Genomic DNA, 115,343 nt, shown 5'->3' with positions numbered 1-115,343 from the left:
CGCCGAACTGGCCGGCCTGGGTCACCTTCACCTTGGTGAAGAAGGCGAAGGGTACGTTCAGCGGCGGCGGGGTCTCCGGGCTGAAGGTGACCGGGATGAGGCCGAAGAGGTTGCCCTTCAGCTCCTCCGTGTACATCGTCACCTCGCCGTCGCGGATCGTGGACGTGGAGCCCTCGTCCGACGTGACGTGACCGGTCGTGCCGGCCGGGCCGGCCGTCAGCTGGTGGAGGTCCTTGATGTCGATGGAGTTCGCGGTGAACTTCAGCACCTTCTTGATGCTGCCGTCCGCCCGCTTCACCTCGACGATGCCCTTGTAGTCGAGCCCGTTGAGCGTGAGCATCGACGATTCGAGGACCCACGGCTCGTTCGGGAGCAGCGGCAGTCCCTGCTCCAGTTCGGCCGCCGCCAGCGCCTCGGGGTCGGCCGTCGGACACGGGAAGCGCTCCTTGGCGCCGTCCGGGATGTCCTCGTCCTTCACCGGGTCGAGGCCCTTGACGTCCTCGTCGAGCTCCTCGACCTGCTTGCCCGCCTTGTCCGCCGCGTCGCGGATGGCGTCGGTGGTCTTGTCGACCGTGTCCTTCGCCTTGTCGGCAGGCTCGGTCGCCGGCTTGGTCTCCGGCGTGGTCGCCGGGCTCTCCGCCGGCTCGGGCGACTCGGTGGTGGGAGTCGGGGACGGGCTGGCCGTCTCCTTGTCCGGTCCGTCGAAGATGTCCTTGAGCGCGTCGCCGACACCGAGCGGGTCGAGCGGGTTCTTCGTCTCGGTGGGCCCGGGCGTCGCGGTCGGCGTCGCCGCGGGCTTGTCCTGCGCCGTGGTGGCGGGCCCGGTCGAGGTCTCCGAGGGCTTCGGCGTGGCCGGTGCGGTCGCGTCGGGTTCGGCGGCGTCCGGCTTCTCGGCCGTGTCGGTGGCGTCAGCGCTCGGCGTGGCGCTCGGGGACGGTGTCGTGGTCGCCTTCGGCTCCTGCGACTCACTCGGCTCGTCGGAGCGGGTGACACAGGGCCCGGGGGCGAAGGGGATGTCCGAAGCGTCGTCGGCCATCGCGAGCTTGGGGGTGAGCCCCATGCCGACGAAGACCGCCGTGGGCATCGCGGCGAGCGCGAAGGCCTTGCCCGCAGGTATGTGCAGCTTCGTCAGCAGCGACTTCCTCGGGGCCGCGTGGCGCGGCCCTCTTCGCTCGCGGAGGTCCTCGCCGGTGACCGTGTTCATCGGCTGTCCGTCGTCACCCCGCACGGTGCCCCCCGCCGTCGGCCTCGACCGCCGTGTCGTACGCGGTCGGCTGCTGCTGGGGCACGGGCGCCCCGTGGAACACGTCCTCGGAGAGCGCGGCCTGCGGCTGCTCCTGCGGCGCGCCCTTGTGGTACGGGTCCTCGGCCGCCTTCGGCTCGCCCGGCGCCCAGGAGATGGACAGCGCGCCACCCATCATGGAGAACAGGAAGCCGATCAGGAAGCCGCCGATGTTGGCGACGGGTATGGAGATCAGCGCCAGCAGGATCGCCGCGACACCGGCGAACACCCGCACGATGTGGTGGAACCACATCGTCAGGCCCAGCGTGATCAGCAGGATCCCGATGATCAGCGATCCGGCGCCGGCGGTGGTGGACATCGCGATCGTCATGTTGCCGAGGTGCATGTTCGCGTACGGGAAGTAGGCGATGGGTACACCACCAACAATGGTGAACAGGCCCGCCCAGAACGGCCGGTTACCCCGCCAGGTGCGGAATCCCCGCCGGAAGACGGTGAGGTAGTGCTCGTTCTGCCCTGTGGACTCGGGGCTCATGGAAAACAGCTCCCTGGAACCGGTACTGCCGTGAGAAGAGAAGGGGTGGGCGGCCGGAGGCCCTCAGGGAGCGTTCCGGCCACCCGGGCGAGTGCTTAGAAGCACTCCTTGACGCCCTTGTGCAGCTTCAGGCTCAGGTTGCTGAGCCGGAAGGTTCCGGCCGTGGTCGCCCAGGCCGTCTGCTCCACCTTGGTCAGGACAGCCTTGTCCGCACGCTGCGCGAAGCCGTTCGGGTTGGCCTGGGTCTCAGGCTGGATGCCTATGTCCCCGGCCTCGTTCGGGTCGTTGAGGGAACCCGCCGCGACACCGATGTCGATCTTCTCGAAGTACGCGTCGGCATCGAGCTGAGCGATGTCCAGGTACAGGTTGGTCGCCTTGACCGGCTTCTTCGGGTCCGTACCGGCGCTCAGCTCCAGGCTGACGCTGCCGAGACCGAAGGGCAGGTTGGGCGTGACCACCGACTGGCACATGTTGGTGATCGTGGCCTTGCTGAAGCCCGACACCGCCACCGGGTGGGCAGCCTTCTTGCCCTCGAGGTCCGTGCCGACAGCGACGCTGCCGTACTGGACGAAGTCCTCACCGACGAGCTTGTCCGTGCTGACCTTGAAGCTCTGGCCGGACACGGCGAAGGACGCGGCCAGCGCACCCTGTGCGAGACCGACACCCACTGCTGCGGTCGCGACGACGCTCGGCACCATGACGAGAGCGAAACGCTTCCATCTCGTCCCACCGCGGACTTGGGAACTCATAAATTTCCTCCTTCTCGGACGTACATCTCCGGTCGGGCTCGTGCCCGCCCTGGGATGGGAGAAGTGCTACGTCCTCGGGAAGGAGAGCGCCCGGACCGGAGGCGCGTACCGCATCCGAATCACCGGCGATCACCCCCGAGCGACAACCACTGGTCACGCTTCTGCGCAACCGGTTCGGACAGGCCCTGCCGTATGGCAGGAACCCCCCTGTCCGGAATCGGCGTCCACTGCCGCCGATCCACTCGGTGGGGACCCGAAAGGGCCGCCGGCCCCGACTGGCGGCGGGGTGGCGGTATCGGACCGAGCCTGGCCGATCGTGGTGCATTCACGCCCGCGACACAAGGGGTGTCGTTACTCGCTAGTAACGGCCCGATAACCAAGCCGCGACGGGGCGGCATCGACCGGCCACCCTGGGTGGTGTCACACCGATGAGGAAATAGGAAGAATGGGGTCCTTAAGTGGACAGATCCCATGGCACGATTTACTGCGAGTAACGGTCCGTATCTTTGTCAAGATTTGGTAAAGCGGAGGGGTCTCTTATCGCCCCGGACGCGAAAACGGCCGTGGTGCCCGAAGGCTCCACGGCCGTGTTGTCACATCAGAACAAGACGCGCGCCAGGGCCGCGCGCGCGGCGGCGACCCGGGGGTCGTCGGGGCCGATGACCTCGAACAGCTCCAGGAGCCGGAGCCGTGGGGCATCCCGGTCGTCGCCGAAGTTGCGGCGGACGGTTTCCACGAGGCGCCCGAAGGCGTCCTCGACGTGGCCGCCCACGAGGTCCAGGTCGGCGGCGGCGATCTGCGCCTGCGCGTCGTCCGGGTTCTCGGCGGCGTCCTTGCGCACCTGCTGCGGGTCCATCTTCTGGACCCGGCCCAGCAGTTCGGCCTGGGCGAGGCCGAGCTTGGCCTCGACGTTGACCGGGTCGTCGGCGAGCACGTTCTTGTACGCCTGGACGGCGCCGGCGAAGTCGTTGGCGTCCAGCGCCTGTGCCGCCGCCTCCAGCAGTGCGTCGTACGGGCCCGCGGGCACCTCGGCCGGCACCTGTCCCGCCGGGTTCTCGCCCCGCGCCGCGGGGTCGACGACGATCCCGGTGAGGCCGAAGCGCTCCTCGCCGACCTGGATCAGCTGGTCGAGCGTCTCGCGGATCTGGGCCTCGGGGGCCGCGCCCTGGAAGAGCGGAAGAGCCTGCCCGGCGACGACGGCGAAGACCGCCGGAATGCCCTGGATGCCGAACTGCTGCATCAGCATCTGGTTGGCGTCGACGTCGACCTTGGCGAGCACGAAGCGGCCGTTGTACTCGACGGCAAGGCGCTCCAGGAGCGGGCCGAGCTGCTTGCACGGCTCGCACCACTCGGCCCAGAAGTCGATGACGACGGGAACCTCGGAGGAGCGGGTCAGCACATCGCGCTCGAAGCCCGCTTCGTCGACGTCGATCACAAGGGAGCTGGGGGCCGCGGCGGTGGCGCCGCCCTGCCGGGATGCGTCGGCACGGGCCTGCTGGGCCTTGGCCTTGGCCTCACCGGCCGCTTTTACTGCGGCGAGGTCGACGACGCCGCTCATGGACATGTTCCTAGGCTGCATACGTACATCCTCCCCCCTGGACAGGCCGTTCCGGAAAGCGATACGAGAACCGGCTCCGTCCGCCGCCTCCGCCGGTGTGCGTGGCATGCGGACAGACACGGTTCCAGGGCCCCGCGAGGCCCCTGTTCTCGGTGCCGGGTCCCCACCCGGCTCCTGTGGCTGTCGATCGGTCGTCGCGTGAGGCCGGTATGACCATCGTCCTTACGCTACGACCCGTAGCGTAACTGCCCGGACCGCCTCGGGGAAAGCAGGCCCCGGTGATCTCTCTCACGCCCCCCGGGCGCCGCCGACCGTACTTACCGGCGGGTATGGTCGCGGGATGCTGAGCCACGGCCACCCCAAAGCCGCCCGAACCGGGCGCCCGCGCAGTGCCGCGGCGGACGAGGCGATCCTGGAGGCGACCCGTGCGTCCCTCGTCGATCTCGGCTGGTCCAAGCTGACGATGGGTGACGTGGCCCTGCGCGCGGGGGTCGCCAAGACGACGCTCTACCGGCGCTGGGCGGGCAAGAACGAGCTGGTGGTCGACGCCGTCGCGGTCCTCTTCGACGAGCTGGAACTCCCCGACCTGGGCAGCCTGTCGGCGGACGTGCAGGGAGTGGTGCTCCAGTTCGCGGCGCTGCTGGAGCGGCCGGAGACCAAGACCGCGCTGATGGCGGTGGTCGCGGAGTCCACGCGCGACGAGGCGCTGCGGACCCGTATCCGGGATTCGATCGTGGAGCGCCAGAAGCGCCTGGTGCTGCTGGGACGGGAACGGGCCCAGGCGCGCGGCGAACTGCCCCCCGAGCCGGACGCGGCCACGGCGGCGCGGACGGCGGATCTGATCTTCGACGTGATCGCCGGGGCGGTGGTGCACCGGGCACTGGTGAGCGCCGAGCCCGTCGATGCCGACTGGGCCCAGCGCTTCACCGTGCTGCTGCTCGCGGGGCTGGGGGCCGCCGCGTCGGGTCAGAAGCCGGGCGGCTCCGTGTAGGTGCCCCACTCGTCGCGCAGGACGCCGCAGATCTCGCCGAGGGTCGCCTCGGCCCGTACGGCCTCCAGCATCGGCGCGATCATGTTCGAGCCGTCGCGCGCGGCGGCCAGCATCGCGTCCAGGGAGCTGCGGACCCTGGCGTCGTCACGGCCGGCCTTGCGGCTGGCGAGCTCACGCACCTGCTCGCGCTCGACCTCGTGGCTGACCCGGAGGATCTCCAGGTCGCCGGTGACCGAGCCGTGGTGGACGTTGACGCCGACGACCCGCTTGTCGCCCTTCTCCAGCGAACGCTGGTACACGAAGGCGGACTCGGCGATCTCGCCGGTGAACCAGCCGTCCTCGATGCCGCGCAGGATGCCCGAGGTCATCGGCCCGATCGGGTGCTTGCCGTCCGGGTGGGCCCGGGTGCCGCGCTCCCTGATCTGGTCGAAGATCTTCTCGGCCTCGGCCTCGATACGGTCGGTGAGCTGCTCGACGTACCAGGAGCCGCCGAGCGGGTCGGCCACGTTGGCGACGCCGGTCTCCTCCATCAGCACCTGCTGGGTGCGCAGGGCGATCTCGGCGGCCTGCTCGGAGGGGAGCGCGAGCGTCTCGTCGAGGGCGTTGGTGTGCAGCGAGTTGGTGCCGCCGAGGACGGCGGACAGGGCCTCCACCGCGGTCCTGACGACGTTGTTGTACGGCTGCTGCGCGGTGAGCGAGACCCCGGCCGTCTGGGTGTGGAAGCGGAGCCACTGCGCCTTGTCGGTCTTCGCCCCGTAGACCTCCTTCATCCAGCGGGCCCAGATCCGGCGGGCCGCGCGGAACTTGGCGATCTCCTCGAAGAAGTCGAGGTGCGCGTCGAAGAAGAAGGAGAGGCCGGGGGCGAAGGTGTCAACCTCCAGGCCGCGGGACAGGCCGAGTTCCACGTATCCGAAGCCGTCGGCGAGCGTGTACGCCAACTCCTGCGCGGCCGTGGCTCCGGCCTCGCGGATGTGGTAACCGGAGACCGAGAGCGGCTTGTACGCGGGGATGTCGCGGGCGCAGTGCTCCATCAGGTCGCCGATGAGGCGCAGGTGGGGCTCGGGCTGGAAGAGCCACTCCTTCTGTGCGATGTACTCCTTGAAGATGTCGGTCTGGAGCGTGCCGTTGAGCACGGCCGGGTCGACTCCCTGGCGCTCGGCGGCGACCAGGTACATGCAGAAGACCGGGACGGCGGGGCCGCTGATCGTCATCGACGTCGTGACGTCGCCGAGCGGGATGTCCTTGAACAGGACCTCCATGTCGGCGGCGGAGTCGATGGCCACACCGCAGTGCCCGACCTCGCCGAGCGAGCGGGGCTCGTCGGAGTCGCGGCCCATCAGGGTCGGCATGTCGAAGGCGACACTGAGCCCGCCGCCGCCCGCGGCGAGGATCATCTTGTAGCGCTCGTTGGTCTGCTCGGCGTTGCCGAAGCCAGCGAACTGGCGGATGGTCCAGGTCCGGCCGCGGTAGCCGGTCGGGTGGAGCCCTCGGGTGAAGGGGTACTCACCGGGCCAGCCGATCCGCTCGAACCCCTCGTACGTGTCGCCGGGGCGTGGCCCGTACGCGGGCTCCACGGGATCCCCGGAGAGCGTGGTGAAGTCCGCGTCGCGCTTGCGGGCCTTGTCGTAACGGGCCTGCCAGCGGCGGCGGCCTTCCTCAATCGCGTCAGCGTCCATACCCTCGAATTTACTAGGACGTCCTAGTAAATGTCGATGGCAAACCGCCCGGCGCTTCGCACGGGGCGGTTCGGGTGGTGCCGTGAGGTCCGGATCAGGCCTTGACGTACTCGGCGCCGGTCCGGGCGATCAGCGGCTGAACCTCGCGGACGACCTTGCGCTCCACGAAGAACGCGGCCGTCGGGATGGTGCCGGAGACCAGCACCCAGAGCAGCTTGCCCATCGGCCACTTCGCCTTGGACCCGAGGTCGAAGGCGAAGACCAGATAGATGATGTAGAGGACACCGTGGACCTGCGAAACCACGAGCGTGATGCCCTCGCCGGTCTCGAATCCGTATTTGAAGATCATGCAGACGCAGAGGATCAGCAACATGACGGCGGTGACGTAGGCCATCACCCGATAGCGGGTCAGCACGCTGGATTTCATGCCAACGAGCGTAGCCCGACGACCGGGGCGATCTTGCAGCGCCCCGGGCCGTCCTCGTACGCGGCTCTACTTCTCGTCGAAGTCGTTGGCCGCGACCCGCAGCGGGCGCAGCATCGCGAAGATCTCGGCGCACTCCTCCGCGTCGTACACCCCGAGTCCGAAGTCCATGGCCATCAGGTCCCGGGTGGCCGACTCGACGACCTCTCGGCCCTTGTCCGTGATGGAGGCGAGGGTTCCGCGGCCGTCGTTGGGGTTGGGGCGCTTGTCCACCAGACCGGACCTGACCAGCCGGTCCACGGTGTTCGTCACCGATGTGGGGTGCACCATGAGGCGCTCACCGATCTTGGACATCGTCAGCTCACCGGCCTGGGAGAAGGTGAGCAGCACCAGCGCCTCGTACCGCGCGAAGGTCAGCCCGTACGGCTTGACGACCGCGTCGACCTCGGCCAGCAGGATCTGCTGCGCCCGCATGATCGAGGTGATCGCGCCCATCGAGGGCACGGGCCCCCAGCGTCGCTGCCAGAGTTCATCGGCGCGGGCGATCGGATCGAAGGGAAGGCTGAGCGGCTTCGGCACGGCACGACCTTACCCACTGGTCACATGCCGGTCAGCCCCGTCTCGCACTTCGGTATCGGACTTCTGTTCGGGAGCCGTTCGAGGGGCGGTTCTGCGCACCTCGACGATCAGCAGGAGTGTGCAAGCGGTACCGAGCACTCCGGATCCGGCGACGACCTGATGGACCGGGAAGAACTCCGCCGCGAGCCCGGCCAGCGCCATCCCGATGCCCTGGACCGTCATCAGACCGGCCGTGAGCAGGGTCATGGCCCGCCCCCGGAGCTCCTGCGGTACGGCGTCGACGAACCACTGGTCGAGGCCGATGACGTACGCCGCTCCCATGCCGGCCAGCACGAGCGAGAGGACGGTCAGGGCCATGCCGGGGCGCACCGCGTACAGCACCAGGGGTACGAGCCCGAAGGCCGCGACCGGCAGCACGATCCGTGAGCGGCTACGGGGGCTCAGCACGGAACCCGCGTACAGCTCGGCCCCGATGTGACCGACCGCCATGGCGCACATCATCAGCCCGAGTGCGGCCGGACCGACGCCGATCGCGTCCGCGTACGGGGCGGCCAGCGCCTCGGGGGCGACCACGAACAGGGCGGGCACCCAGAAGAGCAGCATCAGGGCACGGATTCTGCGGTCGGCCAGGACCGTCCGCGCGCCGGAGAGCGAGTCCTTCAACAGGGCGCCACCGCCCTCGCCGCCCGTACGGGCAGGCCGGTCGCGGGTCCCGAAGCGCAGGAGAAGGGCCGAACAGAGGAAGGTGGCCACGGTGATGGTGATCGCTCCGCGCGGCGTCAGCGCGGCGAGCAGGACCCCGCCCACACCGAAGCCGATCAGCAGCGCGCTCTGCGAGACGATCCGGAGCAGCGAGCGGCCCAGTACGTAGAGGTCTCCCTCACCGAGGATGTCGGTGAGGGCTGCCATCCGGGTCCCGGTGAAGACCGGTGACACGGCGGCGACCAGGCAGCGCAGGACGAGAAGCCCCGCCACGGGTGTGCCCGGCAGGACCATGACGGCGACGCAGCCCGCGCAGATCAGGTCGCAGGTGACGAGGACCCGGCGGGCCGGGTAGCGGTCGGCGACCCCGGCGAAGAGCGTGCCGCCGACGAGATACGGGAGGAAGCCGAGCGCGAAGGTGAGGGCGCTGAGCAGGGGCGAGCCGGTGAGGTCGTAGACGAGGAAGGTCAGCGCCAGCTCGCTGACCACCACACCGAGCAGGGACAGCAGGTGCGCGGCGAACACGGCGCGGAACTCCCGGACCGCGAACACCGCCGCATAGCCCCGGGAGCCGGCGGTCTCCGCTTCGGCCGGCGGCCGCGGGGGCTCCCGGAGCGCTTCCGCGAGGCCCGGGTCGGGGTGGGCGGCGCGCTCCGGGAGCGGGGCCGGGGGCGGCACATCGGAGGCGGGCTGGTCGCGGGGGCTGCCCGCCGGGGTGTTGGTGTCGCTCGGCATGGACGCAGCTTGCGGGGCCGGGCCCGCGCCTCCGTAGACTTTCGGCTGAGGCCGAATGTCCGGGGGTAGCGCGTGCCGTTCCATCTGCATTTCGAAGAGAGCGATCTGCTCCGCTGCCGGTTCGCGCTCTCCCCGCTCTGGGAGACCCAGGGGGCCGTGCGGACCCTCGCCCGTCCCGAGCTGCACGGCTACCACCTGCCCTGGCTGCGCCGCATCCGGGAGGGCGCCGCCACGCTGGACCTGGCGCCGCTCTGGCTGCTGATGCCGAACCACGGGCACAACCCGGACTTCTTCTCGCCGCCGCCCCCAGGACCGGTCACCACCTTCGACGAGGAGATCGCCCACGTGCGGGCGGTCGACCCCGCCGTGGCCCGCGAGGACATGCGGCTGGCCCTCGCGGACCGGCCGGGCGGTCTGGAGTCCGCCGCGGGCCGACGGCTGCTGGCCGACCCCGCGCGGGCCGTCCAGGAACTGGCGGACCTGCTGGAACAGGCCTGGCACGTCCTGGTCGAGCCGCACTGGCCCCGGCTGCGCGCCCTGCTGGAGGCGGACATCGCCTACCACTCGCGCCGCCTCGCCGACGCCGGCTTCGAGCGGCTGCTCGGGGACGTGAGTCCGCAGCTGCGCTGGACGGACTCCACGCTCACGGTGGTCGGGACCAGCGGAAACCACACCCGCGCCCTGGGCGGGCAGGGGCTCGTCCTGATGCCGAGCGTCTTCGTCTGGCCCGAGGTGGTCGGGGGGTACGAGGAGCCCTGGCAGCCCGCGGTCATCTACCCCGCCCGGGGCATCGGCGGCCTGTGGACCGAGGCGGGCGAACGCACCCCCGACACCCTCGCCCGGCTGCTCGGCCGGGCCCGCGCGGACGTCCTGTGCGCACTCGGCGAACCGGCCGGGACGAGTGCGCTGGCGCACCGGCTCTCCCTCGCGCCCTCCTCCGTGTCGGAACATCTGTCGGTGCTGCGCGCGGCGGGGCTGCTGACCTCCCGGCGGTACGGGCACCAGGTGCTGTACGAGCGCACGCCGCTCGGGATCGCGCTGGCGGTGTCGGACCACCACGGAGGCTGACCGCCGTGTCGCGACCGCTCCCGTTCGTGTACGACGGACTCGGCGCCGTCCGTGGATCAAGCGGCCCGGCGGCTCGGGCGCCCCTCAGCCGACCTTGACCCACTTCGCCTCGGACGGCGTTCCGTCCATGCCGGTGACGAAGAGCATGTACCAGCCGGGCGGCACCAGCGTGCTGTCGTCCGGCAGTTCCACCGTCACCGCGCCCTCGCCCCTCGTCAGAGCGAGCTCGACCGAACGCTGCTCGACGTCGGTGTTGTGCGTGACGGCACTCGGCCGCATCAGCCGGGCGGTCGCGATCTTCGCGGGGTCGCGGACCTCGAAGGTGGCGCTGCCGCCCCGCACGACGCCCTGGGGACCGGCGCCGATCACCGGCCGCTCGCCCTTCCCGTACAGCGAGGGCGGGGTGTAGACCTCCATGCGCTGCTCGAACTTGCCCAGCTTGGTGTTGTCCTTGTCGCCGTAGAGCGAGTCGGAGCCGAACGTCGCCACCCGCCCGTCGGGCAGCAGCAGCGCCTCCGAGTGGTAGTTGCGGCCGACCGTCGGTGCGGCCGCCTCCTTGAAGGCGTTGGTCTTCGGGTCGTAGAACTGCGCCTTGAGGATGTTGCTCGCGCCGCGCCCCCGGTAGTCCGACGATCCGCCGCTGGTGAAGACCGTGTCGTCGGGCATGATCACGCTGTTCAGATAGCGGGTGCCCCGCGGGAGGTCCGGCCCCGCCTCGAAGACCGGGCTGTCCGCCTTCAGGTCGATGATCGCGGTGCGCGCGGTCGACTTCCTGGACTCGCCCACCCCGCCGCCGCCGAGGATCATCACCTTCTGGTCCTGGGCCGGCGGCAGCATCAGGGAGGCGGCGGTCTCGGTCGCGTCGGTGCCGGTCAGTCCGCCGACCTCGGTGAAGGTGTTCGTCCTCAGGTCCCACACGCCCGGGGCCCGGCCCTTGTCCGCGGGCCCGTAACCGGCGTTCGCGCCCGGGTAGAAGAGCTTGCCGCCCTTGGTCAGGAAGAGCGCGGGGTAGGTCGGGAAGTAGTGGAAGGGGCCCTTGGACCACTTCTTCGTCCTCGGGTCGTAGATCTCGTTGTCACCGGGCAGGATCGCGCCCACGTCGTCGAGGCCGGACACGGCGAGCACCCTGCCGTCCGCCAGGCCGACGAGCGTCGGGTACCAGCGGGCCTCCTTCATCGGGTCGACGGGTATGTACTTCTCGGCCCTCGGGTCGAATTCGTACGCCGCCCTGATCCCCTGGAAGTCCTGCTTGTCCATGGTGATCTTCTCGGCGAGACCGTACGCGTTGTCGGCGGCCTTGCCCGTGAGGCCCTCGATCTCGTACTGGGCGGCCTCGGTGGTCACCGCCTGCGGTCCCTCCTTCAGCGACTCCACGAAGACCCGCGCCTCCGAGGCGGTCACCTTGGTCTTCCACGGCTTCATCTGGCCGCTCTCGAAGTAGTCGACCTCGAACGCGCGCGTGGCCTTCGGCACCGTCACATCGAACTGCGAGACGTACTCCGTGCCGGACGGCGAGCGGAAGACGGTGCCCCTTCTCAAGGGTGAGGGGCTTGTCGGGGTCCTCGTTCTTCACCCGCATTCCGCCGCCGGCCCGCTCCACCTTGTCGTCGAGGACCTCGTAGCGCGCGGTGCCGCCCGCGATCAGCAGCCGGCCGTCCGGGAGCGCCGCGTGGCCGCCGCAGAAGAAGTCCTCGGGAGTGTCGATCTTCTTGAAGGCGTTCGCCTCGGGGTCCCACAGGATCGTGTCGAACGTGCCCTCGTCGAAGTTGTCCTCGTCGTTGCCGGAGCCCGCGATGATCAGCACCTTGCCGGTGTGCAGCAGAGCGGCGTGGATGGCGTTCGTGCGGTATTCGTCAGGGATGTCCACCCGGTCCCAGGAGCCGTACCGGGCCTTGTACGCGGGCTGGTCGATCTTGTACGCGTGGTACCGGTGCTCGGCGAAGGACAGTGCGGCCGGAGCGTTGAGCCCGGCCAGCACCACGATGGCGCCGCCGCCCAGGAGCGTCTTCTTCATCCGTTTCGTGGGCGTGTACGCCATGGCTCAGTTCCCTCCTCCGGTGGTGGTGGGTGCCGCGGTGGCCGACGGCTGGGGAGACGTCGCCGCCGTGGTCGTGGTGGTGAAGGCGGAATCGGGCGCGTCCACCGGTACGGACACGGCGCTGCGGGCCCGGCCGCGGCGGTCCTGCCAGGTCGTCCACGCCCACACCACGACCGGTGACAGGGCGATGACGAGGGCCAGCACGGCCCAGGTCCGCATCGCCGCGTGGGTGTGGCCCAGCTGGACGGAGGCGATGAGCGAGCTCGTCAGCACGGCCGCCCAGAACAGGTGGACGCGGAACGTGAGGAGCCGGTCGGGGCTGGCCTCGCCGCCCTTGGGAGTGACGACGAACCGCCCGTCGGTGCGCAGCACGGCGGAGCCGAGCGACTTCAGATAGATCGGCGCGGAGAGCGCGGACATCGCCATGCCCGCGAGGCCGCCGGACCCCTCGGGTTCGTGCGGAGAGACGTTGTGGCGCCGGTTCCAGAGGTAGAGCCCGATCTGGAGCGCGGCCGCGTCGCTGTAGAGCATCAGCCAGACGGAGGCGGCGACCTGGGTGCCGGAGGCCCCGAGCCAGAGGAAGAGCACACAGCTCAGCACGCCGAGGAGCCAGTTCACCGCGGTCATCGGGTAGTAGACGAGCATCAGCGTGTAGCTGAGGAGCCGGCCGGGCGGGACCCTGAACAGCGCCTTCCCGTACTGCCGGAACAGCGTCTCGTACGTCCCCCGCGACCAGCGGAGCTGCTGGGTGAAGAAGTCGGTCCAGGAGGCCGGTCCCTCGCCGACGGCCAGCACGTCCGGGGTGTAGACCGAGCGCCAGAACCTTCCGGTCAGGGGGTTGCGGTGGCGGTGGATCTCGAAGCCGGTCGCCATGTCCTCGGTGATCGAGTCGTACAGGCCGCCGACCTGACGCAGCGCCGCGATGCGTACGACGTTGTTGGTGCCGACGAACATCGGGGCGCCGTAGCGGTTGCCCGCGCGCTGGATCAGCGCGTGGAAGAGGAACTGCTGCGACTCGGCGGCCTTGGTGACGGCGGACTCGTAGTTCCCGTAGACCTGCGGTCCGACGACGAAGGCGACGTCCGGGTCCCGGAAGTAACCGGTCATCCGCTCGAGGAAGTCGGGCAGGGGGACGTGGTCGGTGTCGACGGAGGCGAAGAAGTCGTAGCCGTTTCCGTGCATGGCGAGCCAGGCGTTGTAGTTGCCGTGCTTCGTCCGCGCCCGGTGGACGCCCTTCTCACGGTTCCACTCCGGCACGCCTTTCCGGGTGAAGTGGTGCACGCCCAGTTCCGCGCAGAGCATCCTGGCCGCCGGGTCGTCGCCCTCGTCGAGCAGCCAGATGTCCAGGGGCCCGTCGTGGTGCATCCGCACGGCGCCCTGGAGTGTGGCCCGCACCATCGAGAGGGGTTCCTTGCCCGGTACGTAGGTGGTGAGGAACGCGACCCGGGTGCCGGGTTCGGGCGTGACCGGGACCGGGTCCCGGGCGACGAGCGTGGCGTGCGCCACCGAGACGACGTTGACCAGCATGAACAGCTCGATCAGACCGATCGACGCGAGCATCACCGCATCGGCGTGGATCAGCCAGCGTTCACCGCCCTCGCGCTCGGTCCAGTGCGTGGGCCAGACGAGGTACAGGAGCAGCAGACCGGTGAGCACGGGGGCCAGCGTCATCAGGAGGACGGCCCTTATTCGGTGCTTCTCCGTCGACAGCAGGCTCCGGTACCGCACCCGGTATCCATCCCCGTCCGGTTCCGTGAGCGGACCCGCGAGCCGGCTGTGGGTGTCGTAGTCGTAGCCCTCCGACCGCACCGTGCCTCCAAATGTCGAACGGTTTGGTAGCCCCAAGAGAAAGGGACTCCCCGCGACGTGTCGACCCGGCTGGTCCGAGTGAGCGGTTTTCGAACCGGAACGCGTCAGGCCCCCGGCCGTGTGACGGCGGGGGCCTGACGGGTGAACGCGGAGCTGTGCGGAGCGGGCGGGGTGTCAGTCGGCGAGGTGCCGTTCCACGGTCTCGACCTTGGACGTCAGGCCGTCGGTCACGCCCGGACGGATATCGGCCTTCAGTACCAGGGAAACGCGTCCGGCGCGCGCCTCGACGGCGCCGACGGCCCGCTTGACGACGTCCATGACCTCGTCCCACTCACCTTCGATGGAGGTGAACATGGCGTCGGTGCGGTTGGGCAGCCCGGACTCACGGACCACACGCACCGCGTCGGCGACGTACTCGCCGACGTCCTCGCCGACCCCGAGCGGGGAGACCGAGAAGGCGACGATCACGCGACCACACCTTCGCGGCGGGCCCGGCCGGCGATGACGCCGTCGGACTCGTAGCGCTTGATGAGCTTGTCGCCGTACAGCCCGCCAAAGGGCAGCAGCGCGAGCAGGAAGAACAGCGCGACGCGCTTCAGCGGCCACTTGGCCTTGACCCACACGTCCAGCAGCAGCACGGCGTAGATGACGAAGAGCACGCCGTGCAGGATGCCGAGCGGCTTCATCAGGAAGTCGATGTCGGAGACGCGGCTGAGGACCGACCCGAAGATGATCAGGGCCGGAAAGGAGAGCGCCTCGGGAATCGAGATGAGGCGCAGCCGGTGCAGGGCGGTAGCGGTCTTGATGTCCACGGGGGCACCTTCGGTGGGAGGACGGTGACAGCTTGTGAACGCAGGCACAAGCGCCCCCCATTGTGGCATCGGCCGCTTCGGGCACCGGCGGCGGGGGACGCCTTCGGGCCTGTCGGCGATGGAGGACACACCGGAGGGCCCTGTCCGCCCCGCGTCACTGCGGCTACCGTCTAACCGTGGCAATGTTCCGGCTCCAAGGCGGCAAGACGCTCGCCGTCGACCTCACGGGCGACGGCGTCAAGGCGAAGAACGGCTCGATGGTCGCGTACGACGGCCGGATGGCGTTCAAGAAGATGTCCGGCGGCGGTGAGGGCATCCGCGGCATGGTGACCCGCCGCCTGACCGGCGAGCAGATGACCATGATGGAGGTGACGGGCCAGGGCACCTGTTACTTCGCGGACCGGGCGAGCGAGATAAACCTGGTCACCCTGCGGGGCGACAAGCTCTACGTCGAGGCGAGCAATCTGCTGGCGACCGACAGCGGGCTGCGCACCGGCACCACCTTCACGGGCCTGCGCGGCGGCGCGAGCGGCAACGGTCTGTTCACCACGACCGTCGAGGGCACCGGCCAGGCGGCGATCATGTCGGACGGCACGGCGGTGGTGCTGCGGGTCACCACCCAGTACCCGCTGAGCGTCGACCCGGGCGCCTACATCGCCCATCAGGGCAACCTCCAGCAGCACTTCCAGTCCGGGGTGAACTTCCGCACGCTGATGGGCGAGGGCTCCGGCGAGTCCTTCCAGATCCGCTTCGAGGGCGAGGGCCTGGTCTACGTACAGCCCAGCGAGCGCAACACCCTCGGAGGCGATGTCTGATGCCGTTCCGTGAGATCAACTCGAAGATGGTCGAGGCCACGGTGGTGCCCGGCCAGAAGATGTACAGCCAGCGGGGCGCGATGCTCGCCTACCGCGGCGACGTCTCGTTCACCCCGAACATGCAGGGCGGCCAGGGCGGGCTGGCCTCGATGATCGGCCGGCGGGTGGCCAACGAGGCGACCCCGCTGATGACGGTCGAGGGCAGCGGCACGGTGATGTTCGGCCACGGCGGCCACCACATCCAGGTGATCGCCCTGGCCGGTGACACCCTCTACGTGGAGGCGGACCGGCTGCTCGCGTTCGACGGGACGCTCCAGCAGAGCACGATGTTCATGGGCTCGCAGGGCGGGGTCATGGGCATGGTGCGCGGCCAGGTGACCGGGCAGGGCCTGTTCACCACGAGTCTCAAGGGCCACGGCTCCGTCGCGGTGATGGCGCACGGCGGAGTGATCGAGCTGCCGATCACGCCTGGCCGCGACGTGCATGTGGACCCGCAGGCGTACGTCGCGCACCACGGCGACGTACGCAACAAGCTCTCCACCGCGCTCGGCTGGCGCGACATGGTGGGGCGCGGCTCGGGGGAGGCGTTCCAGCTGGAGCTCAGCGGCAGTGGTGCGGTGTACGTCCAGGCGTCGGAGGAGAAACTGTGAGCACGCCCGTGATCCACGACCCGATGACCCTGCCGTCGGACGACAACGTCAACGCGTACACCTTCTGCGTGGAGCTCAAGGGGAGCCAGTGGTTCCTGCAGAAGGGCAAGATGATCGCCTACTACGGGCGCATCGAGTTCAACGGCATCGGACACGGCCGCTTCGAGCGCCTGATCCGTACGAGCTTCCACTCGCCGCTGCACGCGAGCGACTGGGTGGTGGCCGAGGGCAGCGGCAAGATGCTGCTCGCGGACCGGGCCTTCGACGTGAACTCGTTCGACCTGGAGAACGGGAACCTGACGATCCGCTCCGGCAACCTGCTGGCCTACCAGCCGACGCTGGCGCTGAAGCAGTCGATCGTGCCGGGCTTCGTGACGCTGATCGGTACGGGCAAGTTCGTGGCCGCGTCCAACGGCCCCGTGGTCTTCATGGAGCCGCCCCTGCGGGTGGACCCGCAGGCGCTGGTGGGCTGGGCGGACTGCCCCTCCCCCTGCCACCACTACGACCACGGCTACATGTCGGGCGTGATGGGCGGGCTGCGGTCACTGACGGGGATCGGCGGGGCGTCGGGCGAGGAGCACCAGTTCGAGTTCGTGGGGGCGGGGACGGTGCTGCTCCAGTCGACCGAGGTGCTCATGGCCGAGCAGCCGTCGGGCGCTGTGCCGCATCAGGACGGGGTGCCCGGTGGCGGGCAGCACTCCCCCGGCGCGGGTGCGGGTCAACCTGGCTCCGCGCCCCGTCTGCCCGGCCAGCTGGGGGACCTCCAGCGTCGCTTCGGCTTGTGAACGGTAGGCTGCGGAGTGTGACGTCGAACGTCTGCGCCCAGCCTTCGGTCCTTGCCTTGCGGGCCACGGGGACCCCTGTGTCCGCGCGGGTGCCGGGCGTCACACCCTCTCACTTCGTCCGGCTTTCAACTTCTTAGGTAGAATCCATACATGGAGACCGAGACGGCCACTCGCTGGCTGAGCGATGCCGAGCAGTGCGCATGGCGCACCCACCTGGACGTCAGCAGGCTGCTGATGCACCAGCTGGAGAAGGACCTCCAGCCGTTCGGCCTGACCAACAACGACTACGAGATCCTGGTCAATCTGTCGGAATCGGACGACCAGCGCATGCGGATGAGTGACCTCGCCGCGTCGACGCTGCAGTCCAAGAGCCGGCTCTCGCACCAGATCACCCGTATGGAGAGCGCGGGCCTGGTCCGCCGCGAGAACTGCGAGTCCGACCGGCGCGGCCTGTACGCGGTGCTCACGGAGCTGGGCGCGGAGACCATGCAGAAGGTCGCACCGCACCATGTCGCGTCGGTGCGCAAGCACTTCATGGACCTGCTGTCCCCGGAGGCGCTGGCCGAGCTGCACACCGCGCTGGCCCCGATCGCGGACCACCTGCGCGGGCGGCGCGGCAAGCCGTAGGGCGCGCCCCCGGCGGTCTCGGGCGGCGTGACCTTCAGGCGGACCGTGGCAGCCGGAGGCGGAACAGCGCGCCGCCCTCCGGCGCCCGGCCCACCGTCAGCGTGCCGCCGTGCCGGGCCGCCACGTCCCTCGCGATGGCGAGGCCCAGGCCCGCCCCGCCGTCGTCCCGGCTGCGGGCGTCGTCCAGCCGTACGAACCGTTCGAAGATCCGCTCCCGCTCGGCCTCCGGCACGCCCGCCCCGTCGTCGGTGACGTCGACGAGCACCGCGTCCCGCTCCGCGGTCACCGTGACGGCGACCGAACTCTCCGTATGCCGCTCGGCGTTGTTCAGCAGGTTGCCGATCACCCGGGCCAACTGCCCGCGCGAACCGCTCACTTCGCACGAGCCGGATTCCGGCACGGACACCGTGACCGCTATCCGGTCACCCGCGCGCTGCGACACCTCCTCGCGCACCAGGGCGCCCAGATCGACCGCCGCGCGCCCCGGCCGCTCCCCCGCGTCCAGGCGGGCCAGCAGCAGCAGATCCGCGGCCAGGTCCTGAAGCCGTACGGTGTCGGCGACCGCGCCCGGCACGTCCAGCAGTTCCGGATGCGCGGCGCCCACCTCCAACTGCGTGCGCAGCGAGGCGATCGGGCTGCGCAGCTCGTGCGAGGCGTCCGCGACGAAGCGCCGCTGCCGGTCCACCGACGCTTCCAGCACGGTCAGCGTCTCGTTGGTGGTACGGGCCAGCCTGGCGATCTCGTCGCGCGAGCCGGGCTCCGGCACCCGGCGGCCCAGATCCTCGGACGCGGTGATCGCGGCCAGCTCCCGCCGGATGCCCTCGACGGGACGCAGCGCGCGACGGGTCACCAGCCACGTCACCGCGGCGACGACCAGCAGCAGGACGGGCAGTCCCGTCAGCATGGAGCCCCGCACGGTGCTCACGGCCTCCTGCTCGGCCGCGAGCGGGGCGCCCGCGTGGACCGTCAGGGTCAGTCCGGTGGACGTCGTCAGCTCGACGGCCGCGAACCGGTAGTCGGCCGTCTCGCCGTCGACCGTGGCCGTGCCGTTGGTGAAGTCCGGTTCGTCGGACGAGACCTCGCGGCGGGCCGGGTCGTTGCTGTCGTCGTCCCCGCCGTCATCGTCATCGTCGCCCCCGGACGCCGACGCCGTCGGGGCCGGGGCGACCCGCTCGGTCGTGGTCCCGGAGATCGCCTCCAGGTCCTTGGAGACGGCCACCAGCCGCCCCTCCTCATCGGTCACCTGGACCGGGTGGGCGTCCTCGTCCCCCACGTCGAGCTCGTCGTAGGGCCTGTCGAGGGCGAGCTGCCCGGCCACCTCGCGGGCGGCCACCTCGGCCTCCAGGCCCGCGCGGTCGGTCAGGTTGGCGCGCAGGACGAGGAGCACGGCGAGCCCGGCGCCGACCAGCGCGACGGCGACGACCAGCGTGGCGCCCAGCGCGGCCCTGGCCCGTACGGACCTCACAGGGCCTCCAGCCGGTAGCCGGCGCCGCGTACCGTACGGATGGCCGCCGCGCCGAGCTTGCGGCGCAGGGCGCTGATGTACACCTCGACGATGTTCGGGTCACCGTCGTAGGCGAAGTCCCACACGTGCTCCAGGATGTCCGCCTTGCTCACCACCGCCCCGGCCCGCAGCGCGAGCTGCTCCAGCACGGCGAACTCCTTGGCCGTCAGGGCGATCTCGTCCTCGTCCCGGTGCACCCGCCGGGCGGCGGTGTCCACGCGCAGGGAGCCGACGGCCAGGACGGGCGAGGGGGAGCCGCTGCCGCGCCGCCGGAGCAGTGCCCTGATCCGGGCGACCAGCACGACGTAGCTGAAGGGTTTGGTCAGATAGTCGTCGGCGCCCGTGTCGAGCCCCTCCGCCTCGTCGTACTCCCCGTCCTTGGCCGTCAGCATCAGGATCGGCACCTCGTGGCCCGCGGCGCGCAGGGCGGCGCAGACCCGGTAGCCGTTCATACCGGGCAGCATGATGTCGAGGACGACGAGGTCGTACGTCCCCTCCCCCGCCCGGTGCAGCCCTTCGAGGCCGTCGTGCACGACATCCACGGCGAAGCCTTCGGCGGTGAGTCCCCCGGCCAGGGACATCGCAAGCCGCTTCTCGTCCTCCACGATCAACAGGCGCATACGCACAGAGTCGCAAACCGAAGCTGAAGACGCCTTCAGGTGGCTTCAGGCTGCGTTCAGCATCGCCCCGGCAGTGTGGCTCACGTCGAACCGGACAGCACTCGGGGAGGAACCCTCATGAAGCGCAACATCGCCATCGCGGCAGTCACCGCGGCCGTGCTCGTCGGCGGCGGAGCCGTCACCACCGCCGCCTTCGCGGACGACGACGACCGCGGCGGTACGAGCACGGGCACGAGGTCCGCCGGCAGTGTGAGCGGCGAGGAGGGCACGGGGAGCAAGGGGACCACCGGCACGGTGATCACCGTCGACGAGGCCACCGCCGCCGCGCTCAGGGCCGTGCCCGGGACGGTCACCGAGGCCGAGCTGGACGACGAGGACGACGAGGACCGGCTCGTCTGGGAGCTCGATGTGTACGGCTCCGACAAGGCCTGGCACGACGTGACCGTGGACGCGCTCAAGGCGAAGGTGCTCGCCGACCGCGAGGACGACAACGGCGACCGTGACCGCCACGCTCCCCGGGCCGCCGCGGTCTCCCTGGACGCCGCGGTCGACGCCGCGCTCGCGGAGCGGCCGGGCACGGTGACGTCCATCGATCTGGACGACGACGATGACGACGATCGCCGCGGCGGCGCGCTCCGCTGGGACGTCGACATCAAGGGCAAGGACGGCAGGGGGTACGAGCTGGCCGTCGACGCCGGGAACGGCGAGGTCACGGTGGACCGGGACGACGACCACGACGACTGATCCGCCCCACGGTTCCGGACCGGCCCGCACGCCGCCCCGGAACCGTTCCGCGGATCACTCCTGGCCGGTGAGCCCCACGACCAGCTCGTCGGCCGCCGCGTACGGGTCGAGCCGGCCCGCCACGATGCGTTCGGCGAGCGCGTCCAGGCGGCGGTCGCCGTGCAGATCGGCGATCCGCTCCCGCAGAGCGGTGACCGCGATCGTCTCGACCTCGTGGGCCGCACGCGCGGTGCGCCGCGCGGTCAGCACCCCGTGCTCCTCCATCCACGCCCGGTGCTTCTCCAGCGCCTCGACGACCTCGTCGATGCCCTCGCCCCGGGCGGCGACCGTCTTCACGATCGGCGGGCGCCAGTCGCCGGGCCCCCGGGTCTCCCCGAGGCCCAGCATGTGGTTGAGCTCGCGGGCGGTGGCGTCGGCGCCGTCCCGGTCGGCCTTGTTGACGACGTACACATCGCCGATCTCCAGGATTCCGGCCTTCGCCGCCTGGATGCCGTCGCCCATGCCGGGCGCCAGCAGGACGACGGAGGTGTCGGCCTGGGAGGCGATCTCCACCTCCGACTGGCCGACGCCCACCGTCTCCACCAGGATCACGTCGCAGCCCGCCGCGTCCAGCACCCTGATCGCCTGCGGGGCCGACCAGGCGAGACCGCCGAGATGGCCTCGGGTGGCCATCGAACGGATGTAGACGCCCGGGTCGGACGCGTGGTCCGACATCCGGATCCGGTCGCCGAGGAGCGCACCCCCGGAGAACGGCGAGGACGGGTCGACGGCAAGGACGCCGACCCGCTTCCCCGCCCGCCGGTACGCGGAGACGAGCGCCGACGTCGAGGTCGACTTACCGACACCCGGTGAGCCGGTGAGCCCGACGACGTACGCGTTCCCGGCCAGCGGTGCCAGCGCCGCCATCACCTCGCGCAGTTGCGGCGAAGCCCCCTCCACCAGGGAGATCAGCCGGGCCACGGCCCGCGGCCTGCCCTCCCGCGCCTGCTCGACCAGGGTGGGGACGTCCACCATCACCGCTCCGTTCACTCGTAGGGCTGTCTCTGCTCGGGTACCTCTACTTGGGGACGCGGATGATCAGCGCGTCGCCCTGACCACCGCCGCCGCACAGCGCGGCGGCACCGGTGCCGCCGCCGCGGCGCTTCAGCTCCAGGGCGAGGTGCAGGACGACGCGGGCGCCGGACATCCCGATGGGGTGGCCGAGCGCGATGGCGCCGCCGTTGACGTTCACCTTGTCGGACGTGACGCCGAGGTCCTTCATCGACTGGACGGCGACGGCCGCGAACGCCTCGTTGATCTCGATCAGGTCGAGGTCCTCGACCTCTAGGCCGTCCTTCTTCAGGGCGTGCCGGATGGCGTTGGACGGCTGCGACTGGAGTGAGTTGTCCGGGCCCGCCACATTGCCGTGGGCACCGATCTCGGCGATCCAGTCCAGGCCCAGCTCCTCGGCCTTGGCCTTGCTCATCACGACGACGGCGGCGGCGCCGTCGGAGATCTGCGAGGAGGTGCCGGCGGTGATGGTGCCGTCCTTGGCGAAGGCCGGGCGCAGCTTGCCGAGCGACTCGACGGTCGTCTCGGGGCGGATGCCCTCGTCCTTGGAGAAGAGGACCGGGTCACCCTTGCGCTGCGGGATCTCGACCGGGGTGATCTCGGCCTCGAAGATGCCGTTCTTCTGGGCGGCGGCGGCACGCTGGTGGGACAGGGCGCCGATCTCGTCCTGCTCCGCGCGCTTCAGGCCGAGACGGGCGTTGTGCGTCTCCGTCGACTGGCCCATCGGGATGTTCTCGTACGCGTCGGTCAGACCGTCGTACGCCATCGAGTCGAGCATCTCGATCGCACCGTACTTGTGGCCCTCGCGGGACTTCGGCAGCAGATGCGGCGCGTTCGTCATGGACTCCTGGCCACCGGCCACCACGACGTCGAATTCACCGGCGCGGATCAGCTGGTCGGCGAGCGCGATCGCGTCGAGCCCCGACAGACAGACCTTGTTGATCGTGAGCGCGGGCACGTTCATCGGGATGCCGGCCTTGACCGCGGCCTGGCGCGCCGGGATCTGCCCCGCCCCGGCCTGAAGGACCTGGCCCATGATCACGTACTCGACCTGGTCGCCGCCGATGCCCGCCCGGTCCAGCGCGGCCTTGATGGCGACGCCGCCGAGGTCGGCTCCCGAGAAGGACTTGAGGGAGCCGAGGAGGCGGCCCATGGGCGTCCGGGCGCCCGCGACGATCACTGAGGTGGTGGTACCGGTCGTTCCTGACATGGGCACGGCCCCTAGGGGTGAGAAGTGAACGAGGGTTTACATGAATGTACTGAGCGGTACCCCGCCCGTCATCCGGCAGCGGGTGTGATCGCGCGCACGTTGCGTAACCATCGGCGGGGCGTTGCACTGGTTCCATGCTGACGCGAATCGACCACATCGGGATCGCCTGTTTCGACCTCGACAAAACTGTCGAGTTCTACCGCTCGACCTACGGGTTCGAAGTGTTCCACTCCGAGATCAACGAGGAGCAGGGCGTACGGGAGGCCATGCTCAAGATCAACGATACGTCCGACGGGGGTGCCTCGTACCTCCAGCTGCTGGAGCCGACCCGGGAGGACTCGGCCGTGGGCAAGTGGCTGGCGAAGAACGGCGAGGGCGTCCATCACATCGCCTTCGGTACGGCGGACGTGGACGGGGACGCCGCGGACATCCGCGAGAAGGGCGTACGGGTGCTGTACGACGAGCCCAGGACCGGGTCGATGGGGTCCCGGATCACGTTCCTGCACCCGAAGGACTGCCACGGTGTCCTCACGGAACTGGTCACGTCGCGGACGGAGCACTGACCCCCGGATACCCGGCCCGGTAGAGTGGGCGGTTCCGGGCCGGGGCCGGGCCGGGGCCGCGCCGCGTCCCTGCCGTTGATCTGTCACCATTCCCCGGGGGACCGCTCGCCAGGCGAGCGGTGCTCGTTTGGAGAATTGCGACCAGGGTTGGGGTCTCCCCTGCTCGAACTGAGTTGAGAGCTCGGGGAAGGATGGGACCGCGCAGTGCGGGGCTACGAACGCCAGGAGAGCCACCGAGCTGACGACGACCATCTCTCGCGGTTCGAAGCCGAGATGGACCGGCTGAAGACCGACCGGGAGAAGGCCGTCCAGCACGCCGAGGACCTCGGTTACCAGGTCGAGGTCTTGCGTGCCAAGCTGCACGAGGCCCGGCGCAATCTCGCGAGCCGTCCCGCCTACGACAGCGCGGACCTCGGCTACCAGGCCGAACAGCTGCTCCGTAATGCGCAGATCCAGGCCGACCAGCTGCGCACCGACGCCGAGCGCGAGCTGCGTGACGCCCGGGCGCAGACGCAGCGGATCCTCCAGGAGCACGCGGAGCACCAGGCGCGTCTGCAGGCCGAGTTGCACGCCGAGGCCGTCCAGCGCCGCCAGCGGCTCGACCAGGAGCTGGCCGAGCGCCGCCAGACCGTCGAGTCCCACGTCAACGAGAACGTCGCCTGGGCCGAGCAGTTGCGCGCCCGCACCGAGTCGCAGGCCCGCCGGCTCCTGGAGGAGTCCCGCGCCGAGGCCGAGCAGTCGCTCGCGGCGGCCCGTGCCGAAGCCAACCGGCTCGCGGACGAGACCCGTCAACGGCTGGGCTCCGAGGCCGAGTCGGCCCGCGCCGAAGCCGAAGCGATCCTGCTGCGGGCCCGGAGGGACGCCGAACGCCTGATCAACGCCGCGTCGGACCAGGCGCAGGAGGCCACCTCCCACGCCGAGCAACTGCGCACCTCGGCCACGGCGGAGACCCAGCAGACCCGGCAGCAGACCGCCGAACTGAACCGGGCCGCCGAGCAGCGCATGCAGGAGGCCGAGACGCAGCTGCGCGAGGCCCGCCTGGAGGCCGACAAGGTCGTCGCCGAGGCGAAGGACGCCGCGGCCAAGCGGCTGGCCGGCGCCGAGTCGCAGAACGAACAGCGCACGCGTACGGCCAAGTCGGAGATCGCCCGGCTGGTCGGCGAGGCCACGAAGGACGCCGAAGCGCTCAAGGCGGAGGCCGAGCAGGCGCTCGCCGACGCCCGCGCCGAGGCGGAGCGGCTCACGTCCGAGGCGTCCGAGAAGGCGCGCACCGCCGCTGCCGAGGACACCGCCGCCCAGCTCGCCAAGGCGGCCAGGACGGCCGAGGAGGTGCTGACCAAGGCGTCCGACGACGCGAAGTCCACCACCAGGGCGGCGAGCGAGGAAGCCGACCGGATCCGCCGTGAGGCGGAGGCCGAGGCCGACCGGCTGCGCGGCGAGGCCGCCGAGCAGGCGGACCAGCTCAAGGGCGCGGCCAAGGACGACACCAAGGAGTACCGGGCCAAGACGGTCGAGCTCCAGGAGGAGGCACGCAGGCTGCGCGGCGAGGCCGAGCAGCTGCGTTCCGAAGCGGTCGCCGAGGGCGAGCGCATCCGCGGGGAGGCCCGCCGCGAGGCAGTCCAGCAGATCGAGGAGGGTGCGCGCACCGCCGAGGAGCTGCTGACCAAGGCCAAGGCGGACGCCGACGAGCTGCGTACCTCCGCCGGCGCCGAGAGCGACCGGGTCCGTTCCGAGGCCGCCGAGCGTGCCACCGCCCTGCGCAAGCAGGCGGAGGAGACCCTGGAGCGCGCCCTCGCCGAGGCCGAGCGGCTGCGGACCGAGGCCGAGGAGCAGGCCGAGTCCACCACCGCCGCCGCCGAGCGGGCGGCCACGGAGCTCCGCGAGGACACCGAGCGGGCGGTCGCCGCCCGGCGCACCGAGGCCGCCGACGAGCTCGCCCGACTGCACACCGAGGCCGAGAAGCGGGTCGCCGCGGCCGAGGAAGCGCTCGCCGAGGCCCGCACCGAAGCCGAACGGGTACGCCTCGAAGCGAACGAGGAGGCCGAGCGGCTGCGCGCGGAGGCCGCCGAGCGGCTGCGCACCCTCCGGGAGCAGGCCGAGACGGAGGCCGAGCGGCTGCGTACCGAAGCCGCCGCCGACGCCGCGCAGTCCCGCGCGGAGGGCGAGTCCGTCGCCGTACGGCTGCGCAGTGAGGCGGCCGCCGAGGCCGAGCGCCTCAAGACCGAGGCGCAGGAGAGCGCCGACCGGGTGCGGGCCGAGGCAGCAGCCGCCGCCGAGCGGGTCGGTACGGAGGCCGCCGAGGCCCTCGCCGCCGCCCAGGAGGAGGCGAACAGGCGCCGCCGCGAGGCCGAGGAGACGCTCGGTGCCGCACGCGCCGAGGCGGACCAGGAGCGCGAGCGGGCCCGCGAACAGAGCGAGGAGCTCCTCGCCTCCGCCCGCAAGCGGGTCGAGGAGGCGCAGACCGAGGCCCAGCGCCTGGTCGGGGAGGCGGACCGCCGCGCGACCGAGATGGTCTCCGCCGCCGAGCAGACCGCACAGCAGGTACGGGACTCCGTCGCCGGTCTCCAGGAGCAGGCCGAGCAGGAGATCGCCGGCCTGCGCTCCACCGCCGAGCACGTCGCCGAGCGGACCAGGACCGAGGCGCAGGAGGAGGCCGACCGGGTCCGCGCCGACGCCTACGCCGAGCGGGAGCGTGCCACCGAGGACGCCAACCGCATCCGGAGCGTCGCGAACGAGGAGACGGAGGCCGCGAAGGCGCTGGCCGAGCGCACGGTCTCCGAGGCGATCACCGAGGCCGAGCGGATGCGCGCGGACACCTCGGAGTACAGCCAGCGGGTCCGTACCGAAGCGTCCGACGCTCTCGCGTCGGCCGAGCAGGACGCCTCCCGCTCCCGCGCCGAAGCCCGCGACGACGCCAACCGCATCCGCGGCGAGGCTGCCGCGCAGGCCGACCGGCTCATCGGCGAGGCGACCAGCGAGAGCGAGCGGATCCGTACCGAGACCACGGCACAGTCGGAGCTCCTGGTCCGCGAGGCCACCGAGGAGGCCGAACGGCTGCGCGCGGAGGCGACCGCGCAGAGCGACCAGCTCATCGGCGACGCCACCAACGAGGCCGAGCGGCTGCGCGCCGAGGCGGCGGAGACCGTGGGTTCGGCGCAGGAGCACGCGGCACGGACCCGCGCCGAGTCCGAACGGGTGCGCGCCGAAGCGGAGTCGGCGGCCGAGCAGATGCGTTCGGAGGCCCGCCAGGAGGCCGACCGCATGCTCGACGAGGCACGCGAGGCCGCGTCCAAGCGCCGTGCCGACGCCGCCGAGCAGGCCGACCAGCTCATCAACAAGGCCCAGGAGGAGGCGCTGCGCGCCGCCACCGAGGCCGAGGAGCAGGCGGACACGATGGTCGGCGCGGCCCGCAAGGAGGCCCTGCGGATCACCTCGGAGGCGACGATCGAGGGCAACTCCCTGGTGGAGCGGGCCCGTACGGACGCCGACGAGCTGCTGGTGGGCGCCCGCCGCGACGCCACGGCCACCCGGGAACGGGCCGAGGAGCTCCGGATTCGTCTGGAGAGCGAGATCGAGGAACTGCACGAGCGGGCGCGCCGCGAGACCTCCGAGCAGATGAAGACCGCCGGCGAGCGTGTCGACAAGCTGATGAAGGCGGCGACGGAGCAGCGCGACGAGGCGGCGGCGAAGGCCAAGGAGCTGCTGGCGGACGCGAATTCGGAGGCCGGCAAGGTCCGGATCGCCGCGGTGAAGCGCGCCGAGTCGCTCCTCAAGGAGGCCGAGCTCAAGAAGGCCACCCTGGTTCGCGAGGCGGAGAAACTGCGCGCCGAGGCGGAGGCGGAGGCGAAGCAGATGGTGGACGAGGGCCGGCGCGAGCTCGATGTGCTCGTGCGCAGGCGAGAGGACATCAATGCGGAGATCTCCCGTGTCCAGGACGTGCTCGAAGCGTTGGAGTCTTTCGAGGCGCCGACGGTGGGCGGGAAGACGGCCAACGGAAGTACACCCGGTGGCGTCAAGGCCGGAGCCGCGGCGGCCAACCGTTCGGGTGGCAAGTCGTCCGAGGGCTAGCCGGTCAACCGCGTCACATGCTTCGACATGGACATTCAACCCTTCGAGTGGCAAGCGCTCCGGAGGTCAGCCACTCAAAAGGGGTGTCATTCTCCAGATCAAAGCGGCATCTGCACGTTGACACGCCGCTCAGGCCCCTAGGATTCCCCCTATCACCTCACCGGTCTCATTCGACAGGAAACCCATGAGCGACCCTTCCTCCCCCTTCGGCTTCGAGCTCGTGCGACGTGGTTACGACCGCGGTCAGGTGGACGACCGCATTACCAAGCTGGTCGCCGACCGTGATAGTGCTCTGGCTCGAATCACCTCTCTGGAAAAGCGCATCGAGGAGCTCCACCTCGAAACGCAGAACGCCCAGGCCCAGGTCAACGACGCCGAGCCGTCGTACGCCGGTCTGGGTGCCCGCGTCGAGAAGATCCTCCGCCTCGCCGAGGAGGAGGCGAAGGACCTCCGCGAGGAGGCCCGTCGCGCCGCCGAGCAGCACCGTGAGCTGGCCGAGTCGGCCGCCCAGCAGGTGCGCAACGACGCCGAGTCGTTCTCCGCCGAGCGCAAGGCGAAGGCCGAGGACGAGGGCGTCCGCATCGTCGAGAAGGCCAAGGGTGAGGCGAACACGCTGCGCACCGAGGCGCAGAAGGACGCTCAGCAGAAGCGCGAGGAGGCCGACGCCCTCTTCGAGGAGACCCGCGCCAAGGCCGCCCAGGCCGCCGCGGACTTCGAGACGAACCTGGCGAAGCGCCGCGAGCAGTCGGAGCGCGACCTCGCGTCCCGTCAGGCGAAGGCGGAGAAGCGTCTCGCCGAGATCGAGCACCGCGCCGAGCAGCTCCGCCTGGAGGCCGAGAAGCTCCGTACGGACGCCGAGCGCAGGGCGCGTCAGACGGTGGAGACGGCGCAGCGCCAGGCCGAGGACATCGTGGCCGACGCGAACGCCAAGGCCGACCGTATCCGCAGCGAATCGGAGCGCGAGCTCGCGGCGCTCACCAACCGCCGCGACTCGATCAACGCCCAGCTGACCAACGTCCGCGAGATGCTGGCGACGCTGACGGGTGCCGCGGTGGCCGCCGCCGGCTCCCCGGTGGACGACGAGCCCGCCACCCGTGGGGTTCCGGCTCAGCAGACCCGCTGACCCCGGAGTACCGCAGCTGTACCACCCGGCAAGCTCCCGCGCGCCCGGTTCCGCCCTTGTGGTGGCGCCGGGCGCGCGGCCGTTCTAGCGTGAACGCATGATCGAGCTTGAGGGCCTCACCAAGCGATTCGGCGACAAGGTCGCCGTCGACCACCTGACGTGCCAGGTCAGACCGGGAATGGTGACGGGTTTTCTCGGCCCCAACGGCGCGGGGAAGTCGACCACGATGCGGATGATGCTCGATCTCGACAACCCCACCAGCGGTACGGTCCGCATCGACGGCAAGCACTACCGGGACCTGGACGAACCCCTCAAGCACATCGGCGCGCTGCTCGACGCCAAGTCGATGCACGGGGGCCGCAGCGCGTACAACAATCTGCTCTGTCTCGCCCAGAGCAATCGCATCCCGGCCGGCCGGGTCGGAGAAGTCCTCGACATGGTCGGACTCGGCGCGGTGGCCAGGAAGAAGTCGAAGGGTTTCTCGCTCGGGATGGGCCAGCGGCTGGGAATCGCTTCGGCACTTCTCGGTGATCCCGAGATCCTGATGTTCGACGAACCCGTCAATGGTCTGGACCCCGAGGGAATTCACTGGATCAGAAATCTGATGAAGGCCCTCGCGGCAGAGGGCCGGACGATCTTCGTCTCGTCCCATCTGATGAGCGAAATGGCACTGACCGCCGACCACTTGATCGTGATCGGGCAGGGCAGACTGCTCGCGGACACCTCGATGGCGGATTTCATCCACGACAACTCCCGCAGTTATGTACGGCTGCGTTCCCCGCAACGGGAACGGCTGCGCGATGTGCTGCACGCGGAGAGTCTCGTCGCCGTCGAGTCGGGCAACGGCGCCCTGGAGATCGACGGCGCCACCACGGAGGCGATCGGCGAGCTCGCCGCCCGGCACCAGATCGTGCTGCACGAACTCAGTTCCCAGCGGGCCTCGCTGGAAGAGGCCTTCATGCAGATGACCGCGGGGTCCGTGGAGTACCACGCGCACTCGGAACGCGACGGCGCGCCGCCGACTCCCGCGGGTCCGCAGTGGGGCGGCGAGCGGGACCGGTCCGCGGGCGGCGTTTCCGATCACGGCAAGGGAGCATGACCACGATGGCATCGGTACCCGCGGTCCTGACCTCCGAGTGGACCAAGATCCGTACGGTCTCCTCGACCACCTGGACGCTCATCTCCGCGTTCGCCGTCACCGTCGCGATGAGCGCGGCGCTCTGCGCACTGATGAACTCCCAGTTCGACGAACTCTCCGACGCCGAGCGGGCCACCTTCGACCCGACCTTCATCAGCTTCTCCGGGATGATTCTCGGTCAGCTCGCGATGGTGGTCTTCGGTGTCCTGGTGGTCGGTACGGAGTACAGCTCCGGCATGATCCGTACGTCACTGGCGGCCGTGCCCCAGCGCGCCACGTTCCTCTTCAGCAAGATCGTGGTGGCGGGCGTCCTGGCCCTGGTGGTCGGTCTCGCGACCAGCTTCGTCTCGTTCTTCCTCGGCCAGGCACTGCTCGGCGACCACCGTACGGACCTCGGTGCGGACAACGTGCTGCGCGCGGTCTTCGGCGGCGGCGTCTACATGGGTCTGATCGCGATCTTCTCGATGGGCGTGGCCACGATGCTGCGCAGTTCGATGCTGTCGCTCGGCATCCTGATGCCGTTCTTCTTCCTCGTCTCGCAGATCCTGTCCGCCGTGCCGGGCGCCAAGAACGTGGCCCAGTACTTCCCCGACCAGGCCGGATCGAAGATCATGCAGGTGGTTCCCGACGCCATGAACAGCGACCCGGCGCCGTACGGGCCGTGGGGTGGACTCGGCATCCTGCTGGCGTGGGTGGTGGCCGCGCTGGCCGGCGGATACGTCGTACTGAAGAAGCGCGACGCGTAACAACTTGGCTGGAACCGTCAAGGCGTGGTTATCCTCCTAACTCTTACGGGGGCGTGCGGCCGGGTGGCCTGTGCCCCGACGACAGATAAGTCGATGGGGCTGGAGAATGATCGAGGCAGTCGGCCTGACCAAGCGCTACGGCGCGAAGACGGCCGTGCACAACCTTTCCTTCCAGGTACGGCCGGGGGCCGTCACCGGGTTCCTCGGTCCCAACGGGTCCGGCAAGTCCACCACCATGCGCATGATGCTCGGTCTGGACACCCCGACCGCGGGCCATGTGACGATCGGTGGCCACGCCTTCCGCAGCCTGCCGAACGCACCGCGCCAGGTGGGCGCTCTGCTCGACGCCAAGGCGGTGCACGGCGGCCGCAGCGCCAGGAACCATCTCCTCTCGCTGGCGCAGCTGTCCGGTATCCCCGCCGCCCGGGTCGACGAGGTGCTCGGTGTCGTCGGCCTCCAGGACGTGGCCCGCAAGCGGTCCAAGGGCTTCTCGCTCGGTATGGGACAGCGGCTGGGGATCGCCGCGGCCATGCTCGGCGACCCGCAGGTGCTGCTCTTCGACGAGCCGGTCAACGGTCTCGACCCCGAGGGCATCCTCTGGGTGCGCAACCTCATGAAGATGCTGGCCTCGGAGGGACGCACGGTCTTCGTCTCCAGCCACCTGATGAGCGAGATGGCGCTGACCGCCGACCACCTCATCGTGATCGGGCGCGGCCAGCTGCTCGCCGATATGAGCGTCACGGACTTCATCTCCGCCAACTCGGCCGACTTCGCCCGCGTCCGGGTCCCTTCGGACGTCCCGGAGCAGCGCGAGAAGCTGACCGCCTCGCTCACCGAGGCGGGCGGTCAGGTCATGTCGGAGCCGGACGGGGCGCTGCGCGTCACCGGTCTCCCGCTGCCCCGGATCAGCGACCTGGCGCACGGCGCGGACGTCCGGCTGTGGGAGCTCTCGCCGCACCAGGCGTCGCTGGAGGAGGCGTACATGCGGATGACGCAGGGCGCCGTTGACTACCGCTCGACCGTGGACGCCAAGGCGGCGCTCCAGCAGCAGGCTCCGGCCGGCTACGGACAGCAGCCCGGCTACGCGCAGCCGCAGCCCGAGATGCCGCAGCAGGGCTGGTACGCCCCGCCGCCCCCGGGACAGAACCCGTACGCGTCCGCCCCGGCCGCGCAGCCGCCCGTCGCGGCCCCGGCGCCCCCTCCGGCCGCGTCTCCCGTTGCGGCCGCCACCCCCGCCGCCGCTCCCGCCCCCGCAGAACCGACCAAGCGCGAGACCAGCGAGGACTCCCGATGACGACGCCGGCGCCCCAGGCCCCGTACCAGCCCCCGCAGCAGGCGCAGAACTGGCAGGGCGCTCCCCAGGGCCTCTACAGCTCGCCGATCCCGGTGCGCCGCGCCAGCCTCAGCGACGCGATCGCCTCCGAGTGGACGAAGATCCGCTCCGTGCGCTCCACGATGTGGACGCTCGGCGTGATGGTCGTGCTGCTGCTCGGCATCGGGCTGCTGTCCGCGATCGCCGTCAGCACGTCGGACGCCGATCTCGGGGACACCCCGGTCCTCAGCCTCGGCTTCTTCGGAGTGCTGCTCGGTTCGATCTGCGTGATCACGCTGGGCGTGCTGACGATCGCGTCGGAGTACGGCACCGGAATGATCCGTACGACGCTGACGGCCTGCCCCAGCCGCGCCCGGGTGCTGACCGCGAAGGCGATCGTCTTCTTCCTGCTGTCCTTCGTGATCACCACGGTGACGACCGCGGTCGTCGGCGTCCTCCAGACGTCCATGCTGGACGGCGTGGAGCCCACGGGCGACGACTGGCTGCGCTCCACGGTGGGGGTCGGCCTCTACGTCGCGACGCTGGGACTGCTCTCGCTCGCGCTCGGTGCGCTGATCCGGCACTCGGCCGGCGCGATCACCATCATGATCGCCGTGGTGCTGCTGCCGCTGGTCCTGGCGATGTTCATGTTCTCGGAGTCGCTGGCCGACCTGCAGAAGGCGCTCTTCGAGTACTCGATCCCCAACCAGCTCGGCGCGTTCTACGACGCGTCGGTCACCGCCTCGGGGCCGACCGGCTGGGAGCCCCTGTGGATCATCCTGGGCGTGACCGCGGCCGCCATGGCGGGTGCCTATCTCACGCTGGACCGCCGCGACGTCTGACGTACGGCGTGCGGCGTGCGGCGCCTGACGTCCGTCTTCCTGACGTCCGGCCCGCCGCTCAGTGCCGCGGGGCGTTCCTGGACCGCTGTACCCGTGTGGTGCGGCGGTCCTTCGCGTTCCAGCACGCCTTGTGCCAGTGTCTGCGGTCGTCGATGCCGCCGAACTCGGGCCAGGCGACCAGATGCGGGACACCGGACGGGATCTCCTGGTCGCAGCCGGGGCAGCGGTACCGTTTCCCCGCCGCGCTCGCACCGCTCACCGGGCGCACCGACCACTCCTCGCCCTGCCAGCTCTCGGTGGCTCCGCCTCCGCCGTACCGCTGCCCCTCAGCGAATGGTCTGCTGGTGGGGCTCTCGCCGCCTCGGGGGCGGTTGCGGCGCGGAGACACGTGACACCTCATGGGGGCAGAACGGGCGGTTGCCCGTCCAGCGTAGGCCCATCGGGCCGGGCGACCGGCCCGTACGGCGGGAGTCCCCAGCGACGCCGGAGGCGAGTTACCGGAAAATCGCAACAACTTCCCCATGGACCGTGCCTTTGGCACGTGTCAGACGTTGTTGCCTGTAGGGGAGAACCGCGTCGGCCGCAAGGAGGTAACAGGCGATGCGCGTCGGAACGTTCGTACTGGCAGCTCAGTTTCCGGGCCAGGGACAGGGTGAGGCACTGCACCGGGCGGTCCGGTCCGCGGAGGTCGCGGAGGAGTCCGGACTCGACTCGGTCTGGCTGGCCGAGCACCATTTCGTGCCGTACGGGGTATGCCCGTCCGCCGTCACACTGGCCGCGCTGCTGCTCGGCCGCACCCGCAGAATCCGGGTCGGTACGGCGGTGAGCGTGCTGCCGACCCAGCACCCCGTGGCCCTGGGCGAGCAGGCCGCGCTGCTGCACATCACCAGCGGAGGGCGGTTCTCCCTGGGGGTGGGCCGGGGCGGTCCCTGGGTGGACCTGGAGGTGTTCGGCGGCGGTCTCGCCGCGTACGAGAGGGACTTCCCCGAGTCGCTGGAGCTGCTGCTCGACTGGCTGCGCAAGCCGCGGGTGGCGGGCACCGGGGACCGGTTCGGTTTCAGGGAGGTCGCGGTCGTGCCACGCTCCGACGAGCTGCTGGCCGACGGCCCGGCCTGCCCCGGGGGCCCGGAGGTGATCGTGGCGTGCACCTCGCCGAAGAGTGTCCGGCTCGCCGCGGCGAAGGCGCTGCCGATGCTCCTGGGCATGCACTGCGGGGACGAGGAGAAGGCGGAGATGGTCGCCCTGTGGCGGACGGCCGCCCGGGAGGCCGGACACCCGCCCGATGTCGTGGAGAGCGTCGGACATGTGTCCGCAGGGGTGGCCCAGATCGCGGACAGGCCCGCCGACGCCACGGAGACGCTCGTGAAGGCGATGCCGGGGTGGCTCAAACAGGGACTGGACGCCCATGTGACGGTCGACGGCAGGCACCGGGTCATGCGCGACCCCGTCGCCTATACGGAACTGCTGTGCGGCATGCATCCGGTGGGCCCGCCCCGCCTCGCGGCCGACCGGCTCGCGGCGACCGCGGAGCGGACCGGGATCACCCGCTTCGCGCTCCTCGTGGAAGGCTCGGGCGACCTCGCCGCAACCGAGGAGAACGTGCAGCGCCTGGGCACCGAGGTGCTGCCGCTGCTGACGTGATGCGCTCATTCCGGTGGTCCTGGTGGTGCCGGTAGTTCTGGTGATGCTCATGGTGCCGGTGTGCTGGTGGTACGGGAGCTGCCGCCCCGGAGCCTGTCGCACCTCCCGCGGCCCGGAGCGGCAGCAGAAGCGTTCAGCAGTCCCGCAGTCCGGGCGACTGGTTGAGCAACTGGCCCCTCACCGAGGTGAAGCGGGCCAGACGCTCGTCGACCGAAGCGTCCAGCGGGAACACCGCTACGCGGTGGCAGTTCTGGAATGCCAGACGCACTCCGAAGTGCCGCTGAAGCGCGCCGCGTATCGCATCACTCGCGAGCGCACGCAGCAGCTGACCACGTGCCTGCTCGTCCGGCGGCGGCGTCTGGTTGTCGGCGAACTGTCCGCCGTCGACCTTCAGCTGGGCCACCAGAGAGCTGATCATCTCCCATGCGTAGGGCAGGGAGGTCCGGACGCAGTCGACGAAGTCGGCTTCGTCGACCTCGCCTCGCTCGGCCTGTTCCAACAGCGCCGGTGAGACGTCGAGCGACATGGGTTCTCCTCTCGCGACCCCGACAGTTGGCCGGGGCCTTACGGGCAGGGAAGGAGGACGGCGACGCAGCGTACACAGACGGCGACCTCCTGCTTACACGGTAAGCGCGCAGTCCGGGCCGCACCAGGAGATTGGGAACACAACCGGCCAATAACGAAGGCTGTCAAAGAGGGGCAAGCCCGCGGGGAGGGGTCGGGTGCGCACGGGAGAGAGCCGGGGGAATCGCGTGGAGCACCCGTCGTCGAGTAGCGTTGCCGACCATGCGTCTCGTCATCGCCCGTTGCTCCGTCGACTACGCGGGCCGGCTCACCGCCCACCTGCCCTCCGCCCCCCGTCTGATCCTGGTGAAGGCGGACGGCAGTGTGTCGATCCACGCCGACGACCGGGCGTACAAACCGCTCAACTGGATGTCCCCGCCGTGCTCCCTGAAGGAGGGCGCCGACGGTGACGCGGGCATCTGGACGGTGGTGAACAAAGCGGGCGAGAAACTGATCATCACGATGGAGGAAATCCTCCACGACTCCTCGTACGAACTGGGCGTCGACCCCGGCCTGATCAAGGACGGCGTGGAGGCGCACCTCCAGGAGCTGCTGGCCGACCGGATCGAGATCCTCGGCGAGGGCCACACGCTCATCCGCCGTGAGTACCCCACCGCCATCGGTCCCGTGGACATCCTGTGCCGTGACGCGGACGGCGGGACGGTGGCCGTGGAGCTGAAGCGCCGCGGTGACATCGACGGTGTGGAGCAGCTGACCCGTTATCTGGAGCTGCTCAACCGCGATCCCCATCTCGCCCCGGTGAAGGGCATCTTCGCGGCGCAGGAGATCAAGCCGCAGGCGCGGGTCCTGGCGACGGACCGCGGTATCGGCTGTGTGGTCCTGGACTACGACGCGATGCGGGGCATCGAGGACGACAAGCTGCGGCTGTTCTGACCGAGGTTCCTGTGTCCTCGGTCGCCGGACGGGCTTGATTTTCGCCCGTCCGGCTTTCCGCGTCCCGCCCGGGGGTCAGGCGGTTTTCTCGTCGGCAGTCGTGTCCCCCGTCGGCCCGTCGGCCGAGTCGCTGTTCGACGGCTGTGTCTGTGTCTCCGTGTCCGTCGGGGTCGGGGTCGGAGTCGCCGTCTCCGAAGCCGACTCCGACGGAGTCGGGGACGATTCCGAGGGGCTCGCGGACGTGGTGGGCGGCGTGGTGGCCGACTTGGTCGGTGTCTTGGGCCCGCTCGGCGTACTCGGCCCCTCGCTCGTCGGGTCGTCCGACGTCGGCGTGGCTCCCGGGTCCGAGGTGTCCGTGGACGAGGGGGTCCCGGCGGACGGAGTGGCCTGGCCGGACGGGCCGGGGGGCTGCGTGCCCCCGCCGGGCGTACCGCTCTCGGCCGGTGCGCCGTCCGACGGCTCCTCGGCCGGGAGACCGTTTTCGCTGCCGTCCTCGTCGGCGGACTGCTCGGTCGTCACGTTCCGGCTGTCCGGCTCCTCGCTGCCCGAGGTCGAGCCGAGCGCCACGACGGTGCCGAGCAGGGCCACCAGGAGCGCGCCCGCGCCGGCCCCGACCAGGTTGCGCCGGGTGCCGCGAAGGAACGCGGGACCGCGGCCCGCCGGGGTGTCCGGGCGGGAGACCACGGTGGCCGTCTCGGCGTGCACGGGCTGCCCGGGAAAGAGCGGCAGGACCGCCGGGGTCCCGCCGGGCGGCGAAGCCGGCCCCTCGTACCGTACGGCTGCGAGCTCCTCGCCGGCCGGGGTGCCCGGTACCGGTCCGCGGGTGCGGTCCTCGACCAGGGCGAGCGCCCTGCGCCCGGCCACCGCGCCGGACTTGTCGGCGAGCGCCCCGCGCATGCCGATCGACGCCTCCAGTTCGGCCCTGGCCCGTTCCAGATGGCCGGTGCAGAGCGCGAGTACGCCCAACTCGTGGTGGAAGTAGGCCTCTTCCGCCACCTCGCCGGCGATCCGCGCGCCCTCCTGGCCGATTCTGAGGACCTTCTCCCAGGCTCCCCACTGCATTCCGGCGGCGAAGGCCGGAGAGGCGCTGCGGGCCAGCAGTACGGCGACGCTGGCCTGCCCGGCCCGGTCGCCCGGCACCAGCTGCGTCAGCGCGGCGAGTACGGCGTCGGCCTCGGCGACCGCCCGCTCGGAGGTGACCGAGGGGTGCCCCGCCCACCAGGCGTAGTGCTGGGCGGCGGTCCTGGCGCGGTCGGTCGCGCCCTCGCCGTACCCGCCGGCCTCCAACTGGGCGACGACACCGGCCGCGAGCCGGTAGCGGGGGCCGGCCGGGGAGAGCAGTCCGCACCCGGCCAGTTCGCCGAGGGCGGCGTCGGCGTGGGTGTCCCCCACGAGCGCCGGCAGGTGCGCCTGGTGCGGCACCTCACCGCCGAGCGCGACGGCGAAACGCAGGGTCTCGCGCGCGGCCTCGCTCAGCCGGGAGGCGAGCAGCACCGCGGGCGCCGCGCCCTCCCCCAGGCTGGGCAGCGGCTGCTCCGGCCCGTCCTCGGGTGCGAGGGGCGCCGCGGAGCCGTACGCGTCCATGGCTTCCGGATCGTGCGGGAAGTCGCGGTGGCGCAGCAGCGCGCCGGCCTGGACGAAGCGCAGGGGCAGTCCCTCCGACTCGAACCAGAGGTCACCCGCCCAGTTCGCCTCGTCCTCGGTGAGCGGGCGTTCGACGACCTGCTCCAGCAGGTCGATCGAGGCACTGCGGCCGAGCCCGGTGAGAGAGAGCTCTTCCAGGTGCGCGTCGGGTCCGGGCGCGGCGACATCGGGAGTCGCGGCGAGCACGAACGCGCACTCGGGCGTGGCGTCGAGCAGTTCGTCGAGCGCGCCGCCGCCGAACTCCAGGTCGTCGAGGACGACGACGGCGCCGATGCCCCGGATCAGCCCGAGGAGTTCTTCGCGGCCGGGACGGTGCGACGGCGCGCGGTACACCGCCTCGAAGAGTGCGTACTGGAGGTCCGTGGTGGTGCGCTTGTGGCCGCTGAGACGTACGACGCCGTCGGGCGCCAGATCCGCGCAGTCGGCGGCGACGGCGTCCAGCAGGGCCGTGCGGCCCGATCCGGCGGGGCCGGTGACGCGTACGGACCGTCCGCGTGCCAGCAGCCGTACCAGGCGGTCGCGGATCTCCTGGCGTTCCAGGAGCGGCAGTCGGGGGCCGGGCGGGCCCGGCGGGACGGACGGCGCCGCGGCACGTTCGCGTTCCGCGCGCTCGGTGGCGGTGTGCCGTACGGGCGGTTCGGGCTGCCGGCCCGGCGGGCAGGGTTCGACCTCGCTGCCGTCGACCGGGTTGACCGTGAGGAGCAGGTCGCCCGAGATGAGCTGGACGGTGCGGGCCTGCTTCGGTGTCTGGAGCCCGAAGTCGGGCGTCAGCGGTTCACGGGACTGCCGTTGCGGCGCGCCGTCCTCCGCGAAACCGTCGTGGTCCCGGCCGTACTCGTCGGATCCCCGGTTGTTCGGGTCCATTGCAAAGCCCCCAGATGCGTCGCGCGCGAATGTCCCTCCCGGCCTCGCACGCCCCGCTGTCGCTTCTGGTCCGGTGTCCGCCCATGGGTCCGTCAGTCGGCAGACGGCCGAACCCTAGACCTTCGCACAGTATCCAGGAACCGGCGGGGTGCCGCGCCGCCCGGGACATCACGGTCTCGTGAGGATTGTGCGTGCGACGCCACCGGGCCCTGCCGGTGGCGACCTCAGACGCGCGGCAGCGACTCCGCGGCGATTCCGCCCTCGATGGCCAGGATGCGGTGCAGCCTGGTCGCGACGAGCAGGCGCTGCATCTGTGGTGGTACGCCGCGCAGAACGAGCCGTCGGCCGGCCCTGCCGGCCCGTCGGTGGGCGCCCATGATGACGCCGAGTCCGGTGGCATCCCAGGAATCCAGCTCGGTCAGGTCCAGCACGAGATCGCCGACGCCGTCGTCGACGGCCGAGTGCAGGACCGTACGGGCGTCCGCCGCGCTTCGGACGTCGAGGCGGCCCCCGACGACCAGCTCGGCGTGGTCGCCCCTGATGTGCATATGCGCTCCCCGGGAATACTCCGTAGCAAGGTCCGTCTGTCTCTTCTGTCTCTGCCACAACTGACTGCCGCAACGACAAGGAAGTTGCCGTCTGTAAGCGAACCGATACCGAATTCACTCCGTGGAGTGATATCGGCCCGCTCGCGCTGACTGATTCCGGTGAGCCGGACCCCTCCGGCCCACCGGGGCCCCGGGCCTGATCGACGGCAGATCAGGCGGCCCGGGACATGATCGATCTCAGTAGGTGTAGAAGCCCTGCCCGCTCTTGCGGCCGATGTCACCTGCATCGACCATCCGGCGCATCAGCTCCGGGGCCGCGAACTTCTCGTCCTGCGACTCCGTGTAGATGTTGCCGGTCGCGTGCAGCAGGATGTCGACGCCGGTCAGGTCGGCCGTGGCGAGGGGACCCATGGCGTGACCGAAGCCCAGCTTGCAGGCGATGTCGATGTCCTCGGCCGAGGCGACGCCCGACTCGTACAGCTTGGCGGCCTCGACGACCAGCGCCGAGATGAGGCGCGTGGTGACGAAGCCCGCGACGTCACGGTTGACGACGATGCAGGTCTTGCCGACCGACTCGGCGAACTCCCGCGCGGTGGCGAGGGCTTCGTCGCTCGTCTTGTAGCCGCGCACCAGCTCGCACAGCTGCATCATCGGGACCGGTGAGAAGAAGTGCACTCCGACGACCCGCTCGGGCCGCTTCGTCACGGCGGCGATCTTGGTGATCGGGATGGCGGAGGTGTTGGAGGCGAGCACGGCGTCCTCGCGCACGATCGTGTCGAGCGCGCGGAAGATCTCGTGCTTGACCTCCAGCTTCTCGAAGACGGCCTCGACGACGACATCCGCGTCGGCGACGGCGTCGAGGTCGGTGCTCGTGGTGATGCGGGCGAGCGCGGCCTCGGCGTCGGCCGCCGCCAGCTTGCCCTTGGAGACGAACCGGTCGTACGAACCCTTGATGCCGTCGAGGCCGCGGGCCAGTGCCGCGTCGGTGACGTCGCGCAGGACGACGTCCCAGCCCGCCTGGGCAGAGACCTGCGCGATCCCGGACCCCATGAGTCCGGCGCCGATGACGGCGAGCTTCCTGGCCACGTTTGCACCCCTTTGGATAACGGTTGTTCACACGCTCTCCGGCGGAGATTAGTACCCGTGAGGGGCCCTGGGGAGGCGAAGAGATGCGCGTCACGTCTCAAATGACGGACATCACACTGGTACGCCTCATTCGGTGGCGCGCCACGTGCAGTTGGCCACCTGCGTCCCCGCGGGGGCGGCCGCTTCCCTAGGCTGGCCCCATGGTCAATCTGACGCGCATCTACACCCGTACCGGCGACCAGGGCACCACCGCCCTCGGCGACATGAGCCGGACCGCCAAGACCGATTTGCGGATCTCGGCATACGCCGACGCGAACGAGGCCAACGCCGTCATCGGTACGGCCATCGCGCTCGGGCAGCTGCCCGAGGACGTGGTGAAGGTCCTCGTCCGCGTCCAGAACGACCTCTTCGACGTCGGCGCGGACCTGTCGACGCCGGTCGCCGAGGACCCGAAGTATCCGCCCCTGCGGGTCGAGCAGTCCTACATCGACAAGCTGGAGGCGGACTGCGACCGCTTCCTGGAGGAGCTGGAGAAGCTGCGCAGCTTCATCCTGCCGGGCGGTACGCCGGGGGCGGCGCTGCTGCACCAGGCGTGCACCGTAGTCCGGCGGGCCGAGCGCTCCACCTGGGCGGCGCTGGAGGTGCACGGGGACGTGATGAACGCGCTCACCGCGACGTACCTCAACCGGCTCTCCGACCTCCTGTTCATCCTCGCGAGGACGGCGAACAAGGAGGTCGGGGACGTGCTGTGGGTGCCCGGCGGCGACCGCTGAGGATCACGCCCCCTTCGGGGCCCGCTTCGGGAACAGCGTGTAGCCCCCGGCGATGACCAGGTTGATGCCGATCAGCCACAGCATCTTCTGCTGCCACATCCGCAGCGATCCGACGTCCCCGTCGCCCCCGACGTACCAGACCGCGGCCTGGAGCAGCGCCATCGCGGTCACGGCGGCAACGGTCCAGCGGGCCGCGGTGCGCCACTCGTGGGCGGCGCGCGCCATCCCGTACTTCGGCGGCTTCACCGGCGGCGGACCGCCCGCGAACCGGTGGGCAAACCGGGCGTCCGCCCACGTGATCGCCGAGTGGCCCAGTCCCACGGTGAACCCGACGTAGACGGCGGCGAGTCCGTGCTTCCAGTCGGGCTCGGCGCCGTTCTTCAGGTCGATGGCCGTGATGACCAGCAGCACGACCTCCAGCAGCGGTTCGCACAACAGCACCGCGGCGCCGAGCCGGGGCTTCTTCGCGAGGTAACGCAGCGCGAGTCCGGCGGCCAGCAGCACCCAGAAGCCGACTTCGCAGAGCACGATCAGCATGACGATCACGGTTCTTCTCCTCCCGGTCCCCTCCAGCCTCCCGGCCGCAAGGCGCCGGGGCGTCGTCGGCAGTGACGAAGCCCGACTGCATCCTTCGATGTATCCGCGGCTCACCCACCGTGCGGAGGCCCGCCCCTGGGCCTGCGTGTTGGATGGGAGGGTGCTCACCGTCTCCCGCCCGCACCGCCACGACGTACTGATCGCGGCCATCGGGCTGTCCGGCGGGCTGGTCCTCTGGCTGATCGGTCTGCACATGCAGGGCCCGCGGCCGGTCGCGGCGCCCTGGGCGGCTCTGGTGCCTCTCACCGTCATGGCCGGGCTCGAACTGCTGCGCAGGAGCGCCCCGCTGACGGCTCTGACCGTCGCCGTGCCCGCCCTGGTCGCCGACCAGTTCACGGTCGGGAACCTGGCCACCGTGCTGATGTTCACGGATGTCGTGTACGCGGCCGTGGTGTACGGGGCCCCGACCGCCGCCCGCCGTATCCCGGTGGGCTCGTTCCTGGTCACGGTCGCGGCGACGATCGGCTTCCTGGCCTGGTTCCGCACGGCGGAGGCGCTGCTGATCGGAGTCGTGACCGGCCTCGTGTCCTTCGCGCCCGCCATCACCGGCGTCAGCGTGCGCAACCATCGCGACGCGGCGGAGACCGCCCGGCTACGCGCCGACCAGACCGCGCTGCTCGCCGAGATGGACCGTACCCAGGCGGTGACCGCCGAGCGGGCACGGATGGCGCGCGAGCTGCACGACATGGTGGCCAACCACCTGTCCGCGATCGCCATCCACTCCACCGCGGCGCTCTCCATCGACGACCCGGACACCTCACGCGAGGCACTCGGGGTGATCCGTGAGAACAGCGTCGAAGGGCTGGCGGAGATGCGGCGGCTCATCGGGCTGCTCCGGCACAGCGGGACGGAGACGGAGCCGAGCGCGGCACCGACCCTCGCCTCGCTGGACGTCCTGGTCGAGCACGCCCGCACCAACGGGGCGTCGAGCGGCCTGACGTGCACGCTGGAGGACGCGCGCGGGAAGCCCGAGCGGCTGCCGGCGCCGGTCGAGCTGGCCGCGTACCGCATCGTCCAGGAGTCCCTGACGAACGCGCTGAAGCACGCCGCCCCGGGCCCGGTGGCGGTGCGGCTCGCGCGCGAGGGGAGCCTGCTCTCGGTGGAGGTCATCAGCGAGTGCGGGAACCGGCCGGGGCCGCGGGCGCCCGGTTCGGGGGCGGGCCTGGTGGGCATGCGGGAGCGGGTGGCCCTGCTCGGCGGCACGATCGAGGCGGGCCTCGTGCCCGCTGCGGACGGCCGGAGGATCTGGCGGGTACGGGCGGAACTGCCCGTCGAGGAAAGGACGACGAGGGAATGACGATCCGGGTACTGGTCGCGGAGGACCAGTCCGCCGTGCGCGCGGGGCTGGTGCTGATCCTGGGCAGCGCGCCGGACATCGAGGTCGCCGGGGAGGCGGCCGACGGGGAGGCGGCCGTGCGGCTGGCCAGGGAACTGCGCCCGGACGTCGTGCTGATGGATGTGCAGATGCCTCGGCTCGACGGGGTCTCGGCGACCCGGCAGGTGGTGGCCGAGCAGCTCGCGGACGTGCTGGTCCTGACGACGTTCGATCTGGACGAGTACGTCTTCGGGGCCCTGAGGGCCGGTGCGGCGGGCTTCCTGCTGAAGAACGCCGACGCACACGATCTGCTCGAAGCGGTACGCACGGTGGCGCGCGGCGAGGGTCTGATCGCCCCGGCGGTGACGCGCCGGCTGATCGCGGAGTTCGCCGGGGCCGCTCCCGTGCGCAGGGCGGCCGCCCCCGCTCCCCCGGGGCTGGAATCGCTCACGCGACGGGAGCACGAGGTGCTCGGATGTCTGGGCCAGGGACTGTCGAACGCGGAGATCGCGGGACGGCTCTCGATGGCCGAGGCGACGGTGAAGACGCACGTCAGCAGGCTGCTGGGGAAGCTGGAGCTGCGCAGCCGGGCCCAAGCGGCGGTGATCGCTCAGGAGTTGGGTCTCTGAGGTTTAGGGTGGATCTTTGGTCTGGACCTCTTGACGATTGGTCCAGACCTTCCTAATCTCACCGAGCACACTGCGGTGAGTACGCCATGACAAGGCGCGCTCAGGGCGGCGCAGGGTTTGCAGTCCACGGACCACCCCCGTTTGTCGGACCTCACCCGAGGAGCACCGTTGAGCACTGAGACCCCCCCACGCCGGGCCGGATTCAGAGAGAGACTCAGTACCGGCACCACCATCCGATCCAAGGCCGTAGCGGGCGTCACCGCACTGCTTCTGCCGCTCGCGGCGATGGTGGGCCTGGCCAGCCCCGCCGAGGCCGCCACATCGGCGACCGCCACCTACGTCAAGAAGTCCGACTGGGGCACCGGTTTCGAGGGCCAGTGGACGGTGAAGAACACCGGCACCACCGCGCTCTCCTCCTGGACGATCGAGTGGGACTTCCCCTCCGGCACCGCGGTCGGCTCCGCCTGGGACGCCACCGTCACCGGTTCCGGAACCCACTGGACCGCCAAGAACCTCAGCTGGAACGGCTCCGTCGCCCCCGGCGCCAGCATCAGCTTCGGCTTCAACGGGACCGGCTCCGGCTCCCCCAGCGGCTGCAAGCTGAACGGCGCCTCCTGTGACGGCGGCAGCGTCCCCGGCGACAACGCCCCCTCCGCGCCGGGCACCCCCACCGCGAGCCTGATCACCGACACCTCGGCGAAGCTCACCTGGACCGCGGCGACCGACGACAAGGGCATCAAGAACTACGACGTGCTGCGCGGCGGCGCCAAGGTCGCCACGGTCACCGGTACGACGTACACGGACACCGCCCTCACCGCGGGCACCGACTACTCGTACACCGTGCAGGCCCGCGACACCGCGGACCAGACCGGCCCGGTCAGCGGTTCGGTCGCGGTCCGCACCACCGGCGGCGGCACCACTCCCCCGACCGGCGACAAGGTCAACCTCGGCTACTTCACCAACTGGGGCGTCTACGGGCGCAACTACCACGTGAAGAACCTGGTCACCTCGGGCTCCGCCTCGAAGATCACGCACATCAACTACGCCTTCGGCAACGTCCAGGGCGGCAAGTGCACCATCGGTGACGCCTACGCCGACTACGACAAGGCGTACACGGCCGACCAGTCGGTCGACGGCGTCGCGGACACCTGGGACCAGCCGCTACGCGGCAACTTCAACCAGCTGCGCAAGCTCAAGGCGAAGTACCCGAACATCAAGGTCCTCTGGTCCTTCGGCGGCTGGACCTGGTCCGGCGGCTTCGGTGCCGCGGCCCAGAACCCGGCCGCGTTCGCCCAGTCCTGCTACGACCTGGTCGAGGACCCCCGCTGGGCCGATGTCTTCGACGGCATCGACATCGACTGGGAGTACCCCAACGCCTGTGGTCTGACCTGTGACACCAGCGGCCCGGCCGCACTGAAGAACCTCGCCTCCGCGCTGCGCACCAAGTTCGGCGCGAGCAACCTCGTCACCGCCGCCATCACCGCGGACGGCTCCGACGGCGGCAAGATCGACGCCGCGGACTACGCGGGAGCCGCGCAGTCCATGGACTGGTACAACGTGATGACGTACGACTTCTTCGGCGCCTGGGCGGCCAAGGGCCCGACGGCCCCGCACTCGCCGCTCACCTCGTACACCGGCATCCCGCAGGCCGGCTTCACCGCCGCCGACGCCATCGCCAAGCTGAAGGCCAAGGGCGTCCCGGCGAAGAAGCTGCTGCTCGGCATCGGCTTCTACGGACGCGGCTGGACCGGAGTCACCCAGTCCGCCCCGGGCGGCACGGCGACCGGAGCGGCATCGGGAACGTACGAAGCGGGCATCGAGGACTACAAGGTCCTCAAGAACAGCTGCCCGGCCACCGGTACCGTCGCCGGCACCGCCTACGCCCACTGCGGCACCAACTGGTGGAGCTACGACACCCCGGCCACCGTCGTCTCGAAGATGACGTGGGCGAAGAACCAGGGCCTCGGTGGCGCCTTCTTCTGGGAGTTCAGCGGTGACACCGCCAACGGCGAACTGGTGAGCGCGATCAACACCGGCCTCCGGTAATCCCCACGCCGTAGCACCACCGCACCACCAGCACAGCCCGGAAAAGCAGCCGGGGAGACAGGTCCGCCCCCTGTCTCCCCGGCCTTTCTCTGTCCGCGTACGGCCCCGGGGACCGAACGAGAGGCCCTAGGCCACGTTCACCCTCTGGCCGGGCGGTGCCGCCTCCAGCCAGGCGAGGAAGCCGGTCAGGGCGTCCTCGCTCATCGCCAGCTCCAGGCGGGTCCCGCGGTGGAGACAGCCGAGCACGACGGAATCGGACAGGAGCGCGAGCTCCTCCTCGCCCTCGGGCAGCCGGCGGGCGACGACCTCGATCGAGGCACGCTCCAGGGCGCGGCGCGGGCGGGGATCGTAGGAGAAGACCCGGAACCAGTCGACCCGGTCACCGCTGTAGCGGGCGACGCCGTACACCCAGCCCTTGCCGGTGGGGTCCGGTTCCTTGGGGATGTCCCAGCGGAGACTGCAGTCGAACGTTCCGCCGGAGCGCTGGATCAGCCGCCGGCGGAGGCCGAACACGAACAGACCCACCACGACCAGTACGACGACCAGACCGCCAACCCACAGAGCGAGGACCATCTCCACCGACCTCCTCGCAACGTCGATTACGGATATCCGGACCGAACTGCATCTGCATTGCCTCAGCCGCGACACGGTCTGGAGAATTCCAGCTCGGGCCGCGGCTGAGTAAAAACATCTGTCGGCGGGGTACTAGTGCAGCACCGCCACCGCGCGCAGTCGTACATCGGCGCGCCGCTCGGCGGCGGCGTCCGTGTCCGACTTCGCGCGCTCCAGCGCACGCTCGGCGCGCTGGACATCGATCTCGTCCGCCAACTCGGCGATCTCCGCCAGCAGCGACAGCTTGTCGTCCGCGAACGAGATGAATCCACCGTGCACAGCGGCGACGACGGTGCCGCCCTCACTGGTACGGATCGTCACCGGGCCCGATTCCAGCACACCGAGAAGCGGCTGGTGACCGGGCATGACGCCGATGTCGCCGGACGTGGTACGCGCGACGACCAGGGTGGCCTCGCCGGACCAGACACTGCGGTCCGCGGCGACCAGCTCGACATGCAGCTCAGCAGCCAAGGGTGGCTCCTCGGGTCACCACCCGGCGGTCGAGCCGGGTGTTGGGTCAATTCTACGGGGCGTGGTGAGGGGGGCGGGACACACCCACCCCCCTCGGTGAGCCGGAGGCTCAGGAGACGCCGAGCTCCTTGGCGTTGGCCTTGAGGTCCTCAATGCCACCGCACATGAAGAACGCCTGCTCCGGGAAGTGGTCGTACTCACCGTCGCAGATCGAGTTGAACGCGGCGATCGACTCGTCGAGCGGCACGTCCGAACCGTCCAGGCCGGTGAACTGCTTGGCGGCGTGGGTGTTCTGCGACAGGAAGCGCTCGACGCGACGGGCACGGTGGACAACGAGCTTGTCCTCCTCGCCCAGCTCGTCGATACCGAGGATCGCGATGATGTCCTGGAGGTCCTTGTACTTCTGCAGGATTCCCTTGACACGGGTGGCCGTGTCGTAGTGGTCCTGCGTGATGTAGCGCGGGTCCAGGATGCGGGACGTGGAGTCCAGCGGGTCCACGGCCGGGTAGATGCCCTTCTCGGAGATCGGACGGGAGAGAACCGTCGTCGCGTCGAGGTGGGCGAACGTGGTGGCCGGGGCCGGGTCGGTCAGGTCGTCCGCGGGGACGTAGATCGCCTGCATCGAGGTGATCGAGTGACCACGCGTCGAGGTGATGCGCTCCTGGAGCACACCCATCTCGTCGGCCAGGGTCGGCTGGTAACCCACTGCGGACGGCATACGGCCGAGCAGCGTGGAGACCTCGGAACCGGCCTGCGTGAAGCGGAAGATGTTGTCGATGAAGAGCAGCACGTCCTGCTTCTGCACATCGCGGAAGTACTCCGCCATGGTCAGGGCGGACAGGGCCACGCGAAGACGCGTGCCCGGCGGCTCGTCCATCTGGCCGAAGACCAGCGCGGTCTTGTCCAGAACACCGGAGTCCGTCATCTCGTCGATGAGGTCGTTGCCCTCACGGGTGCGCTCACCGACGCCGGCGAACACCGACACACCGTCGTGCAGCTTCGCCACACGCATGATCATTTCCTGGATGAGGACCGTCTTGCCGACGCCCGCACCACCGAACAGACCGATCTTGCCGCCCTTGACGTACGGGGTCAGCAGGTCGACGACCTTCAGGCCGGTCTCGAACATCTCGGTCTTGGACTCGAGCTGGTCGAAGGCCGGGGCCTTGCGGTGGATCGGCCAGCGCTCGGTGATCTGAGCTTCGGCTTCCGGCTCGTTCAGGATCTGACCGAGGGTGTTGAACACCTTGCCCTTGGTGATGTCACCGACGGGGACCATGATGCCCTTGCCCGTGTCGGTCACCGGGGCCTGGCGGACCAGACCGTCGGTGGGCTGCATCGAGATCGCACGGACCACGCCGTCACCCAGGTGCTGGGCGACTTCGAGGGTCAGCGTCTTGCGAGCGCCGTCCTCGGCCGGGTCGTCGACGTCGACGTGCAGTGCGTTGTAGATCTCCGGCATCGCGTCGACGGGGAACTCCACGTCGACGACCGGGCCGATGACCCGGGCGACGCGGCCCGTGGCAGCGGCCGTCTCAACAGTGGTCGTCATTACTTGTCACTCCCCGCGGTCGCGTCGGCCAGAGCACTGGCACCGCCGACGATCTCGCTGATTTCCTGGGTGATTTCGGCCTGGCGGGCCGCGTTGGCAAGCCGGGAGAGGCTCTTGATGAGATCCCCGGCGTTGTCGGTCGCCGACTTCATCGCGCGACGGCGGGCAGCGTGCTCGGAAGCGGCGGCCTGCAGCAGTGCGTTGTAGATACGGCTCTCGACGTAGCGCGGCAGGAGGGCGTCGAGGACGTCCTCCGCCGACGGCTCGAAGTCGAACAGCGGAAGGATCTCGCCCTTCGTACCGCTCTCCTCCGCAACCTTGTCGAGCGACAGCGGCAGCATGCGGTTGTCGACCGCGTTCTGCGTCATCATCGACACGAACTCGGTGAAGACGATGTGCAGTTCGTCGACGCCGCCCTCGGCCGAGTCCTTCTGGATGGCCTCGATCAGCGGCGCGGCGACGTTCTTGGCATCCCCGTACGCCGGGCTGTCGGTGAAGCCGGTCCAGGACTCCGCGACCTTGCGCTCACGGAAGCCGTAGTAGGCGACACCCTTGCGGCCGACGATGTACGTGTCGACCTCCTTGCCCTCACCTGCGAGCCGCTCCCGGAGCCGCTCCGCCGCCTTGATGGCGTTGGAGGAGTAGCCGCCGGCCAGACCGCGGTCGCTCGTGATGAGCAGAACCGCGGCGCGGACCGGGGACTCGGCCTCGGTGGTGAGCGGGTGCTTGGTGGTGGAGCCCGTCGCCACCGCGGTCACCGCGCGGTTCAGCTCGGTTGCGTACGGCATCGAAGCCTGCACCTTGCGCTGCGCCTTGACGATGCGCGACGCGGCGATCATCTCCATCGCCTTGGTGATCTTCTTGGTCGCGGTGACGGCTTGGATGCGGCGCTTGTAAACGCGAAGCTGAGCGCCCATCGATCAGCCCTCGCCCAGAAGCTTGCCGTCCGAGGTCTCGAACTGCTGCTTGAAGGCGGCGATCGCGTCAGCGATCGACTGCAGCGTGTCGTCGGACATCTTGCCGCCCTCGGCGATGCTGGTCAGGAGGTCCTTGCGCTCGCGGCGCAGGTACTCCAGCAGCTCGCTCTCGAAGCGACGGATGTCCTCGACCGGGACGTCGTCCATCTTGCCGGTGGTGCCGGCCCAGACGGAGACGACCTGCTCCTCGACGGGGAAGGGGGCGTACTGCGGCTGCTTCAGCAGCTCGACCATGCGCTTACCGCGCTCCAGCGAAGCCTTGGAGGCCGCGTCCAGGTCGGAACCGAAGGCGGCGAACGCCTCCAGCTCGCGGTACTGGGCGAGGTCCACACGAAGACGGCCGGAGACCTGCTTCATGGCCTTGTGCTGGGCGGAGCCACCGACTCGGGAGACCGAGATACCGACGTTGAGCGCCGGACGCTGACCCGCGTTGAACAGGTCGGACTCCAGGAAGCACTGGCCGTCGGTGATGGAGATGACGTTGGTCGGAATGAACGCCGACACGTCGTTCGCCTTGGTCTCGACGATCGGGAGACCCGTCATCGAGCCCTTGCCCATCTCGTCGGAGAGCTTGGCGCAACGCTCCAGCAGACGCGAGTGCAGGTAGAAGACGTCGCCCGGGTATGCCTCACGGCCCGGCGGGCGGCGCAGCAGCAGCGACACGGCGCGGTAGGCGTCGGCCTGCTTCGACAGGTCGTCGAAGATGATCAGGACGTGCTTGCCGGCGTACATCCAGTGCTGGCCGATGGCCGAACCGGTGTACGGCGCCAGGTACTTGAAGCCGGCCGGGTCGGACGCCGGGGCGGCGACGATGGTCGTGTACTCCAGCGCGCCGGCCTCTTCGAGGGCACCGCGCACCGAGGCGATGGTGGAGCCCTTCTGACCGATGGCGACGTAGATGCAGCGCACCTGCTTGTTCACGTCGCCCGAGCGCCAGTTGTCGCGCTGGTTGATGATCGTGTCGACGGCCAGAGCGGTCTTACCCGTCTGACGGTCGCCAATGATCAGCTGACGCTGGCCGCGGCCGATCGGCACCATGGCGTCGACGGCCTTGTAGCCGGTCTGCATCGGCTCGTGCACCGACTTGCGGACCATGACGCCAGGGGCCTGCAGCTCGAGGGCGCGACGGCTTTCGGTCGCGATCTCGCCGAGACCGTCGATCGGGTTGCCGAGCGGGTCGACGACGCGGCCGAGGTAACCCTCGCCGACGCCGACGGAGAGCACCTCACCGGTGCGCTGCACCGGCTGGCCCTCCTCGATTCCGCTGAACTCGCCGAGGACGATCGCACCGATCTCGCGCTCCTCGAGGTTGAGGGCGAGACCGAGGGTTCCGTCCTCGAACTTCAGCAGCTCGTTCGCCATGGCGGAGGGCAGGCCCTCCACCTTCGCGATGCCGTCGCCGGCAACGCTGACCGTACCGACCTCCTCGCGCGAGGCCGCGTCCGGCTTGTACGACTGGACAAAGTTCTCCAGTGCGTCCCGGATCTCCTCCGGCCGGATCGTGAGCTCCGCCATCTGGGTTCCCTGCTCTCCTTGTTGGGCCCGAAGTTTCTTAAGGGGGTCTGGGGGCGACCCCCAGGAATCTTCTGCAATTTCTGCACGGCCCAACCGGGCCGCTGTTGTTGCTCGTTCAGTTGGTGCTTGTGCGCTGCGCGCTGTCAGCCGGCCATCCGGCGGGTGGCCTCTTCGAGGCGCTCCGCGATCGTGCCGTTGATGACCTCGTCACCGACGCGCACCGAGATCCCGCCGAGGACCGTGGGGTCCACGTCCAGGTTCAGGTGCATCTGCCGGCCGTAGATCTTCGCCAGGGCGGCGCCGAGGCGCTGCTTCTGCCGATCGGACAGCGGTACCGCCGAGGTGACGACGGCGACCATGCGGTCCCTGCGCTCCGCGGCGAGCTTGGCCAGGGAGTCGAGTCCCGCTTCCAGGCTACGTCCACGGGGCTCGGTCACGAGGCGCGTGACAAGTCGCTCGGTGACCGGCTGCGCCTTGCCGCCGAGCAGGCTGCGGAGCAGCTCGCCCTTGGCGGCGGTGGACGCGGTCCGGCTGGTCAGGGCGGAACGCAGTCCCTTGTCGGAACCGACGATCCGGCCGAACCGGAACAGCTCGTCCTCGACGTCGTCGAGTGCACCCGCGCGCTGGGCCGCGGTGAGGTCTGCGGTGTTCGCCAGCTCCTCAACCGAGTCGACCAGGTCACGCGACTGCGACCAGCGGGAGCGGACCATGCCGGAGACCAGGTCCACGGCTTCGCCGCCCACCTGACCGCTCAGCAGCCGTCCGGCCAGCTCGGCCTTGGCCTCGCCGCCCTGCGACGGGTCGGTGAGGACCCGGCGCAGCGATACCTCGCGGTGGAGCAGCGCGGTGACGGCTGCCAGCTCCTCGGCGAGCTTCGCCGCGTCGACCGACGTGTTGTCGGTCAGTGCGTCGAGACGCTCACGTGCGGCAGCCAGCGCCTCGCGGCTCGCTCCGTTCATCGGACAGCCTCGGCCTTCGCCTCGAGCTCATCGAGGAAACGGTCGACGGTGCCGCTCTGCCGGGCGTGGTCCTCGAGGGACTCGCCGACGAGCTTGCCGGCCAGGGCGGTGGCGAGCGTGCCCACGTCCTGACGCAGCGCGGAGGCCGCGGCCTTGCGGTCGGCCTCGATCTGGGCGTGACCGGCGGCGATGATCTCTTCGCGCTGCCGCTGACCTTCCGCCCTCATCTCCTGGATGATGACGACGCCCTGCTCCTGCGCCTCCTGGCGCATACGAGCGGCCTCGTGGCGGGCCTCGGCGAGCTGAGCCTTGTACTGCTCAAGAACGCTCTGTGCCTCGGTCTGGGCCGCATCGGCCTTTTCGATACCGCCTTCGATGGCCTCGCGACGCTCGTCCAGAACCTTGTTGATGTTCGGGAGAAGCTTCCAGGCGAGGAAACCGAAAACGATGAGGAAGGCGATGAGGCCGATGACGAGCTCTGGAATCGGCGGGACGAGGGGATTTTCCATCTCCTCGGCCGCGACCGTAAGCAGCTGGCTCACATCAGTGCCTTTCGTCTAGTTGGCTGGTCGTGGATCCGAAGATCTACTTGCCGTAGACGAACGGCATGACCAGACCGATGAGGGCGAGCGCCTCACAGAAGGCGAAGCCGAGGATCTGGTTGGCGCGGATCAGGCCGGCAGCCTCGGGCTGACGGGCGAGAGCCTGGGTGCCGTTACCGAAGATGATGCCGACGCCGACGCCGGGGCCGATGGCAGCGAGGCCGTAACCGATGGAGCCGAGCGAACCGGAGACAGCGGCAAGGGTCTGGGACATGCCTGTTCTTCCTTTTCTTTACGAACCGGTGGGGGTTGGCCACCGACGACTGTGTGGTCAGGGAGCAGGTGCTCAGTGGTGCTTGGCGAGCGCGCCCTGAATGAAGGTGCAGGTCAGGAGTACGAAGACGTACGCCTGCAGCGCCTGGATGAAGAGCTCGAACGCGGTCATCACGATGACCATCACGAACGAGACGCCGGCGTAGGCGATACCGATGCCGTTGAGCAGGTACCAGCTGGCGATCGTGAACAGCAGCAGGAGGGTGTGACCGGCGAACATGTTCGCGAAGAGTCGCACCGCGTGGGTGAACGGCCTGACCAGCAGGTTCGAGAAGAACTCGATGAACATGGCCAGCGGAAGCACCGGGCCGAGCGACTTGTCGTAGCCCGTGATGTTCTTCCAGCCACCGATGAAGCCGTGGCGCTTGAAGGTCAGGCTGACCCACAGCACGTAGACGATCGCGGCCAGTACAGCCGGGTACGCGATGATCGACGTCACCGGGAACTGGGCGACCGGGATGATCGACCAGAGGTTCATCATCCAGACGAAGAAGAACAGCGAGACGACGAGCGGAACGTACTTCTCGCCCTCGCGCTTGCCGATCGTCTCGTAGACGATGCCGCGGCGGATGAAGTCGTAACCCATCTCCGCGACCGACTGCAGCTTGCCGGGGACCATCTTGGGCTTGCGGAAAGCCGCCCAGAAGAAGCCGACGATGATGAGCGAGCCGAGGAGCGCCAGCAGCATCGGCTTGTTGAAGTACAAGTTGCTGTCCGGGTCACCCCACAGCGGCTCGAACAGGAACGAGTGCAAGCCGGGTGCCGGGAAACCACAACCGTCGAAGATGTGGCAATCGGTCTCGAAGGCGAGCACCTGTGTCGGGTCAGCACTCACCGCGGGCTCCTTCAGCGTGGCGCATAGGTACGGCAACCTCGTTGTGTCGGCGCGGCGCGCAGCCGCGGTTCGGCACTGGACTGGTGTTACGGATGTGTGAGCGGCAGTCAGGCATTGAGCCTCGCGATCGAGCAGGCGTCAGCTCACATGCCCGCGCCCGCAGTGCCGCAGTTGGAACCGGACGATAGCAGGGTCCCGAACCTGTGCTTATTCCGCCCCTACCCTTCACGTCGACGACCCCGTGTTCCCGGGCTTGTCACCCTTGTCCTTGTCGGACTCGGGCTCGACGTAGAGGATCTTGGCCTTCATGTGCGCACGCGCCTGTGCGCCGATCCACACGAGAGTCGTCGCGACCAGCGTGATCGCGAAGGCCTTCGGGTTGAACACCTCGGTGTCCTTGAACGCGGCGACGAAAATGAACAGCAGCAGGAGCTGTGCCGTATACAGCATCAGCCCCATCGCCTGGAACAGGTGCGGGAGGGACCTGGCGGTCCGTTGCAGAACGATCAGCCCGATCCCCATGAAGAGGATCACCACCAGCGTCGCAACGACCGCGCCCAGGACTCCCTTGCCACCGGCGACCGCACCGCTGATCGCAGCGGCGACAGCGCCGGCGGCAGCAGTGGGTACGGCGGCCTGGAGGAGAGTCCGGACGTCGTTGGACGGCATGGCGGCAGCTCCGCTTTACAGGGGGATGGGCAGTGGTGTCGTCATGGACGAGCGTAGGCCCGGTGCGAGTCGTTGCTCGGCCAATGGACCCTCTTACCAAGGTCCTTCGGCTCTATCACCAGGTCTCGTGAACGGTATCACAAACTATTTGATGAGGTCTTTACCTGAAAAGTGTGCCAACTGTCACACATGAGAGTGACCCTGCGCGTTTGCGCGCGACAAGGCAACGCATTGTCTGGTAATGGGCATTGATGCCCGAAACGTCAACGCGATGAATCAGCCCTGCGCCGGTCGTGCGTACGCGCGTGGGAGCCGATCGCTGTCGCTCCGTTGACGCCCGAGACCCCGACGGCCACCGGGGTCCGCTCAGGAGGTTCCGGCGCCATCTGCGGTTCGTCCGGGCCCTGTTGCCCATGGGCGACGACCCGTTCCGACCTGGCGGCGTGCCTGCGGCGCCGGTAGCGGGGCGGTACGAAGGAGTCGGCCCAGTCCGGGGTGCGGGGCGTGAAGCGGGGCATCAGCAGCAGGATCAGGCCCACCGCGCTCGCCCCCATGATCGTGAGCACGATCCACATCGACGCCGAGTGGACCGAGTACCCCACCGCACCGAAGGCGATCAGCGCGGACCAGAAGTACATGATCATGACGGCCCGGCTGTGCGAGTGGCCGATCTCCAGCAGCCGGTGGTGCAGATGCCCGCGGTCGGCGGCGAACGGCGACTGACCGTTCCAGGTGCGCCGCACGATCGCCAGCACCAGGTCGGCGGCCGGGATCGCGATGATCGTCAGCGGCAGGAGCAGCGGGATGAAGACCGGCAGCATCGCGTGGGTCGCCTGCCGCTCGCTGCCCTCGAACAGCTTCATGTTGTCCGGGTCCACCTGACCGGTGACGGAGATCGCACCCGCGGCGAGGACCAGACCGATCAGCATCGATCCGGAGTCGCCCATGAAGATCCGCGCGGGGTGCATGTTGTGCGGCAGGAACCCGAGGCACATGCCCATCAGAATCGCCGCGAAGAGCGTCGCGGGGGCGGCCGCCTCGATCCCGTACCCGTACCAGAGCCGGTAGGTGTAGAGGAAGAACGCCGCGGAGGCGATGCACACCATGCCGGCCGCGAGACCGTCCAGGCCGTCCACGAAGTTGACCGCGTTGATGGTGATGACGACCAGCGCGACCGTGAGCAGCGTGCCCTGCCACTGGGTGAGGGCGACCGTGCCCACTCCGGGGATCGGCAGCCACAGGACCGTGAGGCCCTGGATGACCATGACGCCGGCGGCGATCATCTGCCCGCCGAGCTTGATCAGCGCGTCGAGTTCGAACTTGTCGTCCAGGACACCGATCAGCCAGATCAGCGCGGCGCCGGAGAGCAACGCCCTCGGCTCGTTGGAGAGTTCGAAGACGTCCGTGAGGTTGTTCAGATGGGCGGCGACGATCAGTCCCGCGCACAGTCCGCCGAACATGGCGATGCCACCGAGCCGCGGTGTCGGTTCTCGGTGTACGTCACGCGCACGGATCGCGGGCATGGCCCCGATCGCGATGGCGAACTTTCGCACCGGCCCGGTCAGCAGATAGGTAACTGCGGCCGTGACACAGAGCGTCAGCAGGTAATCACGCACGGGCTGCCCCACAGAAATCGCCGGCCATCTCAGCCCCACACCCTAGCCTCAAGAACAAGGACTCCACGGTACGGGAGATGGTTGCACCTGCTTCGCCTACCCCGGATAGGGGGGATTCCTCTCCGTGAGTTCCCGCACCTCCGCCAGCAGATGGCCGGCGTCACCGGCCTCCCGGACCGCGGCGCCGAAGAGCACCGCGATCCGCGCCATGTCGGCCTCGTCCATGCCCTGGGTGGTGACGGCGGCCGTGCCCAGCCTGATGCCCCGGGCGTCACCGTAGGGCAGGGCGCAGGTGTCCAGGACCATGCCCGCCGCCGCCAGCCGCTCACGGGCGGTACGGCCGTCGACCCCCAGGGGGGCCGGGTCCGCGACGATCAGATGGGTGTCGGTGCCCTCGGTGGTGACGTCGAAGCCCTCGTCCTCCAGACCGGCGGCGAGCACGCGAGCGTGGGCCACCACCTGATGGGCGTACAGCGCGAACGCCGGAGTCGCCGCCTCACCGAAGGCGACGGCCTTCGCCGCGACCGTGTGCATCTGGGCGCCGCCCTGGGTGAACGGGAACACCGCGCGGTCGATCCGCTCCGCCAGTTCCGGACCGCACAGGATCATGCCGCCGCGCGGCCCCCGCAGCACCTTGTGCGTGGTCGCGCAGACCACGTCCGCGTACGGCACGGGGCTGGGCGCCGCTCCCCCGGCGATCAGGCCCATGGGGTGGGCGGCATCGGCGATCAGATAGGCACCGACCTCGTCGGCGATCTCCCGGAACAGCTCGTAGTCGGGATGACGGGGGTACGAAATGGAACCGCACACGATGGCCTTGGGGCGCCGGGCCCGGGCCAGGGCGCGGACCTGCGCGTAGTCGATCAGACCGCTGTCGGGGTCCACGCCGTAGCCGACGAACTCGAACCAGCGCCCGGAGAAGTTGGCGGGCGAGCCATGGGTGAGGTGCCCCCCGTACGGGAGTCCCATGGCCAGCACGGTGTCGCCGGGGCGCAGCAGGGCGGCATAGGCGGCGAGCACGGCCGAGGAGCCGGAGTGCGGCTGGACGTTGGCGTGCTCGGCGCCGAACAGGGCGGTGGCGCGGTGGATCGCGATCCGTTCGGCGGCGTCCGCCTGTTCGCAGCCGCCGTGGTGACGGGCGCCGGGGTAGCCCTCGGCGTACTTGTTGGCGAGCGGCGAGCCGAGGGCGGCGAGGACCGCGGGCGAGGTGAAGTTCTCGGCGGCGATCAGCTGGAGGGTGCCCGCCTGCCGGTTCACCTCCCCCAGCAGCACGTCGGCGATCTCCGGGTCCTCCCGGAGCAGGGCGCCGAAGTCCTGCGGGAGGGCTGTGCGCGAGCGGGACACGGCCGCGGGTGCGGCTGGAGTGGTGACCGGCATCTGACGGCTCCGGGCCTGGGGAGGGGTGGGCTCTCTCCGACCAATGTAGGCCCGTGCGTGGACCGCTGCCCGCTGCCGGACGGCCCGGTACCGCCGGTCGGCGCAGGGTCAGTGCGGGGTCTGTACGCCCGTCAGGGCGGTCACCACCGGGTCGAGTGCCTGGTTGATCTCGTCGCCGATGGAACGGAAGAACGTGATCGGGGCGCCGTACGGGTCGTACACCTCGTCCGCCTCGGCGGTGGGCGCCAGCAGCCAGCCGCGCAGCGCCGCCGCCGCGCGCACCAGGGCGCGGGCGCGCTCGACGACACCCTCGTCGCGCGGGTCGGGGAGGGTGGCGGGGTCTATGGCCCGGACCAGCCGGGTGAACTCCTTGAGGGTGAACGTCCGCAGCCCGGCCGAATGGCCCATGGAGATCACCTGGGCCCGGTGGTCGCGGGTGGCGGTGAGCACGAGGTCGGCGCGGATCACGTGCTCGTCGAGCAGTTCGCGGCCGACGAAGCCGGTGGCGTCCGCGCCGAAGTCGGCGAGGACGATCTCGGCGTTGGCCTCCATGGGGGCGCCTTCGTGCCCCCAGGTGCCCGCGCTCTCCACGATCAGGCCGCCGCTGAGCGGATCGCCGAGGCGGTCCACCAGGGCATGGCGGGTCAGCCGCTCGGTGATCGGTGAGCGGCAGACATTGCCTGTGCTGACGTGGAGGATGCGGAAAGTGTCGGTCTGCCCCGCTATGCCACGCCCCTCAGGGGCGGTCAATTGGCCACCTCGAGGTCGGGTACTACCTTGCGCAGCTCCTCTACGGAGAGCGCGCCGGCGCGCAGCAGGACCGGGATCTTGCCCGTGACGTCGACGATGGAGGACGGCACGATGCCGGGCGTCGGGCCGCCGTCGAGGTAGACGGAGACGGAGTCGCCCAGCATCTCCTGGGCGGCGTCGCAGTCCTCCGGCGAGGGGTGTCCGGTGAGGTTGGCACTGGAGACGGCCATCGGGCCGACCTCGGTGAGCAGCTCGATGGCCACCGGGTGCAGGGGCATCCGGATGGCGACGGTGCCGTGGGTGTCGCCGAGGTCCCACTGGAGCGAGGGCTGGTGCTTGGCGACGAGGGTGAGCGCGCCGGGCCAGAACGCGTCGACGAGCTCCCACGCCTGCTCGGAGAAGTCGGTGACCAGGCCGTGCAGGGTGTTCGGGGAGCCGATCAGGACGGGCGTCGGCATATTGCGGCCGCGGCCCTTGGCGTCGAGCAGATCGCTGACGCCCTCGGAGCTGAAGGCATCCGCACCGATCCCGTACACGGTGTCGGTGGGCAGCACGACCAGTTCGCCGCGGCGGACGGCGGACGCGGCCTCACGCAGGCCGGTCGTACGGTCGGTCGCGTCGTTGCAGTCGTATCGCCGTGCCATCAGCCGGCCTCCTCAAGCATGTACGGGTATGGCGGGTACGGGTCGTGCGGGTGCGGGTCACCGGTCACGGCATGGCCTTGCGGGCGGTCGCGAATCGGGGCCGGTTGTTCAGGTCAGGGTGGTCGGCCGCGTCGGCCCAGCCCCGCTCCTCGGTGAAGATCCACGGCACCTGGCCGCCCTGGGTGTCGGCGTGCTCGATGACGACGAGGCCGCCGGGGCGCAGCAGGCGGTGTGCGGTCCGCTCGATGGACCGGATGGTGTCGAGGCCGTCCTCGCCGGAGAAGAGCGCCATCTCCGGGTCGTGGTCACGGGCCTCGGGTGCCACGTACTCCCACTCGGTGAGCGGGATGTAGGGCGGGTTGGAGATGACCAGGTCGACCTGGCCGTCGAGCTCGGGAAGGGCCGTTGCGGCGTCTCCCCGGTGGACGGTGACCCTGGACCCCTCGGCGTTCTTCCTGGTCCATTTGAGGGCGTCCTCGGACAGCTCCACGCCGTGCACACGCGAGCGCGGCACCTCCTGCGCCATCGCGAGGGCGATGGCGCCCGACCCCGTGCAGAGATCGACGATGAGCGGTTCGACGACGTCCATCGCGCGGACGGCGTCTATGGCCCAGCCGACGACGGACTCGGTCTCCGGGCGGGGCACGAAGACGCCGGGACCCACCTGGAGCTCCAGGTAGCGGAAGAAGGCGCGGCCGGTGATGTGCTGGAGGGGTTCGCGGGCCTCGCGGCGGGCGATCGTCTCCCAGTAGCGGGCGTCGAAGTCCCGGTCCGCCACGTTGTGCAGCTCGCCCCGCTTGACGCCGTGCACGAACGCGGCGAGTTCCTCGGCATCGAATCGCGGTGAAGGGACACCGGCGTCGGCCAGCCGCTGGGTGGCCTGGGCCACCTCGGCGAGCAGCAGGTTCATCGCGGTTCTCCGTACGGGGGTTACGGGCGGGGCGGGGCGTGGTTACGCGTTGGCGAGCTTGGCGGCCGAGTCGGCGTCGACGCATGCCTGGATCACGGCGTCGAGGTCACCGTCGAGCACCTGGTCCAAGTTGTACGCCTTGAAGCCGACGCGGTGGTCCGAGATGCGGTTTTCCGGGAAGTTGTACGTACGGATCTTCTCGGAGCGGTCGACGGTACGGACCTGGCTGCGGCGGACGTCGGAGGCTTCCTGCTCGGCCGCTTCCTGGGCCGCGGCGAGGAGCCGCGAGCGCAGGATGCGCATGGCCTGCTCCTTGTTCTGGAGCTGGCTCTTCTCGTTCTGGCAGGAGGCGACGACGCCGGTCGGCAGGTGCGTGATGCGGACCGCGGAGTCGGTCGTGTTGACGGACTGGCCGCCGGGACCGGAGGAGCGGTAGACGTCGATGCGCAGGTCGTTGGCGTGGATCTCGACGTCGACCTCCTCGGCCTCGGGGGTGACGAGCACACCGGCGGCCGAGGTGTGGATGCGGCCCTGGGACTCGGTGGAGGGCACGCGCTGCACGCGGTGCACTCCGCCCTCGTACTTCATCCGGGCCCACACGCCCTGGCCGGGCTCGGTGGCACCGTTGCCGCCCTTGGTCTTCACGGCGACCTGGACGTCCTTGTACCCGCCGAGCTCGGACTCGGTGGAGTCGATGATCTCGGTCTTCCAGCCGACGCGCTCGGCGTAGCGCAGATACATGCGCAGCAGGTCACCGGCGAACAGGGCCGACTCGTCGCCGCCCGCGCCCGCCTTGATCTCCAGGAGCACGTCCTTGTCGTCGCTGGGGTCGCGCGGGACCAGGAGGAGGCGGAGCTTCTCGGTGAGTGCTTCGCGCTGCTTCTCCAGGTCCTTCACCTCGGCGGCGAAGTCCGGGTCGTCGGCGGCGAACTCGCGAGCGGTCTCGATGTCGTCGCCGGTGCGCTTCCAGGACTGGTACGTGGAGACGATCGGGGTCAGCTCCGCGTAGCGCTTGTTGAGCTTGCGCGCGTTGGCCTGGTCCGCGTGGACCGACGGGTCGGCGAGCTTCTTCTCGAGATCGGCGTGTTCACCGATCAGTTCCTCGACCGCCTCGAACATCGGGGGCTCCTGGTTGGTTACGTCGACGGGCCTGCTGAAGGGCGTGCTGTCCGGCGGTTGCGGGGGCTTCCCCCGGACGTCCGGCCGGAAAAAACGCCGGCCCCGACGCCCCCTGGAATGAGGGCGCCGAGAACCGGCGCAGTGGCTCGCTACTTGCTGGCGGAGCCGGCAGCCTTGCCGAAGCGGGCCTCGAAGCGGGCCACACGGCCACCGGTGTCGAGGATCTTCTGCTTGCCCGTGTAGAACGGGTGGCACTCGGAGCAGACGTCGGCGCGGATCGCGCCGTTGCCGAGGGTGCTCCGGGTGGTGAACGACGCACCGCAGGTACAGCTGACCTGGGTCTCGACGTACTCGGGGTGAATGTCGCGCTTCAAGGTGTCTCCTAGTTTCGGGAGGGCTCCGGGTCGTCCGCGCGGATTGCGCGTCCGTGAACCGGGGCCGACGTACCAGTCTGCCAGGACTGGGCGTATCTCCCAAAACCGGGGTCCGGCCCCACGTATTCCCGGCCCCCCGGATACGGCGTCACTCCTGCGGATACGGCGTCACCGGACGACCTGTCCGGCCGTTCCCTTGTCGCCCGCGGATTTCGCGGTGGCCGAGGCGGGGATCACCCGGTCCTGCTTCAGGGCGGCCCAGACCTGCCGGGCGGACTTCTCCATGGGTATGACGCGGTTCGGGTCTGCCGGGTCGTACTGCACGGGCATCGTGACCATATGGACGTTCTTCGGGCCGAGGCCCTTGAGCCCGTTCGCGAATGACGCGAGTTCCTTTACCGAGCCGAGGCCGGAGTCGGTGGTGACGGCCTTCGTCGCCGCGTCGGCGAGGCCGAGGAGTTTCTTCGGGCTGGAGAACACCCCGACGCTCTTCGCCTGTTCCATCAGCGCCTTGATGAACGCCTGCTGCAACTGGATACGGCCCAGGTCGCTGCCGTCGCCCACGCTCTTACGGGTGCGGACGAGTCCGAGCGATTCCTCTCCGTCGAGTCTGTGCGTGCCGGGCTTCAGCCGCAGATGACTCTTGGAATCGTTGATCGCCTGCTCGGTGGTGATGTTCACACCGCCGAGTTCGTCTATGAGCTTCTTGAAGCCGGTGAAGTCGACCTCGATGTAGTGATCCATGCGAATGCGGGACATGGTCTCGACGGTCTTCACCGCGCAGGCCGGTCCGCCGACCTCGTACGCCGTGTTGAACATCGCCCGGTCGTCCGCGGCCACCGGTTCACCGGTGACATCGCCCGTGCAGGCGGGGCGCTCGACGATCGTGTCCCGCGGGATGGAGACGACGGAGGCCGAGGTGTGGCCCTTGTCGACGTGCATCACCATCGCGGTGTCCGACCGGGCGGCCCCCTCGTCGGCGCCGTACGCGTCGTTGGCGCCGGAGCGGGAGTCGGAGCCGAGCACCAGGATGTCCTGCGACCCGTTGTCGACGTCGTCGGGCCTGTCGGCTCCCAGCTTGGCGTCGATGTCGACGCTGGAGAGGTTGCCGTCCAGCTTGAAGTAGACGTAACCGGACCCCGCACCGCCCAGCACCACGGCCGCGGCGAGCACCCACGCGGACACGCGCAGTGCCGTGCGCCGGGGGCTGCGCTCGGGGAGCTTGCGGCGGCGGCCCCTGGCGCCCGGGCGCCGCGGTCCGATCCGCGTGGTCTCGCTCGTGTGGTCCGGCATCTGCTCACATTCCGTGACGGGTTTGCGGCTGAGAAGACTTACACACGATTGTTCCAATATGCAAAGAGCCCCCGCGTCCAGGACGCGGGGGCTCTTCGCGGGACTGCTGCGGTCTGTGATCAGCCGAACAGGTTGTAGCTCGCGCCTCCGGTGCCCAGGAGCTTGCGGGCGCCGAAGATGTTGCTGTTGGCCTGGCCGGTGCCCGGGTAGAGGTACAGCTCACCGGTCTTCAGGCGGACGATGATGTCCGCGATGCCGTCGCCGTTGAAGTCACCCGTGGTGACGAGCGCGTTGGCGACGTCCCAGGTCCTGACGAGGACCTTGGAAGCGAACGGGGCGCTCGCCTTGCCGGTGCCCTTGAAGAGGTACATCTTGCCGCCGCTGCCGCGGGCGATGATGTCGGCCTTGCCGTCGTTGGTGAAGTCGCCGCTGCCGCGGACCATATTGAAGTTGAGACCGCCGCTGCCGATCTTGCTCCGGGTGGCGAAGGAGCCGTTGCCCAGGCCGGGGTACAGCCAGAAGACACCGGCGGAGTCCGTCGACAGGATGTCGGGGTGGCCGTCGCCGGTCAGGTCGCCGGGCGCGAGGATCTGCTTGCGGGAGCCCCAGCCGGTGGCGAGCCTCTTGACCTCCCACTCACCCAGGTCTCCGGCGGCGGTGTTGTACCACTGCCAGTACAGGCTGCCGTCCGTGGTGCGGATCAGCATGTCCTGGTAGTCGTCACGGTTGAGGTCGGTCTGGAGCAGGAGGTTGATGCCGCTCCAGTCGCCGCTCCAGCTGCCCTTGGTCATCCCGGTGCCCGTGGAGTTGAACTGGTACAGCGCGCTCGACTTGCGGGCCATCAGGTCGGCCCGGTGGTCCCAGTTCATGTTGGTGTCGTAGGCACGCGCGTTGATGGCGGGAACGTAGGTGCTCACCTTGCTGAAGACGCTGTACGCGCCCTCCCCGACACAGTTCGTGATGCCCCACGACACGATGCCGACCAGCTTGCCGCCGGCCACGAGCGGGCCGCCCGAGTCACCGTTGCAGGCTCCGGTCGTCTCGGCGTCGGTCGCGCCCGTCTTGCCCGCGCAGACCATGTGGCCGGCCTTGAAGTCGCTCCCGTACGAGTTGGCGCAGGTGGCGTCCGAGACGATCGGAAGCGTCGCCGTACGCAGCGTCGTGGAGATCTCGTTGTCGGTCGAGCTGGTGCGGCCCCAGCCGTAGACCTTGGCCTGTGTGCCGGCCGCGTAGAGAGCCGTGTCCGTCTTCGACATCACGGGCAGCGGCTTGACGGTGACCGCGTCGAACAGCGTGAGCACCGCGACGTCGTTGTCAGCGGCCCCTGTGGCGCCGTTGTACTGCGGGTGGCTCCACTGGCGGTACGGCCAGGTCACCTTCCCGGAGCCGACCGTCTCGGTGGAGCTCGCGCCGGTGACGACCGTGCCGTTCGCGGCCCAGTCGAAGCCCTTGACGCAGTGCGCCGCCGTGGCGATCTTGGTGGGCGCGATCACCACACCACCGCAGAAGAAACCCTGGTTGCCGTCGTCGTACCAGAGCTGCGCCATCCACGGAGCGCTGGAGATGGACGTCTCCGTGCCGCCGATGACCATCGGGGCGGGGGTCTTGTCGTCCGAGGCGCTGAGCCTGGACGGCGCGAGTGCCGTGCGCTCCGCCTCGGCCGAGTTGGCCACGCGCTCGCGGAGTTCGGCGTCCGACGGGGCGGTGGGCCGCTCGACGGCGCCCACCGGCACGGGCGGAATCAGCTCATCGGCCTGCGAGCTGGACATCGTGAGCCCTGTGCCCACGAGGGCGAGGACTGTGACGGCTACGGCCGGAACGGCGAGCTTGAGCCGGCGCGAGTGCCGGCCCCCCCTGGTGCGTATGTGCACGCGGCGATCCTTCGTATCGGAGCCGGCGGCACGCGAAAGCCCACCGGATCGTGGAATGGCGGGGGCTCGGCAGAACGACTGCACGCAGCAGGGCAGCACAAAACAGGGCTTACGCCTCTGTGGTGCTGCCGGGATGGCCCCCCACCTCAACTGACGCAGATCGTACGCCAGTATCAACGAAAGGGGGACTACGGGGGAAGGTAAAACGAATCCGCCCCGTCACCGAGGTAACGGGGCGGATTTCAGGGACGGTTGAACTGTCCCTCTTCAGCTTTCCGGTCAGTCGTTCCCATTGCCGCTGCCGGGAGTCGTCTTCTGAATCTGCAGAAGGAACTCGGCGTTGGACTGGGTCTTCTTCATGCGGTCGAGCAGCAGCTCGATCGCCTGCTGCTGGTCGAGTGCGTGCAGCACCCGGCGCAGCTTCCAGACGACTGCCAATTCGTCGGTGCCGAGAAGGATTTCTTCCTTACGGGTGCTGGACGCGTCGACGTCCACCGCCGGGAAGATGCGCTTGTCCGAGAGCTTCCGGTCGAGCTTGAGCTCCATGTTGCCGGTGCCCTTGAACTCCTCGAAGATCACCTCGTCCATGCGCGAGCCGGTCTCGACGAGCGCGGTGGCCAGGATGGTCAGCGAGCCGCCGTCCTCGATGTTGCGCGCGGCGCCGAAGAAGCGCTTCGGCGGGTACAGCGCGGTCGAGTCGACACCACCGGACAGGATGCGTCCGGACGCCGGCGCCGCGAGGTTGTACGCGCGGCCCAGACGGGTGATCGAGTCGAGCAGGACGACCACGTCGTGACCCAGCTCCACGAGACGCTTGGCGCGCTCGATGGCCAGCTCGGCGACCGTGGTGTGGTCCTCGGCCGGGCGGTCGAAGGTCGAGGAGATGACCTCGCCCTTCACCGACCGCTGCATGTCGGTGACCTCTTCCGGACGCTCGTCGACCAGGACGACCATCAGGTGGCACTCGGGGCTGTTGACCGTGATCGCGTTGGCGATGGCCTGCAGGATCATGGTCTTACCGGTCTTCGGCGGGGCCACGATCAAGCCTCGCTGGCCCTTGCCGATCGGCGCGACCATGTCGATGATCCGCGTGGTCAGCACGTTGGAGTCGGTCTCCAGGCGGAGCCGGTCCTGCGGGTACAGCGGGGTGAGCTTCTGGAACTCGGGGCGGCTGCGGCCGGTTTCCGGCGCCATGCCGTTCACCGAGTCCAGGCGGACCAGCGCGTTGAACTTCTCGCGCCGCTCGCCGTCCTTGGGCTGGCGTACCGCGCCCGTGACGTGGTCACCCTTGCGCAGGCCGCTCTTGCGGACCTGGGCGAGCGAGACGTACACGTCGTTCGGGCCGGGCAGGTAGCCGGAGGTCCGGATGAACGCGTAGTTGTCGAGGATGTCCAGGATGCCCGCGACGGGGATCAGGACGTCGTCGTCGGCGACCTGTACGTCGGGGGCGAAGGAGTCCTCGCGGCCACGACGGCCACGGCGGTCCCGGTAACGGCCCCGGCGGCCACGGCGGCCGCCCTCGTCGTCGTAACCGTCGTCCTGGGGGCCGCCACCCTGCTGGCCCTGGCCGGCCTGGCCCTGGCTCTGGGTCTGACCCTGGCCCTGGCGCTGCGGCCGCTGGCCGCCGCCGCCCTGCTGGCCCTGGTCGTCGCCCTTGCCACGGCGGTCGCGCTGGCGATCACGACGGTCACCGCGGTCGCCGCGGTCCCCACGCTCACCGCGGTCGCCACGCTCACCCCTGTCACCACGCTCACCGCGCTGGCCGCGGTCCTGGCGGTCTCCGCGGCGGCCCTCGGCGTTGTCGACGGCGGACTCGGCCTTGGCCTCGGCCTTCGCCTCGCCGCGGTCGTCGCCACGGGCCTCGCTCTTCGGCTCGGCCTGCGGTTCCGCCCTGACGTCGGTCTTGGTGTCGGGGCTGCCCGCCTGGGCGGTCGCACGGCGCCGACGACGCTCGCCCGTGGGCTGGTCGTCATTGGCCGGCTGGCCGGGGATGTCGATCTGCTGCTGGGCCGTGGCCTTGCTCTCGGGCGAGGCGGCGGCCTCGTCCCCGGTGCGGGCCTTGGACGTGGCACGCCGCTTCGGCTTGCTCTCGGTGTCCGTGCCGGCGGAGGCCGCAGCGGCCTTGGAGGCAGTCTTGGGAGCGGAGGAGCCCCCGGCCTGCGCCTCCTTGATGACCTCGATCAGCTGGCTCTTGCGCATGCGCGCGGTGCCCCTGATGCCGAGGCCGGACGCGACCTGCTGCAGCTCGGCCAGGACCATGCCATCGAGGCCGGTGCCGGAGCGGCGGCGCCGTGCGGTGGTGCCAGTGGCAGCACCTTCGGCGGGCGCGGCGCTGTCGACGTTCTTGTCGGCAGTCACGCCCATCAGATCGGTGGTGTCGCTCACGAAGGGTCCTTCCCTGGAGCGGACGTCGGCCTTCTGGCTCGGCGACCGGTTGTGCTGTCCGACTGCGGTCTGTGATCTTCTCGATCGCGGACCTTGCCGGGGCGGTGGTCCGCCGGGTACGGCGGAGAGATGAATGTGCGGGGTCCGGCGCGAGATCCCCCTGCTCGGCCCACTCCTGGACATAGCGAGGGGGTGTCGTGCCGGTTCCGGAGCGTGCTCGAAACTGCTCAGGCAGGCTGCTCAGGCAGTTGGGGAGGCTCCCGGAAGAATGGTGGTCCCGGACGGGGACACGAAGCAACGCGCCACAAAGACGTCGGTTGCAGACTTGAGGTTAACACTACCGGCTCCAACAAACATTCCCCCTCTCACTCACCGGTAATCACATGTGACTACGAGGCGAGCGGCAGCACGCTCGTACCCGTGGCGTCGAGTGCGAGCCGGTTCGCGGCCCATCCCTCGCCCGCCAGTCCGGCCACCTTGTCGGCCGAACCCTCATCCGTCAGCGCGAGGACCGTGGGGCCCGCGCCTGAGATGACAGCAGGGACGCCGTCGGCCCTCAGACGGTTGACCAGGTCCACGCTCTCCGGCATCGCGGGCGCCCGGTACTCCTGGTGGATCCGGTCCTCGGTGGCGGCGAGCAGCAGCTCGGGACGCCTGGTCAGGGCCTCGACGAGCAGTCCGGCACGACCGGCGTTGGCCGCGGCGTCCACATGCGGGACGGTGCGCGGGAGCAGACCGCGGGCGGTCTCGGTGAGGACGGGCCTGCCCGGCACGAAAACCACCGGAACGACGGAATCGGCGGGGTCCATCCTGATCGCCCTGGCGGCTCCGCCGTCCATCCAGGCGAGCGTGAAGCCGCCGAGGAGACAGGCCGCGACGTTGTCGGGGTGGCCCTCGATCTCGGTCGCGAGCTCCAGCAGGGCCGCGTCGTCGAGGCGGGCGTCGCCGCCCGTCGTCACGGCGCGGGCGGCGACGATGCCGGCGCAGATGGCGGCGGAGGAGGAACCGAGGCCACGGCCGTGCGGGATGCGGTTGGCGCAGACGATCTCCAGGCCCCGGGGCTGTCCGCCGAGCAGGTCGAAGGCGGTGCGCAGGGAGCGTACGAGGAGGTGGCTCTCGTCGCGGGGCAGCGTGTCGGCGCCCTCACCGGCGATGTCGATGTGCAGTCCCGAGTCGGCGACCCGGACCACGACATCGTCGTACAGCCCCAGTGAGAGGCCCAGGGCGTCGAAGCCCGGGCCCAGGTTGGCGCTGGTCGCGGGGGTGCGCACCCGGACGGGGGCAGCTCGGAACGCGGGACCGGCCATCGGCTGGACGACTCTCCTTGTAAGGCGGCGGGGATGTGGTGCGTGGTGGATCGGCGTGCGGGGGTGTGGAGCGGGGCGGCTGTGGGGGTCGCGGCTGCGGATGCGGCGGATATCCGGTGGCGGACCCGACGGCCACGACGGCAGCTGCACCGCGTCGACCACGGCGGAGCGTGTGGGTACAGCTTATCGAAGGAAGGTTCTGTCGCGACATAGGGCGCACAGGAGGCGCACGATGCGTGTCGCACGCCTCCTATGCGCTCTCCGCCCCGAAAAGGGGCGGTTGAGCTGGTTCCTACCGCTGTTCCCGGCCTGGCCGTACGGCCTAGACGAGGCCCAGCTTCTCCGCCGCGGCGACCGCGTCGACCGGGACGGTGACCGGCTGCGGGGCGCCCGCGACGGCCCAGTCGGGGTCCTTGAGGCCGTTGCCCGTGACCGTGCAGACGATCTTCTGGCCGGGGTCGACCTTGCCCTCTTCGGCGGCCTTGAGCAGACCGGCGACCGAGGCGGCCGACGCGGGCTCGACGAAGACGCCCTCCTGGGATGCCAACAGGCGGTAGGCGGCCAGGATCTGACGGTCCGTCACCTCGTCGATGAAGCCGCCCGACTCGTCCCGCGCGTTCAGCGCGTACTGCCAGGACGCCGGGTTGCCGATCCGGATCGCGGTGGCGATCGTCGAGGGGTCCTTGACGATCTCGCCGCGCACGATGGGCGCGGACCCGGAAGCCTGGAAGCCCCACATACGCGGGGTGCGCGCGGCCATGCCGTCCGCCGCGTATTCGGTGTAACCCTTCCAGTACGCGGTGATGTTGCCCGCGTTGCCGACGGGCAGGACGTGGATGTCCGGCGCGTCGCCGAGCGCGTCCACGATCTCGAACGCGGCGGTCTTCTGGCCCTCGATACGGACCGGATTGACCGAATTGACCAGTGCCACCGGGTAGTTGTCCGAGAGCGAGCGGGCCAGGGTGAGGCAGTCGTCGAAGTTGCCGTCGACCTGGAGGATCTTGGCGCCGTGGACGAGCGCCTGCCCCATCTTGCCGAGCGCGATCTTGCCCTGCGGCACGAGGACGGCACAGACCATGCCGGCCCGCACCGCATAGGCGGCGGCGGAGGCCGAGGTGTTGCCGGTGGAGGCGCAGATGACGGCCTGCGCGCCCTCCTCCTTGGCGCGGGTGATCGCCATCGTCATACCGCGGTCCTTGAACGAACCGGTGGGGTTGGCGCCCTCCACCTTGAGGTGCACCTCGCAGCCCGTGCGCTCGGAGAGGACCTGAGCGGGGACGAGCGGCGTGCCACCCTCACGAAGCGTGACGACCGGCGTCGTGTTCGTGACCGGAAGGCGGTCCCGGTACTCCTCGATGATGCCGCGCCACTGGTGGGTGCCCTTGGTGGTCATGGGTCCTTACTCCCCTTCAACACGCATGATGCTGGCGACACCGCGCACGGTGTCCAGCTTGCGCAGCGCCTCGACGGTCGCCGAGAGGGCGGCGTCGGGCGCGCGGTGGGTGACGACGACGAGGGATGCCTCGCCGTCTCCGTCCTGTCGGCTCTGCTGGCGGACCGTATCGATGGATACGCCCTGTTCGGCGAAGACCGTCGCGACCTGGGCGAGTACGCCAGGCTTGTCGGCCACGTCGAGACTGATGTGGTACCGCGTGACGACCTCGCCCATGGGGCTGACCGGCAGACGCGTGTACGCGGACTCACCGGGGCCGGTGGCCTCGTTGAGCTTGTTGCGGCAGACCGCGACCAGGTCGCCGAGGACCGCGGACGCGGTCGGCGAGCCACCGGCGCCGGGGCCGTAGAACATCAGCTGGCCGGCCGCGTCGGCCTCGACGAAGACCGCGTTGTACGCCTCGCGCACGGAGGCCAGCGGGTGGCTGAGCGGGATCATCGCGGGGTGCACGCGGGCGGTGACGGAGTTGCCGTCGGCGGCGCGCTCGCAGATGGCGAGGAGCTTGACGGTGCAGCCCATACGGCGGGCGGACGCGATGTCCGCCGCGGTCACCTCGGTGATGCCCTCGCGGTGCACCTCACCGATCTTCACCCGGGTGTGGAAGGCGATGCCCGCGAGGATCGCGGCCTTCGCGGCGGCGTCGAAGCCCTCGACGTCGGCGGTCGGGTCGGCTTCGGCGTACCCGAGGGCTGTGGCCTCGTCGAGCGCCTCGGAATAACCTGCTCCGCTCGTGTCCATCTTGTCGAGGATGAAGTTGGTGGTGCCGTTGACGATGCCCAGGACCCGGTTGACCTTGTCGCCGGCGAGGGATTCGCGCAGCGGGCGTACGAGCGGAATGGCGCCGGCCACGGCCGCCTCGTAGTAGAGGTCCCGGCCCTGGCTCTCCGCGGCGGCGTGCAGCGCGGCGCCGTCCTCGGCGAGCAGTGCCTTGTTGGCCGAGACGACGCTCGCGCCGTGCTCGAAGGCGGTCGTGATCAGGGTCCGGGCCGGCTCGATGCCCCCGATGACCTCGATGACCACATCGATGTCACCCCGTTTGACCAGGGCGGTCGCGTCCGTGGTGATCAGCGCGGGGTCGATCCCCTCCCGCACCTTGGAGGGCCGGCGGACGGCGACACCGGCGAGCTCCACCGGCGCGCCGATGCGCGCGGCGAGGTCGTCGGCGTGCGTCGTCATGATGCGGGCCACCTCTGAGCCGACCACTCCACAGCCCAGCAGCGCCACCTTCAGCGGACGCGTACGCATCATCCGACCTCTTTCTCATACATGCTCATGTGTGGACCAGTCTCACTCACCGGACGGGAGTTTCTGCCACCCGTCCGGATTCTGAGATGACTATTTCATCAGCCGACATCGAGTGACAGAAGATCTTCCTCTGTCTCCCGCCGGACGATCACTCGCGCCTGTCCGTCCCGCACGGCGACGACCGGCGGGCGCAGGGCGTGGTTGTAGTTGCTCGCCATGGAACGGCAGTACGCACCCGTGGCGGGGACCGCGATCAGGTCGCCGGGGGCGAGGTCGGCCGGCAGGAACGCGTCCTTGACCACGATGTCTCCGCTCTCGCAGTGCTTGCCGACGACACGTACGAGCATCGGCTCGGCGTCGGAGCTGCGGGAGACGAGCGCGACGCTGTATTCGGCGTCGTACAGGGCGGTACGGATGTTGTCCGACATGCCGCCGTCGACGCTCACGTACGTACGGAGTCCGTCGAGGGGCTTGATGGTGCCGACCTCGTACAGCGTGAACGCCGTGGGTCCGACGATGGCGCGGCCCGGCTCGACCGAGATCCGCGGGGTGGCGAGACCGGACGCCTCGCACTCACGGGTGACGATGTCGCTGAGCGCCTTGGCGATCTCGTGCGGCTCGCGCGGGTCGTCCTCGGAGGTGTAGGCGATGCCGAGGCCGCCGCCCAGGTCGATCTCGGGAAGCTCCACGCCGTGCTCGTCACGGACCTCGGCGAGCAGCTGCACCACGCGGCGTGCGGACACCTCGAAGCCGGCCATGTCGAAGATCTGCGAGCCGATGTGCGAGTGGATGCCGATGAGTTCGAGGCCGTCGAGGGTGAGCGCCCGGCGGACGGCCTCCGCGGCCTGTCCCCCGGCCAGTGCGATGCCGAACTTCTGGTCCTCGTGGGCGGTCGCGATGAACTCGTGCGTGTGCGCCTCGACGCCGACGGTGACGCGGATCTGTACGCGCTGGCGCTTGCCGAGGCGCTGGGCGACGTCGGCGACCCGGACGATCTCCTGGAAGGAGTCGAGCACGATCCGTCCGACGCCGAGTCCTACCGCGCGCTCGATCTCGGCCAGGCTCTTGTTGTTGCCGTGGAAGGCGATGCGCTCGGCGGGCATTCCGGCGTCCAGCGCGGTGGTCAGCTCGCCGCCGGAGCAGACGTCGAGGTTCAGCCCCTCCTCCTGGAGCCAGCGCACGACGGCACGCGACAGGAACGCCTTCCCCGCGTAGAACACATCGGCGTCGCGCCCGAAGGCGTCGGCCCAGGCGCGGCACCTGGCGCGGAAGTCGCTCTCGTCGAGGAAGTAGGCCGGGGTGCCGAATTCCTCGGCGAGCCGGGCGACTTCGATCCCGCCGACGGTGAGCGCGCCGTCCGCGTCACGGGTGACGGTACGGGACCAGACCTTCTCGTCCAGGACGTTCAGATCGGCGGGCGGCGCCGCGTAGTGCCCTTCGTGGAGGACATCGGCGTGACGGGGTCCGGCGGGGTGGGCGGATCGGCTCATCGTCTTGTTCTGCTCTCTCGGGTCTCAGAGGTGTTCGGGCGCGCTGATGCCGAGCAGGTACAGGCCGCCTGCCAGCACCGTCCCGGCGGCTTCGGCAAGGGCCAGCCGGGAACGGTGGGCGGCCGAGGGTTTCTCGTCGCCGACGGGGAGCGGCGAACTGGCGTCATGGAAGTCGAAGAAGGCGTGCGCCACCGTTTCGAGGTGCCGGGCGATCCGGTCGGGTGCGTGGAGACGGGCCGCCGCGGCGAGGACGCCGGGGTGGTCGGCGAGTGCGGCGTGGAGCGCGGGGGCCTCGACGTCCTCCTCGTACGCGCCGGTGAACCCGAGCTGCGCGGCGCCACGGGTGAGCGCGCGGGCGCGGGCGTGGGCGTAGCGGACGAGGAAGAGCTGATTGGCCTCGCTCTGCACGAGGAGGTCGTCGCCGAGGGGGGCACGGTCGTGACCGGCGGGGCGGAGCAGTCCCCACAGGACGGCGTCGCGGCCGAGCCGGGCGAGCAGTTCGCCGGCCGTGGCTCCGGCGGGGACGGGCCGGAGCTCGACGCTGCCGGCGGCCCCGTCGTACAGTCCCGCGTCGACCCGCAGGTGCTCCCAGTCGGGGTCGGGCGTCCCGGTGCAGCCGGTGCGCACCTGGCCGCCCTGCGTGCGCAGGACGCGCGACACGGTCTGCGAGACCACGGCGGCCCGGACCTCGGGCCGGTGGTGCAGCCGGTGGAGCTGTCCGGTGTGCGCGGTGACCCGCCCGTAGCGGAGCCCCTGCTCCCGTACCTCGTGGACGAGGGCGGCGCGCGCGGCGGCGTCGGCCGACGTGTCGAGCGTGAAGTTCAGAAAGCCGGGCCCGGTGATCTCGATCCGCCCGATCCCGGGCGTACCGGCGACCCGGTCGCGCAGGATCCCGGCCACGTCCCGGGCGGGGAGCGCGGCGGGACCGGCCAGCTGGAGGGCCACGGCGCAGGCGTAGTCGCCGCTGCCGCCGGGCCTGGTCCTCTCCACTCGCACGCGCGCGGGTACGGGCGCGCGCAAGGCATCCTCGTCGACCGCGCGCCGCACGGCGTGCAGCACGGTTCTGGAGAGATCTGCCGGGGTCACAGGACAAGCGTATGGGAGGAGGGGGGGCACTTCGCGACCCGGTTTCGCCATGCGGTCAGCCCGCGGGGCTCCCCGCCCGCCCGGCACCGTGCCGTCCGTCGACCGACGGCGGGTCCTCGCGGCGCATCAGACGCCGGACCATCCGCACGAGCTCACTGGGCTCGAACGGCTTGGCCAGAAAGGCATCGACGCCCGCGGCCACCCCCGCGTCCACCTCGTACGGCGTGCAGGCGCTGATGATCGCGACGGGCAGATGACTCGTCCGCGGATCGGCACGCAGCCGGGCGGCGGTCTGCACTCCGTCGAGCCGGGGCATCACCACATCGAGCGTGATCACATCCGGACAGACCCTGTGCACCAGTTCCAGGCACTCGGCACCATCGGCCGCGGTCACGACCTCGAAGCCCTCCAGCTCGAGATTGACCCTGATCAACTGCCGGATGACCTTGCTGTCGTCGACAACAAGCACACGGCCGGACGCGCCAGACACTCTCCGAGGGTAGGTCCGCCGGAGGGGCTGCGTCCGGGTTTTGCCCACTTCCGCCCACGGGCGGAAGGCGCGGGGACGCGTGAATCCGCCCGCGCTACGACATCCGGGGACCCGTGAATACCTGTTCACGGACAGCCCGCGGAAGCTGGTAGGGTTTCACTCGTCGCCGCACAACACAGCGACACGCCCCCGTAGCTCAGGGGATAGAGCATCGGCCTCCGGAGCCGGGTGCGCAGGTTCGAATCCTGCCGGGGGCACTCCAGCCGGGACAACGCGATCACCTCGCTGACCAGCTGAAGTGCCAAGCATGAAGGCCCGGACTCAGTTCTGCTGAGTCCGGGCCTTTGTCGTTGTCTCTCACTGATCGCGAGTGTGTGGCGAGCGGGTTTCAGCGTGCCCAATCCCTTGTCAGTGATCCCTGTTAGCTTCATGCGACTCGTGTGGTCCACGAGCTCACATGCTCACAGGGGAGGGACATTGACCAGGTTCGGAAGGACAGGCAGACGCAGACGGATGGTGGTGGCGGGCTGCGTGGGGGCGCTGCTGGCCGCAGCTGCCGGTACGGCGCATGCGGTGGACAACTTGCCGCCGAAGCAGCCGTTGGTCCAGGACCTCCAGTCGGAGGGCAAGGCCTGCGCGACCGGCGACGACACGCCGTACGTCCCGGAGCCGCCCAGGCTCAGCGCCGTGTTGTACGACCCGGAGGAGGACAACCAGCCCTCCGAATTCAGCCCGCTCAAGGGCGAGTTCGAAGCCTGGTGGACGGACGCGGCGGGAGTGGAGCAGCGTCGTACCCACACCACCATCACCTTGTCGTCGGGGTCGCGCCAGTACTGGACGGTGCCGGACGACATCCCGGCGAACACGGTCGTCTCCTGGCACGTCCGCGCGAACGACGGCGAGGCGACCTCCGCATGGAGCGATGCCGGCGACGGTTCGGTCTGCTCGTTCGTGTACGACGACGTGAACCCTGAGAAGGCGACGATCAGCTCCCCCGAATACCCCAGCCCCGAGGACGTGTTCTGGGTGGACGGGGTGGGTGTATACGGCCACTTCACCGTGGACTCGCCGTCCGACGACGTGGTGTCGTACACGTACGGCTTCATGGGCGGCCCTTATGGGACCGTCTCCGCCGAGCGGCCGGGCGGAGCTGTGACCCTTCCGTACCTGCCGCTCACCACAGGGCCGAAGTCGCTGACGGTCCGCGCGATCGACCGGGCGGGCCGGAGCAGCGGGACGTCGTCGTACGACTTCAACGTGCAGTCCGGGCGTGCTCCTGTCGCCCGCTGGAAGCTGGACGACCCGGCAGGCTCCCGCTCGGCCGCGGCCGAGGCGGGCACCCTCGCCCGTGCCGGCACCGGCGTGACCTTCGGCGGACCGGTGCCCACGGGCACCGGAACAACCGCCACGGTCAGCCTTGACGGCAGCGGCCACGGCTTCCTCACCCCGGGGGCCCCGGCGACCGACATCCGCAAGACCTTCGCCGTGAGCGCCTGGGTGCGGCCCGCCGAAACCGGCCGGACCATGACCGTCGCCAGCCAGGACGCCGACGGGAAGCCCGGCTTCGGCCTCGGGCTGCGCAGCCGGAACACCGGCCCTGTCTGGTCGTTCGCGATCGGGGACGCACGGGTGTCCGGTGGCGTGCCCGAGACAGGCGAGTGGGCCCATCTGCTGGGGCTGTACGACGCGGAGACGGGTCGCGCGCAGTTGTATGTCAACGGTCATGAGGTCGGCACCGCGGCAGAGGCGACTCCCGCCGAGGCGGCCGGTGCGTTCCAGATCGGACGCGCCCGTGGGGCTACCGGCTACCGCGACCGGTGGCACGGCGACATCGGTGACGTACAGGTCCACGACCGGGTGGTGGTACCGGATGAGGTGGCCGAACTGGCACTGCGCAAGCCGCAGCTGCTCGGCCACTGGTCGATGACGAGCGCGGCAGACGGCGCGAGCCCCGAGCAGTCGGGCGGCGCGCCGTTGCGGCTCGGCACGGGAGCTTCGATCTACCGGGGCTCCCACGACTCCTGCATCCCGGAAATCGACCCCGACTGCACCTACGTGCCGCCGCCACTCGTCGGCGACGGGCATCTGCGCCTGGACGGCGAGACCGGATACGCCGCTGCCGACGGGCCGGTCGTGGACACCGGGGACAGTTTCACCCTCGGCGTCGTCGTGCGCCTCGCGGACTCGGCGCCGGCCCACCCGATGACCGTGCTCTCGCAGGCCGGCGAGCACACCGACGCGTTCAAGGTGCGCTACGAGCCGTCCACGCACACCTGGCAACTGGTGATGCCGGAGAAGGACGAGGTCGGGGCCCCCGAGAAGGTGGTGTCCCGGATCGCGGCCGCGGACGGCGGCGAGGGCCAGGGTCATCATCTCGCCGTGGTCTACGACGACGGGACCGACACCATCAAGCTCTACCTCGACGGCTACACCAGCGCCGGCGCGACGGCAACCCTCGCCAACGGCTGGCACAGCAGCGGTGCCCTCCAGATCGGCCGGGCCAAGACCGGTGAGGGCTGGGGCGAGTACCTCCACGGCGATGTGGATGAAGTGCAGGCCTACTCCGGTGCGCTGCGGGACGAGGACGTACACAGCCTGGGCCGAGGTACGGATCCCTGCCTGTGCTGATCCGTCCCTGCTGAGCCGAGAGGCCGGACGGACTTTCCGGGTCAAGTCCCTGACCAGCAGAAATGCTGGTCAGGGACTTTTTTGCGGCCCTGGCTAGGACAGGGTCTCCGCGACCACCGATGCCGCCTGGGCGATCAGTCGGTCGTCGTAGCCGGTGTCCGGCTTTCTGCTGTTCGACATGATCGCCACCACGATGGGGGCGGTGTCGGGGGGCCAGACCACGGCGATGTCGTTGCGGACGCCGTAGGTGCTGCCCGCGCCCGCGCGGTTGCCGACCACCCAGGTCTTGGGCATTCCGGCCTTGATGAGGGCGCCACCTGTCGTGCTGGAGCGGAGCCATTTCGCGAGTTGGGTGCGTTCGGGCTTGCCCAGGGTGTCGTCGATGACGAAGGCGCGCAGGTCCTCGGCCAGGGCCCGCGGGGTGCTCGTGTCCTGGGTGGCGCCCGGGGACCACTGGTTGAGCTGGGTCTCGCGGCGGTCCATCCGGGTGACGTCGTCGCCGATCTCCTCCAGGGCCGCGTCCAGGCCCTCGGGGCCGCCCAGTTGGTCGAAGAGGAGGTTGGCCGCGGTGTTGTCGCCGTACCGTATGGCGGCGTCGCACAGTGCGCCGAGGGTCATGCCCGTACCGACGTGCTTCGCCGTGACCTCGGAGCGGGGGACCAGGTCGTTCCTGGAGTACCTGACGACCCGGTCCATGCCGCTCAGGGAGAACTTGCGCAGGACGGCGCCGGCGGCCAGGGCCTTGAAGGTGGAGGCGTAGGCGAATCGCTCGTCGTCGTTGTGGGCCACCTCGCGTCCGGTGCCCGTGTCGACGGCGTAGACGCCGAGCCGGGCGTCGAACGTGCGCTCAAGGGCGGCGAAGCGCCGTTGCAGTGCGCGGGTCTCGGCGGCGGGTAAGGGCTTGGCGGCCTCGCTCGGGTGGGTTGGTTCGCTCGTCGCGGCGGATGGGGAGCGGGGCGGGTCGGAGGCCGGGTCGGCTGCCTGTCCGCAGGCCGTCAGAGGGGCTAGGGCGAGTGTGGCGAGCGCGCCGAGGGCGGCGCGCAGGGCACGGGATTGCTGCATGGTCCAAACCTCCGGGCCCCCGCACGCAGGGCGCACACGATGGAGTCATGATCGGGACCATCCTTGCCTGGGGTACCGATGCGGTCAAACACCCTCATGTTCGGCCATGTCCCGGACAGGGCCGGGCGGAGCCGGGCAGCACCGGGCAGCGCTACGGCCCGCCGGGTCGCCCGGCGGGCCGTAGCGGAGGTCCCGGAGGATCACCCTCAGGTCTGGCCGTTCTTGACGATCAGTGAGCGCAGACCCTGCTGGAGGTACTCGCCGTACGAGATGGCCTGGTTCGTCTCCTTCTCCTGCGCGCCCTCCGGCCAGAAGGGTTCGAGCAGGCTGTTGTGGCCCGCGTTGAGGAAGAAGGGCAGGGACAGCCGTTCCGCGTTGACGAACTTCACGCGGTGGTTCGGGGCCGGGAAGTAGTCGTTGGTGAGGTGGCCCATGTACGTACCGCAGTTCACCAGGAAGTTGTCCTTCGACGTCGGCAGGTCCTGCCAGCCGTCGACCGTCTCGACCTGGAGGTTCTGCACCTGGGTCTGGTAGAGCACGGTGATCATCGAGACGTCCAGATGGTCCTCGAAGCTCAGCTTCATGCCGTCCGGACCCGTCTTCACCGGCGGGTAGTCCTCCAGGTACGGGTAGCGGATCATCGACACGGAGGACAGCGTGTCCTCCTTGGCGAGCGCGGCGTCGAAGAAGTTCTCGGGCTTTCCGAGCGCGAGGGCGAGCCCGCGCATGATCACCGTGGAGAGCTGGAGCATCTCGGCGAAGTACTTCTCGCCGAAGGGGCGGAAGCGCGGGTGGCGGTCCTCGTCGGGCCAGAGGTTCACCTCGTGCATCGGGGTCCCCGAGGCGATCATCGGGTGGTCCTCGCTGAACAGCGGGTTCAGGTAGCAGAAGGACTCGACCGCCTTCTTGCCCTTGATCGCCTTGTAGTAGCCGTTGCGTACGTGCGGGTTGTCCTTGTTGTACGCGTTGATCGCCAGGTCGTGCTTCTCCTGGTCGGTCATGGTCCGGTGGAACTCGTTGACCACGTCCTGGAGCAGTTGGACGTCCACTCCGTGATGGGACGCGTAGAAGAAGCCGGACCCGCGGCACGCCTTGTTGATCTGCTGGGCGACGTGCTTCTTGGCGTCCGCGTCGTCACCGAACAGCGGCGAGATGTCGATGGTCGGCACTTCGGCCGACGGCATCAGAACTGGCATGAAACCCTCCGTGGACTCTGTGGACTCTAGAGAAGGCATTGCGAGACGCGTTCACACATGCCGGCGACCAGGCGGTCGTTGCGTACCCACGAGTGGTGGGTCTCCCCGCGCAGCGGATGGATCTCGATCGACCGGGCGGGGAGCAGCGTGTCGAGGCCGTTGTACGGCGACCGCTGGTAGTACTCGAACAGCCGGCGCTGTTCGTCGTCGCGGACTATCTCGTTGAGCTCGTCCGCCTTGAACATCAGCAGTTTTCCGGTGCGTTCCGCCAGCCGGTCCAGGTCCTCCCGGCTCGGCGCGTAGTGGTAGTTGATCGGGTCGAGGATGTCCTCGACCTCGGCGAGGCCGATGTCGGCTGACGCCTGGCGCACGTTGAAGTACGGGTCGATGAGGAGCAGGTTGTCGATCGTCTCGCCGGCGCGCGTCAGTTGCAGCGACACCTCCAGCGAGAGGACTCCCCCGAAGCTCCAGCCGAGAAGGCTGTACGGGCCGGTCGGCTGGAGTTCCCGGATGTGCTCCTGGTAGTACCGGGCCAGGTCCTCGAACGAGGCCATGGGCGCGTGGAGATGGATGTTGTTGAACAGCACGAGCCGGTGGCCGGGCAGCCGTTGGGCGATGTTGCTGAGGTAGCTCTCGGCCCCGCCCTCGCCGGGCGGGAAGACGAAGAGGGTGCGCTCGGCGCTCTCCTCGTTGACGAGGATGTACGGGTCGAAGGCGTCCTCGGGGGCTGTCGGCCGGTCCGTCCGCGCGTGGCTCGTACCGGTGCGGGCCACGGCCTCCGTGTGGGCGGTCAGCTCTTCGAGCGCCGACTTCAGCGCGCTCACGAACCGCCGGGTGGTCGCCTCGCTCAGCCTGCTGTCGACCACCGTCACCAGGCGGCCACCGGTGCACCGCATCGTCACGTCGACACCGAACTGGTCCGCTCCCCTGTTGCGGTCGGAGATGTGGCTGCCGGACATCGACGAGTCGAGCTGCCAGCCCGCCCGCTCGTCCGGAGTCTGCTGCTCCTCGTCGGAGAGCCGGCCCAGGTAGTTGAAGCTGACCGTGGGAAGGGGGGCGCGCTCGCCGCCGTACCGGCCGAAGAGGGCTCCGTAACCGATCCCGTGATGCGGCACCCGCCGGAAGGCCTCCTTCGTGCCCAGGATGCTGCGGCCGAGATCCCGCGGGTCCGCCTCGACGGCCAGGGGGTACATCGTCGTGAACCATCCGACGGTGTCCCGGACGTCGGGCGCCCCCTCGAAGCGTTCGCGGCCGTGGCCCTCGACGGTGACGTAGTTCGTCGCCTGGCCCGTGACCGCGCGCAGCGCGAGACCGGTCGCCGTGAGCAGCAGGTCGTTCATCGTGGTGTCGTACGCCCAGTGGCTCTCGGTGAGCAGGGTCCGGGTGGCCGACGGGTCGAGCGCGAACTCCTCACGGTGGGTCTCGGCGTCGCGCGGGGGCGCGGTCAGCTCGCCGGCGGGCGCCGAGGCCATGCCCCGGGTGATCTCCGCCCAGAGCCGCCGCTCGTCCTCGCCGGGGACATATCCGCGCAGGGCCTGGGCCCACTGGCGGTAGCTGCTCGTCTTCTCCTCCAGCTCACCGCCGTGGTACAGGATCTCCAGGTCCTGCGCGAGGATGTGCCAGCTGACGGTGTCGACGATCAGGTGGTGCAGGGCGAACCAGATCCGTGCCGTGCCGTCCGCGAAGCCGTGGAGGTACGCCACACAGTGGGTCGGTCCCTCCGCGAGGTCGAATCCGCTCTGCCACTCGGCGAGCCGGCCGCTGATCTCCTCGTCGCTCAGGTGAGTGACGTCGAGTTCGTGCAGGACGGTCTCCGGGCTGCCGCCGTAGGTCTGGGTGACCTCCGCGCCCGTTCCGGTGTAGCGCAGACCGAAGGCGTCGTGGTGTCCGACGAGCCGGGTCAGGGCCGGGCGGAGCTTCGCCACGTCGAGCGGCGGGGTCGTGACGGCGAAGTTGTGGTTCCACCAGTCGCGGTCCGCCAGTGGCTTCGCGAAGAACCATTCCTGGATGGGCAGCAGCGGGCAGTCACCGCTCAGCCGCCCCTGCTCGGGCGCTTCCCCGTCGTGCCCGCCCGCGTCCCGGACGGATTCCGGGCCGGACAGTACGTTGTCGGCGAGCCGGCGCACGGTCGGGAAGTCGAAGATGTCCTTGACGCCGACCTTGCGTCCCACTTCCCGCTGGACCTGGCTCGCCAGGTGCAGGGCGCTGATGCTGTCGCCTCCCGAGCGGAAGAAGTCGTCGTCGATGCCCACCGAGGCGACGGGCAGCTGCGCGGTCCACAGCTGGCACAGCCGGGCTTCCGTACGGCTGCGCGGAGGGGCGTAGGCCGCCCGTTTCACCGAGAGGCCCGCCTGCGGCAGCGCCTTGGTGTCGAGCTTCCCGTTGATGGTCATCGGGAGCGGCCTGTCGAGTCGCACCAGCAGCGCCGGGACCATGCTCGGCATGAGCTGGGCCCGCAGGGTGGCGAAGATCCCGTCCTCGTCGACGCTCGCGTCGCTGTCCGCCACGTAGTAGCCGACCAGTCGCTTGCTGCCCGGCGTGCGTTCGTCCGCCGTGACGACGACGGCGCACTCGCGGACGTCCGGACAGGTGGCCAGGACCGCTTCGACCTCGCCGAGTTCGATGCGCAGGCCGTTGATCTTGACCTGGGCGTCGTTGCGTCCGACGTACTGGATCTCGCCGTCGCGGGTGCGCCGGACGAGGTCGCCGGTGCGGTAGATGACCGGACACCGGCCGTCCTCGCGCTCGGCCTCGGTGCGGAACGGGTTCGGCAGGAAGCGCTCGCTCGTCAGCTCCGGCCGGTTCAGGTAGCCGTGCGTGACGCACTCGCCCGCGACGTACAACTCTCCGACCGCACCGGGCGGAAGCAGTTCCCGCGCCTCGTCGAGCACGTACAGCCGGGTGTTGCCGAGCGGCCCGCCGAAGGTGTTGCGGTAGCTCTCGCCGGGCTCGAAGCGCCGGTTCGTGTTGTAGACCGCGGTCTCCGTGGTCCCGTAGGCGTTGACGAGCGGCCCGGCGTACTCGCGCCGGATCTTGTCGAAGTGGCTCTCGTGGAACGCCTCCCCCGCGACCAGCACACAGCGCAGCTCCGTCAGACGCGCGAGGTCGAACTGCTGGATCTGGGTCGGCGTACCGCTGAGATACGTCAGTCCGGCGCGGTTGGCGTACGCGTAGAAGCCGTCGTCGTGGGCGGGTGAGGGCGGCGGGACGATGAGCTTGTGGCCGGCCAGGACGGAGAGTGCCAGCTGCTCGACGGAGAAGTCGAAGACGTAGTTCGCCAGGAACAGGACGCCGTGGCGTGCGGTGCCCGACGTCTCGAAGTAGCGCCCGTCCAGCTGCTGCCGGAAGCTGTCCACCGCGCGGTGCGGGACGAGGACGGCCTTGGGCTTGCCCGTGGTGCCCGAGGTGTAGATCGCGTACGCCACGTCCTCCGCGGTGACCCGCGTGACCGGGTTCTCCGCGGACCGGTAGCCCATGGGCAGCCGGTCGATGTCCACCACCTGGGTGTCCGCCGCGGCCGGCAGGCCGCGCAGCCGCTCGCCGTGGGCCGCTTCGGTCACGACCAGCCGGGCGCCGGTGTCCTCCAGCATGAAGGCGATGCGGTCGTCGGGGTAGCCCGGGTCGATGGGGACGTACGCCGCCCCGGCCTTCCACACCGCGAGGATCGCCGTGATCATCAGCTCGCTCTTGTCCAGCACCAGGCCGACCAGGTCGTTCGGCTTGAGCTCGACGACCGAGCGGAGGTAGTGGGCCAGCCGGTTCGCCCCTTCGTTGAGCCTGCGGTAGGTCAGCGTCGTGTCGCCGCATACGACCGCGTCGTCGTCGGGCCGGGCCGCCGCCATCTCCTCGAACACCGCGTGGAGTGTCCGGGCGGGGAGTGCCCGTTCGGTGCTGTCGTCGGCGGCCGGCAGGGCCGCCCGGTCCTCTTCGGCGAGGCGGGTGACGTCGGCCAGCCTGGCGCGGTCGCCGAGCGAGGACAGCCGGGCGAACTCCGCCAGGATCTGCCGGAAGGTGGTGATGAACCCGGCGGCGCTCGCGTCGTCGAAGAGCGAGGCGGCGTAGGTCAGGTTGCCCGCCAGGCCGTCCGGGGTCTCGGTGAGCGTGGCCGAGAGGTCGAACTTGGTGGCCGTCCAGCCGCCGGCGTCCGGCGTGTACGGGACGAGTGCCGGGTGGTCGTCCGCCGCCGGGGCGCCGTCGGCGCGGTCGGTGACGTTCTGGAGGGTGAAGTTGATCTGGAGGACGGGGTGGCGGCTCGGGTCCTTCTCGGGGTCGAGTTCCTTGACCAGTTGCTCGAACGGCAGCTCACCGTGCACCTGCGCCGCGACGACGTTTCCGCCGACCGCGTGGACGTAGTCCGTGAGTGTCGCGTCCGGGTCGATCCGCACGCGCAGGGCGAGGAGGTTGGCGAAGAAGCCGATCGTGCGGTCGAACTCCGGGCGGCCCCGGTTGGCGGAGGGGGTTCCCACGACGAAGTCGTGCTGTCCGGTGTACGTGTGGAGCATGAGGCCCCACGCGCCGAGCAGCACGCTGTACAGGCTCACCCGGGCCGACTGGGCCAGGGCCTTGAGCGCCTGGGTGGTCGGCTCGTCGAGGGCGAACTCGATCTCGCGGCCCCGGTAGTCGAAGCGGGGCGGGCGTGGCCGGTCCAGCGGCAGCCTGGTCGTCTCGAAGCCGGCCAGCGCGTCCGTCCAGAACGCGGTCAGCTCCGAGAGCCGCCGGCCGCTCAGATACTGGCGCTGCCACACGGCGAAGTCCGCGTACGTGCCGCGGATCGCGCCCAGCTCCGTGGCGGGCACGCCGCCGAGCAGGGCCGTCAGCTCCCGGCGGAAGGTGTTCCAGGACCAGCCGTCGAAGCAGCTGTGGTGCAGGACGAGGCTCAGGTAGAAGCCGCCGCGGTCCGTGGTGAGCTCGAACAGATCGGCGCGGAGCGGCAGTTCCTCGTCGAGGCGGAACACGTACCCCTGGGCCCCGACGAGCCGTTCGTCGAGCTCCGTGGTGCTGCCGACCGTGTGCGTGGCCGGCTGGAACAGGGCAGCCGCCTCGTCCTCCGGCAGCGTGTACTGCCGCCTGACACCGCCGGCGTCCGTCCTGAGCAGGGTGCGCAGCGCGGGATGGCGGCGCAGCAGGGTGCGCAGGGCCTCGCCGACCGTGTCCCGCGAGACGCCGTCGTCCGTCGCGATCCGCAGGACGAACGGGATGTTGTACGCGGCGGTGCCGCCCTCGAACTCGTCGATGAACAGCAGGCGTTCCTGGGCGAGCGACACCAGGGGCTCGCCCGCCCCTTCCGCGGCGCGTCCGGCGGCCGGCTCGAAGGGCTCCTCGTCGGCCTGGGCGGCCATCTCCTGGATGTGCGCCGCCTGCGCCCCGAGCGTCGTGTGCTGGAGCACGGTCGCGACACCGAGGCCGCGGCCGAAGCTGGTGGTGATGGCCTGGGCGAGCGCCATGGCGCGGATGCTGTCGCCGCCGAGCGCGAAGAAGTCCTCGTGCACCCCGATGCGGTCGGGGGCGACGCCGAGCACCGTGGACCAGATGCCGCAGAGCTTGGTCTCGATGTCGTTGGAGGGGGCGACGTACTCGGTGCTGTCCCCCGGTCCGAAGTCCGTCTCCGGGAGCCTCTTCGTGTCGAGCTTTCCGCTGGGGGTCACGGGGATGTCCGTGATCCGCAGGATGCGGGCGGGGACGATGGCCTCGGGCAGCTTGGCCCGCATCCACTGCTTCACGTCCTGCTCGTCGAGCTCGCGGTCGCAGACGTAGAAGCCGACGAGGTACTTCTGCGCGGCCGCGGACGCCGTCGCCCCGTGCTCGCGGGCGATCACCAGGGACCGGGTCACCCCCTCGTACGAGGACAGGGCGGCCTCGACCTCGCCGAGCTCGACCCGCTGTCCGCGGATCTTGACCTGGAGGTCGGTGCGGCCCAGGCACTCCAGCTCGCCGTTGGGCAGCCACCGGGCGAGGTCACCCGTCTTGTAGACGCGTGCGTTCCGGCCCTCCGCCTTCTCCTCGGGGGTCTGGAACGGGTTGTCCACGAACCGGTCGGCCGTCAGCTCGTCCCGGTTGAGATAGCCGCGGGTGACGCCGGTCCCGCCGATGTAGAGCTCGCCCATGCCACCGACCGGGACCCGCTGCATCGCCTCGTTGAGCACGTAGCAGGCGGTGTTCGCGACCGGGTGGCCGATGCTCTTGGTGGCGCGCCGCTCGCCCGGCGCGTACAGCCGTTTGTGGCTCGTGATGGAGATCTCGGTCGGCCCGTAGCCGTTGATGATCGTCTTCCCGAACGTCCCGCGGATCTTGTTGAACACGGGCTCGGTGAAGTCCTCACCGATCGCGTCGATGCGGGTCAGGGACGTGGTGGTGGAGTAGTCGTACAGCGAGAGCACCGACGGGGTGCCGGAGAGGTACGTGACCTGCTCGTCGTTGATGTAGGCGTACAGGCGCTCGGTGTCCGTGCGCATGCTGTCGTCGAGGACGACGAGCTTCTGCCCGTTGAGCAGCGCGTCGGTCATCTGCTCGACGAAGTGGTCGAAGACGTAGTTGGAGAACGAGAGGAGTGCCTCGTCCCCCTTCTCCTTCGCCAGGCCGAACAGCCTGGCCACGGAGACCTGGAGGTTGACGACGCCCCGGTGCTCGACGAGTACGGCCTTCGGCTTGCCGGTGGTGCCCGAGGTGTAGATCGCGTACGCCAGGTCGGTGCTGGTCACCGTGGTGGCCGGCGCGTGGGCCGGCTGCTCGTCCAGCGGCAGCCGCTCGATGTCCAGGACCCGCAGTCCGGCGTCCGCGGTGACGGTCCGCAGCCGCTCGCCGTGGATCTCGTTGGTCACCACCATGCGGGCGGTGGTGTCCGCCAGCATGAACGCGATCCGGTCGTCGGGATAGGCCGGGTCGATCGGCACGTACGCCGCCCCGGCCTTCCACACCGCCAGGATCGCCGTGATCATCAGCTCGCTCTTGTCGACCACCAGGCCGACCAGGTCGTTCGGCTTCAGTTCGGCGACCGACCGCAGATGGTGGGCCAGCCGGTTCGCCCGCTCGTCCAGCTGCCGGTAGGTGAGGCGGCGGTCGCGGTAGACGACGGCGTCCTCGTCGGGCCAGGCCGCCGCCATCTGCTCGAAGACGCCGTGGAGGGTCTGCTCGGCGGGGAAGGGCGTCTCGGTGCGGTTCCACTCGTCGTAGCGCTCGACCATCGCCGGCGAGACCAGGTCGAGGCTGTCGACGGGCCGTGCGATGTCGTCCGCGACCTGCCGGAACAGGGTGTCCGTGGCGTCGAGGAGGGTGTCGATCGTGGAGTCGTCGAACAGCTCGCCCGCGTACCAGAGGGTGACCGTCAGCTCGTCGTCCTCCTCGCGTGCCACGACGGCCAGCGGGTAGTCGACCTTGTCCGCGTCGTACCCCTTCTCGAAGCGCAGGAGTTCGTCGTGCTCCTCCGCCTCCTCCAGGAGCCGGGGGTAGTTCTCCAGGACGAGCAGGGTGTCGAAGAGCCGGCGCTTCATTCCGCCGGTCTGGAGCCGGCCGAGCTCCACCGTGCTCTTGCTGTTCATCGTGTTGACGGCGGCCTGGATGTCGCTGATCGCGGCGCCGACCGTCCGCCGCGCCTGGTCGTCGTGGTCGACGATCAGCGGCAGCGTGTTGATGAACAGGCCGACCGAGTCCTCGATGGCGTCCACGTGGAGATTGCGCCCGGAGACGATCGTGCCGACCACCGTGGTGTTCCCGCCGCCGATGGCGTACAGCACCTTGTGCCAGACGAACTGGAGCACCGAGTGCAGGGTCACCGAGTTCGTCGCGCACCGCGCCTTGAGTTCGGCGGTCAGGTCCGCGCCGAGGCACAGCTTCTTCGTCCGGTGCTCACGGATGTGGTCGTAGTCGCTCAGCGCGACCTGGTAGCGGATCTCCTCCTTGAGCAGTCCGCCGAAGTCACCGCGCTCGTCGATGCGCTCGATCTGCTGGACCCAGTAGTCGGCGTGGTCGTCCCGGTGCGCCTCCCAGTGCCGCTGCGCCGCCACGTACGCGTGGTCGACGGCCGGTTCGGTCCCGGCGCCGCGGATCAGACGGAGGTAGGTGCGGTGGACGTCGTCGTGGAGTACGGGCAGGCTCCAGCCGTCCATGATGAGGTGGTGGCAGCTGAAGATCAGCGAGTACAGGTCCTCGCGCTGCTTGACCAGGTAGACGCGGAACAGCCGGCCGGCCGCCGGTTCGTACGGCTCGGTCCGGTCGCGTTCCTGGAGTTCCTTGATACGGGCGTCCTGCTCACCGGGGTCCGCGATCTCGCTCAGGTCGACGAAGCGCCAGTCGAACGGCTTGGCGTCGTGCTCGATGATCTGGAGCGGTTCCTCGGCCCACTCGAAGCGCAGCCGGAGCGCGGGGTACTTCCGCTGGGCGTCCTGCCACGCCTCCCTCATCTGCTCGGGCTGGATGCGGCACCGGTAGCGGTGCACCGACTGCATGACGTAGGCGTCGTCGCCGTTGCGGCTCTTCAGCGCGTGGTAGAGCAGGCCCTGCTGAAGGCCGTTGGCACGCAGGCGCAGGGACTCGCCCTCGCTCAGGGACTCCTGGACGGCCTTCTGTGCTTCCTCCTGCCGCGGTCCCTGCTCCAGCCTGCGGTCCAGGTGCCGGGCCAGTTCGCCGAGGGTCCTGAGGGTGAAGACGTCCTCCACTCCGACGAACACGCCCAGTTGCTGGCGTACGCGTGCGATGAGCAGGATGCACGAGATGCTCTGGCCGCCGAGCCGGAAGAAGTCGTCGCCGTCGCCGATCCGGGCGGCCGGCACTCCGAGGACGGTGCTCCAGATCTCGCGGAGACCGTCCAGGACACCGTCCGCCGGCCGCGCCGCGCGGTCGGCGGGATCCGCTGCCGTGCCGGGCCTGGCGGCGTCCACCTCCGGCAGGGCGCGCCAGTCGACCTTGCCGTTGATGTTGACCGGGATGCTGTCGAGGCGGACCATCCGGGCGGGGACCATGATCCGGATCAGCCGCTGTTCGAGGAAGGCCAGCAGCTCGTCCTCGGTCACCTCCGCCGAGGGTTCGGTGAGGTAGTAGCCGGCCAGGTAGCGGTCACTGGGGCCGCCGGCCCCTTCGCGGGCCACGACGACACACTTGCGTACACCGGGGAACTCGGTCGCCTGCGCCTCGATCTCGCCGGGCTCCACGCGGACGCCGTTCAGCTTCAGCTGGAAGTCGCTGCGGCCCATGAACTCGACCTCGCCGGAGGGCAGGAGCCGTGCCAGGTCGCCGGTCTTGTAGATGCGGGCGTTCTGGCCGCTCGCCACCTCCTGCTCCGAACGGAACGGGTTCGGTGTGAAGCGCTCGGCGGTCAGGTCGTCCCGGTTGAGATAGCCGGGGGCCACCCCGCGTCCGCCGATGTACAGCTCGCCGATCGCGCCGATCGGCAGCTGCTTCAGGTTCTGGCTCAGCACGTACCACTTGACGTTGCGGACCGGGCGGCCGATGCTGCGGTCCTTGCGCTCCGTGACGCCCGGCGCGAATTCCTTCACGGCGGTGACGAAGGCGGCCTCGGTGAAGGCGTACTCGTTGATGATGTGGCCGGAGAAGTTCTCGCGGAGCCGGCGGAGCCCGGCCGCGGTCAGTTCCTCGCCGACCAGCAGGATCTTCTTCAGACTCGGACATCGGCGCAGGTCGAAGTACTGGATCACCGATCCCGTGGCGTTGAGATACGTGATGCCGTTGCTCTCCAGGAACACCGGGAAGCGGTCCGGGTCGAGCCTGACCCGCTCGGGGACGATCACCAGCGTCTGCGAGTTGATGAGCGCGATCAGGGTCTGGCGCAGATGCGGTTCGAAGACGTACGAGGCGAAGAGCGCCACCCGCTCCTCGCCGGGCCGCCGCATGTCGTAGCGCTCGGAGAGGTCCGTGATGCTGTTCACGACGCTGTCGTGGTACTTGGGCACGCCCTTCGGCACGCCGGTCGTGCCGGAGGTGTACGTCAGATAGGCGAGGTCGCCGCTGCCGAGCGGCAGTCGCGGGTTCTCCAGGACCGCGCTCCCGGCCCCGGCCTGCTCGGCCAGGACGGTCTCGACCTCGATGACGCGCACGTCCGCGTGGTCGGCGCCGAGCATGTCCCGCAGCCGCGCCGCGTGCCGCTGGTTGGTGACGATGCCGGAGAGGCCGGTGTCGCGTACGGCGAACCTGACTCGCTCCGCCGGGTAGCCGGGGTCGATCGGGACGTAGGCCGCGCCGGCCTTCCAGATGCCCAGGGTGGCGACGACACCGAGGTCGCTCTTGTCGAGGTACAGCCCGACGAGTTCCTCCGGGCGGACCCCGGCGCCGGGGCCCAGCAGCCAGTGCGCGAACTGGTTGGAGCGCTCGTTGACCTCGCGGTACGTCAGCGTGATGTCGCCGAAGACGACGGCCTCCCGGTCCGGCGACCGCAGGACGGCGTCCTCGAAGAGGTTGTTCAGCCGCTTGTCCCGCGGGAAGTCACCGTCGGTGGCGTTCCACTCCCGGATCTGCTCGCGCTGCTCGCGCGACACCAGTTCGATATCGGCCACGAGGAGGGTGGGGTGGCTGAGGAACTGGCCGAGTACCTCGTGTACGACATCGAGGACACCGGCGATCGTCCGGTCCTCGAAGAACTCGCCCGCGTAGGCGATCGTCCAGCTCAGTGCCCCGCCGGTGTCCCGGACGACCATGGTGAGCGGGGACGACGGCAGTTCGGCCAGCGTGACCTGGTGGTCCGCGAGTACGAGGAGCGCGTCGAACAGCCCGCGCTGGAGCAGCTCGTCCGGGCTGCCGTACGCGTCCTTCTGCCGCAGCGCGTCGTCGAGTTCCCGTACCGCCGCGAGGCAGGTGAGCCCGGACTGGGCCACGTGGTCGACTATGACGGGAAGAATGCGGGAGTGTTGCGGCTCCATTGCGGCGGTGGCGTCGACGAACGCGGCGACCGTCCGGTTGCCGTGGCCGTACGCGCGCATCACGCTGTGGAGCGCGGCGAGCGCGAACGCACCGACCGACACGCCGTCGTGACCGGCCAGTGCGTTTTTGAGCGTCGTGTAGTCCTGCCCGCCGATGGACAGTTCCCGGAATTCCGTCGCACGAATGCCGGGGTCGTCGTCCCGTACCGCGATCTTGTTGCGCCACTCGTCCTTGAGCAGCATTTCCAGATCGCAGCGCTCGCCCGATACTCCATCGATGCGGGCCGACCACTCCGCGGCGGTCGTCGGGAACCGTGCTGACGTCATGGGTGGGATCTCCGTCTTTTCTCGTAGCGGCAGCAGGTCGGGCTACACGTGGTGTCAGGCGGTGGGCTCTGCGACGCTGAGGGCCAGCGCCTCCAGGGCCTGGTCGATCTCGCTCTCGGAGATCGTCAGCGGCGGGCGGAACCGCAGGCTGCGGTCACCGCAGGGCAGGGCGATGACCTGGTGTTCCTGGAGCATCCGGCGCAGGACCTCGTCACGGGTCCGGGTGTCGGGCAGGTCGACGGCGCGCATGAGGCCGCGGCCGCGGGCGTTGGTCACGACGTCGGAGTGCTTGACGGCGATGGCTTCGAGGCCGTCACCGAGGTAGGTGCCGAGCCGGCCGACGGTGTCGAAGAGCCGTGTGCGCTCGATCGTCTCGAGGATCCGCGTGGCCCGGACCATGTCGGCGAGGTTGCCGCCCCAGGTCGAGCTGATCCGGGAGGAGACGGCGAAGACGTTGTCCGTGACCTCGTCGATCCGGCCGCCGCCCATCACTCCGCAGACCTGCGTCTTCTTGCCGAAGGCCACCAGGTCGGGCTCCAGGCCCAGTTGCTGGTAGGCCCAGGCGGTGCCGGTGATGCCGCAGCCGCTCTGGACCTCGTCGAGGACGAACAGTGCGTCGTACTGGCGGCAGAGCCGCTGCATGGCCTGGAGGAAGCCGGCGCTCAGGTGGTTGTCGCCGCCCTCGCCCTGGATCGGTTCGGCGATGAAGCAGGCGATCATTCCGTCGGCCGCGCGGAACGCCGCCTCGGCGGCCTGGAGGGCCTGCTGCTCGGCCTCCTCGTTCGCCCGGGCGTGGTCGGCGAGGGGGTGCCGGAGCGCGGGCGAGGGGATGCGCGGCCAGGCGAACTTGGGGTACCGGGTGGTCTTGGAGACCTCGGTGTTGGTGAGCGACATGGTGTAGCCGCTGCGGCCGTGGAACGACCGCTCCAGGTGCAGCACCTGGAGACCGTTGACGCCGTCGTCGTCGAGGCCCAGCTTCTGCGCCTTCCAGTCGAAGGCGGCCTTGAGCGCGTTCTCGACAGCCAGCGCCCCGCCGTCCACGAAGAACAGGTGCGGCAGCGCCGGGTCCCCGAGCACCCGGGCGAACGTCCTGACGAACTCGGCGTACGGAATCGTGTACAGGTCCGGGTTCGACGGCTTGTTGACGGCGGCGGCGGCGAGCTCCCGCATGAACGCCTCGTCGTCGGTTATGCAGGAGGGATTCATACCGAGCGGCGCGGAGGCGAAGAAGGAGAAGAGATCGAGATAACTCTTTCCGGTGACACCGTCGACGAGCCTGCTTCCCGAACTGGCCGCCAAATCGAGTACGAATCCGTAGCCGTCGACAAGAACGTGCGGTTCAAGCGCACGATGTACGTCCCCGGCATTCAGAGCCGCTTTCTCGGGAATTCCGTCTCCGGTAATTCCTTCTTTTTCACCCGTTGTTGACATTGCCACAGACATTGCGTCTCCCAGTGTCGTCCTCGGTGAAACCGGAGAGGCGTATATGCGGCACCCTCCCAGGTCAGCGCACCAGTTCTATGACCAACAACTCTTGACGCTCTCTTCTACGGCTCTTGCGGACCTCTTTCGGACGACTGGTGTCCGATAAGGAACAGTGGCCAGGAAAAGGTATGGACAGCACCAGAAAGATGCCTACACTGACGTGGCCCGCCTACAGCGCGTAACACGCGAAAGAATTTCGGATCGGCCCGATATATGTCGGCAGGCCCCTGTTCTGTCTTATGTGTCCGTTGTCAATGGGCGGGAGAACCACATGGCCGATACCGACTGGGCCGGCGCCCGTGAGCAGATGCTCCTCGACCCGACGGTCGTGAACCTGAACACCGGCTCCGGCGGGCCGTTGCCCCGGAGCGTCTTCGAGCGCGTCACCGCCCTGCGCGGCCGCCTCGCCCACGAGCCGATGGACTTCCTGCTCCGTGACGTACCCCCGCTGCTGTGGCGGGCGCGCGAGTCACTGGCCGCCTTCGTGGGGAGCGAGCCGCACCGCCTGGTCCTCACCACCAATGTCACCGCGGCCGTCAATCTGGTGGCGTCCTCGCTACGGCCGGCCGCGCCGGGCGAGATCCTGATGAGCGACCACGAGTACGCGCCGATGCGGTGGTGCTGGGAACGCATGGCACAGGAACACGGACTGACCGTACGGACGTTCCGGCTGCCGGAGATGCCCCGCGATCCGCAGGAGATCGTCGACGCCGCGGTCGCCGCGATGAACGCGCGGACCCGGCTGCTCTTCTTCAGTCATGTGGTGTCGTCGACGGGACTGGTGCTGCCGGCCGCGGAACTGTGCGAGGAGGCCCGCAGGCGCTCCGTCCTCACCATGATCGACGGCGCCCACGCCCCGGCGTTCACCGCGCTGGACCTGGCCGCCCTGCCCTGCGACTACTACGCGGGAAGCGGCCACAAATGGCTGCTGGCCCCCACCGGGGTCGGATTCCTGCACATCGGCGCGGACCGTACGGAGACCCTGCGGCCGCCCCAGGTGAGCTGGGCCTACCACCCCCCGGCCGGAAGCGGGCCGCCGGACGCGCCCGACCGGTTCGGCAGCACCCCCCGCCTGCGCAGACTGGAGTGCGAGGGAACGCGGGACATCTGCCCGTGGCTGACCCTGCCGGAGGCCATCGGCTTCCAGGCGGAGCTCGGACACGACAGAATCCGCTCACGTATGCGCGAGACGGCACAGTACGCACGCCGGCGCCTCACCGGCTGGTGCGGCCTCGAACCCGCCACCCCGGACTCGGCGGAGCTGTCCGGCGGGATGGTGGCGTTCCGGCTGCCCGGAGGTACGGACGCGGACGGACTGCGCCGCGGCCTCTGGGAGAACTTCCGGATCGAGTCGGCGGTGGCCGAGCGACCGGACGGGGCCCTGATCCGGGTCTCGGCGCACTTCTACACCACCGAGGCCGAGATCGATGTCCTGGCCCAGGCGCTGAAGGACTCGCAGGACCGAGGATCCCTACCTCGGACGTAGTGGCAGCTCCGGGTACCGGCCGAGGAACGGCCGGCACCCGGCACGATCGACCAGGAGTCGGCATGGTTACCGCAGTCAGCAGCACCGAAGACATACGCGTCCGGGCGGAGAACGCCCTGGCCAGGTGTGGAGTCGAACTCACCGCGGTCAAGGGCGACGCCCTGACCGCCCGCACGCCGGTCACCGGCCAGGACCTGTTCGGACTGCGCGCCGACACCCCGGCCGACATCGACCGGGCCGTCGAGGCCGCGCACGCCGCGTTCCTCACGTGGCGGACCACCCCGGCGCCGGTCCGCGGCGCGCTGGTCAAGCGGCTCGGCGAACTGCTCACCGAGCACAAGGAGTCCGTGGCCGACCTGGTCACCGTGGAGGCCGGCAAGATCCGCTCCGAGGCACTCGGCGAAGTGCAGGAGATGATCGACATCTGTGACTTCGCGGTGGGCCTGTCCCGGCAGCTCTACGGCCGCACGATGCCGTCCGAGCGCCCGGGCCACCGGCTGATGGAGACCTGGCACCCGCTGGGCGTGGTCGGTGTGATCAGCGCCTTCAACTTCCCCGTCGCCGTGTGGGCGTGGAACGCGGCGGTGGCCCTGGTCTGCGGTGACACCGTGGTCTGGAAGCCGTCCGAGCTGACCCCGCTGACCGCGCTGGCCTGCTCCGCCCTGCTCGACCGCGCCATCGCCGAGACGGGTGCCCCGGCGCACCTCAACCAGGTGGTGCTCGGTGGCGCGGAGGCCGGCACCCAGCTGGTGGACTCGCCGCTGGTGCCGCTGATCAGCGCGACCGGCTCGACCCGGATGGGACGCGAGGTCGGCCCCCGGGTGGCTGCCAGGTTCGGGCGCACCATCCTGGAGCTCGGCGGGAACAACGCGGCCGTGGTCACCGCTTCGGCCGATCTCGATCTCACCCTGAACGCCGCCGTGTTCTCGGCGGCGGGCACGGCCGGCCAGCGGTGCACCACGCTCCGCAGGCTGATCGTGCACGCCGACATCGTGGACACCGTCGTCGAGCGGCTCGCCACCGCGTACCGCAGGCTGCCGGTCGGCGACCCGTTCCGGGAATCGACCCTGGTCGGGCCGCTGGTGAACGAGGCGGCGCACGCCAGGATGCGCGAGTCCCTCGACCGGGCGGTCCAGGAGGGCGGCACCGTGGTCGTCGGCGGTGAACGCCAGCTCGAGGACGCGGCGCCGGACGCTGGTTACGTACGGCCCGCCCTCGTGAGGATGCCCGCGCAGACCGCCGTCGTACGGGAGGAGACCTTCGCGCCCATCCTGTACGTCCTGACCTACCGGGACCTCGACGAGGCGATCCGGCTGCACAACGACGTACCGCAGGGGCTGTCGTCCGGGATCTTCACCGCGGACCAGAGCGAGGCCGAACGGTTCCTGGCGGCGGACGGCGCGGACTGCGGCATCGTCAACGTCAACATCGGCACCTCGGGCGCCGAGATCGGCGGGGCGTTCGGCGGCGAGAAGGAGACCGGCGGCGGCCGCGAGTCCGGCTCCGACGCCTGGCGCGCCTATATGCGCCGCGCCACCAACACCGTGAACTACTCGGGCAAGGTGGCCCTCGCGCAGGGGGTGGACTTCTCCCAGTAGAGCGGTTGAGACGTACGGCACCGTCCTGGCTGAACGGCTCCTGGGGAGGGACATGCGTGGCGGGTCCACTGCCACGTCGACGCTCGCGTTGGCGTGTGCGGCGCAGTTCATAGTTCTGTTCGACGTCTCGGTGATCACCGTCGCGCTCCCTTCGATGCAGAGGGAACTCGGCTTCGACCCGGCGAACCTCCAGTGGGTCGTCAGCAGTTACGCCCTGGCGTTCGCCGGGCTGCTGCTGCTGGGCGGGCGGCTGGGCGATCTGTACGGGCACCGGCGGGTGTTCCTCATCGGCCTCTCGATCTTCGTGGTCGCGGGGACGGCCGGAGGGCTCGCCACGTCGCCCGCGCTGCTGATCGCGGCGCGGGCGGCGAAGGGCGTCGGGGCGGCCGTACTCGCCCCGCTGGCCCTGACCATGGTGACCACCACGTTCCCCGAAGGGCCGCGGCGGACCAGGGCGCTCGCGATCTGGACCGCGGTCAGTCTGGCGGGCGGGGCGTCGGGCAATCTCTTCGGCGGCCTTCTGACCGAGTACCTGTCCTGGCGTTCGGTGCTGCTGATCAACGTGCCGATCGGGATTCCCCTGCTGCTGCTCGCCGCCCGGCTGCTCAAGGGGCGTACCGCTCCGGCGCGGCGGGTCCGGCTCGATCTGCCCGGCGCGGTGCTGGCCACGGCGGGGCTGGCCCTGGTCACCCTCGGCATCGCCCAGGCCCGCGTCCACGCCTGGACCGACCCGGCCACCGCCCTGCCGCTCGCCGGGGGGATCGTCGCCCTCGCCGCCTTCGTGGCGGTGGAGAAGTGGTACGCGGCCCAGCCGCTGGTACCGCCGGGGCTGTTGAGGCTGCCCGGCGTCGGCTGGGGGAACGTCGGGATGATGCTGGCCGGAGCGGGCTTCCACATCCCGATCTGGTACTTCCTGACCCTCACCATGCAGGGGGTGCTGCACTACAGCGCCGCGCAGACGGGCCTGGGATTCCTGCCGCACACCGTGGTGATGCTGCTGGTCGGACTGTTCCTGACCCCGTGGCTGATGCGGTACGTGCAGGCCCGCGTCCTGATCGCCTGCGGGGCGCTCGTCGCCGCGGCGGGCTTCCTCTGGCAGAGCGGCATCAGTCCGGACAGCGGTTACCTCGGCGGCATACTCGGACCGGCGGTGGTGATCTCCTTCGGCGGCGGGCTCGTGAGCACCCCGCTGACCCTCACGGTCACCTCCGGAGTCGGAGCCGCCGAGGCCGGTGCGGCGTCCGGACTGGTCAACACCTCGCGGCAGTTCGGCGGGGCGTTCGGCCTCGCGGTGCTGCTCACCCTCACGACCAGCGGCGCCGCGGGACCGCCGGCCGCGCTCATGGAGAGCTACGGAAACGCCTTCCGGGCCATGGCCGTCATCCTGGTCGCCCTCGCCGCGATCGCCCCCCTGCTGCCCGCCCAGCGCCATCTGACGCGCAGGGGCCAGGACGCGCCGGCATCGGATGAGGAGGTGCGGAAGACAGGAGAGCGTCAGAAGAGCGCCAAGTGACACGATGGCGTGGACGAGCCGATTCAGCCGCGGTCGAGATCTGTCGATCTCCCGCCACGTCAAGGTCTCCGCCCCCAGGGAGCCTGCTTTCGTGTGCCTGCGGGCGCCGGTTCCCGGGTGCGGTCACGCGCCCTGTCCTGGGCGCGTACACCAGGAAAAGGACGGGAACTTGAGACGCAGCGTATTAAGGCGTGCGCGTGTTTCGGTGGCCGCTGTCGTCGCAGTCGCGGTGGCCTGCGGTGTCGGGACGACGCAGGCCTTCGCGGACGCAGTACCCCCGGGAGCGGCGAACGGCTGGTCCTCACCGACCGCGCCCTCGGCCGACGGGACCGACCCGGGGATCAAACCCCGCTCGGTTCCCGCCAAGAAGCGCTCCGACGTGCTGGGCAAGGGCTACCGGTCGTCGTCGGACCAGGCGTTCACCACATCGGGTGATGGCTCGGGCTTCCACGTGATGGTGGCCGACGAGAAGGACGGCTACCGGTGGAAGACCGCCGCCTCGCTGTCCGAGCCGGGCTTCGACACGGACGCGTGGATCGGCAACGCCTGTGTGACCGAGTCGGGACGGTACGCCGCCGTGGCGTACGCCCCCCGTACGTTCACGAACAAGCCCGACCTGATGAGCCGCGGCGCGTTCACCGCCGTCGTGGACCTGCGCAGCGGCGATGTGCGCAAGCTGCCGTTCCAGGCCACGCTGGCGTACTTCTCCCCGGGCTGCGGCACGGGCGAGGACGTGGTGTTCTCCCAGTTCACCGACGAGAACACCTCGAAGAAGAACGAGACCCGGCTGGTCCGGGTCGCGGCCGCCACGGGCACCTCCGCCAAGGCGACGATCGCGGGCCAGGTCACATCGGCGGTTCCGGTCGGCGGCGAGATCGTCGCCGCGCGCGGCCGGCAGGTCGTGAAGATCAACGGGTCGACGGTGCGGACGGTGGCCCTCACCCACGCGCCGCCGTTCCAGCTGAAGCCGGACGCCGACGGCGGGGTGACCTTCATCGACCGCCTCCCCGGCGGAAAGGCGGGGTCCTCGGCCGATGACCAGGCGGCCGTGTCCCGGGTCACCGCGAGCACGCTGCGGACCGCGAACGGCAAGGGCAGGGCGGCCAAGCTCGCTCAGGGCGGCCTGAGCCGGTTCGACATCGCGCGTACGCCCTCGGGTGCGGTGTACGTCACCGGTGAGGCGCGCAGCAACGGGGCGCTGCCCTCCGCCGTCCGCAACCCGGGCGGCATCGCCAAGGACGCGCGGATCTCCAGCCGCGGCGCCGCCGCGGTGACCACCGCGTGGGCCGACGGCAAGGACTCGCGGATCTCGGTGAAGGACGCCGCCGCACCGCGCGCCACCCGGATCACCCTGAAGGCGCTCGACACGGGGAAGACAGCGGTGCTGGACGCCGCTCCGGGCAACCGGATCGGCGACGAGAAGGCCCAGCGCGCCGCGACCGCGACGAGCCCGGCCCTGACCGCGGCCCCGAAGTCCGGCGGCGTGTCGACGATGGCTTCGCCGGTCGACGCGGACCGGACGTGCTCGGTGCCGAGGAACGACCCGAAGAAGCAGGCGTTCCAGCCGACCCCGCGGCAGATCGAGTGGGCCGTGGACCAGGCCGTCGTCGGCCAGCTCAACAAGAGCGCGTCGAGGCCGGCGAACTGGAAGAACACCGGCATGGCGGCCTACGGGCCGCAGTCGATGTTCCCCCTGACGCCCCTGGCGGGCGGCAGCGGTGCCGACTGGCACGTACCGGCACAGGTGATGCTCGGCATCACCGCGCAGGAGTCGAACATGTGGCAGGCCACCCGGTACGCGGTACCGGGCGTCTCGGCCAACTCGCTGATCGGTAACTTCTACGGCATCGAGTACGCGTCCGACGGTGAGCAGAGCGACCCCTGGCTCATCAACTGGAGCAAGTCCGACTGCGGTTACGGCGTCACCCAGGTCACCGACGGCATGCGGCTCCCGGGCAAGGGCCAGCCGACGAAGACGGTGGCGCAGCAGGAGGCCATCGCGCTCGACTACGCGGCGAACATCGCGGCGGGCGTGAACATCCTGATCGAGAAGTGGAACCAGACGCGCGCCGACGGCCTGACGATCAACGGCGGCGACCCGAAGTACATCGAGAACTGGTTCTTCGCCCTGTGGGCGTACAACAGCGGTTACTACACGCAGGCTTCGTCCGGCACCACCTCCGGCAAGTGGGGCGTGGGGTGGACGAACAACCCGGCGAACCCGCTGTGGAAGGAGAACCGCACCCCCTTCCTGGAGGACTACGCCGGTTACGACGACTACAGCCACGCCGCGCACCCGCAGGACTGGCCGTACTCGGAGAAGGTCATCGGCTGGGCGGCCCGGCCGCTCGCGGCGATGTTCAAGCCCGGTGACTTCCAGCCCGGTTACCGCGCCGCCTGGTGGACGTCCACGGCCAACCGTACGACGGCCAAGCCGCCGATCAGCCTGTTCTGCGACTCCAGCAACGACTGCAACCCGTCGAAGATCGGCACGGGTGCGACGAACAACACCGGCGGCGGCCCCTGCCTGCTGCCCGGCGACCCGAACGAGTCGGACCCGCTGTACCTGAAGTGCTGGTTCCACAAGTCCGTCACGTGGAAGAACTGCACCACCAGCGCCCAGTGCGGGCACCCGCTCCACCGGTTCGACACCACGTATCCGGAACAGCCGGACGAGAACTCCTACCCGCCGCGGTGCGCGTCCGGACTGCCCACCGGCACGAAGATCGTCGACGACGTCCCCAACGGCGTCACTCCCGTGGGGTCCGCGGGACGATCGTGCGGGGCGGTGGTCTCGTCGGGAACGTTCAACTTCGACTTCGGCACCGCCTCCTCCCGCATCGACCTCCATCAGATCGGTGCGGCGCACAACAACCACTTCTGGTTCACGCACACCAACAAGGCCGGAACGACGGACGCCACCCGTCTGAAGACCACCGGCACCTGGACGCTGGGCACGGCGGACCGGGGCTGGATGCGGGTCTGGGCGCACGTGCCCGACCACGGTGCTCACACCCGTCAGGCCGCCTACACGGTGGGCGGCACGAACTCCACCAGTCCGAAGCGGGTGAAGCCCCAGCGGGTACTGGAGAACAAGTGGGTGTCGCTCGGGGCGTTCAACTTCACCGGCGTGCCCACCGTGGCGCTGTCGAACGTGACCGAGGACGGCAAGGGCACGGAGGACGTGGCGTGGGACTCGATCGGCTTCGAGCCGCTGGGTGCCAAGCCGACCCACCAGGTCGTCGCCATGGGCGACTCGTACTCCTCGGGTGAAGGCGCCTCCGAGAACGCCGGCGACGACTACTACAACGATTCCGACTACTACGACCCGCAGCAGCCGGACACCGAGAACAAGTGCCACCGGTCCAAGTACGCCTGGTCGCGTCAGGCCACGCTGCCCGGCTACGCCAAGTCCATCGGGCAGATGGCCGACGACCGCGACAAGATCATGGACTACCAGTTCATCGCGTGCTCGGGTGCCCGGTACTACAACATCCTCTCCACGGGCCAGAACAGCGAGCTGCCGCAGATCCAGCAGGGTTACCTCGACCAGAACACCACGCTGGTCACCCTGTCGGTCGGTGGCAACGACGCCCGGTTCGCCGACATCGTCCAGGAGTGCATCACGGCCGGGACCGTGTGCAACAACAACTCCATCGAAGCCGTCAACCCCGACAACGGGAGCAAGACAGGTGGCGAGACGGGGTCCTTGGAGGTATGGGCACCGAAGTGGCTCAACGAGCAGATCCGGCCGCGTCTGACCGGCATGCTCAACGAGCTCCACAAGAAGGCGCCGAACGCGAAGATCGTGCTCATGGGCTACCCGAGGCTCCTTGAGGGCGTCGGTGGCTGTGTCCTCGGTATCGGTACCGAGGAGGCGCCGTGGCTGAACAGCATGGCGGACACGCTGGCCAAGGAGATGCAGGGCGCCGTCGACGACGCCAACCGCCTGTACGCGGCCAAGGCGGTGTTCTCCGACCCGCGCGACGAGTTCGCCGGGAAGGCGATCTGCGGTGATCCGGAGACGGTGCACGGCATCGTGCTCTCCGGTCACGCCAAGGCCGATGCCCGTGACCCGGACTGGCTGCCGGGCAACGTCGCACCGTCCATGAAGTCGTTCCACCCGAAGACCCCGGGGGCGCGACTGTACGCCGACAGTCTGCAACACACGCTGTAGGTACGGAGAAAGGGCGGGGACCTGAGTACGTGTACTCAGGTCCCCTGCCTGTGCCATGAAAGGCTGAACGTATGACGATTACGGCGAGAATCCGTACCGCTCGTGGAGTGAAGGGCGCTGTCGTATCGGCGGTCGCCGCCACCGTCTGCTACCTGATCTGGTCGGGCGGCCGGGAGTGGGCGCAGGGGGCGCGGGACGCCGATCCGGACGCGATCCTCGCCGGCTCCCTCGAATCGGTGCTGGCGCTGGCCGGTGGGGTGGGGTGCATGCCGCTGCTGCTGTGGGTGGGGATGCGCGCGACGCGGGAGCGGGGCAGTCATCTGCTCGTCATCGCGGGGACCGGGGTGTGGTTCTTCCTCGGAGGCCATGTGGTCGAGGACGCCGTCGACGGCGTCGGCACGGCTGTGTTCCTGGCCCTGTTCGCCGTGCTCGGCGGCCTGCTGGCCCTGGTCCGCACACCGGACAGGTGACGGTCCCCCTCTTTCGGCCGGCCGGTCAGCCGTACAGCTCGCGGTAGGAGGGGAAGTCGCCACCGGGGCCGTCGACGCTCTCCGCGGCCAGTGCCGCGTGCACCACGGCCCGGGTGAGGACATCGGCCCCCGCCGCGAGCACCGCGTTGAGTTCCATGGCTTCCAGGTGCGCGCCCCAGCCCGAGCGGTCGGCCGTCCCGCCGGGCGCCTCCGGGCTCTCCGGCACCAGCGGCAGCCGTCCGGTGGACAGCGCGAACACTGTGTCGCCGTCGGTGAGCAGATGGACCGGGCGTACCGCGCGGGCCAGGCCGTCGTGGGCGGTGCCGGCCAGCTTCTGCGCCTGTGCGCGGGTCAGCGTCGCATCGGTGGCGATCACGGCCAGCGTGGTGTTGAGCGGCTGCGCCGCGCCCGCCTGCCGCCGCCGGGTCTCCTCGCGGGCCGCGGTCAGCCGGTCCAGCGCCTTGGTGTGCCGTTCCTCGTCCGGGGGCGTCGCGGACAGCCCACGCGCCCGGAACTCGTCATCGAGGCCCGTCCGGGCGCCGTAGAGAATCCCGCTGCCGGGATCGAGCAGCGAGCCGGCCGCGTTCGCCACCGCCAGCGCCGCCACGGTCGCCCCGGACGGCAGCACGACACTCGCCGTACCGACGCCGCCCTTGAGCCCGCCGGCCACCGCGCCGGTGCCCGCCCCGACGCACCCCTGCGGCACCTCGGCGCCCTCCTCCGTACCGTCCGCCGCTTCGACGGCCGCACGTCCGAGGTCCGCGCCCGGCCTGGCCCGCCACCGCCCGCCGCGCCCGAGGTCGAACAGGGCGGCGGCGGGGACCACCGGGACCACCTGGCCCGGGCCCGGACCCACACGGAAGCCGCGTCCCCGCTCCTCCAGCCACTCCGCCACGCCGCCCGCCGTGTCGAGCCCGAAGGCGCTGCCGCCGGACAGCACCACGGCGTCGATGCGCTGCACCAGGTTGCGCGGGTCCAGCGCGTCGGTCTCCCGGGTCCCGGGGCCTCCCCCGCGCACATCGACGGCGGCCACGACGCCGCCCTCGGGGGCCAGCACCACGGTGACACCGGACAGCCAGCCGTCACCGGTCCGTCCCGCGTGGCCCACGCGCAGCCCCGCGACATCCGTCAGCGCGTTCATCGGCCCGGCCATCGGTACTCCGGCCCCGTCCGTCCCCTGACGCACACTCATCAGCTGTCCTCCCGAGACTCCCCTGCGGCGCGATCACCTCACGGTACCCGGGCGCCGCACCTCAACTGCCGTGGTTGCGAAGCCTGTCGGGGGTGATGCCCGCGGCGCATCGCCGTGCGGCACAAAGGGCATGACCGATTCCCCGCCAATGCCGGTGGAGACCGGCGCCATGGACCGGTGGCTCGCCTACGCTGGCGGCCGTGGCTCTCGACACGGCACATCCGACCGGACCGCACGTGCCCTCCTGGCTGGCCGACGTGGCCCTGCGGGCCGGCCGGGACAGCGCGCCCGAGCTGGAGCGCTATGCCGCGCGGGGGCCGGAGTCGGGCAGGTCCTCCGCCGTCCTGGTGCTGTTCGGTTCCGGGGAGAACGGACCGGATCTGCTCTTCCTCCGGCGCTCCGGCGCGCTGCGCCACCATCCGGGGCAGGTGTGTTTCCCCGGCGGCTCCGTGGGACCCGATGACCGCGACGCGGTGCACACCGCCCTGCGCGAGACCACGGAGGAGACCGGCCTCGACCGGGCGGCCATCCGCGTCGTCACACCGCTGCGGCCGCTGTACCTGGCCTGGAGCGGCTTCTCCGTGACGCCCGTGCTCGGCTGGTGGGAGGGCGGCAGCGCGCCCGCGAGCGACGGCAGCGAGATCGTGGCCGTGCACCGGGTCCCCGTACGGGACCTCGCCGATCCGGCGGGCCGGCTGCGGGTCCGTATGACGGCGGGCTACACCGGGCCCGGATTCCTGGCCGGGGAGCTGTTCCTCTGGGGCTTCACCGGGAGCCTGGTCGCCTGGCTGCTGCGGCTCGCGGGATGGGAACGGCCGTGGGACACCACCCGGGTCGAGGACCTCGCCGACGCCAAGCGCCGCTACGGGGGCGTCGGTTGAACCGCCCCGGCAGGCGACCGACGCACGTCCGGTGACAACTGAACCACGTCCGGCGGACAGCTGTGCCGTCCGCCGGACGTGTCCGAGGTGAGCGGGATCAGCCGGTCTCGCCGCGGCGGGCCGCGCGTTCGCGCTGGCTCTTGCGGAATCCGTCCACCGGTCCGGTGGAGCCCCGCATCAGCGCGAGGTACTCCCGTGTCTCCACCGCGACGGCCTCCTCCACGGAGACGCCGAGACCGCCCATGACGGCGGCCTTCACATGGCGCAGGCAGTCGCCCGGCATCGCGGCCAGTGTGGCGGCGAGCGCGGCGGTCTCCTCGCGCAGCCGGTCCTTCGGCACCGCCCGCAGAGCCAGGCCCGTGGACACGGCTTCGGCGGCCGAGAGCCAACGGCCGGTCAGGAGCATCTCCATCGCGGGCTGGAGACCCATCTTGCGCACCGCCCGGTGGGAGGCGCCGGCGCCCGGCATATGACCGTACGGGGTGTGGACGTCGCCGATCCGCGCCTCCTCCGAGATCAGCACCAGATCACAGGCCATGGCCAGCTCGAAGCCGCCCGCCCGCGCCTTGGCCTGCACCATCGCGATGGTCGGCATGGGCAGCCGCTCCAGGGCGAACGCCACCCGGTTCATCCGGGCCAGGTAGACCTCGAACATCTCGGTGTCGCCCTTGTCGCCCGCCAGCACCTGACCCAGGAATCCCAGGTCGCTGCCGATGCAGAAGGCCCGGTCCCCGGCGCCCGTGAAGACGAGCACCTTGGTGACCCCGTCGTCCGCCACGCGTGCGAAGGCGTCGATCAGCTCGTGGTGCATGCGCTCGTTGGTGGCGTTGAGTCTCTCGGGCCGGTTGAGAGTGACCCAGGCGACGCCGTCGGCGCGTTCGAGCAGGATCGTCTCGTACGTGTCCGGGTGGAGACCGGCGGGTCCGGGGGGCGCGGGAGCGGTGTCGGTGTCGGGCATCGAAGGGCTCACCGGATCAGGTCGGCGGCGAGCGGGTAATCGGTCATCGGCCGGCCGCGTACCGTCGTGTCGGCCCGCACGAAGACCAGCGAATAGGCGCGCCTGGGCTGGTCGGTGAGGTTCGGGCCGGAGCCGTGCAGGGTGTTGATGTGGTGCACCAGGGCGCTGCCCGCCGGAATGGGGTACGGCACCGGTTCCTGGTCGGTCAGGGCCTCGACGAGGACGGCGCCCTCCTCGCGGCGTACGTGCTCGACGCGGCCCAGGTGGTGGGTGCCCTTCACGTAGTGCACGCAGCCGTTCTCCACGGTGGCGTCGTCCAGGGCCATCCAGATGGTGATGGCGTCCGGCGGGTCCAGGTGCCAGTAGCGGTTGTCCTGGTGCAGCACCAGGCGGCTGCGTTCGCCCTTGCCCGCGGGCTTGTAGAAGGAGTGGTCGCGGAAGAGCCGTACGGGGCCGCCGAGCAGGGCCTCCACGCGGGGCACCAGGTCGGGGCGGCGGATCTGCTCCTCGCAGACGGGGTCGTTCTGCCAGATGCCGATCTTCTGGAGCAGCGCCCTGTCGCTCGGCCTCTCCTGGGTCTCGGACAGGTCGAGGACTCCGTCGGCCGGTTTGTCCTCCCCGGCGAAGAACGCCTTCTCCATGGACGCGCGGAGCGCGATCACCTGGTCGGGCGTCAGGACGTTGTCCCAGCGGATCACTCCGTCCCGCCAGAACGTCTCGCGGTCAGCCTCGGGGTCCGACGTCACCGTCGTCACGTCCGCTGCGTCGGCCGGTCGCTGGAAAGCGGTCATCGGTACCTCTCCGGAGCGCGTGCAGGGTCAAGTCGATCTGCTGGACTCCGCAGCGATGCTGCCACAGAGCCGGCACCCGGCACAGCAGCCGTTGGAGCATCGCCGTGATGCGCCGGCGGCATGGCCGGAGACGGGAATGGCGCCCATGCCACGGCAGTGCGGGGGCGACCCGTTAAAGGCATTGGACGGCGCCGGAGGCCCGTGGTGGGCTGGAGCACACGTGCAGCCCAGCCAAGCTCATCCAGCACCGCTGTCGAACGACCGGAGTCACATCCGGGCACGCCGCCACGCCGGACAGACGCCCGGCGGTCACCCCCATCCTTGATCACCCGCTGACGACCGGAGCAGGCCCACCGTGTGACTCACGGGCCGCACGCACAGCACGTTCTCCAGCCACAGGCCCCGTGTGCACGCAGGCTGCGGGCGGTCAGCCGGGCCGCGCCTGAGGACTGTCCACTCGCAGGAGGCAGACAAGCATGCAAGTTCTTCTCGTGAACGCTCGCCGGTCGGCGTACTCAGGAGAGTCGATCTCCGCACCGCAGTTGGGGCTGCTGTCCCTGGCCGCCGTACTGCGGGAGGGCACCTTCCACGACACGGCGGGCACCGACGTCCACTTCATCGACGACCAGCTCTTCGTCCTGGAGAGGCCGCTCGCCACACCCAACGAACCGCTGCGGGGCTACAACCCGGACGTCGTCGGCATCCAGGTGCTGACCTCCAGCCTCAAGAACGGCGTCAAGCTGGCCTCCGAGGTCAAGCACCACCACCCCAAGGCCCTGACCGTGCTGGGCGGTGTCGGCGCGACCCCGCTGGCCCGCCAGCTGGTCGAGGACGGCTCCGCCGACGTCGTCGTCAAGGGCGAGGGCGAGGTCACCTTCTCGCACCTGGTCCACGAGTTCGGCAACAACGGCCGCAAGAACCTGCACAAGGTGCGCGGGATCGTCTTCCGTGACGACGAGGGCAAGGTCGTCGAGACGGCCGCCGCCCCGCAGGTGATGCGCCTGGACAAGCTGCCCATGCCGGCCCGTGACCTGGCCGACATGGAGCGGTACCGGACGATCTCCCGCGGCCGGGCAGGCAACGTCGTCACCGCCCGCGGCTGCTCGTACGCCTGCGCCTACTGCTACTCCAAGCACCAGTGGGGTGTCGGTCAGCGCCGGCACAGCGCGCAGCGGGTACTCGCGGAGATCCGCGAGCTCGTCGAGGTGCACGGCTTCGACCGCATCCGCATCGAGGACGACGACTTCGTCGAGGACGTCCCGCGCATGCAGGAGCTGTGCCAGGCCATCGAGGACTCCGGTCTTCAGGGCAAGTTCGAGTGGGAGGCCAAGGCGCGGCCCGACCTGATCGACGACGACATGGCCAAGATGCTGCGCAAGTCCGGCTGCTTCCGGCTGCTGGTGGGCGTGGAGACGCTGGACTGGTCGCTGCTCAAGCGCTTGGGCCGGCCGGTCAAGGTCGCCGTCACCGAACGGGCCCTGGACTCCCTGGGCAAGGCCGGGATCGGCACGCAGGCCACGATGATCCTGGGCATCCCCGGCGAGACCGACGAGGCGATGCGCTCGACCATCACCTGGCTGCAGGCCCGGCTCGGCGACAACCCCCACGACATCGTGTCGCCCTGCTTCTTCGTTCCGTTCCACGCGGACCTGGAGAAGGACATGGCCAAGCGCGTCGAGTTCACCGTCGAGACCAGCGACACCGACTGCTACACCGGGCACGTGCCGGTGACGTCCAGCCCCGGGGCCTCCATCGACGAGCTGTGGAAGCTCTACGACGACATGACCCCGACCCGTAAGGACGGCCAGTACAAGCGCATCGCCTTCCTCGCCAACCTGAAGACCGTCCAGACGCGTCTGGGTCTGATGGACGGTGGCGCCCCCATGGCCAAGGAGCCCGCGGCCCTGGTCCCGGAGGTTCAGTGACGATGCTCACGACAGCGGCCGGGACAGCCTCCCCGGCTGTCCCGGGCACTGCGGGCACCCTGGACGTTCCGGCGTACTCGGGCTCACGCCCGGTGATGTCGAACCGGCCGGGACAGCTGCACGACGCCGCCGGGCGGCCACTCGCCCGGCTGGGCAACGCCGGGCGGCTGGTGCAGTTCGGGATGGCGCAGGAGGCCGAGAAGACGGCCCGTGTGCTGCGCGGCATCGACGACGACGCCTGGTTCGGGATGCTGCGCGCCGCCGCCGGGCGGCTCACCGCCCGGCTGGACAGCGGCGAGCTCGACCCGTGGCTGCGGGCGCTGTCCGCGGCGACGGGTCTGCCGCTGCGGCGGGCGGCGCGCGGGGTCCGTACGGTCGCCGACGATCTGGGCCGTATGGAGGAGATCCTCGCCGCGCAGTCGCCGGACGGGACCGTCTCCGCGTACCGGACCGGCGGCGACGACCCGCGCTGGAGCTGGCGGCCTGCCGGGCGGTCCGTGCATGTGCGGGTGCCCGACAACTTCCCGACCATCGGTATCGAGTGGATGCAGGCACTGGCCGCACGCCGCCCGGTGCTGCTGAGCACGTCCGCCCGGGACCCGTTCACCGCGGTGCTGGTCACCGAGGCGCTGTACGCCGCCGGGCTGCCGGACAACGCGGTCTCGCTGGTGCACGGCGACGCGCCCGCGCTGCGCCGGCTGGCCGACCAGGTGCTGTGGCCCGGTGAAGAGGTGCCCGCCGACCTGGCGCCCGGGAAGGTCAAGACGTACCACTACGGCCGCAGCCGGGCGCTCGTCGGCGCCGACGGTCCGAAGGACGCCTGGGAGCGGCTGGCCCGGGAGGCGTTCGCGGGCTGCGGCCGGCTGTGCACCAACATCAGCTCCCTGGTGGTGCTCGGCGACGCCGAGGAGGCCGCGGGTCAGCTCGCGCAGGAGTTCGCGGCCCGTCCGGTGCTGCCGCTCGACGACCCGTCCGCCTCGGTTCCGGCCTTCCCGGACCGTGCGGTGCGGGACGCGCTGGCGACGCGGATCGAGCGGGAGATCGCGGCCGGCGCGGTCGATGTCACGGGGGCCGCCACCGGCGTGCCGCTGCGGGTGGACCTCGACGGTGTCGCCTATCTGCGGCCCACGGTGCTGCTGCTGGACGCGGGTTCGCCGCTGTTCGGGACGGAACTGCCCTTCCCGTTCACCGCGGTGGCGCATGTCCCCCGCTCCAAGGCGGTCGCGGCCTGCGCGGGTTCGCTGATCGTCTCCGTGCTCGGCGAGGCGGGCGGGCTGGTACGGGCGCTCGCCGAGGAGCCGGGCGTCGACAAGGTCTTCGGCGGCGAGGAGTTCGACCGCGGTTACGACCCCCGCGATCCGCACGAGGGGTATCTGGCCGACTTCCTGTTCAAGAAGAAGGCAGTTCTGCCGGGCACCTCCGCGTGACCGGCGGCAGGAACAGCATGAGAGAAGAGGGAACCGCCATGCCAAGTCCGAGCGAGTCGGTGCTCCGTCCGATCACCGACGACGACGTTCGCCGGACCGTCCGCCTCCACTTAGACCCCCGGCATGGCACCCCCTACTGGCTGGAGCGGGACCGGCGCCTGGGCACCAACGCCCTGGAGAAGGTCCACAGCCTCCAGGACGCCGTCACCCTCCTCGGGCTGACGGACGGCGCCGACCAGATGCACTACGAGGAGGCGTCGCGGCGGACCCCGCTGGAGAACTTCGTCCCCCGGTCGGTGCTCGGCGAGGGCGGCCCGCTGTGGGCGGCGCAGACCGGTGGCACCACCGGTCCGGCCAAGCACGGCACCTGGGGCGCCCGTTACTGGGCGGACATCCTGGAGTTCTCCGACGAGTTCCTGGACCTGCACGGCGTACCGAGGAACACCAACTGGCTGTTCATCGGGCCGATGGGACCCCACACCACGGGCCGGCTCGTCGTCGCGTTCGCGGAGCGGCGCGGCGGCATGTGCTTCTCGATCGACCTCGACCCGCGGATCGTGAAGATCTTCGGCGAGGAGGGCATGACGGCCGCCTACGACCGGTACGTCCAGCACATCTGGGACCAGGTGGAGGAAGTGGTCCGGGCGCAGGACATCGGGGTGGTCTTCTGCACCTCGCGGCTCCTGGACATGCTGCCCGAGCGGCTGGGCACCGAGGCGCTGGCCGGAGTCCGGGCCATCGTGCACGCCGGTACGACGATGGAGCCCGACGCCCACCGCCAGTTGCGCGAGGAGGTCTTCCCGGGGGTGCCGGTCGTCGGCATGTACGGCACCTCGACCACCGGCATCAACTGGCAGAAGCCGTTCGAGGCGGAGGACGACCACCGGGTGATCTACGTGCCCTGCCGGCCGCACGTCGCGCTGGACGTCATCGACGAGCACGGCACCGAGGTGCCGTACGGCGAGGAGGGCCGGGTGCGGGTCTGGCGGCTGACCGACGACGCACTGGTGCCCGGATTCCTGGAGCGCGACCGGGCCCGGCGCGTGCGCCCGTACGGGGTGGCCGCCGAGCGCTACCCCTGGCCCTGGCTGGGGGACCCGTACTCCCCTGAATTCACCGAAGGACGACGCGTCGAAGGGGTGTACTGACATGGCCGGTTTCCTGCTGCGCTGCCACTCGGGCCCGGTGGAGTTCCAAGCCCTGGGCACGGGACGCGGACTGAGCACCCTGGTGGTGCGCGACGGCGCCGACGCGCTGGTCGTGCACGGCGACCGGCTGACCGAGGAGGCACCGCCGGTCCACGCCCCGCTCGACGAACTGCTGTCCTGGACCGAGCGGTGCTACGCGCGCTACTGCGCGGTGCTGGTACGCGCCGGCCGGGCCACCCTGTGGAGCGACGTCGGCGCCACCTGCCCGCTGCACTACGCACGCGCCGCCGACGACAGCCTGCTGATCGCCACCTCGGCCGGAGCGGTGCTGCCGCTGCTGGCCGGGCCCCCGGTGCTCGGCGGTGCGGCGCAGTCGCTGCTGCCCGGCGGACGCTTCGCCGGGGTGACGGCCGTCCCGGCGGACACCGCGGTGACGCTGGCCGTCGACGCGTACGGCACCGATCCGGTCGCCACCCGCCAGGTGCGCGGGCTGCCGGACAAGCCGGGGACGACCGACCCGCAGGAGGCGGTGGCCGCCGTCCGCGACGCGCTGCGGACCTCGGTGGGGCAGCTGGCCGCCGGTGTCGACGAGGTCGGGGTCATGCTGAGCGGCGGGGTGGACTCCTCGACGGTCGCGGCGCTGGCCGCCCGGGAGACCTCCGGCGCGGAGCTGCACACGTACACCGTGGGCACGCCCTTCGGCGACGAGTTCGAGCAGGCCGCGTGGTTCGCGGAGCGCCTGGGCAGCAAGCACCACGAGCTGATGTTCGGCCCCGACCAGCTCTCGGAGCTGCTGCCGGGCATGATCAGCGCGCTGGAGACCTGGGACCTGCTGACCCTCCAGATCGCCGCACCCGCCTGCTTCCTGCTCAACTCCATGGCCTCGGACCGGCGTCAGGTGCTGCTCTCCGGTTACGGCGCCGACCTGCTGTTCGCCGGGCTCGGCGGTACGGGCAGTGAGCAGGACATCGAACGTGCGGTGGTCGCGCAGACCACCGCGACCGCCCGGAGCAACGAGTTCGGCCCGGCCTTCGCCGACGCCCGCGACATCGTCGTGCGCTATCCGTACTGGACGCGTGAGGTGATGTCGACGGCCCTGGGCATCCGGGGCCGGCTGAAGGTCCGCGAGGGCACGGCGAAGTGGGTGCTGCGCAGTGCCGCCGCCGAGGTCCTGCCCGCGGAGGTGGCCTGGCGGCCCAAGCGGGGCATCCACGAAGGCACGGCCATGAGCCGGATGTTCGCCGCCGCCCTGGGCGGGGACGACCTCCGCGTCCAGACCGAGCGGCTGCACGCCATCGCGACCTCCGTCTTCTGCCAGGACGGGCCGTCGGCCCGGGGCACCGGCACGGGGAACGGGACCAACGAAAGGGAGGGACTCGATGAGGGTCTTGCTGGTGTGGCCTCGTAACGAACGGGCCCTCCTCAGTGACCGGCTGAGCTGCTGCGAACCGCTGCCGCTGGAGTATCTCGGCGGCGCGCTGCGCGGCGACCACGACGTGACCATCCACGATCTGCGGCTGGACCCGCCGTTGGAGACGTACGCGCAGACGCACGAGCCCCCCGACCTGATCGGTGTGGCCATCCCGTACACCACGAGCGTGCACGTCTCCCGGGAAGTGAGCCGGGAGGCGCGGCGGCTGTGGCCCAACGTCCCGATCGTGCTGGGCGGCCACCATCCGACGGTGTCGGCGGAGTGGCTGAACGGCTTCTCGGCCGACTGGATCGTCGCCGGTGAGGGCGGCGCGGCGCTCAGCCATCTGGCCTCCGAGCTGGAGGCAGGCCGCTCCCCGTCGCCCGTGTCGGGTCTCGCGCCGTACGACGCGCGCACCGGTCTGGAGCGCGACAGCCGGCCCAAGCCGGCGGCGCTCAACAACCTGACGATGCCCGACCGTTCGCTGCTCTCCCACCACCGCGGGGACTACTTCCACTCGGTGTACCGCCCGGTGTCGCTGATCCGCTTCACCGCGGGCTGTCCGTACACCTGCAAGTTCTGTTCGCTGTGGCGGATGACGGACCGGCGCTACCTGGTCAAGGACATCGACCGGGTGCTCGCGGAGATAGCCGACATCGAGGGCCAGAACCTGTACGTCGTGGACGACGAGGCGTTCATCCAGCCCGGACGCATGCTGGAGCTGGCCGACGCCATCGACAAGGCCGGTTTCCGCAAGCGGTTCCACATGTACGTACGGACCGACACGGCGCTGCGCAGGCCCGACGTGATCGCCCGCTGGGCCGAGGTCGGCCTGGACTCGGTGCTGGTCGGCGCGGAGTCGATGACCGACGACGAACTGTCGGGCTACCGCAAGGGCACCGACCCGGGGCAGACCCGGCGGGCGCTGGACATGTTCCACGCCAACGGGGTGAAGGTGCGGGCCAACTTCATCGTGCAGCCCAACTGGCTGGACGAGGACTTCGCCCGGCTCAGCCACACCGTGGAGGAGCTGCAGGTCGACATGCCGAGCTTCTCGGTCCTGACCCCGCTGCCCGGCACGGATCTGTACGACGAGAGCAGGTCCCAGCTGATCAGCGACGATCCGGAGCTGTTCGACTGCTACCACGCCCTGTTCCCCACCCGGCTGCCGCTGGAGACCTTCTACCACCGGCTGGCCGACCTGCTGGCGGGGGCCAGTGCCCGCTCCACACCCGGCGTCACCTCCGGCGCCGACCCGTCGGTCTTCTACTACTCCGACGACAACGCCTTCGACGAGATGCTCCGCGCCATCCGCGGCGGCGCGGACTGGTCGCGCCCCTGGGAGCCGGAGCGCGTGCCCAGCACGAAGTAACCGGCCCGGTGCCCACAGCGAGAACCGTCCGACCACGAGGAGCCGTGACCAGCATGTCCGCCGAACTCACCAGCCACGGCCGCAAGGTGTACTTCATCGGCCTCAACGCGTTTCCCTTCCTGCCCCTGGTGGCCGGCCTGCTGCGCACCTACGCGGAGCAGGACGAGAAGATCGCCGCCGCCTACGACTTCCAGGAGCCCGTCTTCCTGGTCGCGCCGGTCCAGGAGATGGCGGACGGCATCGTCGAGCCCGATGTCCTCGCCCTGTCCTGTTACGTGTGGAACTTCCGCCGCCAGATGAAGGTGGCGCGGCTGGTCAAGGAGCGGTACCCGAACGTGCTGATCGTGGCCGGCGGACCGCATGTCCCGGACCGGCCGGGGGACTTCTTCGCACGGCACCCGTACGTGGACGTGCTGGCGCACGGCGAGGGCGAGGTGGCGTTCCGCGGGCTGCTGGCGGAGCGCCTGACCCCGAGCCCGGACTACACGACGGTGCCGGGCGTCTCGGTGCGCCAGGGAGTGGCGGCGGTGCCCGGGCCGAAGGCCGTACGGCTGCCCCGGCTGATCGACACCCCGAGCCCGTACCTGCTGGGGGTGATGGACGGGGCCGTGGCCACCTGCCGGGAGCGGGGGCTGCGTTTCTACGCCCTGTGGGAGACCAACCGGGGCTGCCCGTACTCCTGCTCGTTCTGCGACTGGGGCTCCGCGACGATGAGCACGCTGCGGAAGTTCGAGGACGAACGCCTCCAGGACGAGATCGACTGGTTCGCCCGCCACGACGTGGAGGACCTGTTCATCTGTGACGCCAACTACGGCATCATGCCCCGCGACCTGGAGATCGCACACGCCCTGGCGGAGGCCCGGGCGGAGCTCGGTGCGCCGAGGCAGGTCAGGGTCAACTTCGCCAAGAACTCCAACGACCGGGTCTTCGACATCAGCAAGACCTGGCACGACGCCGATCTGCTGATGGGCACCACGCTGTCGATGCAGAGCACGGACATGGACGTCCTGGAGGCCATCGACCGCAAGAACATCGGCCTGGACAACTACCGCAAGCTCCAGCAGCGGTACGCGGCCGAGAACATCCACACCTACACCGAGCTGATCCTGGGCCTGCCGCTGGAGACCCCGCGCTCCTTCCGGGACGGCATCGGCTCGCTGCTGGAGGCCGGCAACCACGAGGACCTCAGGGTCTACGAGCTGGGCATCCTGCCCAACGCGCCGCTCAACACCCCGGAGAAGATCGCCCAGTACGGACTGCGCACGGTCCCGAAGCGGATGTACGTGGAGCGCGACGGCACGCCGGACGACGAGGCGGAGACCATGGAGATGGTCATGGAGACCAACGCCATGCCGCGCGCCGACTGGGTCGAGTGCTTCAGCTTCATCCAGTCGGTGCAGTTCCTGCACAACGGCTGCTACACCCGCTATCTGTCGATCTTCCTCCGGCAGGAGCACGAGATCGGCTACACCCGCTTCTACGAGGGGCTTCAGAACTACTTCAGCAGCCGCCCGGACAGCGTGCTCGGCGCCCTGTACCTGCGGATGCGCAGCCTGTACCACGACTACATCGACATCCCCACGCTCCCGCTGGCCAACCTGGTCGCCAGTCAGCCCGACATGGCCGCCGATCTGGCCCCGTACGGCAAGCGCCGCGGCTGGACGATCGACAACTGGGGCTGGCTCCGCGTCGCCCGGGACTTCGACCGGTTCCACGCCGAACTGCGGGAGTACCTCGTCACCCTGGGCCTGCGGCCGGACGAGGACCCCCGGCTGGACGACGTGCTGCGGTTCCAGCGGGACGTCATGCTGCGCCCGGAATACTCCCCGGAGCAGGGCAAGTCCGCGGAGTACAGCCACGACTGGCCCGGCTACTTCACCGGCGGTGAACTGCTGCCGCACCGCGTGCGGGTCGGCTACGGCGACCAGAGCTTCGGTGCGAACGGGCGCTACCGGCCGGTGGCCGGTGACCTCAAGGCGTTCACCATGGCGGCGATCGGCACCAGTTACCCGGTCTCCCGCATGGGTCACTACTGCCACCGTTTCGAGTCCGCCGAGGTGACGTCGCTGGCGGAGCCGGTAGCCAGCGAACAGCGGTGAACAAGGTTCCCGGCCGCACGCCGTCCACCGGGCGGCGTGCGGCCCTCGCTGTGCTCGCGGGGGCCTGCGGGCTCTTCTCGCTGCTCCAGCTGGGCGTCGCCACGCTGCTGCCGCAGATCCAGCACGCCTTCGGGGTCTCCGGTACGGACGCGGCGTGGATCGTCTCCGGGCATCTCCTGGTCGGCTGTGTCGCCACCCCGGTGGTGGGGCGCCTCGGGGACCTCTACGGCCGGCGGGTGGTGCTCGTCGCCGTACTCGCCGTCGTGGCGGTGGCGGCCGTCGTGGCCGCCGCCGCGCAGTCCTTCACCGTCCTGCTCGTCGCCCGGCTGGTGCAGGGAGTCGCGGCCGGGCTGTTCCCGCTCGCGATCGGCCTGCTGCGGGAAGGGTTTCCCGGGCGGTCGCTGGCCGGGCCCTCCGGGGTGCTGTCCGCGGCCTTCGGGACGGGCGGCGGTATCGGCATCCTGCTGGTCGGCGTCTTCGGTGACGGGGCCGCCGCGTTCCGGGGGCTGTTCGTCACCGCCGGCGTGCTCGCGGTCGTCCTGCTGGTGGCGGGCGCGGCGGTGCTGCCCGAGACGCCGCGCAGGGCCGGGACGCGGGTGGACATCCCGGGTCTTCTGCTGCTGAGCGCGGTGAGCGCCTGTGTGCTGCTGGCCCTGAGCCAGTACGGCCGGGAGGGGCTCGGCTCGGCCACCGGGGCGCTGCTGCTGGTGGCCGGTGCGGCGGGCTGCGCGGCGCTGGTCCATGTGGAGCGGCGGGCGGCGCAACCGGCGATCGACACCCGGCTGATGGGCCGGCGGCCGATCTGGACCCTCAACGTCGTGAGCCTGCTGACCGGTCTGGTGATGTTCCAGACGGGCATCCTGGCCCCGGTGCTCGCCGACGCCCCCCGCTCCACGGGCTACGGGCTGTCCGCCGACGGCGCCCTCACCGTGCTGGTGATGCTGCCGATGCAGGTCGCCGCCGTGACCGGCGGGCTGCTGTCCGGCTGGCTGCGGCAGTCCGGCCGGATGTCGGCGCGCGCCGTGATGATCACGAGCACCGTGCTGTTCGCCGCCTCCCCCGCCGTGTTCGCCCTCATGACGGGGACCGCCACCGGTCTCGCCCTGGGCACGGCGCTCACCGGCCTTGGCACCGGTCTGCTGGGAGGAGCCATGGCGGAGCTGCTCACGCTCGCGTCGCCGAGCGGCTCGACGGGGGTGACGGTCGGGATCAACAGCGTCCTCCGCAACCTCGGGGGCTCCTTCGGGGTGCAGGTCAGTTTCATGGTCCTGGCCGTGACGACGAGTACCCGTGGATATCCGGCCGCCTCCTCGTACACGACTGTTTTCGTGGGGGCCACCGTCCTCGCCGCCGCGGGGGTCGCCGCTGCACTGGTGTTCCCGCGCACCGCCGGGCAGCCGGAGCCGGAGGCTCCGATCAGCTCCGGACGGGTCACCCCCACGATCCGGCCAACTACCTGACGGCAGCCCCATTCAGCCCTCGGACGGCCTTACGGTGGCGAGACGTACGTCACGCGAGGCCCGCACCGTCCCTCCTGCCGCGACGGGTGGGCCGGTCCGGTCCGACGGGGGGAGGAGTGCTGGATGTTCGATCTTCGGCGTTCGGATGTGGCCTTGCTGCAAGCGGTTTCCGACCACGGGAGCCTGCACGCGGTGGAACGGGGCGGCCGGATGACGCAGTCGTCCGCGAGCCGCCGTCTGATCAAGCTGGAGCGGCGGCTGCGCACTCCGCTCGTGTCGCGCAGTTCCACCGGAACCGAGCTCACCGAGCCCGGTCACGCCCTGCTGCACGCGGGGCGGCGGCTGGTGGGCGCGATCGACTTCGCGATGGCCACGTCCCACCACCGCACCGACACGGAGGAGCGGCTCCCGGTCGTCCAGTTCGCGGTCGGCACGGAACGGGCGTACGGCATGGGCCGTGACCTGGCGGATCGTTTCCCCGAAGCGGTGTTCGACGTCGTGCCGGGGGACAGCCGCGATGTCTGGCAGCGCTTCGAGCGGTACGCGGTGGACGCCGCCTGCGGCTGGGAGACCACCCGCAGGCCGGGGCTGCGGCGCAGCGAGGCCCTGGTGCGCACCGTGGTCGACGAGCCGCAGTGGGTCGCGCTGCCCAGGGATCACGCGCTCGCCCGGCGGGAGACGCT

General features: G+C 70.1%; 89 protein-coding genes, 1 tRNA gene and 1 pseudogene (2 of these 91 cut by a window edge). 36 read left to right on the top strand and 55 right to left on the bottom strand.

The window, feature by feature from the left end; genetic code table 11:
* From AC07FA_RS15530 to AC07FA_RS15515, 4 genes are all read right to left on the bottom strand, one after another.
* Positions 1-1,228 carry the 5' portion of a hypothetical protein gene (locus AC07FA_RS15530; RefSeq protein WP_479075855.1) on the bottom strand. It extends 53 nt beyond the left edge of the window, so 1,228 of the gene's 1,281 nt are visible here — the first part of the coding sequence; the start codon lies at positions 1,226-1,228; the stop codon falls past the left edge of the window.
* Positions 1,218-1,775: a DUF6114 domain-containing protein gene (locus tag AC07FA_RS15525; protein ID WP_479075854.1), complete on the bottom strand. Its 558-nt coding sequence runs from the start codon at positions 1,773-1,775 to the stop codon at positions 1,218-1,220. Before AC07FA_RS15525 ends, AC07FA_RS15530 begins: the two co-directional genes overlap by 11 nt.
* Before the next feature lie 95 nt (positions 1,776-1,870).
* Positions 1,871-2,524, bottom strand: a complete 654-nt coding sequence (locus AC07FA_RS15520; protein WP_479075853.1) for a DUF6230 family protein — start codon at positions 2,522-2,524, stop codon at positions 1,871-1,873.
* A 598-nt stretch (positions 2,525-3,122) separates the two neighbouring features.
* Positions 3,123-4,082, bottom strand: coding sequence for a tetratricopeptide repeat protein (locus AC07FA_RS15515; protein WP_479075852.1), 960 nt, complete (start codon positions 4,080-4,082; stop codon positions 3,123-3,125).
* Positions 4,083-4,422: 340 nt separating this feature from the next.
* Here AC07FA_RS15515 and AC07FA_RS15510 point away from each other — a divergent pair, with 340 nt between their 5' ends.
* Positions 4,423-5,073, top strand: coding sequence for a TetR/AcrR family transcriptional regulator (locus AC07FA_RS15510; RefSeq protein ID WP_479075850.1), 651 nt, complete (start codon positions 4,423-4,425; stop codon positions 5,071-5,073).
* Here AC07FA_RS15510 and AC07FA_RS15505 read toward each other — a convergent pair.
* The 4 genes from AC07FA_RS15505 to AC07FA_RS15490 form a co-directional block, all read right to left on the bottom strand.
* A complete protein-coding gene (locus AC07FA_RS15505) occupies positions 5,049-6,749 on the bottom strand; it encodes an acyl-CoA mutase large subunit family protein (protein WP_479075849.1) in 1,701 nt (566 codons plus the stop codon). The two genes, AC07FA_RS15510 and AC07FA_RS15505, sit on opposite strands and share 25 nt — an antisense overlap.
* 94 nt (positions 6,750-6,843) lie before the next feature.
* Positions 6,844-7,176, bottom strand: a complete 333-nt coding sequence (locus AC07FA_RS15500) for a DUF3817 domain-containing protein (RefSeq protein ID WP_479075847.1) — start codon at positions 7,174-7,176, stop codon at positions 6,844-6,846.
* 66 nt (positions 7,177-7,242) lie between these two features.
* Complete coding sequence (locus AC07FA_RS15495) at positions 7,243-7,752, bottom strand: MarR family winged helix-turn-helix transcriptional regulator (protein WP_479075846.1); 510 nt, start codon at positions 7,750-7,752, stop codon at positions 7,243-7,245.
* Positions 7,753-7,761: 9 nt separating this feature from the next.
* The gene (locus AC07FA_RS15490; protein WP_479075845.1) at positions 7,762-9,189 is read right to left on the bottom strand and encodes an MFS transporter; all 1,428 of its coding nucleotides are present in this window, start codon (positions 9,187-9,189) and stop codon (positions 7,762-7,764) included.
* 72 nt (positions 9,190-9,261) lie between these two features.
* Here AC07FA_RS15490 and AC07FA_RS15485 point away from each other — a divergent pair, with 72 nt between their 5' ends.
* On the top strand, positions 9,262-10,257 hold the full coding sequence (locus AC07FA_RS15485) for an ArsR/SmtB family transcription factor (protein WP_479075844.1): 996 nt from the start codon (positions 9,262-9,264) through the stop codon (positions 10,255-10,257).
* Between the two features lie 84 nt (positions 10,258-10,341).
* Here AC07FA_RS15485 and glxA read toward each other — a convergent pair.
* From glxA to AC07FA_RS15465, 4 genes and pseudogenes are all read right to left on the bottom strand, one after another.
* Positions 10,342-12,295: pseudogene (gene glxA, locus AC07FA_RS15480) on the bottom strand (radical copper oxidase GlxA).
* 3 nt (positions 12,296-12,298) lie between these two features.
* Positions 12,299-14,104 carry a glycosyltransferase family 2 protein gene (locus tag AC07FA_RS15475; protein WP_479075843.1) on the bottom strand — a complete coding sequence of 602 codons (1,806 nt, stop codon included), beginning with the start codon at positions 14,102-14,104 and terminating at the stop codon, positions 12,299-12,301.
* A gap of 174 nt (positions 14,105-14,278) precedes the next feature.
* Positions 14,279-14,572, bottom strand: coding sequence for an MTH1187 family thiamine-binding protein (locus tag AC07FA_RS15470; RefSeq protein WP_479075841.1), 294 nt, complete (start codon positions 14,570-14,572; stop codon positions 14,279-14,281).
* A complete protein-coding gene (locus tag AC07FA_RS15465; RefSeq protein ID WP_479075840.1) occupies positions 14,569-14,916 on the bottom strand; it encodes a DUF3817 domain-containing protein in 348 nt (115 codons plus the stop codon). Before AC07FA_RS15465 ends, AC07FA_RS15470 begins: the two co-directional genes overlap by 4 nt.
* 182 nt (positions 14,917-15,098) lie before the next feature.
* Between AC07FA_RS15465 and AC07FA_RS15460 the strand changes: the two genes are divergently transcribed.
* From AC07FA_RS15460 to AC07FA_RS15445, 4 genes are all read left to right on the top strand, one after another.
* A complete protein-coding gene (locus AC07FA_RS15460) occupies positions 15,099-15,731 on the top strand; it encodes an AIM24 family protein (protein ID WP_479075950.1) in 633 nt (210 codons plus the stop codon).
* On the top strand, positions 15,731-16,381 hold the full coding sequence (locus AC07FA_RS15455; RefSeq protein ID WP_479075838.1) for an AIM24 family protein: 651 nt from the start codon (positions 15,731-15,733) through the stop codon (positions 16,379-16,381). The genes AC07FA_RS15460 and AC07FA_RS15455 overlap by 1 nt, the downstream gene beginning before the upstream one ends.
* Positions 16,378-17,166, top strand: coding sequence for an AIM24 family protein (locus AC07FA_RS15450; RefSeq protein ID WP_479075837.1), 789 nt, complete (start codon positions 16,378-16,380; stop codon positions 17,164-17,166). The genes AC07FA_RS15455 and AC07FA_RS15450 overlap by 4 nt, the downstream gene beginning before the upstream one ends.
* 150 nt (positions 17,167-17,316) lie before the next feature.
* Positions 17,317-17,793: a MarR family winged helix-turn-helix transcriptional regulator gene (locus AC07FA_RS15445; RefSeq protein ID WP_479075835.1), complete on the top strand. Its 477-nt coding sequence runs from the start codon at positions 17,317-17,319 to the stop codon at positions 17,791-17,793.
* A gap of 34 nt (positions 17,794-17,827) precedes the next feature.
* On the opposite strand, the gene AC07FA_RS15440 is transcribed toward AC07FA_RS15445, so the two are convergent.
* Both AC07FA_RS15440 and AC07FA_RS15435 read right to left on the bottom strand, forming a co-directional pair.
* Positions 17,828-19,258, bottom strand: a complete 1,431-nt coding sequence (locus tag AC07FA_RS15440; protein WP_479075834.1) for a sensor histidine kinase — start codon at positions 19,256-19,258, stop codon at positions 17,828-17,830.
* Positions 19,255-19,917: a response regulator transcription factor gene (locus tag AC07FA_RS15435; RefSeq protein ID WP_479075832.1), complete on the bottom strand. Its 663-nt coding sequence runs from the start codon at positions 19,915-19,917 to the stop codon at positions 19,255-19,257. Before AC07FA_RS15435 ends, AC07FA_RS15440 begins: the two co-directional genes overlap by 4 nt.
* Positions 19,918-20,034: 117 nt before the next feature.
* On the opposite strand from AC07FA_RS15435, the gene AC07FA_RS15430 reads away from it, so the two are divergent.
* Entirely contained in the window at positions 20,035-20,661 is a 627-nt protein-coding gene (locus tag AC07FA_RS15430) for a PepSY domain-containing protein (RefSeq protein ID WP_479075831.1), read from the top strand.
* A 54-nt stretch (positions 20,662-20,715) separates the two neighbouring features.
* Here the strand turns inward: AC07FA_RS15430 and meaB are convergent, their stop codons facing one another.
* Complete coding sequence (gene meaB / locus AC07FA_RS15425) at positions 20,716-21,675, bottom strand: methylmalonyl Co-A mutase-associated GTPase MeaB (RefSeq protein ID WP_479075829.1); 960 nt, start codon at positions 21,673-21,675, stop codon at positions 20,716-20,718.
* Between the two features lie 43 nt (positions 21,676-21,718).
* Positions 21,719-22,921: an acetyl-CoA C-acetyltransferase gene (locus AC07FA_RS15420; RefSeq protein ID WP_479075827.1), complete on the bottom strand. Its 1,203-nt coding sequence runs from the start codon at positions 22,919-22,921 to the stop codon at positions 21,719-21,721.
* 134 nt (positions 22,922-23,055) lie between these two features.
* On the opposite strand from AC07FA_RS15420, the gene mce reads away from it, so the two are divergent.
* From mce to AC07FA_RS15385, 7 genes are all read left to right on the top strand, one after another.
* Positions 23,056-23,484, top strand: a complete 429-nt coding sequence (gene mce, locus AC07FA_RS15415) for a methylmalonyl-CoA epimerase (RefSeq protein ID WP_328905931.1) — start codon at positions 23,056-23,058, stop codon at positions 23,482-23,484.
* A gap of 204 nt (positions 23,485-23,688) precedes the next feature.
* Positions 23,689-27,552: a polarized growth protein Scy gene (gene scy, locus AC07FA_RS15410; RefSeq protein ID WP_479075826.1), complete on the top strand. Its 3,864-nt coding sequence runs from the start codon at positions 23,689-23,691 to the stop codon at positions 27,550-27,552.
* Between the two features lie 184 nt (positions 27,553-27,736).
* Positions 27,737-28,675 (top strand): coiled-coil domain-containing protein, encoded by a 939-nt coding sequence (locus AC07FA_RS15405; RefSeq protein WP_443036730.1) that lies wholly within the window; start codon positions 27,737-27,739, stop codon positions 28,673-28,675.
* A 97-nt stretch (positions 28,676-28,772) separates the two neighbouring features.
* Entirely contained in the window at positions 28,773-29,774 is a 1,002-nt protein-coding gene (locus AC07FA_RS15400) for an ABC transporter ATP-binding protein (RefSeq protein WP_479075825.1), read from the top strand.
* Between the two features lie 5 nt (positions 29,775-29,779).
* Complete coding sequence (locus tag AC07FA_RS15395; protein ID WP_479075823.1) at positions 29,780-30,559, top strand: ABC transporter permease; 780 nt, start codon at positions 29,780-29,782, stop codon at positions 30,557-30,559.
* A 106-nt stretch (positions 30,560-30,665) separates the two neighbouring features.
* Entirely contained in the window at positions 30,666-31,853 is a 1,188-nt protein-coding gene (locus AC07FA_RS15390) for an ABC transporter ATP-binding protein (RefSeq protein ID WP_479075822.1), read from the top strand.
* Positions 31,850-32,713 (top strand): ABC transporter permease, encoded by an 864-nt coding sequence (locus tag AC07FA_RS15385; RefSeq protein WP_479075821.1) that lies wholly within the window; start codon positions 31,850-31,852, stop codon positions 32,711-32,713. The genes AC07FA_RS15390 and AC07FA_RS15385 overlap by 4 nt, the downstream gene beginning before the upstream one ends.
* Before the next feature lie 58 nt (positions 32,714-32,771).
* Here the strand turns inward: AC07FA_RS15385 and AC07FA_RS15380 are convergent, their stop codons facing one another.
* Positions 32,772-33,101 (bottom strand): ATP/GTP-binding protein, encoded by a 330-nt coding sequence (locus AC07FA_RS15380; protein ID WP_479075819.1) that lies wholly within the window; start codon positions 33,099-33,101, stop codon positions 32,772-32,774.
* Between the two features lie 212 nt (positions 33,102-33,313).
* On the opposite strand from AC07FA_RS15380, the gene AC07FA_RS15375 reads away from it, so the two are divergent.
* Entirely contained in the window at positions 33,314-34,354 is a 1,041-nt protein-coding gene (locus tag AC07FA_RS15375; protein WP_479075817.1) for an LLM class flavin-dependent oxidoreductase, read from the top strand.
* 133 nt (positions 34,355-34,487) lie between these two features.
* Here AC07FA_RS15375 and AC07FA_RS15370 read toward each other — a convergent pair whose 3' ends face one another.
* Positions 34,488-34,880 carry an SCO5389 family protein gene (locus tag AC07FA_RS15370; RefSeq protein WP_307124930.1) on the bottom strand — a complete coding sequence of 131 codons (393 nt, stop codon included), beginning with the start codon at positions 34,878-34,880 and terminating at the stop codon, positions 34,488-34,490.
* 260 nt (positions 34,881-35,140) lie between these two features.
* Between AC07FA_RS15370 and nucS the strand changes: the two genes are divergently transcribed.
* Positions 35,141-35,812, top strand: a complete 672-nt coding sequence (gene nucS / locus AC07FA_RS15365; RefSeq protein WP_479075815.1) for an endonuclease NucS — start codon at positions 35,141-35,143, stop codon at positions 35,810-35,812.
* Between the two features lie 75 nt (positions 35,813-35,887).
* Here the strand turns inward: nucS and AC07FA_RS15360 are convergent, their stop codons facing one another.
* The 3 genes from AC07FA_RS15360 to AC07FA_RS15350 form a co-directional block, all read right to left on the bottom strand.
* Positions 35,888-38,320: an ATP-binding protein gene (locus AC07FA_RS15360; RefSeq protein ID WP_479075814.1), complete on the bottom strand. Its 2,433-nt coding sequence runs from the start codon at positions 38,318-38,320 to the stop codon at positions 35,888-35,890.
* 224 nt (positions 38,321-38,544) lie between these two features.
* On the bottom strand, positions 38,545-38,868 hold the full coding sequence (locus AC07FA_RS15355) for an STAS domain-containing protein (RefSeq protein WP_003966237.1): 324 nt from the start codon (positions 38,866-38,868) through the stop codon (positions 38,545-38,547).
* A 237-nt stretch (positions 38,869-39,105) separates the two neighbouring features.
* Positions 39,106-39,954: a 3-hydroxyacyl-CoA dehydrogenase family protein gene (locus AC07FA_RS15350; RefSeq protein ID WP_479075812.1), complete on the bottom strand. Its 849-nt coding sequence runs from the start codon at positions 39,952-39,954 to the stop codon at positions 39,106-39,108.
* 200 nt (positions 39,955-40,154) lie between these two features.
* Between AC07FA_RS15350 and AC07FA_RS15345 the strand changes: the two genes are divergently transcribed.
* Entirely contained in the window at positions 40,155-40,727 is a 573-nt protein-coding gene (locus tag AC07FA_RS15345; protein WP_479075811.1) for a cob(I)yrinic acid a,c-diamide adenosyltransferase, read from the top strand.
* Between the two features lie 3 nt (positions 40,728-40,730).
* Here the strand turns inward: AC07FA_RS15345 and AC07FA_RS15340 are convergent, their stop codons facing one another.
* Entirely contained in the window at positions 40,731-41,273 is a 543-nt protein-coding gene (locus tag AC07FA_RS15340) for a hypothetical protein (RefSeq protein ID WP_479075809.1), read from the bottom strand.
* A 151-nt stretch (positions 41,274-41,424) separates the two neighbouring features.
* Between AC07FA_RS15340 and AC07FA_RS15335 the strand changes: the two genes are divergently transcribed.
* From AC07FA_RS15335 to AC07FA_RS15325, 3 genes are all read left to right on the top strand, one after another.
* Positions 41,425-42,621, top strand: a complete 1,197-nt coding sequence (locus AC07FA_RS15335; RefSeq protein ID WP_479075808.1) for a sensor histidine kinase — start codon at positions 41,425-41,427, stop codon at positions 42,619-42,621.
* On the top strand, positions 42,618-43,268 hold the full coding sequence (locus tag AC07FA_RS15330; RefSeq protein WP_479075807.1) for a response regulator: 651 nt from the start codon (positions 42,618-42,620) through the stop codon (positions 43,266-43,268). Before AC07FA_RS15335 ends, AC07FA_RS15330 begins: the two co-directional genes overlap by 4 nt.
* 168 nt (positions 43,269-43,436) lie before the next feature.
* Entirely contained in the window at positions 43,437-45,314 is a 1,878-nt protein-coding gene (locus AC07FA_RS15325) for a glycosyl hydrolase family 18 protein (protein WP_479075805.1), read from the top strand.
* Positions 45,315-45,440: 126 nt separating this feature from the next.
* Here the strand turns inward: AC07FA_RS15325 and AC07FA_RS15320 are convergent, their stop codons facing one another.
* The 26 genes from AC07FA_RS15320 to AC07FA_RS15195 form a co-directional block, all read right to left on the bottom strand.
* Complete coding sequence (locus AC07FA_RS15320) at positions 45,441-45,887, bottom strand: DUF2550 domain-containing protein (protein WP_479075803.1); 447 nt, start codon at positions 45,885-45,887, stop codon at positions 45,441-45,443.
* 132 nt (positions 45,888-46,019) lie between these two features.
* Positions 46,020-46,397 carry a F0F1 ATP synthase subunit epsilon gene (locus AC07FA_RS15315; protein ID WP_479075802.1) on the bottom strand — a complete coding sequence of 126 codons (378 nt, stop codon included), beginning with the start codon at positions 46,395-46,397 and terminating at the stop codon, positions 46,020-46,022.
* A 109-nt stretch (positions 46,398-46,506) separates the two neighbouring features.
* Positions 46,507-47,949: a F0F1 ATP synthase subunit beta gene (gene atpD, locus AC07FA_RS15310; RefSeq protein WP_443036719.1), complete on the bottom strand. Its 1,443-nt coding sequence runs from the start codon at positions 47,947-47,949 to the stop codon at positions 46,507-46,509.
* Positions 47,949-48,866, bottom strand: coding sequence for a F0F1 ATP synthase subunit gamma (locus AC07FA_RS15305; protein WP_328905911.1), 918 nt, complete (start codon positions 48,864-48,866; stop codon positions 47,949-47,951). The genes atpD and AC07FA_RS15305 overlap by 1 nt, the downstream gene beginning before the upstream one ends.
* A gap of 3 nt (positions 48,867-48,869) precedes the next feature.
* The gene (gene atpA / locus AC07FA_RS15300; protein ID WP_328905910.1) at positions 48,870-50,441 is read right to left on the bottom strand and encodes a F0F1 ATP synthase subunit alpha; all 1,572 of its coding nucleotides are present in this window, start codon (positions 50,439-50,441) and stop codon (positions 48,870-48,872) included.
* A 143-nt stretch (positions 50,442-50,584) separates the two neighbouring features.
* A complete protein-coding gene (locus AC07FA_RS15295) occupies positions 50,585-51,400 on the bottom strand; it encodes a F0F1 ATP synthase subunit delta (protein ID WP_479075801.1) in 816 nt (271 codons plus the stop codon).
* Positions 51,397-51,942 carry a F0F1 ATP synthase subunit B gene (locus AC07FA_RS15290; RefSeq protein WP_479075799.1) on the bottom strand — a complete coding sequence of 182 codons (546 nt, stop codon included), beginning with the start codon at positions 51,940-51,942 and terminating at the stop codon, positions 51,397-51,399. The genes AC07FA_RS15295 and AC07FA_RS15290 overlap by 4 nt, the downstream gene beginning before the upstream one ends.
* Before the next feature lie 43 nt (positions 51,943-51,985).
* The gene (gene atpE / locus AC07FA_RS15285) at positions 51,986-52,216 is read right to left on the bottom strand and encodes an ATP synthase F0 subunit C (protein WP_024884520.1); all 231 of its coding nucleotides are present in this window, start codon (positions 52,214-52,216) and stop codon (positions 51,986-51,988) included.
* A 72-nt stretch (positions 52,217-52,288) separates the two neighbouring features.
* Complete coding sequence (gene atpB, locus AC07FA_RS15280; RefSeq protein WP_479075797.1) at positions 52,289-53,110, bottom strand: F0F1 ATP synthase subunit A; 822 nt, start codon at positions 53,108-53,110, stop codon at positions 52,289-52,291.
* A 225-nt stretch (positions 53,111-53,335) separates the two neighbouring features.
* A complete protein-coding gene (locus tag AC07FA_RS15275; RefSeq protein WP_479075796.1) occupies positions 53,336-53,779 on the bottom strand; it encodes a hypothetical protein in 444 nt (147 codons plus the stop codon).
* 263 nt (positions 53,780-54,042) lie between these two features.
* Positions 54,043-55,407 (bottom strand): MraY family glycosyltransferase, encoded by a 1,365-nt coding sequence (locus AC07FA_RS15270; RefSeq protein WP_479075794.1) that lies wholly within the window; start codon positions 55,405-55,407, stop codon positions 54,043-54,045.
* An 84-nt stretch (positions 55,408-55,491) separates the two neighbouring features.
* Positions 55,492-56,772: a serine hydroxymethyltransferase gene (locus AC07FA_RS15265; RefSeq protein WP_479075793.1), complete on the bottom strand. Its 1,281-nt coding sequence runs from the start codon at positions 56,770-56,772 to the stop codon at positions 55,492-55,494.
* A gap of 108 nt (positions 56,773-56,880) precedes the next feature.
* Positions 56,881-57,522: an arsenate reductase/protein-tyrosine-phosphatase family protein gene (locus tag AC07FA_RS15260; protein WP_479075792.1), complete on the bottom strand. Its 642-nt coding sequence runs from the start codon at positions 57,520-57,522 to the stop codon at positions 56,881-56,883.
* The gene (locus AC07FA_RS15255; RefSeq protein ID WP_453528552.1) at positions 57,519-58,166 is read right to left on the bottom strand and encodes an L-threonylcarbamoyladenylate synthase; all 648 of its coding nucleotides are present in this window, start codon (positions 58,164-58,166) and stop codon (positions 57,519-57,521) included. The genes AC07FA_RS15260 and AC07FA_RS15255 overlap by 4 nt, the downstream gene beginning before the upstream one ends.
* Before the next feature lie 64 nt (positions 58,167-58,230).
* Entirely contained in the window at positions 58,231-59,076 is an 846-nt protein-coding gene (prmC, locus tag AC07FA_RS15250) for a peptide chain release factor N(5)-glutamine methyltransferase (RefSeq protein ID WP_479075791.1), read from the bottom strand.
* Between the two features lie 42 nt (positions 59,077-59,118).
* Entirely contained in the window at positions 59,119-60,195 is a 1,077-nt protein-coding gene (prfA, locus tag AC07FA_RS15245) for a peptide chain release factor 1 (protein WP_479075790.1), read from the bottom strand.
* Between the two features lie 149 nt (positions 60,196-60,344).
* Positions 60,345-60,569 carry a 50S ribosomal protein L31 gene (gene rpmE / locus AC07FA_RS15240; RefSeq protein ID WP_173315987.1) on the bottom strand — a complete coding sequence of 75 codons (225 nt, stop codon included), beginning with the start codon at positions 60,567-60,569 and terminating at the stop codon, positions 60,345-60,347.
* A 168-nt stretch (positions 60,570-60,737) separates the two neighbouring features.
* Positions 60,738-61,862 (bottom strand): LCP family protein, encoded by a 1,125-nt coding sequence (locus tag AC07FA_RS15235; RefSeq protein ID WP_479075789.1) that lies wholly within the window; start codon positions 61,860-61,862, stop codon positions 60,738-60,740.
* Between the two features lie 119 nt (positions 61,863-61,981).
* The gene (locus AC07FA_RS15230) at positions 61,982-63,733 is read right to left on the bottom strand and encodes a trypsin-like serine protease (protein WP_479075787.1); all 1,752 of its coding nucleotides are present in this window, start codon (positions 63,731-63,733) and stop codon (positions 61,982-61,984) included.
* A 279-nt stretch (positions 63,734-64,012) separates the two neighbouring features.
* Positions 64,013-66,118, bottom strand: a complete 2,106-nt coding sequence (gene rho / locus AC07FA_RS15225; protein ID WP_479075786.1) for a transcription termination factor Rho — start codon at positions 66,116-66,118, stop codon at positions 64,013-64,015.
* Between the two features lie 389 nt (positions 66,119-66,507).
* A complete protein-coding gene (gene thrB / locus AC07FA_RS15220; RefSeq protein ID WP_479075785.1) occupies positions 66,508-67,425 on the bottom strand; it encodes a homoserine kinase in 918 nt (305 codons plus the stop codon).
* A 322-nt stretch (positions 67,426-67,747) separates the two neighbouring features.
* On the bottom strand, positions 67,748-68,818 hold the full coding sequence (gene thrC / locus AC07FA_RS15215) for a threonine synthase (RefSeq protein WP_479075784.1): 1,071 nt from the start codon (positions 68,816-68,818) through the stop codon (positions 67,748-67,750).
* A 6-nt stretch (positions 68,819-68,824) separates the two neighbouring features.
* Positions 68,825-70,123, bottom strand: a complete 1,299-nt coding sequence (locus tag AC07FA_RS15210) for a homoserine dehydrogenase (RefSeq protein ID WP_479075949.1) — start codon at positions 70,121-70,123, stop codon at positions 68,825-68,827.
* 98 nt (positions 70,124-70,221) lie between these two features.
* The gene (gene lysA, locus AC07FA_RS15205) at positions 70,222-71,613 is read right to left on the bottom strand and encodes a diaminopimelate decarboxylase (RefSeq protein WP_479075783.1); all 1,392 of its coding nucleotides are present in this window, start codon (positions 71,611-71,613) and stop codon (positions 70,222-70,224) included.
* 24 nt (positions 71,614-71,637) lie between these two features.
* Positions 71,638-72,699 carry an ArgS-related anticodon-binding protein NrtL gene (gene nrtL / locus AC07FA_RS15200; protein WP_479075782.1) on the bottom strand — a complete coding sequence of 354 codons (1,062 nt, stop codon included), beginning with the start codon at positions 72,697-72,699 and terminating at the stop codon, positions 71,638-71,640.
* A 55-nt stretch (positions 72,700-72,754) separates the two neighbouring features.
* Positions 72,755-73,189, bottom strand: coding sequence for a response regulator (locus tag AC07FA_RS15195; protein WP_479075780.1), 435 nt, complete (start codon positions 73,187-73,189; stop codon positions 72,755-72,757).
* Positions 73,190-73,374: 185 nt separating this feature from the next.
* Here AC07FA_RS15195 and AC07FA_RS15190 point away from each other — a divergent pair.
* Positions 73,375-73,446, top strand: a tRNA-Arg gene (locus AC07FA_RS15190).
* Positions 73,447-73,702: 256 nt separating this feature from the next.
* Positions 73,703-75,817: a LamG domain-containing protein gene (locus tag AC07FA_RS15185; protein ID WP_479075948.1), complete on the top strand. Its 2,115-nt coding sequence runs from the start codon at positions 73,703-73,705 to the stop codon at positions 75,815-75,817.
* 93 nt (positions 75,818-75,910) lie between these two features.
* Here AC07FA_RS15185 and bla read toward each other — a convergent pair whose 3' ends face one another.
* The 4 genes from bla to lat all read right to left on the bottom strand — a co-directional run bounded on the left by bla (position 75,911) and on the right by lat (position 90,698).
* The gene (gene bla, locus AC07FA_RS15180) at positions 75,911-76,879 is read right to left on the bottom strand and encodes a class A beta-lactamase (protein WP_479075779.1); all 969 of its coding nucleotides are present in this window, start codon (positions 76,877-76,879) and stop codon (positions 75,911-75,913) included.
* A 206-nt stretch (positions 76,880-77,085) separates the two neighbouring features.
* On the bottom strand, positions 77,086-78,075 hold the full coding sequence (locus AC07FA_RS15175; protein ID WP_479075777.1) for a 2OG-Fe(II) oxygenase family protein: 990 nt from the start codon (positions 78,073-78,075) through the stop codon (positions 77,086-77,088).
* A 26-nt stretch (positions 78,076-78,101) separates the two neighbouring features.
* Entirely contained in the window at positions 78,102-89,267 is an 11,166-nt protein-coding gene (locus AC07FA_RS15170) for an amino acid adenylation domain-containing protein (protein ID WP_479075776.1), read from the bottom strand.
* A gap of 54 nt (positions 89,268-89,321) precedes the next feature.
* Positions 89,322-90,698 carry an L-lysine 6-transaminase gene (lat, locus tag AC07FA_RS15165; RefSeq protein ID WP_479075775.1) on the bottom strand — a complete coding sequence of 459 codons (1,377 nt, stop codon included), beginning with the start codon at positions 90,696-90,698 and terminating at the stop codon, positions 89,322-89,324.
* 325 nt (positions 90,699-91,023) lie between these two features.
* Here lat and AC07FA_RS15160 point away from each other — a divergent pair, with 325 nt between their 5' ends.
* From AC07FA_RS15160 to AC07FA_RS15140, 5 genes are all read left to right on the top strand, one after another.
* Positions 91,024-92,238, top strand: a complete 1,215-nt coding sequence (locus tag AC07FA_RS15160) for an aminotransferase class V-fold PLP-dependent enzyme (protein WP_479075773.1) — start codon at positions 91,024-91,026, stop codon at positions 92,236-92,238.
* A gap of 62 nt (positions 92,239-92,300) precedes the next feature.
* A complete protein-coding gene (amaB, locus tag AC07FA_RS15155; RefSeq protein ID WP_479075772.1) occupies positions 92,301-93,836 on the top strand; it encodes an L-piperidine-6-carboxylate dehydrogenase in 1,536 nt (511 codons plus the stop codon).
* 52 nt (positions 93,837-93,888) lie between these two features.
* Entirely contained in the window at positions 93,889-95,349 is a 1,461-nt protein-coding gene (locus AC07FA_RS15150) for an MFS transporter (protein WP_479075771.1), read from the top strand.
* A gap of 205 nt (positions 95,350-95,554) precedes the next feature.
* Positions 95,555-99,526 (top strand): SGNH/GDSL hydrolase family protein, encoded by a 3,972-nt coding sequence (locus AC07FA_RS15145; protein WP_479075770.1) that lies wholly within the window; start codon positions 95,555-95,557, stop codon positions 99,524-99,526.
* Between the two features lie 71 nt (positions 99,527-99,597).
* The gene (locus tag AC07FA_RS15140) at positions 99,598-99,996 is read left to right on the top strand and encodes a hypothetical protein (RefSeq protein WP_479075769.1); all 399 of its coding nucleotides are present in this window, start codon (positions 99,598-99,600) and stop codon (positions 99,994-99,996) included.
* Between the two features lie 25 nt (positions 99,997-100,021).
* Here the strand turns inward: AC07FA_RS15140 and AC07FA_RS15135 are convergent, their stop codons facing one another.
* The gene (locus tag AC07FA_RS15135) at positions 100,022-101,188 is read right to left on the bottom strand and encodes a P1 family peptidase (protein WP_479075768.1); all 1,167 of its coding nucleotides are present in this window, start codon (positions 101,186-101,188) and stop codon (positions 100,022-100,024) included.
* 200 nt (positions 101,189-101,388) lie between these two features.
* Here AC07FA_RS15135 and AC07FA_RS15130 point away from each other — a divergent pair, with 200 nt between their 5' ends.
* Complete coding sequence (locus AC07FA_RS15130; RefSeq protein WP_479075767.1) at positions 101,389-102,069, top strand: NUDIX hydrolase; 681 nt, start codon at positions 101,389-101,391, stop codon at positions 102,067-102,069.
* Positions 102,070-102,166: 97 nt separating this feature from the next.
* On the opposite strand, the gene AC07FA_RS15125 is transcribed toward AC07FA_RS15130, so the two are convergent.
* Together AC07FA_RS15125 and AC07FA_RS15120 are read right to left on the bottom strand one after the other, a co-directional pair.
* On the bottom strand, positions 102,167-103,027 hold the full coding sequence (locus AC07FA_RS15125) for an enoyl-CoA hydratase/isomerase family protein (protein ID WP_479075765.1): 861 nt from the start codon (positions 103,025-103,027) through the stop codon (positions 102,167-102,169).
* An 8-nt stretch (positions 103,028-103,035) separates the two neighbouring features.
* Positions 103,036-103,818, bottom strand: coding sequence for a phytanoyl-CoA dioxygenase family protein (locus AC07FA_RS15120; RefSeq protein ID WP_479075764.1), 783 nt, complete (start codon positions 103,816-103,818; stop codon positions 103,036-103,038).
* A gap of 476 nt (positions 103,819-104,294) precedes the next feature.
* Here AC07FA_RS15120 and AC07FA_RS15115 point away from each other — a divergent pair, with 476 nt between their 5' ends.
* The 8 genes from AC07FA_RS15115 to AC07FA_RS15080 all read left to right on the top strand — a co-directional run.
* The gene (locus tag AC07FA_RS15115; RefSeq protein ID WP_479075763.1) at positions 104,295-105,743 is read left to right on the top strand and encodes a B12-binding domain-containing radical SAM protein; all 1,449 of its coding nucleotides are present in this window, start codon (positions 104,295-104,297) and stop codon (positions 105,741-105,743) included.
* Positions 105,744-105,745: 2 nt separating this feature from the next.
* The gene (locus AC07FA_RS15110; protein WP_479075762.1) at positions 105,746-107,170 is read left to right on the top strand and encodes an aldehyde dehydrogenase family protein; all 1,425 of its coding nucleotides are present in this window, start codon (positions 105,746-105,748) and stop codon (positions 107,168-107,170) included.
* 38 nt (positions 107,171-107,208) lie between these two features.
* Positions 107,209-108,318 carry an AMP-binding protein gene (locus AC07FA_RS15105; RefSeq protein ID WP_479075761.1) on the top strand — a complete coding sequence of 370 codons (1,110 nt, stop codon included), beginning with the start codon at positions 107,209-107,211 and terminating at the stop codon, positions 108,316-108,318.
* Position 108,319: 1 nt separating this feature from the next.
* Complete coding sequence (locus tag AC07FA_RS15100) at positions 108,320-109,726, top strand: asparagine synthase-related protein (RefSeq protein WP_479075759.1); 1,407 nt, start codon at positions 108,320-108,322, stop codon at positions 109,724-109,726.
* Positions 109,698-111,101, top strand: a complete 1,404-nt coding sequence (locus tag AC07FA_RS15095; RefSeq protein ID WP_479075758.1) for a B12-binding domain-containing radical SAM protein — start codon at positions 109,698-109,700, stop codon at positions 111,099-111,101. Before AC07FA_RS15100 ends, AC07FA_RS15095 begins: the two co-directional genes overlap by 29 nt.
* A gap of 53 nt (positions 111,102-111,154) precedes the next feature.
* A complete protein-coding gene (gene tokK / locus AC07FA_RS15090; protein WP_479075946.1) occupies positions 111,155-113,200 on the top strand; it encodes a cobalamin-dependent radical SAM methyltransferase TokK in 2,046 nt (681 codons plus the stop codon).
* Positions 113,197-114,660 (top strand): MFS transporter, encoded by a 1,464-nt coding sequence (locus AC07FA_RS15085; RefSeq protein WP_479075757.1) that lies wholly within the window; start codon positions 113,197-113,199, stop codon positions 114,658-114,660. Before tokK ends, AC07FA_RS15085 begins: the two co-directional genes overlap by 4 nt.
* Before the next feature lie 123 nt (positions 114,661-114,783).
* A protein-coding gene (locus AC07FA_RS15080; protein WP_479075756.1) for a LysR family transcriptional regulator crosses the window boundary here: on the top strand, positions 114,784-115,343 show its 5' portion. The gene runs 820 nt beyond the window's last position; the window shows 560 of its 1,380 coding nt (coding positions 1-560); its start codon is at positions 114,784-114,786; its stop codon lies off the right edge, out of view.

This window comes from Streptomyces sp. NPDC045968 (assembly GCF_056430475.1).
The sequence above is the reverse complement of the archived record's forward strand: the minus strand, read 5'-3'. Positions and strand labels throughout refer to the sequence as shown.

What these genes read in the sequence shown, in the direction of transcription:
- AC07FA_RS15405 (WP_443036730.1), top strand. Translation starts at nt 27,737, where the DNA reads ATGAGCGACCCTTCCTCCCCCTTCGGCTTCGAGCTCGTGCGACGTGGT.
- AC07FA_RS15330 (WP_479075807.1), top strand. Translation starts at nt 42,618, where the DNA reads ATGACGATCCGGGTACTGGTCGCGGAGGACCAGTCCGCCGTGCGCGCG.
- lysA (WP_479075783.1), bottom strand. Translation starts at nt 71,613, where the DNA reads ATGAGCCGATCCGCCCACCCCGCCGGACCCCGTCACGCCGATGTCCTC.
- tokK (WP_479075946.1), top strand. Translation starts at nt 111,155, where the DNA reads ATGTCCGCCGAACTCACCAGCCACGGCCGCAAGGTGTACTTCATCGGC.
- AC07FA_RS15115 (WP_479075763.1), top strand. Translation starts at nt 104,295, where the DNA reads ATGCAAGTTCTTCTCGTGAACGCTCGCCGGTCGGCGTACTCAGGAGAG.
- AC07FA_RS15375 (WP_479075817.1), top strand. Translation starts at nt 33,314, where the DNA reads ATGCGCGTCGGAACGTTCGTACTGGCAGCTCAGTTTCCGGGCCAGGGA.
- AC07FA_RS15360 (WP_479075814.1), bottom strand. Translation starts at nt 38,320, where the DNA reads ATGGACCCGAACAACCGGGGATCCGACGAGTACGGCCGGGACCACGAC.
- AC07FA_RS15500 (WP_479075847.1), bottom strand. Translation starts at nt 7,176, where the DNA reads ATGAAATCCAGCGTGCTGACCCGCTATCGGGTGATGGCCTACGTCACC.
- AC07FA_RS15140 (WP_479075769.1), top strand. Translation starts at nt 99,598, where the DNA reads ATGACGATTACGGCGAGAATCCGTACCGCTCGTGGAGTGAAGGGCGCT.
- AC07FA_RS15460 (WP_479075950.1), top strand. Translation starts at nt 15,099, where the DNA reads ATGTTCCGGCTCCAAGGCGGCAAGACGCTCGCCGTCGACCTCACGGGC.
- AC07FA_RS15420 (WP_479075827.1), bottom strand. Translation starts at nt 22,921, where the DNA reads ATGTCAGGAACGACCGGTACCACCACCTCAGTGATCGTCGCGGGCGCC.
- meaB (WP_479075829.1), bottom strand. Translation starts at nt 21,675, where the DNA reads ATGGTGGACGTCCCCACCCTGGTCGAGCAGGCGCGGGAGGGCAGGCCG.
- thrB (WP_479075785.1), bottom strand. Translation starts at nt 67,425, where the DNA reads ATGGCCGGTCCCGCGTTCCGAGCTGCCCCCGTCCGGGTGCGCACCCCC.
- prfA (WP_479075790.1), bottom strand. Translation starts at nt 60,195, where the DNA reads ATGTTCGAGGCGGTCGAGGAACTGATCGGTGAACACGCCGATCTCGAG.
- AC07FA_RS15370 (WP_307124930.1), bottom strand. Translation starts at nt 34,880, where the DNA reads ATGTCGCTCGACGTCTCACCGGCGCTGTTGGAACAGGCCGAGCGAGGC.
- thrC (WP_479075784.1), bottom strand. Translation starts at nt 68,818, where the DNA reads ATGACCACCAAGGGCACCCACCAGTGGCGCGGCATCATCGAGGAGTAC.
- AC07FA_RS15255 (WP_453528552.1), bottom strand. Translation starts at nt 58,166, where the DNA reads ATGGCACGGCGATACGACTGCAACGACGCGACCGACCGTACGACCGGC.
- AC07FA_RS15435 (WP_479075832.1), bottom strand. Translation starts at nt 19,917, where the DNA reads ATGCGCCTGTTGATCGTGGAGGACGAGAAGCGGCTTGCGATGTCCCTG.
- atpE (WP_024884520.1), bottom strand. Translation starts at nt 52,216, where the DNA reads ATGTCCCAGACCCTTGCCGCTGTCTCCGGTTCGCTCGGCTCCATCGGT.
- AC07FA_RS15455 (WP_479075838.1), top strand. Translation starts at nt 15,731, where the DNA reads ATGCCGTTCCGTGAGATCAACTCGAAGATGGTCGAGGCCACGGTGGTG.
- AC07FA_RS15515 (WP_479075852.1), bottom strand. Translation starts at nt 4,082, where the DNA reads ATGAGCGGCGTCGTCGACCTCGCCGCAGTAAAAGCGGCCGGTGAGGCC.
- AC07FA_RS15395 (WP_479075823.1), top strand. Translation starts at nt 29,780, where the DNA reads ATGGCATCGGTACCCGCGGTCCTGACCTCCGAGTGGACCAAGATCCGT.
- AC07FA_RS15385 (WP_479075821.1), top strand. Translation starts at nt 31,850, where the DNA reads ATGACGACGCCGGCGCCCCAGGCCCCGTACCAGCCCCCGCAGCAGGCG.
- AC07FA_RS15175 (WP_479075777.1), bottom strand. Translation starts at nt 78,075, where the DNA reads ATGCCAGTTCTGATGCCGTCGGCCGAAGTGCCGACCATCGACATCTCG.
- AC07FA_RS15295 (WP_479075801.1), bottom strand. Translation starts at nt 51,400, where the DNA reads ATGAACGGAGCGAGCCGCGAGGCGCTGGCTGCCGCACGTGAGCGTCTC.
- atpD (WP_443036719.1), bottom strand. Translation starts at nt 47,949, where the DNA reads ATGACGACCACTGTTGAGACGGCCGCTGCCACGGGCCGCGTCGCCCGG.
- AC07FA_RS15170 (WP_479075776.1), bottom strand. Translation starts at nt 89,267, where the DNA reads ATGACGTCAGCACGGTTCCCGACGACCGCCGCGGAGTGGTCGGCCCGC.
- AC07FA_RS15505 (WP_479075849.1), bottom strand. Translation starts at nt 6,749, where the DNA reads ATGGACGCTGACGCGATTGAGGAAGGCCGCCGCCGCTGGCAGGCCCGT.
- AC07FA_RS15525 (WP_479075854.1), bottom strand. Translation starts at nt 1,775, where the DNA reads ATGAGCCCCGAGTCCACAGGGCAGAACGAGCACTACCTCACCGTCTTC.
- AC07FA_RS15430 (WP_479075831.1), top strand. Translation starts at nt 20,035, where the DNA reads ATGAAGCGCAACATCGCCATCGCGGCAGTCACCGCGGCCGTGCTCGTC.
- nucS (WP_479075815.1), top strand. Translation starts at nt 35,141, where the DNA reads ATGCGTCTCGTCATCGCCCGTTGCTCCGTCGACTACGCGGGCCGGCTC.
- bla (WP_479075779.1), bottom strand. Translation starts at nt 76,879, where the DNA reads ATGCAGCAATCCCGTGCCCTGCGCGCCGCCCTCGGCGCGCTCGCCACA.
- AC07FA_RS15345 (WP_479075811.1), top strand. Translation starts at nt 40,155, where the DNA reads ATGGTCAATCTGACGCGCATCTACACCCGTACCGGCGACCAGGGCACC.
- AC07FA_RS15150 (WP_479075771.1), top strand. Translation starts at nt 93,889, where the DNA reads ATGCGTGGCGGGTCCACTGCCACGTCGACGCTCGCGTTGGCGTGTGCG.
- AC07FA_RS15185 (WP_479075948.1), top strand. Translation starts at nt 73,703, where the DNA reads ATGGTGGTGGCGGGCTGCGTGGGGGCGCTGCTGGCCGCAGCTGCCGGT.
- AC07FA_RS15120 (WP_479075764.1), bottom strand. Translation starts at nt 103,818, where the DNA reads ATGACCGCTTTCCAGCGACCGGCCGACGCAGCGGACGTGACGACGGTG.
- AC07FA_RS15125 (WP_479075765.1), bottom strand. Translation starts at nt 103,027, where the DNA reads ATGCCCGACACCGACACCGCTCCCGCGCCCCCCGGACCCGCCGGTCTC.
- AC07FA_RS15305 (WP_328905911.1), bottom strand. Translation starts at nt 48,866, where the DNA reads ATGGGCGCTCAGCTTCGCGTTTACAAGCGCCGCATCCAAGCCGTCACC.
- atpA (WP_328905910.1), bottom strand. Translation starts at nt 50,441, where the DNA reads ATGGCGGAGCTCACGATCCGGCCGGAGGAGATCCGGGACGCACTGGAG.
- AC07FA_RS15160 (WP_479075773.1), top strand. Translation starts at nt 91,024, where the DNA reads ATGGCCGATACCGACTGGGCCGGCGCCCGTGAGCAGATGCTCCTCGAC.
- AC07FA_RS15275 (WP_479075796.1), bottom strand. Translation starts at nt 53,779, where the DNA reads ATGCCGTCCAACGACGTCCGGACTCTCCTCCAGGCCGCCGTACCCACT.
- AC07FA_RS15135 (WP_479075768.1), bottom strand. Translation starts at nt 101,188, where the DNA reads ATGAGTGTGCGTCAGGGGACGGACGGGGCCGGAGTACCGATGGCCGGG.
- AC07FA_RS15320 (WP_479075803.1), bottom strand. Translation starts at nt 45,887, where the DNA reads ATGGTCCTCGCTCTGTGGGTTGGCGGTCTGGTCGTCGTACTGGTCGTG.
- AC07FA_RS15445 (WP_479075835.1), top strand. Translation starts at nt 17,317, where the DNA reads ATGGAGACCGAGACGGCCACTCGCTGGCTGAGCGATGCCGAGCAGTGC.
- AC07FA_RS15400 (WP_479075825.1), top strand. Translation starts at nt 28,773, where the DNA reads ATGATCGAGCTTGAGGGCCTCACCAAGCGATTCGGCGACAAGGTCGCC.
- AC07FA_RS15210 (WP_479075949.1), bottom strand. Translation starts at nt 70,123, where the DNA reads ATGCGTACGCGTCCGCTGAAGGTGGCGCTGCTGGGCTGTGGAGTGGTC.
- lat (WP_479075775.1), bottom strand. Translation starts at nt 90,698, where the DNA reads ATGTCAACAACGGGTGAAAAAGAAGGAATTACCGGAGACGGAATTCCC.
- AC07FA_RS15105 (WP_479075761.1), top strand. Translation starts at nt 107,209, where the DNA reads ATGCCAAGTCCGAGCGAGTCGGTGCTCCGTCCGATCACCGACGACGAC.
- AC07FA_RS15265 (WP_479075793.1), bottom strand. Translation starts at nt 56,772, where the DNA reads ATGCCGGTCACCACTCCAGCCGCACCCGCGGCCGTGTCCCGCTCGCGC.
- AC07FA_RS15100 (WP_479075759.1), top strand. Translation starts at nt 108,320, where the DNA reads ATGGCCGGTTTCCTGCTGCGCTGCCACTCGGGCCCGGTGGAGTTCCAA.
- AC07FA_RS15390 (WP_479075822.1), top strand. Translation starts at nt 30,666, where the DNA reads ATGATCGAGGCAGTCGGCCTGACCAAGCGCTACGGCGCGAAGACGGCC.
- AC07FA_RS15520 (WP_479075853.1), bottom strand. Translation starts at nt 2,524, where the DNA reads ATGAGTTCCCAAGTCCGCGGTGGGACGAGATGGAAGCGTTTCGCTCTC.
- prmC (WP_479075791.1), bottom strand. Translation starts at nt 59,076, where the DNA reads ATGAACCTGCTGCTCGCCGAGGTGGCCCAGGCCACCCAGCGGCTGGCC.
- AC07FA_RS15235 (WP_479075789.1), bottom strand. Translation starts at nt 61,862, where the DNA reads ATGCCGGACCACACGAGCGAGACCACGCGGATCGGACCGCGGCGCCCG.
- AC07FA_RS15110 (WP_479075762.1), top strand. Translation starts at nt 105,746, where the DNA reads ATGCTCACGACAGCGGCCGGGACAGCCTCCCCGGCTGTCCCGGGCACT.
- AC07FA_RS15355 (WP_003966237.1), bottom strand. Translation starts at nt 38,868, where the DNA reads ATGCACATCAGGGGCGACCACGCCGAGCTGGTCGTCGGGGGCCGCCTC.
- mce (WP_328905931.1), top strand. Translation starts at nt 23,056, where the DNA reads ATGCTGACGCGAATCGACCACATCGGGATCGCCTGTTTCGACCTCGAC.
- AC07FA_RS15490 (WP_479075845.1), bottom strand. Translation starts at nt 9,189, where the DNA reads ATGCCGAGCGACACCAACACCCCGGCGGGCAGCCCCCGCGACCAGCCC.
- AC07FA_RS15510 (WP_479075850.1), top strand. Translation starts at nt 4,423, where the DNA reads ATGCTGAGCCACGGCCACCCCAAAGCCGCCCGAACCGGGCGCCCGCGC.
- AC07FA_RS15095 (WP_479075758.1), top strand. Translation starts at nt 109,698, where the DNA reads ATGAGGGTCTTGCTGGTGTGGCCTCGTAACGAACGGGCCCTCCTCAGT.
- amaB (WP_479075772.1), top strand. Translation starts at nt 92,301, where the DNA reads ATGGTTACCGCAGTCAGCAGCACCGAAGACATACGCGTCCGGGCGGAG.